The organism is Pseudidiomarina homiensis, from assembly GCF_003987225.1.
In the GTDB taxonomy this organism is placed as follows: Bacteria; Pseudomonadota; Gammaproteobacteria; order Enterobacterales; family Alteromonadaceae; genus Pseudidiomarina; species Pseudidiomarina homiensis.
Genome location: NZ_PIPX01000002.1, coordinates 115,344 through 230,686, shown reverse-complemented (window position 1 = coordinate 230,686; position 115,343 = coordinate 115,344). Strand labels below are relative to the sequence as shown.

Here is a 115,343-nt window from a genome sequence, read left to right as displayed (position 1 = left end):
GATCACGTCGTCAATACACTCGACGATGAACTTGGCTCGCTCATGGGTAAACTCGGTACGCAACTGTTTTCTAAGGAACACAGTGTACGCAAAGATGCGATTGGCGCCTTGGTCAATATTTTTGTGACGGCGGTTCGCGTCGAGCACGTGCTTCCCGCAGCGCAGGAACCACTCATCCGCTTTAATGCAGTGTTACCCGAAGCACAACGTTTTCTGCTAGATAGCCTTAAAGCGGTGATTTTCGAACATGTGATCAATCAACCTTCAATTCAGCAATTACGCTATCGCAGTCAGACCATGCTGCTTAATTTGTTCAGTGCATTTCACAATGAGCCGTTGCGTCTGCTCCCGCACAACACACGAGCGCGCTGGCAAACGGCCTACGACAGCCAAGGCCAAGCGAGTGCTGACCGTATTTTGTGCGACTACATTGCCGGAATGACAGATGATTATGCCGAACGCATGTACAGGAACCTTTTTGTGATCTGAGTCATTGCAAATGCGAATAGTTTGCATTTATAATCAACCCCGCTTTTCAAATCATGAATTTTGGGGGAAACATGCGTTATTCATTTCTGGCCGGCGCTATTGCCGTCGCCCTTACCAGCAACACTACTTATGCTGCCGAAGTCGCTGAGACCGAAGCTGATGCTGCTGAGGTTATTCAGATTATCGGCGATAAAAAAGCTGCGCGCACAGTCGCCGGATCTAGTGCCGTCGTCGCACCAGAGCAAATGGAAGTTGAAGTTCACACCGACATTAACCAACTACTCAAAACCGTACCAGGTGTGTACATCCGTGAAGAAGACGGTCAAGGGCTACGACCTAACATCGGTATTCGGGCAGCCGCTGGCGGCCGTTCCAGCAAAGTAACACTGCTTGAAGATGGCGTCATGATCGCTCCGGCACCCTATTCAAATCCTGCAGCTTATTACTTCCCTGAAGCCTATCGTATGCACACCATTGAGGTACTTAAAGGCGCTCCTTTGCTGCGTTATGGACCGCAAACCACAGGTGGCGTGGTAAACCTAGTCACGACGCCGATCCCACAGCAGCGACAAGGGCAAGTGACGTTACGCCTAGGCGAAAATAACAGCCGTGATATTCATGCTTATTACGGCGGTACTGAAGGCGCTTGGGGCTGGCTCATCGATACCGTGCAACGCGACAGCGACGGTTTTAAAGACATCGACCGCAGCAACCGTGATGCCGGCCATGATATTGAAGACTATTTGGTGAAGCTGCGTTGGTCCGGCGTTAACCAAAGTTTGACGGCGAAAGCACAGTACTCCGAGCAAGTTTCCAACGAAACCTATGCGGGCTTAACTGATGCCGACTTCAACCGTAACCCTAACCGACGTTACGGCTTGACCGCTATTGATCAAATGGACAACCAACATAGCGGCTTAAGTTTGACTTATGAAGCAGACTTAGCCGACAACCTTAACTTGGCGGTTGTCGGTTACCGCAATGAATACAAGCGTGACTGGTTCAAAGGCAGCCCAAGCTCACTGATCGCAGCCGCTAATGCGGGTGACGACCAGGCACAAGCTGTGCTTGACGGTGAGCTCGACTATCAAGGTTTAAGCTACAAACACAACAATCGTGCCTATGAATCTTATGGCGTTGAAGCACGCCTCAAGCTCAATTTGCATACGCACGAAATTGAGTTGGGCTTACGCGACCATAGCGACCGCATGGATCGTTTCCAACCCGTTGAAGTATACGATCAAGTGAACGGCAGTTTAGTGTATCAAGAGACCATTCAGCCAACCGGCGGCGATAACCGTTTAGAAGGTGCCGATGCAATGGCGTTCTGGCTCGCTGATGTGTGGCAAGCCACCGCGAACTTAAAAGTGCAAGCAACCTTGCGCTATGAAGACGTGGACACGTTCCGCCACCAATTCGCTACGGTTGATCGCTCAACCACGCCTAGCTCGCGCAGCAGTAACGCACAAGAGTGGTTGCCAGGCGTATCGTTCACCTATGATCTAAATGACAATGTGCAAGTGTTGGCTGGTGTGCATCGCGGCTTCGCACCACTTGGCGGCGGTGCAACTGCAACTGATGAACCGGAAACCAGCACTAACTATGAGTTCGGTGCGCGCTATCAAGCACAAGACCTGTTCGCCGAAGCTATCTTCTTCCGTAGCGACTTCAACAATCAAGCGGAAAGCTGTTCGGTTGCAAGCCCATGTAGTAATGGCGCAACGTCCGGTAGTTACGTCACTGGCGAAGCATTAGTACAAGGTTTAGAAGTACAGCTCGGCAACGAATGGCAACTTAGCGGGGCCCGTATGCCAGTCAGCTTTAGTTACACTTACACCAGCGCTGAAATTAGCGAAGATAATGCTCTTACTGGCGTCCAAGACGGCGATACGTTAGCCGATATTCCCGAGCAAATCTTCAGTGCGCAAGTAGGCTTACTGATGGAAAATGGTTGGGACAATCACGCCGTGGTGAAATACATGGATGAGACTTGTGTCAGCGTTGGCTGTCAGCGCAGTGACAGTCCATTTGCCACCACCGAGTCACTACTTACAGTGGATTGGATTAGTCGTTACCCGCTAAATCCGCAGACGACGGTATTCTTGAAAGTTGAGAATATTTTCGACGAGCAAGTCATTATTTCACGTTTGCCATACGGTGCACGGCCGAACAAGCCACAAACCGTATCGGTAGGTTTTGACTATCGGTTTTAAGTTCTGACTTGAACTAAGAGAGGGTCGCCGACAGGATAACTATGCCTTATCCTGCTCGGCTACCCACTTCAATACAGTCTCTAACGGCTGCGGACGACAGAACAGGTAGCCTTGCATTAGGTCACTTCCATGCGTCACCACAAACTCGCGCTCACCTTCCGTTTCGACACCTTCCGCAATCGTTCGCACACCAAGCTCTTTCGCTATCATCAAGACCCCGCGCGTTATCGCTGAATTGCGTCCGGCGTTATCAATCCCAGAAATAAAAGTGCGATCAATCTTGATGCCATCAACGGGCAGTTGATTAAGGTAACTTAAACTGGCAAAGCCCGTGCCAAAGTCATCAATCGCAACGCGCAATCCTAATTCACGCAGTTGATGCAGTAGGTTAATCATGTGTTCACTATCACGCATGAACACGTTTTCGGTAATTTCAATTACAATCTGCCCGGGCTCGATGCCATAATCGCGCACCGTCGCAGCGACATTCTCGATAAAGTCATCGCGGTAAAACTGTAGTGGTGAAAAGTTCACACTCACACTATCTAAACCAGCGTTAACGAGTGCCTTTGTATCACGACACGTGCGCTCAAAAACCCAATCCGCGATGGCGATAATCTGCCCCGTCGCTTCAGCCAATGGAATAAAATCGTTCGGCGGAATATAGCCTTTGTCGGGGTGATTCCAGCGCACTAATGCTTCGACTGCACGCGGCTTACCCAAACTATCGACTATCGGCTGGTAAAACAGCTCAAACTGCTCTTTCTGAATTGCCTCTTGCAGGTGGGTACGTAGTTCAACTTGTTGTTGCATGCCCGCATCGAGATTAGAGCTATACCAATGCCATGAGCTGCCACCACGTCGTTTGGCTTCGTACATCGCCACGTCGGCGCGCTGGATTAGCTCGACCGGATAGTTAAAATCAGCACTATTATCGGCGATACCCACCGTTGCTGACAGCGACACTTCCAAGTCGTCAAAGCGGTAAGGATTATGAAACTGCGCCAATAGGCGCCCTACTAACAACGTTACTTGTTCTCGCTCTTGCACACTGGTAACTACTGCTACGAACTCATCGCCACCAAAATGTGCGAGCAAGTCGCCTGGGCCTATTTGTTGACGCAGGCGCTCAGCAGTTTCCACTAAAATACGGTCGCCAACAGCATGGCCAAGACTGTCATTAATCGGTTTAAAACCATCTAGATCGATGAATAAAACAAAGACCTGTGCAGCATCCTCACCCGTCATCGCCAGTGCCCGCGCAAGGTGATCTTCCAGTGCGTTACGGTTCGGTAAACGCGTAAGCACGTCATGCTTGGCCATAAATTCGAGGGCTTCTTCGCGTTCAACTCGGTCGGTAATGTCGCTCTGCAAGCCAATGAAGTGCGTTACTTTTTCACCATCGCGCACAGGCGAAATGAGTAAGTCGTTCCAAAACGGCGTGCCGTCTTTGCGGTAGTTAAGAATGGTCACACGCACTTCGGTTCGGGTTTGCAGCGCATGACGGATCTTGGCTACCGTTGCCGGATCCGTTTCCGGACCTTGCAAAAAGCTACAGCTACGGCCGAGCAAGTCATTGTCGTCCTGATAGCCAGTGATTTCTTTAAACGCTGGATTGACATAAATAATTGGGTAAGGTTTTTGACTCGCGTCACTAATCACCACGCCGTTATTGCTCGATTCAACACTACGTTCGAGAATTTTCAGCCGTGACTCGTTGCGTCGTTGAACGGTCATGTCCTTGGCAATGCCGTGTACACCGGTGATTTCGCCATTAATAATAATGGGCATATTAGTGATGTCTAAATCCCGTAACTCGCCATTACGGTTATAAATTTTTATTTCATAGCGCTGCGGTTTACCGGTTTTGGTGGCTTCAAAGTGGGCTCGCGTTCGCTCACGATAGGATTCCGGCACTACCAGCTCATAGTGCTGCCCCAAAACTTCTAACTCATCAAAGCCAATCAAGTCCGAACCGGCGCGGTTCAAACTCATAAAGTTACCCTCTAAATCGAGGGTAAAAACCGCTTCGGGGTTATAGCTAAATAACGACCTATTGTGTTGCTCACTGCGTTCACGCTGCACACGGTCATTGTGCTGATCGATAACTAACGCTACCAAGTCACGACTACGCTGCAACAAATCAAGTTCGCGCAGGGTAGGCTGCCGACGCTTACGAAAGTAAACGGCGAAGGTCCCGATCACATTTTTATGTGCTGGAGACAGCACTGGATACGACCAGCACGCTTTCAAATCAAAGCGCTGAATAATATCGCGGAAAGCATCGAAACGTTGGTCTTTCGACATGTCCGAGACGATCACTGGAACCCGACGATAGGCAGCCGTACCGCAAGCACCCACGCCGTCAGCAATAGGTAATCCTTGTAATTCTGCAACAAATTCAGCAGGTAAACTTAGTGCACTTGCAGCATTCAGTTCTCGCTTGCGATCATCGACCAACATCACTGAACACAGTGCATCGTCGATTTGATCTTCAATCAGCGCGCAGATGTCAGTGAGCTTTTCTTCCAATGATTTATTCTGCGCCAACGACGCCAAGGTACGGAATTTAGCGGCCACTAAGCGCGCTAGACGCACTCGTTCACGATGGCCTACCCACCAGCCGACAGCAATCGATGCCACAGCGAGGAGCAGGCCATAAACCAAAAGTTGATGTTCCCAAGCAAGTTGCTGAAACGCCAAATTTATTCCTTAGGTTCGTTGTGAACGAAAGCGATAACGATGCCAAGCAAGACCCACGACCAACACCAGCAGTCCCACAAAGACTGTGTTCACATCTAACATTGCGGCCAAACTAATGCATCCAACGAGCCCTAGCACCGACCATATTTTGCCGATAAACCGTTGCTCATGTTGTACCTGAAGTGCTGCCAAATTAGTAATCGAATAATAAATTAATACAGTAAAGGCACTAAAAGTCCATGCCAAGCGAATTCCACCCAAGGCGGCGATACCTATCATTACCAACGCTGTTACCATCGTAGCCTTGGGGGCAGCTGTGCGGGTAACGTTCAAATTTGCCCAACTACGTGGTAAGTCACCGCGACGTGCCATTGCCAACACCACACGCGATACCCCGAGCAGCAAATTTAAGGTGACGCCAAGCATCGCTAAAATGGCGCCAACAAAAACAAAGTCACGAGTGAGCCCCGGCGTCATGAGCTGAGTCAAAATGAAGTCTTCGCCAATATAAAGCGGGTTGCGCTGCAGCAATGCCCACGCCACCGCTAGGTAAAGCACACTCACCACAACCATTGTCAGCACAATCGCGCGCGGAATGATCCTGCGCGGCTCTCTTACTTCTTCACCCATGGTGGCAATACGTCCATAGCCAGTATAGGCCACAAAAAGTAACGCTGCGGCAGCTAGAAAATCTTTAAGATTGAATGCGAGGTCTTCGCTATAACTTGCGGTCGATCGCGGCGCCTGCGCTGACCACACAACAAAGGTCAAAAGAGCAGCAATCGCTAGACCGACCAAAAGCGCATTCACCTGATTCGAGCGGCGCAACCCAGCGAGCACCAACAAGGTGATGAAGATGAGAAAGCTCACCGCTAACAGAACCACCGCCCACTCAGGCCAGGCCAAATATTGATTAACCAGCCAAGCACTTGCCAGAGCAGCTGCCGCAGCCGATGCGCTCTTTGCGGCGATAAAAAACCAGCCGGCAATAAAGCCTAAGTCATGATTTAGGAACTTATAACCGTACTCATAGGTGCCACCGCTAACGGGGTGAATCGCTGCGAGTTGAGCGCTAGAGAGCCCGTTACATAAGGCAATAAAAGCAGCCAAAACGATAGCGTAAAGTAACCATTCACCCGCCAATGCATAACCGAAGCCAACGCTGACGAACGCGCCAGTACCTATAATCGAGCCCAGGCCTAAAATAACGGCACCCGTTAACGACGTTGAGCGAACCAATTGCTGTGTCATGCAATCCTCTTTGTGTTAATGACAGAATAATAACGTTCAAAACTTTGTACAGCGGTAGTGATGGCAGTGGATCGCTCTATGTGCTCGCTAGCATCAGCACAAAACCGTTGGAAATTTTCCCAGTGACATGCACCGTCGCCGCTGAAGAATAAACAGCGGTGCCCCACAAGACGCGTTTCGATCGCCCGCGCCAAAACCATGCCACCCAGTCGCGAACCCTCTAACACATAAGTTGCTCCTACCGCTTCACTTAAGGAATGAAGGGGCGCAACTTGGCCTTCACCAGAGTCAGTAGCAGGGTGTAATTGGTAAATACTTACCCCAAGCTGCTGCAATTCTTGTTCTAGCAAATGCTTGCGAGGTTCGGGTTGATAAGTATGCTTTTGTACACGCCAGAAATCGACGACTCGATCTTCTAATTCCGAGTGCGCTAGCCTCATTTGCGCCAGCGTTTCACGGTAGTGTGTGAACGTTAAATCACGGTGCATTAACCGCGCGAGAAGCGGATGATGATCCAACTTTCGGTGTGCACTACAGGTCGCTTGTTTGAGATCTTGAAACAGCTGCGTCATGTTGGACCTTACATCCGATCTAGATAAGCCTGAGTTACGTAATACTAGACACATTAAGACAATGATGGCAATCCATGACACATCGAACTGGAATCATTTGGTTACGCGAAGATTTGCGCTTAGATGATAACCCACTAATTCATAAAGCTGCACAGGAATGTGAGCAGTTACTTTTTATCTACTGCGTGAACCCTAAATGGTTTCAAGCTAACCGATATGGGTTGCTGACGATTGGGGCTCACCGATGGCGCTTTTTACTTGAATCCCTAACGGATTTACGTAGCCAACTAAAATCGCTAGGCCAAGAGCTTATTGTCACCATGCAAAGCCCTCTGCACACGTTCGCTGAGCTGTTGGCTCATTATCCGATCGATGTCGTCTACAGCAGTGAACATGCTGGCTACTATGAGCGTGTCTATCAGCAGCTTTTGCAGCGGCGTTACCCGCTCATTAAGCACCATGTTGTTTGCACTAATACGCTCTTTCGAGCGGCGCAATTCCCTTTCACGCTTGCTGAGCTCCCTGAAAGCTTCTCCAAATTCCGCCGCACACTCGAAAACGACAATTTACGTGACGCGATCGCCGAACCCATCGCGCCACCACGCCAGTTACCCCCACCGCCGCCCTTTATCGAAGCATGGGTACGTAAACACGCCAGTGTATTACCAGCGATAACGACAACGGCAAATCCGCACTTTACTGGCGGCGAACGCGCCGCATGGCAACACCTACAAAGCTATTTTGCAAGTGATTCAGCCAGCAGCTACAAGGTAACCCGTAACGCGCTCGACGACTGGTCATCGTCGACAAAACTATCGCCGTGGCTCGCCAATGGCTCGTTAAGTGTACGTCGCGTGCAACATGAACTGCGTAACTACGAAAAAAGCCAAGGTGCCAATGAAAGTACCTACTGGATTTTTTTTGAATTACTCTGGCGCGAATACTTTCAATGGTATGCCCATAAGTATGACCATGTTCTGTTTCGTTTTGCGGGCATCCAAGGTAAACGACCGCAGACCAGCTTCTATGCTGCGCGCTGGCAACAATGGTGTAGTGGTACCACGGCTTATCCGTTGGTGAATGCCTGTATGAACCAATTAAATGCCACGGGCTACATGTCGAACCGTGGACGGCAGCTGGTTGCCAGTTGCTTCGTTCATGAACTCCAACTTGACTGGCGCTATGGCGCAGCTTTTTTTGAACAGCAGCTCATCGACTACGATGTTGCCTCCAATTGGGGCAATTGGCAGTATCTTGCAGGCGTTGGCGCCGATCCGCGCGGCCATCGCCGTTTTGACCTCGACAAGCAAACGCAACAGTACGATCCGAACCAGGCGTTCATTCAACATTGGCAAGGTGACGTCGCCGCTCAACCCGATTGGATCGACGCCGCAGACTGGCCACACTCAACGTAGTGCTTGCCTCTGCCAGGCAATCACCGCTACTATCAACGGCATGCTCAATACATCAGCAACCCTTAGGTTGCGTTATGAGGTAGCCTTATGAAAACAATAATAAAAGCACTACTCGGATTGGCCCTAGTGGCACCGCAGGTAAGCGTTACTGCCGCAGCCTACGAGGCTGACCAAGGGCGCGTGTTTACCAGCGCCGACAACCTTTCCGTACTCAGCTATAAAGACCGTATTGAGCCCGAAAATCGTATGCTTAACACACGGCTGACTGAGCTGTTACCGAAACTGATGAACGAAGCTGAACTCGATATGTGGCTGGTCATCAATCGTGAGTACGCAGAAGATCCTGTGTATTACACGTTGGTACCGCAGCCCACTTTTGCCGCACGGCGAACCACCATGCTGGTCTTTAACCGGTTAGCAGACGGCAGCATCGAACGACTTTCGGTCAATCGTTATCCACTTGGTGAACCCTACGAATCAGCATGGGCCGGCGGCGAACTTGATGCGCAGTGGCAAGCTCTCGCAGATTTAATCGCCGACAAGAACCCGCAACGCATTGGCATTAATGTGTCTCGCGATTGGCCAGTCGCCGATGGCCTGACCCATGGTTTGCAACAACGCTTGCAAGAAGTACTGCCAGCCGAGTTAGCACAGCGTCTCGTCTCTGCTGAAGAGCTTGTGGTGCGTTGGGTTGAAACTCGCACAGCGGAAGAAATCGAAGTTTACCCGCAAGTGGTCAGTTTAGCGCGGGCCGTCATTGCGGAAGCTTTTAGTAACCGCGTTATTACTCCAGGCGTCACGACCACGGAGGATGTCGCATGGTATATCCGCGAGCGCTTTGCCGAGCTGCAACTGCCGGTCTGGTTCATGCCCTATGTAACCTTGCAACGCAAAGACCAAGGCTGTACTGATGAACAGCCGTTCTGTGGACAAAGTGGCAAGACCATTCAACGTGGCGATGTTATCCACACAGATGTGGGAATTTGTTACCTTAAACTGTGCACAGACACCCAAGAACTTGGTTATGTCCTCAATTTTGGCGAGACCGATGTCCCCGCAGAACTACAAGCCGCGTTGGCTGTGGGTAACCAATGGCAAGATCACTTGACCGACGCCTTCAAGGTCGGTCGCACCGGTAACGAAGTGCTTGACGCAACCATCGCAAAAACGACTGCCGAAAGCATGATCACCAGCACCTACACGCATCCTTTAGGCTTTTACGGGCATGCCCCAGGCCCCACCATTGGCATGTGGGACAATCAAGGCCCGACACCGATTCGGGGTGACTGGCCTTTGTATGCCAACACTGCCTATGCCATTGAGGGGAATGCCAAAGTTCCACTCGACATGTGGGACGGCCAAAACGTACAAATTATGCTTGAACAAAGTGCATTATTTGACGGTAAACGCGTCACTTATTTAGCGGGTCGCCAGACGCAATGGCATGTTATTCGTTAGCAGGAATCCTTATGAATAGTTCATTTCAGAGTATTTGTGTTTATTGCGGTGCCAACCCTGGCTTCAGCCCCGTCTATCAAGACGCTGCGCTACAACTCGCCGACGAACTCAGTCAAGCGGGGATTACGCTGGTATACGGGGGCTCAAGCGTCGGCCTCATGGGCATTCTTGCTGATCGTGTGTTGGCGAACGGCGGTAAGGTTATTGGCGTGATCCCGCAAGCTTTAGTGGACAAGGAGCTTGCTCATGAGGGACTCACAGAACTTCATGTGGTCGAGTCCATGCACGCTCGCAAAGCCAAAATGGCGGAGCTCGCCGATGGCTTCATTGCGCTACCCGGCGGTATGGGAACCTTAGAAGAACTGTTCGAAATGCTGACCTGGGCTCAGCTTGGTTTCCACCAGAAAAGCTGTGCGGTGCTGAATGTTGACGGTTTCTATGAGGGCTTATTAAGCTTTCTCGAAGGAGCGATTTCGCAAGGCTTTATTCGCGATGAGCACCGCCATTTACTACTTAATCACAATGACCCACACACCCTGTTGGAGCTCATGGCAGCTTACGAGCCACCCAAGCAGCCTAAATGGATCAACGCCAACGAAACTTAAGTAAGGATTTTTTATGCGTTCAATAGTTCTAGCAGTTTGCCTGTTTATTTTTGCGCCCCTTGCTTCAGCGCAAGAGGCACGTCCAATTAGTGATGCAGAACAGTTTGCGGTCACCAGTGCCGTCGAGGACTTTCTTTACGGTGCTTCAGTGAATGACGTACACGCCCATGATGTGTTTTGGGCACCAGAATTAACCTACACAAGTTCGTCTGGGGTGCGTTTTGGTAAGTCGCAACTGATGGAAGGCATGACCGACACGACCATGATTCCTGAAGATGAAGTGACCGCATGGTATACCGCCGAAGACATTGAGCTCAAAGCTTTTGGGCCGAGCATTATTATCAACTTCACCTTAGTTTCAACCGATGTCGCCACGGGCAACCGCGAGACGTTTTTGAATACCGGCGTGATGGTCGAACGCCGAGGCCAGTGGCAGGCAGTTAATTGGAATGCCACTCGTACCGCCACACCACAAACCGCTGACTAATCACCAATAGTTGATGCGCGGCCAGAACACCAGTTCGTTATTGTCAGGAACCACATAACCTTCGAACTGGCTGGCCGTGGCACAAGCGTGATTAGGTAAAATCCGCACCTGGTCGCCAACTTCCAATGGCGGTAACTTCGCTTTGCTGCCTTTGCGCACCGCTACGATTCCGTGCTCTTGGCTGGTGCTACTCACAATAAGATCTTGGTACGGTGTACCATCCATCGCACACACTACCCCGTAGCCTTGGTCAAGTTCTTGCTGAGCCGTACCGCGATCGCGCGATAACGCCATCCATCCAGCATCGGTCATAATCCATCCCTTGTCCGGTCGATCACCAATCACCGTCGCCACAACACTAATCGCAATATCGCTAAGCGCACAAACATGTAATCCGGCCATAACCAAGTCTTGAAAGACATAAACCCCGGCACGGACTTCGGTAACACCGCTTAAGTTTTTCGCAAAGTGAGCGGTCGGCGTCGACCCCACGCTTACCGTTGCGCAGTCAATGTCAGCCTTCTGTAGCGTGTCGCGCACAGCTACCGCGGTGGCACGCTCGTGTTCAGCAGCGGCCTCTTTTGCGGCTTTATCGGGGCAATGATAGGAGCCCCCTGCATGCATTAAAATCCCCGAAAATTGATTGTTTTCGTGCAATAACTGCGCGATTTCGACGATCTTAGGGTCATTTTTGGTCAGCCCCGCACGCTCACCATCACAATCAATTTCAAGCAATGCCGGAATCGTAACGCCGGCTTTTTGCGCATAACTTACCACAGCCTGCGCTTGGGCCATGCTGTCGAGCAATACACGCACCGTGACGCCGGACCGCAATAGCTCTAATACTCGCGGCAATTTATCAGGACTAATCCCCACGGCATACGTAATGTCAGTAAAGCCATGCTCCGCAAAGTATTCCGCTTCTTTCAGCGTTGACACGGTGATCGGCCCCACGCCATTGGTAAATAAACGCCGCACAACATCAATCGACTTCGCCGTTTTTACATGCGGTCGTAACGTCACGCCAAGCTTGTCCATGTGCGCTTGCAGCCGGTCAATATTACGTGTCATTTTGGCAGTATCGAGCAACAAATAAGGGGTCGTTAAATCGGCGAGGTTGATCATCGCGAGCACCATCTGGCTTAAATGAGATGAACCCATTATGGAAGAGCTTCCGCAAGCTCACAAGTCAGAATGAATAAATGAGTGAAAAGCTTTGTCGCGGACATCATCATGCCGCCCATCGGCCTGTTGCTTGGCGGTGTCGATTTTAATGACATGTTTGTCGTTTTAAAGGCTGGGATCGAAAACCCAGGCCCTTATGTAGCCCTTGCGGACGCCCAAGGAGCAGGTGCCGTAACCATCAATTACGGGCTGTTTATTACCAATACAATTAGCTTTGTAATTGTTGCTTTTGCCGTCTTTTGGCTGGTTAAAGGTATGAATAGCTTGCGCACGAAAGAAGAGCCAGCGCCGGTGACGACCAAGAGTTGTGGTTTTTGCTTCTCAACCATACTGCTAAAAGCCACACGCTGCCCGAACTGCACATCAGAGTTGCCACCTACCGAAGGTTAGAGCTCTAACTCCGCAAAGGCCGATTCATGGAGGCTGCTGAGAAAAAGTTTCGTGTCACTTTCAGCAGCCCCTGTCACATGAGCAAATTGCCCAGTCGGATCTTGCAAGCTGCGCAACACATTACCATTAACATCAATCGCAACTAAATGACTGTAACGCTGTGCTTGTGGACGCATAAAGCTAGGTAGGCGCTGGACAATGGTGCGCACAAAAGGGTAATTCGATAGCGCATCAAGGGGCGCACTGCGAGGGCTGACGAGACCAATCCAAAATTTACCGTTGGGCGCATCGTTAATGTTATCTGGAAAGCCCGGAAGGTTCTCCATCACGGCTTCAATTCGCCCATTGTTATCATCACCAATACCAATGCGTAGAATCCGGTAGCTACCGGTTTCGGCGACCAGCACCCAACGGTTATCATGACTTACCGCAACGCCATTAGCGAAGTGCAAACCACCAAGCACGGTATACGTACGACCACTACTCGCATCATAGGCAAGTAGGCGGCCGTTGCCAGCGTGCTCCATAATATCCAGCAGACTCGCTTGGTAAGTGCCGTACTGATCCGCAGCAAAACGTGACGAGGCATCAGAAAAATAAACGGTACCGTCGGCAGCAACGTCGACATCATCGGCGTAACGCACCTCGCGGCCATCGACTTCAGTCACCACAAGCTCAAGTCCGGTTTCGACTGACCAACGCATGAGCCCTAAATAGGCATCGGCAATCCATAAAGTGCCATCTGGACCGAATTCTAGTCCTAACGGACGACCACCAGTGGTCGTCACAATCGAGAAGTCACCATTATGTTCGCGCCGCACAATATCACCGTTCAGCAGACCAAAAACTGGCCGGCCTTCACTGTCTAAAGCTATATCTTCTGGTCCTTGCGAATGCGGCAAAGCTACTGATTGCGCGTCCTGCAAAGCATTATTTTGTGCATAAGCACCGACAAAACCTTGATCACGCGGGGCATTCCACGCCCGCGGCTCGATAGGTACCGGCCAAAATAATAGATAGCCAATGACAACCAGCACAACAATGACCGCACTCGGCGCTAGCGCATGACGTTTCGACATGATCTGAAGTCCCTGTTGTTATTCTATGTGCTTGTTCACAAACGTTACGACACGTTCAGAGGTCTGCGCTGGGCGCTCGACCATGGGCATATGACCAACGCCTTCGAAAATCTCAAGTTCGGCGTTGGGAATACCTTTATACCACACTGCTGCTGAACTCACATCGAGCAGTTGATCCGCACTTCCCCAAATAATCAATGACGGTACAGTAATCTCATTTAAACGCCCATCAAGCTGATCGAGATTGCGAAAATCTTCGGCAATTTGAATGTATTCCGCTTTGTGTTCTTGATACCGCTTGGCCATGCTGCGCAGCACAAACTTCGGAATATAAGGCGGTTCAGCCATGGTCATGGCATAAAACTCTTGAAAGTCTTCCCAGTCATCGATTTCAAACGGTGATTGACCTTGCTGAAAGAGTTTCTCGGCACGACTCGGAACCGGAGCCGTCACACCCGCGGGATCAATGACCACAATACCATCGGTTCGCTCGGGGTATTGCAGCGCAAAGTTCGCAGCAATCAGTCCACCCATGGAATTACCGATAACCGTGGCAGAGTTAATTTCGAACGCATCAAGTAACCGCTCTAAGCGCGTTGCTTGAGCACTTGGACTATAACTCCATTGTGGATCAAAGCCTGTTTCACCATGGCCGGCCAGATCTGGAATGATAATGTTGTAACGTTCGTCAATACGATTCGCAAAGCGCAGCCACAACTCTTTCGAGGCGGTGTAGCCGTGCAACAACAGCAGCGTAGGTGCATTTTCACGCTGTGCCGATCGCCGGTACACCGAGAAAGTGATGTCACCTAAAGCAACCTCACCTTTCGCAAAACCATAAAGTGCCGCTTCAATGCGCTGCGTGCCCTGATAAACCAGCTGCCCAGTTAATGGGTGCCAGGTCGCGCCCCACAAGACAATAAAGGCAATACCTACACCGAGTAAAAATTTTCTCATGCCGATGCTCCGTGTTTAAAATGATGGTCTTGTGGCCGAAAGCGCCAAGCTAAGTAGCGATAGACAAAGCTGAAGCCGGGAAACATAGCGGTAACTTTACCGCTGTTACTTTGATACCAGCTATGGCAACCACCCGTTTGCCAAACGGTGCGAGCCATCTCATGATGAATTTTGTCGGTGTAACGTTGTTCTGCTGCCACAGTAACCTCTACGCTCGACGCATCACGCTGCGCCAATTCCTGCAGCACCCGCATGATATAAATCATCTGCGATTCTATGACAAAAATAGCTGACGTATGACCAATACCGGTATTAGGACCGGTGACCAAGAACAAATTCGGGAAGCCTGGCATCATGGTTCCTAAGTAAGCCCGCGGATAATCTTTCCAAGCATCATCTAGGCGTTGCCCGTCGCAACCGACCACATTAAAACCCAGTGCCCCATCGGTAGCCTTGAAGCCCGTTGAATAGATGACCAAGTCTAACTCGAGTTCATGCCCTTGCTGGGTTACCAGACCATGTTCGGTAAATTCCCGAATGCCATCATTGCGGTCATGCAAGGTTACCTTATCACTCGCTAATGCAGGGTAGAGCGTATTCGACACAATAATTCTTTTGCAACCAATGGTGTAGTCCGGCGTTAATTTCTGCCGTAATTCCGCATCGGGGATCTGTTTTCGAAGATGGCCGCGCGCTTCGCGTTCGGCAAAAATCTTCAGTAGCGTGCGGGAGTATTTGAACGCCAATACCCGCCATTCAAGCGCCCAATAAATGATTTTTCTTACCACCTGATAAAAAGGCTTTAGCCCCAAGAGCTTGCGAAACCATGGCGCAAACTTGCGATCGGGACGCGGCATAACCCAGTGTGGCGTACGCTGAAACACATGCAAATGCTCAACCTGCTTGGCGATCGCAGGAATCACTTGTGCAGCACTGGCGCCACTGCCAATAATCGCCACACGCTTGCCAGCATAATCGTAGCTGTGATCCCATGCATTGGTATGAAAACGTTTACCGCAGAAGTTTTCTTGGCCGGCAAAATCAGGCATCAAAGGATTGCTTAGCGGCCCCTGAGCACTAATAACCGACTTTGCAAAGAATACCCCTTGGCTGGTGGTAACTTGCCACTGTTGCGGTTCATCGAGCCAACGCAGCTCAGTAACGTTAGTGTTCAGCTTGGTTTTGTCAGCCAACCGATGTTTCGCAAGCACTTGCTTCGTGTAGGCTTCAAGCTCGGGCTGTTCGGCAAACATTTGTGACCATGGATACGGCTCACTCGCTAGCGAATACAACGGCGACTGCACGTCAACTTGCGCTCCAGGATAAGAATTTTGGCACCACGTTCCGCCCATAAACGCGCGGCGTTCGAGCATCACAAAGTCAGTCATCCCCTGTCGTAACAATTGCAAAGCCGCTGACTGACCGCCAAAGCCTGTGCCAATAATGATGACGTTGTAGGTGTGTTGTGCCGTCGCCAAAGTCGAGTTTCCGCAAAATGTAAATGTCATCTACAAATTAACGGTTTTATCAATCATATTCTACACTTGTAGTAACTTTTAACAGTTCTCACACTCTTCAATGAACGGCACACATTCATGACCCATGATCGCGATAAGCAAAGCAGCGAAGCACGGTTTCATAAGCTTTTTGATGACACTCAAGCCATGTCGATTCAAGGCTATCGTGCTGATGGCACCGTGGTGTATTGGAATGCCGCATCAGAAAAGATATACGGTTACTCAACGCCTGAAGCGCTCGGACAAAGTCTTTACGACTTAATCATTCCAGACGAAATGCGTGAAGACGTGAAACAAGCGGTGGCTTGGATGTTCGAGCACCAACAAGGCATTCCGACAGCACGCCTGAACCTCAAACACAAAGATGGCAGTACGGTACCGGTTTATTCGAGCCATACCGTGGTGGCGCTACCAAATGATGAACCGATCATGTTTTGCATGGACGCTGACATGCGCGCACTCGAGGTCGCCGAAGCTGAAGTGCAAAGGCTCTCGTATTATGATCCGCTGACCGATTTACCCAACCGCAGGTTATTGCTCGAGCGGTTAGCCAGTATCACGCGTAGCAGTAACAATGACGAGCCCGTGGCAGCACTCCTATTGGTCGACATTGATAATTTTCATAGCATCAATGAAAGTTTGGGTTTTAGTATTGGCGATCGTGTGCTCGCCCACTGTGCGCAATGTCTACGCCGGCTGTCTCAGTCGCCCGACGATCTTGCGCGCCTGGGCAAGGACGAGTTCGCCATCGTCCTGCCGAGCCCACACTCCTCTTTTGATGCGGTTGCCGCACAGGCTGAGCACCTTGCCACCGAAGTTCTGCAAGCGCTCGAAACGCCGTTAACACTCAATGATGCCAGTCACAAACTCTCGGCATGTATTGGCATTACCTTGTTTCGATGTCCGAATGCAATGGCTGGAGACGAGCTGTTAAGACAAGCCGACATTGCCCTGAAAACAGCGAAGCGATCGGGCGACACCGCTATCAGCTTCTTCGATCGAAAGATGGAGTCTGCAGTAAAAGAACGCCTACAGTTATCCCAAGCACTTAATCATGCCATTGAACGTCACCAACTTAGCCTCGCCATGCAACCTCAGGTCAATAAATACCAACAGCTCATCGGGTTCGAGGCCTTACTACGTTGGAATCATCCTGAACTAGGTGAAATTTCACCGGCTGACTTTATTCCAATTGCGGAAACCACTGGAGCTATCTTAAGCATCGGTGACTGGGTGTTAGAAAAAAGCTGTGAAACCTTAGTACGTTGGGCAACCAACTCAAGCTCCAAGCACCTCAAATTGTCACTCAACGTAAGTCCAATTCAGTTCCGCCGAGGCGATTTCGTACCGCGTGTGGAGCAACTGCTCAAGCGCACCGGCGCAAATCCAAAAAATTTAAGATTTGAGTTGACCGAAAGTCTTATGGTCGGCGACATCAATTTCATTGTCAGACAAATGAACAGTCTACGTCAGCTCGGTGTGTCGATGTCACTCGATGACTTTGGCACCGGCTATGCCTCGTTGGCTTATCTAACCCAGTTGCCACTGGATGAACTGAAAATTGATCGGGCCTTCGTCCAAGATCTTGACCAGCGCGGCAAAGGCGAGCTGTTAACCGAAACCTTGATCAGCCTCGGACGAAGTATGAATTTAGCGGTTATCGCCGAAGGTGTGGAAACCGACAAGCAATTTGAACGCCTACAAGAATTGGGTTGCGAATTTTTCCAAGGTTATCTCTTTGGCCGCCCAAGCGTTGACGCTGAACGCTACTTCAACGACTGAGTTGGTTCACGGCTTGGTAATCCACTTATCGCTAGAGTTGAGAGCAGCACTAGCGCCGCCGAAATCAGCAGACAAGCGACCAACCCATAACTCTGATAAATCCAGCCGGACAATACCGTGCCGAGTAAGCGCCCCGCAGCATTGGCCATGTAGTAAAAACCCACATCTAACGAGACGCCGTCGGCACGCGCATAGGCCACAATGAGATAACTATGCAGGCTCGAGTTCACCGCGAACAACACCCCAAAAAGGCCAAGACCAAGCGTAATACTTGCGGCAATAGGCGCACTTTGCCATAGCGCCGCAGCTAGCAGTAACGGGCTCACACTAAGTAATGCCCCCCAGACCACCGCCTGCCGTCGCGGGCTAACCTCCGCTCTGGCTGTCACTCGTGGCGCCACCCCCTGCACGAAACCATAACCGATAACCCAAGCAGCCAAAAAGCCACCTACCTGCCAGTGGTCCCAACCAAGCTGACTCGCCAGAAACACTGGCAATGCGACGACAAACCAAACATCACGCGCACCGAACAGCAAAAAACGCGCAGCGGCAAGAATGTTGATCGCCCGACTTTTCGAAAGCAGTTCTTTAAACTTCGGTTTATTCTTCGCAACGCCGGCATCTCTGCGCAAAAACACGAGGCTTAACAACCAAACCACCAACAGCATCAACGCCATCGCTAATACGGCGCCTTGGAAACCCAGCACCGTTAAGAGCAGACCGCCGAGAAAGAAGCCGACACCCTTCAGCGTATTTTTTGAACCGGTCAGGATAGCGACCCATTTATAGAGCTGCCCTTGCTGATTGTCTGGAACCAACAGTTTGATCGTGCTCTTCGCACTCATTTTGTTCAGATCTTTAGCAATGCCCGACAACGCCTGTGCCGCCATTACCCACAATACCGTCAGCCACGCTGGCGGCACTAGTAACATGCCGAGCGCCAGCACCTGCAAGCCAAGGCCGATATTCATTGTGCGGTTGAGGCCCCAACGCGCGCCCAACCAACCGCCAAACAAATTCGTCACCACACCGAAAAACTCGTAGAACAAGAACAGCATGGCGACTTCAAGGGCGCTGTAGCCCAGTTGGTGGAAGTGCAATACCACCAACATCCGCAATGCGCCATCTGTTAACGTAAAGGCCCAGTAGTTTCCTGTTACGAGCAGGTATTGGCGAATCGCGGGCGACAGCTTTGCTAGCATGCGCCAACCTTAGCTGCTAGCTCAACGGCGCGATTCGCATAGCCCCACTCATTGTCATACCAAGCGTAGACTTTTACGTGAGTGCCGTTGATGACGCGAGTCGACAAGGCATCGACGATACTGGAACGTGGGTCGGTGCGATAATCGATCGACACCAGAGGGCGTTCTTCATACCCTAAGATCCCTTGCAGCTCGCCTTCGGCGGCCTCGGCGAATAAACGATTTACTTCTTCGGCAGTGGTTTCGCGTTCCATCTCAAACACGCAATCTGTTAGTGATGCATTCGCCAAAGGTACACGCACTGCATGACCATCTAAGCGACCTTTAAGCTCCGGAAAGATTTCAATAATCGCGGTCGCCGAGCCCGTCGATGTTGGGATGAGACTCTCGCCACAGGCGCGCGCACGGCGCAGATCTTTATGCGGCGCATCCAAAATCGTTTGGGTATTCGTAATCGAGTGAATGGTAGTCAGCGAACCGTGTTTGATACCGATTTTTTCATGTAGCACTTTCACCACAGGCGCAAGGCAGTTAGTGGTACACGAAGCTGCCGTAATAATCCGATGCTTTGCCGGATCAAAGAGCTGATCGTTCACCCCCATGACGAGGTTTAAAGCACCTTCTTCTTTCACCGGAGCCGACACGACAACGCGCTTTACACCCTGTTCTAAATAAGCATTTAGCACGTCAACGGTCTTCATTTTGCCCGACGCTTCGAGCACGATGTCACAACCACTCCAGTCGGTGTCATCAATAGCTTTGTTCTGGGTGAATTTCACCGCATGACCGTCAATGACCAGCCCATTACCATCAGCCTGCACCGCTCGCGACCAACGCCCATGCACTGAATCGAACTGCAGCAGGTGGGCAAAGGTAGCGGCCTCACCACCAGGGTCATTTGCTTGGATGACCTCAACATCGCTGCGCTCACTAAAAATGCGCAAGGCCAAGCGACCGATTCGGCCTAAACCGTTAATACCAATTTTGATGCTCATAACTGCTCCTAGAAATTTAACGTTGATGCGGTGAAGTATAGTCGGCGGTGGTTTGGATGACGCGACGCATCCAGTCCGGCAGTGCGGGACTCAGTCGATAATAAACCCAACGCGCATCTTTGCGATCGGCCAATAACCCAAACTCGCGCAATTGTGCCAAGTGCCGTGACACCTTGGGTTGTGACATCCCCGTTGCTTCAACTAAGTCGCAGACACAAAGCTCTTGCTGCTGAGCCACAAGCAGAATCATTTGCAGGCGTAACGGGTCTGACATGACTTTGAAAAAGTCTTGCGGCTGATCAAATAGGTGCGGACGCTGCTGCTGGCGGCGCAGAATTAATAAGAACATGCGAATGCGCTCGCTCAGCTCGTGCGCGGTTTTCTTGAACGCGGCAGCATCATGACTGGCAACGGGGTCAGGAAAGTCCCATGCAATAAAGTTTTGTTCAGCAAATGCGGTTTGGCACTCACTTCGCGCACGGTCGCAGAGGCTTATCACATAATCAAAAGTTTGTTCTTCTAACTCACTCACGGCCGTTGATTGCAAGCCGCTGGGCTCAATACCCAAGGATTGCAGTGCTGCAATTGCTTCGGGATGGGGCTGTGTAGGTTCAGTACCAGCACTCATCACCTCAACGTCATCTTTGCCGAGTTGCCGTAGTATGGCTTCCGCCATGATTGAACGTGCGGAATTCGCCGTACACAGAAATAAAACCCGCTTTTTCATATCACCGCCACATATATGGGAAAACGAATATATGGTAAACCATATATGTTGGAGCAACAATAGCTTTTCTCGCAAAAAGTTATATTCTGAATTAATCTTGAAGGCAGACTTTATCTATTCAACATCTAAGAGCTACAAGGAATCGCATGGACCGCAGTACTAGCCAACGCCCAGAGTTTTGGCGCGTCGCCCAACGCACCTGTATTATCGCTGCTGCGGTTGATATAGCCTTTTTCGGGATTTTTCTCGCTTTAAAATCACCTATTCTGGCTTGGGTGAACGTTATCAGTGTGATGATGTACGCGGTAGCTTACTATGCGTACGGTAAACGCATGAATGGCCTCGCAACGTCCTTAGTCTGGACTGAAGTTGTTGCGCATGCCGCACTAGGTACGGTACTTATCGGCTGGGGTAGCGGTTTCCACTATTACCTGTTGATGTTTATTCCTGCCTTAGCAGTAACAATGCGCGGAAAAACCGCAGTCACCGCGTTGATGATTCTCTTTGCCCTCTATGCAGGGCTGTACTTGCAAAGCTATTGGCACGAGCCATTACAACCGATATCGGCGAATGCCTTGCTCGGCGTCTTCTTTTTCAACCTTAGCGTCGTCTTCGCGATGTTCAGCTATCTGGGCTTCTTCTACGCCAAGTCGATCAGTAGTGCTAACCGTAAGTTGAATCGACTCGCGAGTGTCGACGAATTAACCCAACTTTATAATCGCCGCCAAGCCAAGGCGCTTGCTGAAACCGAGCTTTCACGTGCTGACCGCAACAGCTTGCCACTGTCGGCAATGTTACTCGACATTGACCATTTTAAACTGATCAATGACGTTTATGGTCACGACAAAGGCGACCAAGTGTTGCAATACATTGCCAAAATCATGCAACGCGAATTGCGCCAGCATGACATTATCGGACGTTGGGGCGGCGAAGAATTTATGATTGTACTGCCCGAAACCGACTTAGCACACGCCGAATACATTGGCGAACGCTTACGCAACGCCATCGGCTCGCATGCATGGGGTACCGACTTAGGTCATGAAATCCAAATCACCGCAAGTATCGGCATTAGCCAGCACAAACAAAACGAAACCTTCAATCGCCTATTGAAGCGCGCCGATACCGCCCTGTATATGAGTAAATCTGAGGGCCGCAACCGTGTTACGGCGATTCAGGAAATTCCCAAGCACATCGCCAATACCAGCTTGGAGCGTTAAAGTTAGCTCCTCGTTTGCACTGTTCACTATCACGTAAAATCATGGCAAAGGCGTGACATTCTATTGACAGCTTCATGAATCTCGACTTGACTGCTAAAGGTGTCCCACAAGGACTGCAACCGTATTTATGGAGGAACTTATGAAGTCTATTAGCTCTATTGCCAAGCTTACTTTACTCGCGAGCACTATTTCGGTACCGACAGCTTTCGCATCCGAAAGTCCCGTATATGATTACTTTTCCGGCTACTATCAGATGATCGAAGTCGACGAAAATGAAACCGGTATCGACGCTGAACCGGATGGATTTGGGCTTGAGTTTTCAAAACAATTTAATGACTTCATGTACGCTATCGCTAGCTACGATAATGTAAGTGGTGACTACACCATTGGCGCTTTTAGCTTTGCCAGTGACGTCGAGATTCTGAGTGCGGGTGTGGGCTTCAAGTACAGTGCATCGCGGGCGACCGACCTGTTTTTCGAACCGTCGATTGTTTATCTCGACAGCGAATTCGCGGGCGATTCTGAAGACGATACAGGCTTTGGCGCGAAAGCTGGCTTCACCCACGCACTGAACCCAGCCTTCCACTTCAAAGGCTACTTGCGCCACGTTAACGTGATGGATGACGACACCAACAGCTATGGCGCCGAAGCTCGCATACTTTTCAGCGACGCAGTTCACGGCATTTTAGGCGCCGAAGCTAACTCCGACGAAAAACTCTTTCGCGCTGGCGTAAGCTTTAGATTCTAGAATGCCGATAAAGCAGACCGAAATACAGCTGACGCCTTACAAGAGAGGCTTTCACCTCATTACTGAGGACATCGAAGCGGCTCTGCCTGAGTTGCATAAGGCTACTGTCGGTATTTTGCACGTGTTTATTCAACACACATCGGCCTCGCTAACCATCAATGAAGACGCTGATCCGACGGTGCGACAAGATTTTGAAAGCCACTTTAACGAGATGGTCCCCGAGGATGCACCTTATTATGTGCATACCTATGAAGGGCCTGACGATATGCCAGCGCATTTGAAGTCGAGTTTGTTGGGCAGTAGCGTATCGCTTCCGGTGACGAACGGACGCTTGAATCTAGGCACTTGGCAAGGTGTTTATTTGTGCGAGCATCGTAATCACGGAGGCCCGCGCAGACTTGTTCTCACCTTACAGTACGAGAAATAAAAAAGGCGCCCGCAGGCGCCTTTTACTTAACCTTTTATCGTTAACCCTCTAAATCAAAGCGATCTAAGCGCATCACTTTGACCCAAGCATCAACGAAATCATTCACGAACTTCTCGTCAGAGTCGCTCAATGCATAGACCTCGGCAATGGCGCGTAACTCTGAGTTCGAACCGAAGATCAGATCTACCGGAGTAGCTGTCCACTTCAATTCACCGGTCGTACGATCGTAGCCTTCGTAGACACCTTCGTTGGCACTGGGCTTCCACTCGTTGTCCATGCTCAGCAAGTTAACGAAGAAGTCGTTGCTTAACTGGCCTGGGTTATTAGTAAATACCCCGTGCTTCGCGTCGTCGTAATTAGCACCCAAGGTCCGCATACCGCCTACCAATACGGTAAGCTCCGGTACTGTCAGCGTTAGCAGATCAGCCTTGTCGACTAACATTTCAGCAGGTGACATACGACTGTCGTCGCTGTAATAGTTGCGGAAACCATCAGCCGTCGGTTCCAAGAAAGCGAACGATTGGACGTCAGTCATTGCTTGGGTTGCGTCGGTACGGCCTGGGGCAAATGGTACGGTCACATCGTAGCCCGCGTCAGCGGCCGCCTTCTCAATGGCTGCGCCACCACCTAATACAATAACGTCAGCCAGTGAAACCCGCTTGTCGCCGCTTTGCGCGTCGTTGAAGTCAGCTTGCACCTGTTTCAATACGCCCATCACACGGTTGAGTTCCTCAGGGTCATTCGCCGCCCACTGATTCTGCGGTGCCAATGCGATACGCGCACCGTTAACGCCACCGCGCATATCAGTGCCACGGAAGCTTGAAGCTGCCGCCCATGCGGTGCGCACCAACTCTGCTACAGTCAAATCAGTGTCAAGAATCGACGCCTTAATATCAGCAGCATCATTTGCGTTGATTAAGGTAAAATCAACCTCAGGGATTGGATCCTGCCACAGCAACGGCTCCGCTGGCGAGGTGTCGACGATGTACCGAGCACGTGGCCCCATGTCACGATGCGTCAACTTGAACCAAGCTTTTGCAAAGGCTAACTCAAACTCTTCTGGATTTTCTTGGAAGCGCTTGGCGATCTTGCGATATTCAGGATCAAATTTGAGCGATAAATCCGTCGTGAACATGATGGGCGCATGACGTTTACCTTCAACGTGCGCATCTGGGACAAGATTTGCTGCTTGCCCGTCGACGGGAATCCATTGAATCGCACCAGCCGGACTACGTGTTTGTTCCCACTCAAAGCCAAATAAGTTATCTAAGTACTGTGAAGTCCAGGCAATCGGATTCACCGACCACGCACCTTCTAATCCAGAGGTGATGGTATCTTCAGAGTGGCCCTTGCCGCACTTGTTTTGCCAACCAAAACCTTGCTCTTCCACTGGTGCCGCCGCAGGCTCTGCACCCAAGCACTCGTCAGGCTTATGCGCACCGTGCGCCTTACCGAAGGTGTGACCACCAGCAATCAACGCCACGGTTTCTTCATCGTTCATCGCCATACGGCCAAAAGTATCGCGAATATCCTTGGCCGCCAGTAGCGGATCAGGGTTACCGTTCGGGCCTTCTGGATTGACATAAATCAAACCCATTTGTACAGCAGCAAGTGGCTTTTCAAGCTCGCGGTCGCCACTGTAACGCTTATCTTCTAACCATTGTTTTTCAGGTCCCCAATAAACATTATCAGGCTCCCATTCGTCTTCGCGGCCACCAGCGAAACCGTAGGTTTTGAAACCCATCGACTCCAGCGCAACGTTACCCGTAAGCACCATTAGGTCGGCCCACGAAACGCTGCGACCGTACTTTTGTTTAATCGGCCATAGCAAACGGCGCGCCTTGTCCAAGCTGACATTGTCGGGCCAGCTATTCAGCGGCTCGAAGCGTTGTTGGCCACCGCCAGCACCCCCTCGGCCATCATTAACCCGGTAGGTACCAGCACCGTGCCATGCCATACGAATGAAGAACGGACCATAGTGACCATAGTCAGCTGGCCACCAGTCTTGCGAACTTGTCATCAAGGCTTCGATATCGCTCTTTAATTGATCAAGGTCAACTTGTTTGAAGGCTTCAGCGTAGTCAAAATCGTCGCCGTAGGGGTTAGAGGCAGGAGCGTGGTCACGCAACGGAGTTAAATCCAGTTGATCAGGCCACCAAAACATTTTGCTTTTAGCTTCCTGAGCTGACACATCGATAGCTGCCATGCCCATGGATACCGCCAGTGCCAAAGCCGACACGAGAGGTAAAGTTTTCTTAATCATTGGTATCACCTTTGCTATGTAGTTTAGGAGATGTCGAAACAGCAAAACTACTATAGTTCAGTTCTGTTAGATTAGGATCGGCAAAGGTTATTGAAAAAACAGATTAGGTTAATCGAAAACCCCACAAAGCCTAGGGAATAAGGCTTGGCAGTTGAAGTTAGCTAATAATCTCGTCACCGCCAGCTTGTTTGGCACGGTACATATTTTTATCTGCGCGCTGGATGAGTTCGCTGGGGGGCTCACTTTGCTTGATTTGAGTAATGCCGAAACTGATCGTCAGCACACCGCCAAGGCGGCGGCCAAACTTGTGCTCAATGCCCAACTGATGAATACGGGTGCGCAATTGTTCCAGCTGCTGCTCGGCTTGCGCAAGGCTCTCAGCTTGCAGCAACATGGCAAACTCTTCACCGCCATAACGATACGAACGACTATTCGGTAATTTCTGAAAGGCTGTAGCAAAGGCAACTAACGCACGGTCACCGGCTTCATGGCCGTAGTTGTCATTAAAGGGCTTAAAGTCGTCGATGTCGGCCATAACAAAATAGCAATGGTTATTCGCGGTAGCTATGGCTTCGGCAAGATCGGTTTGGAATGCGCGGCGATTCAAAAGACCTGTGAGACCATCGATGTGCACCAATTCATCGAGCTTTCTATTTGCTTGGTGTAATTCTTGCGTGCGCTCGTCGACACGCTGCTCAAGTTCAGCATTGGCTTTGACAAAGCGTTGGGCCATCACGCGAAACGCCTGCAGTACTTGCGCAACCTCACCATACATGCCCGCTCTACTTATCTTCTGTTCTTCGATCGCTTGGTAATTTTTCTCGGTCATTAGCGCGGCCGTTGCGGCCAGTTGAGTCAGTGGCCGCGATACCTGACGCTGGACAAAGTACGCCATGGTCAGGAGCACCGCTGTCACCAACAACGAACCTACGAAGGCAATGACATAAGGTAAATAAAGCGCTTGATTGGTGATCAGCGCTTTCGGATAAATCGAAAAATACCACCACTCAGGGGTGCCTAGATGCTGCACCAACACCAAATAATCTTCGTCAATGTCATCCCAAACTTCTTGCTCGATGTTCGACGAGTGATCGACGAGTCGCGCAGCTATCTTTTGGTACAACGGGTCATCATAATTTTCGGGCGTTAGTGTGTCGCGCTGCTCACTCAGCTCAGCCGAAAAAGTTGAACTTGCCACCAATGCGCCTTGCGCATTCAACACATAACTTTCGATGTTCTCATCAACCGTGCGGCTTAGATCACGCGTAAGCTGTGCGAGGCTGACGTCGAAACTGGCGTTGACAAGGTGTTTACCATTCAGGTCGACAGGCCGTTGATAGGTAATAGTCCAATAGCCGGCGCTATGATCTTTATATAATCCCGTCCAATTCGGCTGGCGTTCTGGGTTTTCACTCTGTAACGTTGACCGCAACGTTGAATAGTCGGTCATCACCAGATCCGCGGCAGCGAGTCGGCCCCAAGCCTGTTCAGTTGAATACATAGCCAAGGCGTTTTCCGGGAGCGACAAATGTGTATTGGTCACCAGTTCCTGCCAAGCAGGACCAAGTTCGTTCAGCGTCCGTACACTAATCACCAAGCGTGCCCGCAACTCATCATTAAGCGGTTGCTTCTGCGGCCCAACAAAAACACTCATGCCCTTAAACAAGTGCTCGCCACGTTGGACGCTCGTAAAAAAGGCTTCTTGCAAACGCCATACCCCCGGAGAGGTTTCTTCGAACCAATCGTAGAAATCGTCCTGCAATTTTGGATCGTCGTTAAACGCTTGATAACGTGCTAAGAATTCTCGCGCTAAAAGTTCGCCTTGGCGCTCAACACCTTGCAGGTGAATTTGATTCGCTTGGAGCTTTACCGCAACTTCGCTTTGCAATTGCGTGACCACATCCCTTTTTGCCGCCGGGTAGGTTTGCCAAAAAGTAACCATCAGCGTCAAAATCAACAGCGCTAACGACACGCAAGTCACGTGCCATAATAAGCGGGTGGTTAACTTCTTTCGCGGCTGTTGCCGACGCTCTGGATTGATGTTCGTCATAGATTTCTCTTAACGCAATGTCCAATTAAGGTTAACCTTTTCAGTTATATTCGTCACTAGGTTGTCAGCGTCATTTATCGAGGTTTCTATGTCTTTGAAAGTTATCAACCACCCACTCGTGCAACACAAGCTTGGACTTTTACGTGAGGCGACCATCTCGACCAAAAGTTTTCGTGAGCTTGCCAATGAGCTCGGCACATTATTAACCTATGAGGCCACCCAAGATTTCAAACTTGAAGACCACATGATTGACGGTTGGGACGGCAACCCGATCACAGTGAAGCGCTTACTCGGCAAAAAAGCCACCGTCGTACCTATTTTACGCGCTGGAATTGGCATGCTCGATGGCGTTTTAGAGCTGCTGCCGAGCGCTAAAGTGAGTGTCGTTGGCTTGTACCGTAACGAAGAAACGCTGGAGCCGGTTGCCTACTTTGAAAAATTCGCCGGCGAACTTGAACAGCGCACCGCTCTAGTGATTGACCCCATGCTTGCCACCGGTGGCACCATGGTCGCTACCTTAGACATGCTCAAAGCAAAGGGCTGTCGTGATATTCGCGTATTAGTGCTGGTCGCGGCGCCGGAAGGCGTCGAGAAAGTGTCAGCAGCACACCCCGACATTCCAATTTACACAGCGGCTTTAGACGACCATCTGAATGAACATGGCTACATCGTGCCAGGCCTCGGTGACGCAGGTGATAAAATCTTCGGTACCCGGTGACTTGATCTTTGTTGGTGTATAGCGACTACACTATAGGTACATTCTTTTGTAAGGAGGTACTTATGAAACGCACCGCAACTGCACATTGGCAAGGTGGTTTAAAGGACGGTAAAGGCACGGTCTCAACAGAGAGTGGCGTACTCGACCAACAGCAATATTCATTTGGTACCCGCTTCGAAGACGGTAAAGGCACCAATCCTGAAGAACTGATTGGCGCTGCCCACGCCGGCTGCTTTTCGATGGCGTTATCCATGGTCTTAGGCGAACACGACATGGTTGCCGACAGCATTGATACTAAAGCAACTGTGCATCTGGAGGAAAAGGATGGCGGTTTCGCCGTTCCGAAGATTCATTTAGAACTGCGCGCCTCGATTCCAGGCGCTGACGTCGATAAGTTTCTTGAAGCTGCGGAAGCGGCGAAGGACAACTGCCCGATTTCGAAATTGTTTAATGCTGAAATTACTTTAGACGCAAAGCTTGAGTCTTAGTTTTTACGGCGTTTGCCGGTGATCATTGGCCGTATCAATTCGATGCGGCCACGCCAGCTGGTGAAGATGACGGCGGCAATATGAACAAGCACCGCTGCATAAAGAATATTAGCAAACCACTCATGGATTTCTTCGAGGGTTTCATTGCCGAAAAATCTATCAATTTCTTCCATCATAAAGCCAGTAACACCAAGCCCAATGAACAACATAATGACCGCAAAAGCCATCAGCCAGCCGAGCGGATTGTGACCTGTTTCGCTTGGTATTTTGCGTTGCTTTACGTGGTGAAGATGCTCGTTGAGCGCGTGTTGCGATAGGTTTATAGTTTTGAAGTTCCCGTAACTTTGGTCGACAAAGCCCCAAATAATGCGCAAAACTACCGCACTTACCGCTGTGTAGCCGAGCCACTGATGCCATTGGCTGCCCGCTTCAAGAATGAAGTAGTTGGCGGTGAAAATTGCCACCAATAGCCAATGAATGATGCGGATCAGGGGATGCCAGATCCGCACCTGTTGCTTGTCGTTAGTGAGCTTCACGTTTGACGACTTCGCCGTTTACTGGGTTGAAGTAGATTTCTACTTTGGTACCGTCAGCTTCGGTGCCATAGATTTCATAGCAATTGCCTTCGGTCACTTTAAACTCGTTGATTGCGTAGCCTTCGCTTACCAGATTTTGCTGGAATTGTGCTTGATCTTGCCATTCGCTCATCGGCGCACTCGTACACTGGGTGAGTTGGGCGGTTGGGCTGCAGGCCGCAATAGTTGCGACGGCGGCTGCGGTTAATGCTAATTTTAGGATATTCATAGCTAACTCCTTTCTGTTGTCTTGCTGTAAGCGTAGAGGAGATTTCTTACAGTTTCCTTAAGCTTGCGTCTCAGTATAGTGAATCGCAACGTTTATTGATCTGCATCACGGTTCGACGTGGTGCTCCTCAGTAAATCAAGTAGTTGTGGTAATGGCATCGGTTTTGCAAAATAAAAGCCCTGAAGTCTATCGACCCCCAAAGCTGTAAAAAGCTCGACTTGTTCCGCGGTCTCAACCCCCTCAACCACCACGACTTTATCCAGTTGTTTACACATTTCAATCATTTTGCTGAGCAAGTTACGCTGCTTGCCTTCGGTCTCAACGCCTAAGGTGAACGCGCGATCGATCTTAATAATGTCCGCCGGTTGCTGCGTTAAATAAGCCAAACTCGAGAAGCCCGTGCCGAAGTCATCGATAGCGACATGCATTCCGTGTTCACGCAACTCCCGTAAACGCTCTTCGGTTTGGCCTGCAGATGACATGACAGCCTCAGTAAGCTCAATGGTAAGCTGTTCAGGCTTCAGTTTATGGTTCTTAAGCTGACTAACTAAATCATTTACGAAGTCAGCCCGTGCCAGTTGGTGTGGTGACACATTGACTGCTACACTCAATTGTTGCAACTCAGCGTGTTCACTTAGATCCCGGACTACTTTTCGCAGCATCTGCTCGCCCAACTGAATGACTTGCCCCGTCTGTTCAGCAATTGGAATAAACAATGCCGGCGAAATAAAGTTGCCGTCTTTGCGCCATCGAACCAAACTTTCGACGCTAACAATATGCCCTGTTTCGGCACTGAAAATAGGCTGGTAATAAGCCTCTAACTGATCTTGGTTCATCGCCACCTGCAACTGTGTGCGGATTTCAACCAATTGCTCGTGGTTATCGTGCATATCCGTTTGATAAATCGCGTATTGGTTACCACCCGCAGCCTTCGCATGATCCATTGCAATATCTGCAAACTGCACTAATTGCTCGGTGTCGATTTGTGCTTGCGTGGCGACAGCAATACCAATACTGGCAGTCAGATGTACCGATAATTCCTCAACGGCGAATACCTCTGCGATCGCTTTGATCACAGCGGCCGCATCTTTCTTTAACTGGTGTGCAGTCGTGTCGCGATAATAAACTATAAATTCGTCATTACTAAACCGTGCAAGAATATCAGCGCCTTGTGCCGCGCTACGAATGCGCTGGGCAGTGAGCTTCAATACATGGTCACCCATACGGTGGCCTAGGCCATCATTAATTGAGTTAAACTTATCTAGATTGATAAAGAGCACTGCCCGCCGGCAGCCTTCACAATCAACCATCATTGACTGCGTATCTTGATTGAAAGCATCGCGACGTAAGAAGTCTGTCAGTTCGTCATAACGTGCCATACTTGCCAGCTTTTTACTCTCGGCGCGTAGGCGTCTTGTCGTATCTACAGCAAGAATATAGATAAATGCGAAGGCGCCAGTTAGCCACAGCAACATTTGATGTAAACGCGTTGCTTCTTGTAATGGTGAGTAATCGATAAGGACACTGTAAAAGTCATGCTCGATTCCCGTCATCAAGGTCACTTTTTCGGTGACGTAATGGGGATAGCGTCGCTGTAACTGAGTTAAAGTTTGCGTAGCGTCATTGCTACCTTGCATGGCAACTAAAACCTTTGAGTTAAATGCCATGTAGGTTTTAATTGCGCTTAAGTACTCTAGGTAGTCCGCTGCGACAAGACCATTCATATTGAGTAGCGCTATAAGTTGTTGCGGTTTTGGCTTGGTCTGCAAGGGAACCGACATCATCACGATCGGTGTTGGCGTATTCAGTGAACGTCCGTTCGCCGCAATGCGAGTCTGGTTACTAGGCTGCGCTAACCAATTTTGGATACCTTCATGGTCTCGCATAAAGTTTTGCCAAAAAGTATCAGCAAAAGATGAACTAAGCCACGGCTGTTGCTGATCGTTAAGTACCAGCATGCCTTCAATAATCGCGTAATCACTGATATAGGTTTCGAGATCAGTAGTAAGCAAACGCTCACTATCATCTTCATCCAGCTTCTCTACGCGACGTTTTATTCGTTCAAGAGCTTTAATTTGCTCGTCAAAGCGACTGTCGATCATGTGGCCAATAAGTTGAATTTTAGTGCGGGCATTCTGTGTTTCTAACTGCACAATTCGCACACTCATGGCATACCAAACGACAACTCCGAGTAAAATAATGCCACCAAATACGATCAACGTTGGCTTCTTTGCGTCAACAGCCAGCCTCGGAAAATTGTGCCGCAAAGTCAGCGCCACGAAAAACATCAACAGCATGACCGACGCTAACGACAACGTGAAAGGATTGGCAAAACGCGCAGCCTCAGGTGACTGTAATATACCCCAGACCACAAGTTGCAGCACAATAAAGGTGCTAATGCCTAGACTCACAAGGATCTGGCCTAGGAACTTAAGTTGTTTTGGCGTGCGCAAGCGAAACAGAATAATAAGAATCGCGAACGCTAGAACTGCCGCCAAAAGCATGTAATCAGAGATCACATTCATCAGCATAGCTGCTGGCGTTATGACAAGGTCCAACAACCCCAGTAGTGCCACGAGAGCAAAGAAAAACAAAATTCCTAGATAGGCCAAAGTCGCGGCCGACTGCGTGAAGTTTTTGGTCATGTCTTTTTATTTCATTGGTTTATGTTAGCTAGTATAGAGATCTTTTACGCATTGTTCTAAGTTAGCAAAGAATACGCTGAAAAAATTGGTTAGGAGCAATGTTTGAATAAAGGCTATTAACGCTATGACCGAAACTACGCAAATTCGATTGTTGAAAGCCGCCATGATTCTTGGCGTGACATTGCTCATTTGCGGCCACATTGTCTTGGCCGTGACCTTTGCCAGTGACGACATTGGTCACCGCGGCTTCATTTTGGGCGCAGCGATGAGTGCGATTGGCGTGGTGTTATCCTTACCGACCAAGATTTATTTAACGATTCTATTGATGGATTATACCGAACGCACAGACAAGCGCTTCACTCGATCGGCGGATGCGCAATCGCGCGCGCGTGATACGGAATTTAAGGACTGACCTTGAAACTTTGGGTTTTGCAGCCATGTTTAAGGTAACGCTATGAGTAAGGAGTTCGCGTGGTACCACTGTCGATTTTAGATCTCGCCCCGATTACTGAAGGTTCTTCTGCCGCCGAGTCGCTGCGGCGTTCTGGTGACTTAGCAGCGCACGCTGAGCAGTGGGGTTACCGACGCTTTTGGATGGCCGAGCACCACAACATGACCGGCATTGCCAGTGCCGCCACTGCGGTGGCATTGGCACATATTGGTAGTGTGACGTCTTCGATTCGCATTGGTGCAGGTGGCATCATGTTGCCGAACCATGCGCCTTTGGTCGCGGCTGAGCAGTTTGGTACCTTGCAGGCGTTGTATGGCGACCGCGTGGATTTGGGCTTAGGCCGTGCGCCGGGCACCGATGGCGCGACGTTGCGCGCATTGCGCCGCGACTATAATTCAGCATCGAGCTTTCCGGATGACGTGCGAGAATTGTTAGGCTACTTGGATGACGCTTCCGAGGACGCGTTTATCCGCGCTGTGCCCGGACAAGGCACACACGTACCGGTGTGGATTTTGGGGTCGAGTTTGTTTGGCGCCCAGCTCGCTGCCTCTTTGGGCCTACCCTATGCTTTTGCCTCGCACTTCGCCCCAGATCATTTACACGCCGCGCTCGACACCTATCGTCGTGAATTTAAACCCTCGCGCTATTTATCTGAACCCTACGCGATGGCTGCGGTAAACGTGTTTGCCGCCGATACTGAGGAAGATGCTGTGCGTTTGAAGAGCTCCATGCAGCTACAGTTTGTTGCCTTACGCCGCGGCAATCCCGGACCTCTGCCCGCACCGGTTGATGACATTAACGCGGTCGTCGACCCCGTGTCGTTAGCGGGCGCCAATCACGCATTGAAGTACACTGCCTGCGGCAAACCTGCTGAAGTGCACCAGTATTTGCGCGACTTCGTTGCAGCCACCGGCGTCGACGAACTCATGCTCACCTGCCACGCCCACGACCACACCGCCCGCCTGCGCAGCCTCGAAATCGCCGCGGAAATCTGCCCCCCCCCGCCGCCTCTTCTCCGCTAGCAAAGAAAGGGCAGCCCTTTCTTCTGCCGCAACCAAATATAAACTTGAAGAAATATAAGCTTAAGATTATATTTGGTTGCGGTTTTGCAAATTGAAGACTTAAGTCATGGTGAAAAAGCTAAAAGAATTTGAGGCAGAAATGTCGCCGGATGTTTTATCTAAGGCCAATGCTCAAGCAAAGCAGATTATCGCCGAGATCAAACTCAAAGAATTACGAAAACAGCAAGGTGTCAGCCAAGCTGAGTTGGCTAGTGCGCTTGGCGTTGCGCAGGCTAATATTTCGCAAATCGAAGGCCGCGGCGATGCACGGATCAGCACGCTAAGCAGCTACGTTAGAGCGTTAGGCGGTGAACTAGAGCTCCATGCACGTTTTCCGGACGGTCAACTCGTTCGACTTAACTTCGACCAGTAAAACAAGCCGGCGGTGCGGCCGAGGGTGCGCGCCATGCTGTAGAAGTCGGCAGCGCGGCCAGTGGCGCCGTAGCATACTAACAGCGGGAGCAAATGTTCTTCGCGCGGGTGGCAGAAACGTGCTTCGGGGGCTCGTTCCCAGCCGATTAATCGTTGCGTGCGCTCTGCTTCATCAAGGTCGGTGCGTGTGAGCGTGTCTTTGAGCCAATTTTCGAAGGCTAAATTGCGCTTTTCGGTGTCTGGGTTTTGCGGCGTGAAAAAAGCCTTCATATTATGAAACGAAAAGCCGGAGCCTAGAATCAGCAAACCTTCATGCTCGATCGTCGCCAAAGCCTTACCCAAAGCAATGTGTTGTTGCGGATCCAAGTTGTGCAACAACGACACCTGGATAACGGGGATATCGGCGTCAGGATACATGAGTTTCAATGGCACAAAGACACCGTGATCTAGGCTGCGCTGGTTATCTGCGGTAGCACTAATATCATGCTCTGCCAAAGTTTCTAGCACATGCTGCGCTAATGCGGGGTGACCTTTCGCGGGGTATTGAATTTCGTATGATTCAGCCGGAAAGCCATAATAATCGTAAAGCAAGCCAGGATTGTCGGCTGACGTTACCGTGGCCGTTTCGGCCTCCCAATGCGCGCTAATCACCAAGATGGCCTGGGGCTTCTCGATTTGCTCGCTGATGCCCTGCAATTGCGCGACCAGCTCTTCGTGCTGCGCGTCGCCAAGCAGGGGCAAAGGGCCCCCGCCGTGCGACACAAATAGAACTTGATGCTGTGCCATGGTTTTCACCTTCGCTTATTTAGCGTTAAGTTTTGCGGCAATGACGTTATCAAGCGCGAAGCGACCACCACCCAAGGCGGTCAGCGCTGCGGCTGCTGCTAATAAGCTTAGCGCAAACTCATAGCCGTTGTTGGCCATGAACAAACCATTACTAGCATGTACGCTGAAAATCGCGACCACCATGGTGAACGCTGAAACCAAGGCTGCTGGACGTGTCAGTAAACCAAGAATCAACGCAAGACCACCGAAGAACTCAGCTGCGCCAGCCAGCAATGCCATCAGAAAGCCCGGTTCTAGGCCGATACTCGCCATCCATTGTCCAGTGCCCTCAAGTCCGTAGCCGCCAAACCAGCCAAACAACTTTTGTGCGCCATGCGCAGTGAGGATGACGCCAACAGGTACGCGTAAGAAAAAAGCGCCGATACCCGCGTTTGAATTGAGTAGTGTGTGTAATTTTGCAGTGTTCATAAAATGCCTCCATTAAGTTGATGGTGGTACTCTACTCCTCTTTAATTGGTAGATTAATGGCGTGATTCGTGCTTTATTATCTACAATATGTGGTTAATAACAGAGATAAGGCATGGATAGACTGCAAGCAATGCGCATTTTCGTGACCGTCGTCAATGAAGGCTCTTTTGTACAGGCCGCTGAAAAGCTTGATGTTTCTCCTCAGTTGATAAGCAAGTCGTTAGGCCAGCTTGAAGACCATTTAGGTGTACGCTTATTGAACCGCACCACGCGGCGCCAGCATTTAACCGAAGCAGGTAGTACTTATTTTGCGCGGGCGCAGCAAGTTCTGGCCGACATTGATGACATGGAACTACAACTATCGGGCTTGCAGCAAAGTGCGCGCGGCGTATTGCGCATCAGCGCCCCAGTGTCCTTTGCAATTCGACATTTGGCGCCGCTCGTGTGTGCGTTTCAAAAAGCTTACCCAGAAGTGGTGGTCGACTTGCAATTAAACGATCGCAAGGTCGATATTATTGAAGAAGGCTTCGATATTGCATTACGCATTGGCAGGCTGGAGTCTTCCTCGCTTATTGCGAAGCGAATAGCTCCCGTGCGGTTGGTGTATTGTGCAGCGCCGGATTATTTGGCTCAGGAGGGAGTACCTGCGGATTTAGTTGCGCTGCGTGAACACCGCTATTTGCACTATAGCTATATGGACGAATCGTTTGTTCCTTCCGCCGCACAGGTGATGCGTAGCAACAACGGCGACGTGCTGGTTGCCGCAGCCTGCGAAGGCGCTGGCATTGCGCTGCAGCCTACGTTTATCGCCGCAGATGCGTTACGCTCTGGTCGCCTGCAAACCGTGTTGTCGGAATTTGAACCTGAGCCAATAGCCCTTTACGCCATCTTCGCCCACCGCCAGTTGCTGGCCAGCAAAGTCCGCGCCTTCCTTGATTTTATTGATGGTTATTTTGGCGATCCTCCGTATTGGGATAGCTACTAAAGAGAAAGCAGTACTCTCCTTGCCATTTATATCTTTTGATGTATATTTTGTATACACAAAAGGATATACCCGATGCGATTAAACGATTCGAAGGATATAGCTGAGGCGGTGCGGAAGGCGCGCAAGGCCTTGCGGTGGTCGCAAAGCGATCTGGCTGATAAGGTTGGCACGACGCAGGCGGTGATCTCGCGATTTGAAAGCAGCGGAGAGGCGCGTATCGATACGCTTCTCAAAATTACTGAGGCGCTCGACTTACAACTGCTGATGCTACAGAAGCGAGAAAGCCCGCTTTGGGATGACTAATACCCAATCTATTACTCGTCGTCTGTACGCGCCAGCACCTCCTTGCTTCTAGCGTAGCAGGTTGGTGAGGGTGATGCCGATGAAAGTGGCGACGGCGTAGCCCAGCACACCAACCAGCATGCCTGGGGTAACAAGGTGGCGCCAGCCTCTGCTGGCGGCCAAAGCTGCTGCCGCAGCAGGACCAAGAATGCAGGCGCTCGACGCGATCATCATTTCCGCTAAGGTGAAACGAAAACGAGCTCCCAGCCAAACCAACAAAATAATGTGCACCAGCACCAGCACTACCAAGAACAGCACAATAGGTATGGCTGCACCGACCATACTTCCCAGATCAGCGCCCAAACCTATGGTCGCGAAGAAGACATACATGAACATGGTTCCAAGCGGGTAATCGTACTCGATACTTTCTTTCACCCGCGCAGGCGCTAAATTGGCAATGAGTAGCGACAGCACCGTAATGGCAATAATAAACATGCCTTCGACGGGGAGCCACGCCGCAATTAACAGGCCTAAGGCGCACACCATCGCTGATAGAAGGAGCGCGAAAACTACGCCGCCTTCACTGGGTGCCGAGGTTGCCGTTGGTTCAGCGGGAAGCGCTTCTTCTGCACTATCGACGGCAGCCTGGTTGGCCGGGAAGCGTCGCGCCGCGAAACGCACTGCTGGTAGGGCCATGAGTAAGGCTAGGAAAAAGATGGCACCGATGGCATCGGCAGTGAGTGCAGCGGAATAGAGCGACGAGTCGCTGAAGCCAACGGCTTGGGCAGTTGCAACAAAGTTGGCGCTACCACCAATGTAACTCGCGGCGAGTATCCCAACAATTTCCGGCTCAAAGGTTCCAATGCCTATGCTATAGGCACCAATTAGTGCGCCAGTCACGGTAAACAAAGTTGCCAACGCAAAAGCTAACACCATGCGCCGACTTTCTCGAAACACCACGCGCAAATCTGCACTAAACAACAACAGCGGAATCGCTAAGGGCACCATGATGCCTTGTACGACACCATAAACAGGGGCCGACGACGGCAAAATACCCAAATTGCCGACGACAAAACTCAATAGCAGAATAATCAAAGGCGCCGACATCGCAGCGCCCCACTTGGTTTTCTCGCTTACATAACCAATCCAGACCATTAGCAGCAAACAAGCCAACAAGGCGAAGGTGTTGTCGGCGCTAATCATAACGTCACCTCAAACACGTCGCTCAAGGCACTCAGCTCTAACTCCGCCCCTAAGCCGATAGCGCCGCCCACCGAGATGTGCCCACCATCACCATAGCTTAGCCCGCCAACCACTGGGTCTTCGCGAAAGTGCAGCGCCGAATCCAGATCAATAAAATGGATAGTTGGCCGCGCCATCGCCAAGTGTGCCGCCGCAGTCAACCCCAAACGGCTCTCGCCAAAGCAGCCAATCATACAGCGTACACCGGCCGCCTCAGCGACCGAATTGATTTTCAGCGCGGTGTTCAAACCGCCCGATTTCACCAGCTTAATATTCAAGTAGTCCACCGCATCGGCCCGCAGCAAACGCCACGCATCATGATGATTGAACACGCTCTCATCAGCACATAGCGGCAATACCCCACGCGCTCGTAAACGCGCAAAGCTATCCACATCCCACACTGGAAAAGGCTGCTCCAAATATTCAACGCCCAGTTCCGCCAATGCCGGTAACATGCGCAAGGCCTGTGGATAATCCCAACCTTGATTGCAATCAATGCGTAGCGCTATATCGGGGCCAACCGCTGCGCGCACCGCCGACAAATGCTCCAAGTCCAAGGTGCCGGGACGGCCGGTCTTCAGCTTTATCGTGTCAAAACCCGCGTCAACCAGATCCAATGCCATTGCCACGGTCGCTTCAACACTCTCTTGGTTACCAATAGTGTGGTCGGTGCGCAACGATCGTGCGCTGCCCCCTAAGTATGCATATAAAGGTAGACCCGCAGCTTGGGCAGCCAAGTCATACAGAGCCATATCAAAAGCGCACAACACACTTGAGCGTGAGCAATAACGTCGTAACAGCGCTAAACAGGATTCCACCGCCACTGGCGACTGCCCCAGCAACAACGGTGCCATTTCGACGCCCATCGCATAAGTACTGGCCTGAGAATCGTAAGTAATCGCCGCCATTGGACTGGTTTCACCCCAGCCAACCAAGCCGCACGACGTTTCAATACGAACGACGACATTACGCGCCGCAGAGATCTCTCCAATCGGCGTTTTAATGGCCTGATGCATCTCAACATCGAGCTTTGAAACCTTAACAGCGCTTATTTTCATTTTTATACCTGCTCAAAAAGTGTTTTAACGACTATAAATCCGTCTTAATTAAAAATAAAGCTGTACAAGACGAAAAGCGTTGATTATTGTTTAACCAATACACTAAGAGGACGCCCTTAAGCGTCTCCGTTAAAACATCAGAACAACAGGTGAAAGAAGGCTTGCTATGAACAGTAAAATCAACTACTTAACCCGCAGCATCCGCGTTCTTGTCTATGGTATGTCAGTGGTTTCCATAAGCGCTATGGCGCAGCAGCAAGGCGAAACAAACGAACAAGAAGAAAGCGCAAACAGTGACGTCGAAATTATTGAGGTCACCTCGTCACGGCGCGTACAAACCATCCAAGACGTACCGGCATCTGTTTATGCAGCTGACCCCGACGACTTCATTCAAAAAGGCATGACCTCACTCGCCGACGTCGTCGAAACTGCGCCAGGCTTTAGCTTCCAAAGCTTCACCGGCCAACAGGGTCGTGGCTCTATTGCGGCGCGCGGTGTCAGCCAACAAAACGATACGGCGGTGACCGCCATCTATGTGGATGACGTCCCCCTTACCAGTAACTCAGGCTTTGCCGCCGGCGGACGCCTGTATTTTGACGGCCTGCTTGGTGACGTTCAGCGTGTCGAATTAATCAAAGGCCCGCAAGGAACGCTCTTCGGAGCCACCGCAATGGCCGGCGCCGTGCGTTATATCAGCAACGAGCCTGAGCTGTTCGAAGGCCGCGGCAAATTCACTGCCGACCTTTCGCAAACCAGAGACGGCGACATGAATCAGCTGTACCGCGGTTTCTATAGCTTCCCTATTGTTGAAGGCAAAGTCGGCTTAACCGTCGCCGCTTTCACCATGGATCACGGTGGCTACGTTGACCAAGTGAGCGCCGCAGACGGTGCCATCATTAGAGAAAATGCCAATGAGTCAGAAGCGGAAGGCTTCTCAGGCGATCTCTACTTTAACGCCAGCGACCGCCTCGACATCCGCATTAAAGCGATGCAACAAGAATCGTCTTTTGGAATGAGCTCAGCCGTGCGCATCGCCTCGCTCGACAAAGACGAAGCTTACGGTGAACTGAAATCTGACGGCTCTTTTGGCTATGATGAACTGAAGCACACATTGGTTTCGGCCAGCGCCAGCTATGAATTCGATAGCGCCGTGCTCGACTTCACCAGCAGTAAAGCGAAGTACGAAAGCTTCAATGCCCTCGACGTCGCCTACCTTTATGGCCCGATCATCGAAATGATCGGCGGCTTTGATCCAGGTAGCGTGACCGAAGCACCGCTTACCCGTGACGTTGAATCGGACAAAACCGTGCACGAACTGCACCTTACCTCAACCACCGAAGGTGAATGGGAATGGCTTGCTGGCTTGTTCTACACCGAAGAAACCACCAACAATGCGCAACGCTTGACCGGCGAACCGCAAGGCTTCTTAGCGCTCGACGCACGCTTCCCGAGTGACTACAAAGAATTGGCCGCATTCGGTAACGCCACGTATTACTTCACCCCAGATTTCGATATTACTGCAGGCATGCGGGTGTCAAATACCGAACAGACACTCTTATGGCAAACTGAGGGACCGCTGGCTGGTGGCGAAACCATGGACGAAATGCCGACTGCCGATGAAACCGTAGAAACCTACTTGTTCGCTGCGCGTTATCGTCCGTCGAAAGACACCTCGTTTTATGCGCGGATTGCGAGCGGCTACCGCCCAGCATCATCCAACCTTTCGGTCGCCGACCCCTTTACTGGCGAAACACTGTCACAACCGATCATTGAACAGGATGACTTGTGGAGCTACGAAATTGGTATCAAAGGTAGCGCGCTCGAAGACCGCTTAACCTATGAATCATCGCTCTACACCATCGACTGGGAAAACTTCCAGGCCACGGCAACCTTCTACGGCGTCACCACCGGTGCTAACGCCAAAGGCGGAATTACCGTGAACGGCTGGGAAGGTAGCTTTGATTTCCAAGCGAATCGCAACTTTGGCTTCCGCGGTAGCGCCGCCTTCGCCGACAGTACGTTGAACGAAGACGAGCCAGGCTTATTCGGCGATAAAGGTGCACAAGTCGTACGCGTCCCTGAATGGACCTACAACGCTGCCGCCTATTATGACTATCAGCTCAACAGCAGCACCGCAGGTTGGGTAACGCTAAGCGCCCGTTATAAAGATGAAATGAGCACTTCGTACGACAACGGCGCTCCAGAAGATACCTCTGTCAATCTGAAGAGTGACGCGTATACCACGGTCAACTTCACCACAGGGTTACAGTGGGATAATTGGCAAGCATCGTTCTACATCAATAACTTATTTGATGAGAAAGCTTATACCTACTTCAACGCTGCTGGCGTACCCGGCACCGAAGTTGTTGACGTCACCGGTATTCCGCTCGAACCACGTAAAGTAGGCGTGTCGATCAGCTACGCCTTTTAAGCGCACCACAGGTAGGTAGCCAATGAGTACAATTCAGATTAGGTCCCCGTATGTCATCTTTTTAGGTGGCATACAGGACAAAACGTTGGCGAAAACGGGAGCGGGACTGGCAAAGTGGTGTGCGCAAGACGTACTCGGGCAGATTCGGCTAAGCGACTGCAACGTCGACCTTAACTTAGCCGATCTTACCCTTGAGCAAGCACTCGCACAGGGCGCCAAAAGCTTAGTGATTGGCGTTGCCCCTGTCGGCGGTAGTATTCAGGCCAGCTGGCTACCGACCTTTGTCAAAGCACTCGAAAACGGTATGGATATCATCAATGGCTTACACACCAATTTAGCCACCATTCCGGACTTGCTAAAAGCGCAGTCTCGGGGCACCGGTCGCGTTATCAACGTGCGCCAAGTGACCACCGAGATGCCTATCGCCACGGGGCGTAAGCGCCCAGGTCTGCGGCTGCTGACGGTTGGCACCGACTGCGCGGTTGGCAAAAAGTATACTGCGCTCGAGCTCACCCATGCCCTGAACGCCAAAGGCATCAACGCGACCTTTCGTGCCACTGGACAAACGGGCATCATGATCGCCGGCGAAGGCCTGCCCATCGACAGCGTCGTGAGTGATTTTGTGAGCGGCGCAGCCGAACTCATTTCGCCCGATAACCAGCCCGAACATTGGGACATTATTGAAGGTCAAGGTTCGCTATTTAACCCTTCGTTTTCGGCAGTAAGCATGGGGCTACTGCATGGCTCGCAACCGGACGCTATTGTGGTCTGCCACGACGTCGCCCGCGAGCGCGTGAGCACCTGCCCCGACTACCCACTGCCAGAACTTAAGGATTGCATCGATTTGCACCTGCAATGTGCCAAAATCGTCAATCCACGCGTCCGTTGCATCGGCGTTAGCGTGAACACTTCATCGCTGGACCCAAGCAAACGACGCGCTTACTTGGACAATTTACAAGCTGAATTTGGGCTGCCCTGTGTTGACCCACTGATTGATGGATGCGACGCTTTAGTGTCGGTACTTCAAGAACAATTTCAGCAACCCGTAGGGCAGGTCCATGCTTAGTGAGCAGCGCTGGTTTCAGTGGTTTCGTATTTATTTAGTACCGGGACTTATTTTCCAGTCGGTCATTGTTGGCGGTGGCTACGGCACTGGCCGTGAAATCGCCGAATTCTTTCTGGTGCACGGCGCTGCTGGCGGACTCGTGGGTATGCTTATTTCATGCTTGGTGTGGGGTATCGTGCTCGCCATTGCCTTCGAATTTGCCCGTCTTACGCAAAGTTACAATTACCGCACCTTCTTCCAAGCATTGCTCGGACGATTTTGGTGGTTGTTTGAAGTCATCTACCTGCTCATCGCGCTGCTAGTCTTGGCCGTTATTGGCTCCGCCGCCGGCGAGATTGTTGAGCAGCTCTTGGGCATGCCTGCAGACATCGGTGTGCTGACCTTAATGGTCTGCGTAGGGGCTCTTGCCTTCTTTGGAAGCCGCTGGATCGAAAGGTTTTTTGTCGGCTGGTCAGCGCTATTGTACCTAACCTACATCGTGCTCTTTAGCTTTACCTTCAGTAACTACGGCAACGACATCATGCAGCGCATCGCCGCAGCGGAAGTCAGCGGTAGCTGGGGGGTCGACGGCGTGCGCTATGCAGCTTATAACCTTAATGCCCTCGCCGCTGTGCTGTTTGTGGTGCCACGCTTTCGCCGCTCACGCCACGCCCTAGGTGCGGGCGCGTTCGCTGGCGTCATCGCCATCATTCCCGGCATCTTCGTGTTCGTTACCTTGTTGGCGGGCTACCCCAGCACGCTCAGCGCAGCAGTACCCATTATCGATGTGCTAGCGACATTGAACTTACTATGGTTGTTTGTGATTTTTCAGGTGATGTTATTCGGCACCTTCATTGAAACAGGCACCGGCGTGATTCATGCGGTTAATGAGCGGGTAGCCAATAGCTTTAGCGGTCGCAACAAAGCTTTTCCGCAGTATTATCGGGCAATGATTGCCATTGGCTTTGTGTTCGTGGCGACGTACTTGGCCAAAGCGGTAGGCATTATTGATCTTATCGCCAGTGGCTACGGCATGCTGTCGTACGCCTATATTGCCGTGGTGATTGTGCCGTTATTAACGCTCGGTCTCGTCGCCGTGATTAAACAATCAAGTCCTGCGTATAAAACTGCTTATTCTGAAAAATAGCGTTCAGCACCCTTTCTTCGGTTTGCGCAATCATATCTGTAATGCAGGTTTGAATGCGCTTGCTGTCATCACTGCGGACCACATCAATAATGATATTTTGCTGATCGCTGGAATAAGGATACGACTGCTTCGTCTTAACATAGAGCCAGTAAATACGCATGGCGGTGTCTTCCAACTGACGGATCCAGTCGACCATAAGTGGGTAGCCCACCGGTTCACACAGCGCAAGGTTCAGCTCTTTGTTGGTCTTTAACAGTTCGAGGGCAGCATCATCGTCGGTGGATTGCATCAGTTCGGCAATGCGGTCGTTCAGCGCCACAATGCGATCGAAGTCGACCTTCGCGCCAGCAAGCGAGATAACCTCGGGCAACAGCATACGTCGCAGCATAAAATTCTGGCGAATTTCTAATAAGGTCAGCGGTGCAACTTGCGTCACCCGCGGCGACAGCGTGACGAGAAAATGCTGTGCAACCAAGCGCTCCATCATATTGCGGGCAATCGCGCGACTGATACCGAACGTCTCGCTCAGAATGTTCTCAGAAACCTTCTGACTCGGCGGCAGGGACTGCGTGACAATGGCGTCCATAATCATGCCATAAGGATCTGAGGTATCGTGCTTGCTCATAGGGGTCTGCTTCCTTCAGTAAGGCGCTTACGCGGCCGTGACGAAGCTCATTTTAGTACAACTACAGTCCATAATATACCCGCATTTTCCCAAATAGCGCAGCCATTCTTTATGAAAACACATTTTATAACAGGTTTATTTATTATTAAGGCTGTACAAACAGCAATAGGTATGGTTAATTAATCAACAATAGCAACAAAGGAACAAACACAATGTGGCAACCGATCAAGCACCTAAGTGTGCTTGCCCTGCTGTGCTTGGGGCTTACAAATCCAAGCTGGGCCACACATGAATATGATCTTGTACTCACCGGTGGGCGAGTCATTGATCCAGCAAGCGGACTCGATGCGGTCCGTAACGTTGCAATTCGTGGCGGCAAGATTGTCGCTATCAGCGAACAGGACATGCACGGCAAACGCCAAATTGATGTTGCTGGGCTTATCGTCAGTCCTGGCTTTATTGATATGCACGCCCATGGGCAGACCTTGCTCGCCAATCGTGTACAAGCATTTGATGGCGTCACCACTGCGCTGGAACTTGAATCTGGCGCCTTTCCGATTGACGAGTACTACCGCATTCGTGCCGAAGAAGGCCGCCCCATTAACTATGGCGCGTCGGTGAACTGGCTCACCGCTCGCATTGCCGCAGTCTTGGAGCTTGAGCCCTCAAGCCGCGCAGATTGGTTTACCGAAGCATTGAACCGTGACGGCTGGCAAGACACCATCGCCACCCCAGAGCAGTTGGACAAGATTGAACAGTTAGTCGCTGAAGGCCTTGATCAAGGCGGCCTTGGCGTTGGCTTTTTAACCGGTTATGCCCCCGGTTCCGGTCATAAAGAGTACTATCGCATCAATCAACTGGCCGCCGAGCGTGGGGTACCCACCTTTACCCATGCGCGCTTTTTGTCGATGGCGGAGCCGCAAAGCTCGTTTGAAGCCATCCAAGAAATCATCGCTGTGGCCGCAGGGACTGGCGTGCATGCGCACATCGTGCACCTTAACTCCATTAGCTTGAAAGACATCGAACTGATTCGGCCAATGATTTTGCGCTCGCAACAGCAAGGCGTGAAACTCTCAACCGAAGCCTACCCTTACGGTGCCGGCGCAACGTCGATCGGCGCTGCCATGTTCCGTGGTAAAGGGTGGCGTGAACGTATTGGCGGCATCAACGCCAACAACTTCGCCGTCGATGGCAAACGTTTAAGTGAAGAAGAGTTTGCACAGTTACAAGCCGAAGCACCGCAAACCGACATCATTATCCACTTTCTAGACGCTTCGAAACCGGACGAACAAGCACTCATCGATCAAGCGATTTTAATGCCTGAAGGGGTGATTGCGTCTGACGGCGGCGATTGGTTACTCGACAACAAACCGGTCGCTGGTGACACCTGGCCGTTACCCGACAAGGCCTGGTCGCACCCTCGCAGTGCTGGTACCTACGCTCGCTTTGTTAGCAACTACGTGAGCGAGCGCGACGTACTGTCGCTCAGCGAAGCCATCGCCAAAGTCAGTTATTACCCGGCAAAAATCTTACAAGAAGCGATTCCGCAAATGCGTCATAAAGGCCGCCTGCAAGTAGGTGCCGACGCCGACATCGTGGTGTTTTCGCTTCCGGAATTTAACGACGCAGCAACCTTCGCAAAGCCTGCGCAGCTTTCGCAAGGGTTAAAACACTCTATCGTAAACGGACAGTTTGTGATCGAGGACGGCAGATTAGATACCTCTGCCCTCCCTGGTCAGGCCGTGCGCAACTAATAACAATAAGGAGAACATTATGCAGGTTAGTCACACCAACTGTGGCAATGCATTTAGCTCTATGCTCTGTGGCCTTGCGCTACTGATCAGCGGAGCCAGTGCGCCACTCTATGCCCAAGAGGCACAAGAAGCACAAGAAGCACAAGAAATACAAGAGGCACCAAGTGCCCCCGAGATGAAACAAGACCCATTGCCGGGCCTAGCGCCCTACATTGAAGGCACTATCGAAGCACAAATGGCCCTTGAAGACATTCAAGCCGTCACCGTATCGGTAGTCAAAGACGGCGAAGTGGTCTACGCCAACGGCTTCGGTATGCAAGACATCGAAGAAGGCATCGCAGTCAATCCGGAGACCTCCCTGTTCCGGATTGGCTCGACGTCGAAACTCTTCACCTGGCTTGCAGTCATGCAGCAAGTCGAACGCGGTAACCTCGACTTAGATACCGACGTGAACGAGTATCTGGACTTCGACATTCCTGCGACCTACGAAGAACCGATCACTCTGCGTCATATTCTGTCGCACACGGCTGGCTTTGAAGACGGTGGCTTAGGTTACTTGATTCATTCATACCCAGACAAAGGCCCTGAACTTGCCGTAGCTATGGAAAAATACATTCCTGCGCGGGTGAATCCACCGGGTGAAGTCTCGTCTTACTCGAACTATGCCACCGCACTCGCTGGACTGATTGTCCAGAACGTGACTGGTGTGCCGTTCAATCAGTACGTTAAAGAGAACCTGTTTGACCCACTAGGCATGCAGTACGCCAGCTTCGACGAGCCATTATCTGATGAGTTAGAGCCGCACATGACGCGTGGCTACAAACGCGAACTCGGCATCTGGAAAGAACAACCGTTCGAGATGATCAACGCCTTTGGTCCAGCCGGCGCAGTTTCTGCCAGCGCTTTAGCCATGGCGAAGTTCATGCAAGCCAACTTGAACAACGGTGAGCTTAACGGCAACCGTATTATGTCGGCCGAAACAATGGAACTTGCGCACTCGAAACTGTTCAGCTCCGACCCACGGGTGAACGGTATGGCTTATGGTTTTTACGAGAAAACGTACAATGGCTTCCGCGTGGTCGGTCATGGTGGTGACACCATGCAGTTCCACACCGACATGGCTGTTGATAAAGAAAATAACCTCGGTATTTTCGTTTCGTACATGACCACCGTCAGCAACAAAGCACGCAATAACTTTGTTGGCCAGATCTACGATCATTTCTTCCCTGACGACGTCGAACCCATTGAACCGCCATCGGACTTTGCCGAACGCGCAGGTAAGTATGCGGGCTCATGGACCTTCTGGCGTCGCAACGTGAGCACCATCGAGAAGATGTTCGGCCTCTTGAGTGGCGGCATTGACGTGATTCCAACCGAAAACAACACCTTGCTCGTGACCGGTCCATATGCCCCACGTCAGTTCGTTGAGGTAGGCGAGAACTTGTTCCGCCAAGTCGACGGCCACGACCGCATTGTGTTTAGCAGCCGTTCGGGCGAAGGCATCGACACCTTCTACTTTGAAAGCTTGCCATTCATGGGTATGCAACGTACGCCAACCTTTGAGTCAGGCCTATTCAAATACTTGGTGCCAGGAATTGCGCTGTTGTTCTTCTTGCATGCGATCGTAAGCTGGTTCTACAAACGCAAAGACTACAAGCAACGCCCAGCAGCCAGTAAGTCGCTAACTTACAGCTCGCTGTTCATGAGCATTGCGCACTTCGCCTTTGTCGTACTGCTGGCAGTGGTGCTTATCGGCTTTGCGGATAGCTTGTATCGCGGTGTGCCTTTCTTACTGAAAGCAGCGCTGGTCTTGCCATTACTGTCCATTCCATTGACCTTATGGGCACTGTTCCGCTACGTGAAACGCTTCGGCGAAGAAACCTTCACCGTAGGTCGTCGCATCTACTACGGCCTGCTCGTGCTCGCTGGCGTATTTATGTGCTACTTCTACTTCTACTGGAACATGCTCGGCTGGAACTACTACAGCTAAGCGTTAAGGTAGGCGTTTATGAAAGCTCTCGGATGAAAGTTCGAGAGCTTTTTTTATGGAACGCATCAGCGTTATTCACTAGCAAAGTAATAAACGCGTGCGATACGTTGATCGGAAAATTCATACACGGCAATACTCGATTGCACGCGGCGCTCGTCGCCCACTAACCAAGACGCTTGTTCGATCACCGACACACGTGAACCCAGCACCTGCACGTCAACAAGCCTACTACGGCACGAAGCACACGAGGCAAAGTAGCTATCCATCGCCTTCACTAACTCTGAGCGGCCAGCGGTTTCCACGGCCACCGAATCGCCATTCACCGTCAGCCATTGCACGTTATCGGTCACCATCCGCGCCATGGCTGCTGAATCTTGCGCATTGAACGCCTCAGTGTAGGCCTCCACCGTCGCCGCATGGTCGACCTCCTGTGCACTTACTGACGCTAAGAAAAATAACGCAGTGCATAAATAAACTGTTAAATGTCGCATCCTTCACCTTCATACCAACACGCTTATTGGGATCGCATACAGCTCTTTTCCGAAGGGCAAAATTGCATCCCCATCATAAAAAAGCACCCCCATTGCAAACTTTTCAGGACAGGATTGCTGCAATTTATGTAGGCCCTTAAAGTCACTTTCGATAACCGTACTTGCCGATTTCACTTCAAAACCATAAACCGAACGTCCACGTTCAATAACAATATCAACTTCGACCTTATCTTTATCGCGAAAATGGTAAAACTTCAAAGGTTCATGATAGCCATCGGCGTGCTTCCGAAGCTCTTGCAACGTAAACGTCTCGAGCATTTGCCCCCAAATGGTTCGATCTTGATAGAGTGTCTCGGCGTTGAGTCCCAGCAGCGAACACGCAAGACCCGTGTCGAGGAAGTGCAACTTAGGCGTTTTAACTGCACGGCTTAATCGATTGTTATGCCACGGTTGTATTTGTTCAATAATAAATAGTTGTTCTAACAATCCAAGGTAATGATTTATCGTTGGTCGCGATAACGCAAAAGGAGCAGCAAGTTCAGAGGCATTGAAGAGCCGCGCTGATTGGCTTGCAGCTACCTCTAGCAATCGCGGTAAAACACTTAAATTCTGAATAGCCGCAATATCCTGCACGTCACGCTGAATAACAGTGTTCACATAATCCCGATACCAAACAGCTCGACGCTTCGAGTTGCTTCTGAGAATCGCTGGTGGATAGCCACCAGAACTTACCAAACGGCTCAACTCTGCGCCAAACCGCCGTAACCTAGGCTGAGCAAAAGAAGCTCTTGGCTTTTCAACAAAAAGCTCGTCGAAAAATGTCGTTTCGGAACGACTCGCGATCTCCGCTTGCGCCAACGGCCGTAAGTGAACGATTTCCATACGCCCAGCAAGAGAATCCGACAGTGAAGGTAGTAACAGAATATTCGCCGACCCTGTCAAAATGAAACGTCCAGCAGTACGGTCGGCGTCAACAACGGCTTTTATCGCAGTAAAAATCTGAGGGGCACGTTGAACTTCGTCAAGAATACACAAGCTTGGTAAGTCACGAACAAAACCTACCGGATCTGACTGTGCCGCGCTCAGCTGGTTCGCATCATCAAAGCTAATATAGTGATAGCCAAGCGGCTCCCCGATTCGCTTTGCCAATGTTGTTTTTCCGCTTTGGCGAGAACCATGAATCAAAATAACTGGTGAGTCGGTAAGCGCCTCTCGGATGGTTTGCTCAGCAAAACGCGAATAATAGTCGGTCATAACTAGTCGTCCTAGTTGATTTGTTGCAACAACTAATTGTAGCTTTGCATTCGTCCAATTGAAAGTTTATCACCGTCCAAATGAAAATTAGTTATCGGCTAATTGAAATTAAAACCTCGTCCAATTGAAAATATACCTAGCATCAAGCCTCCCGCACATAACGAAAGCGCGGCACCTCGGCGCCGTCCACCACGACACTTTCAACAAACATAGCAAACGGGCGCACCCATAGCGCACGCTCACCGTACATTGGCCGATACAACACCAGCACTTCTTCGGTTTCAGAGTGGCGAACCACGTCTAGCACCTCGTACTCGGGGCCTTTGTAGTGCTGATAAACACCCGGCTTTATCACTTCATACGCCATTCTCGTCCCTCAAATTGCCGAAACACAAAAGATCTTAATGAGAATCATTGTCATTTGCATAATCACACGCTACACTCGCCTCCATTAAAACTACAACCTATTACGGAGACCACCAACGTGCGTAAATCATTCTACCTGCTTCCCGCTGCTATTGCCGTGCAACTGGCAGTCAACCCGGCCCAAGCCCAAGAAACCCAACAAGAAAACATCGAGCGCATCACCGTCACCGGTAGTCGCATCGTCGAAAGCTTCGACGAAGTGCCGGCCAGTATTACCATTATCGATCGCGACACGATAGAAGCCAATTTACACGTCAGCTCAGAGCTACAAAGCCTGCTCGCACTAGCAGTGCCTGGCATGGCACCAAGCACCGGCAGCTCAAGCAACTTCGGCCAAACTCTGCGCGGCCGCAACATGCTCATTATGATCGACGGCGTTCCACAAGACACGCCATTACGTAACGGCGCCCTTGGCATTCGCACCCTTGACCCAGCTAGCATTGAACGCATCGAAGTACTCAATGGCGCTACCTCAGTTTGGGGTAACGGCGCGGCGGGCGGCGTGATTAACTACATCACCAAAAAGTCGAGTGACCAAGGTAGTACGGTTAGTCTAACCCAAGCTTTCAAAACCAGTTTGGTCAAAACGGACGACACCTTAGGTTATCGCGCGGTGCTTTCTGTGAACGGCAGTGAAGGCGACCTAGGTTTCGTGGCCACACTGGCACAAGAAAAATATGGCGTACAGCGTGACGCCGACGGCGATATCTTAGGCTTGCAGTACGGCTTGTCTGACAGCAAACAACGCGACGCTTTCTTCAAGTTCAGCTACGACCTAAGCGACAGCCAGTACCTGCAACTAACCTACAACTATTACGACTCAGACCAAGACGCCGCCTATAAAGACGTGCCCGGTAACATTGACCTTGGCGAGAAAACCTATGCCGTGCCGCTCGACCCAAATGATGAGCAACTTGGTGCACCACAAGGCCCAGAAGGCAATTACAACGTCATGGCTAAGTACCACAATGACGCTCTGTTCGCCAATACCTCACTGACCGTTGACGCCTATAAGCAAAAAATCGACAACGTCTTCTTTTGGTCGCCAACGCTGGGTAATCCTGATGCAGGTTACGCCGGTGGCCAATCGGCCATCCTGTCAGAAAAGCAAGGCTTACGCTCTGTTTTCACTAGCAATTTTGATATCGGTGGCGTTTACGCGACCTTCATCTACGGCATCGATTTACTCAACGACGTGACCTCACAACCGTTGCTCGACGGTCGCATCTGGGTGCCCGAAATGGACATGAGTTCAAAAGCTGGCTTCCTGCAAACCAAGTGGGAACTCGCGCAAGATTGGACGCTAAAAGCTGGTGTGCGTCGTGAAGACATTTCCGTAAAGGTCGATGACTACGAAACCTTGCGCTTATGCCGCGACGCCAACACCTGTTCAACGCCAATGCAAGTGTCGGGTGGCGACATGGATTACGCAGCAACGACTTATAACGTCGGCTTACGTTACCGCTATTCGGACGCTTTCTCGCCTTTCGCAAGCTACTCAGAAGGTTACGAAGTTCCAGACCTAGGTTTACTGCTGCGTACCGCGACTGTGAGCGACTTAAGCTTGATTGAAAACGAAGCATCGATTATCAAAAATTACGAAATCGGCTTCAGCAGTCAACTCCAAGACCTGTTCTTTACCGCCGCCCTGTATCGCAGTACTTCTGACCTAGGTACCCGCAGCGTGTACGACTCAGCAACGGGTATTTATCGCCCAGCGCGTGCACCACAAAAGATCTGGGGTTTTGAAGCTACTGCGGAGTACACCCTGAATGACCATTGGAGCATGCAAGCGGCGTACGGCTACACCGAAGGCAAAGACACCGAGAACGACATGTACTTGGGCGCGCGTCAAATCAGTGCACCGAAGTTCACATCTGCGCTCAACTACACTCCGAATGCAGAGCTAAACGTTACGCTTAACTGGTTACACGTGTTCTCACGTGACCGCTTCGAACCTAACGCACAAGGCTTCTACAGCGGCGACCAAGGACCCATCGACAGCTATGACGTGGTCAACCTTTCGGCCAGCTATCAGCTCGACAAGTGGGAACTGTTTGGCGGCATCGAAAACCTGTTCAACGCCGATTACTTTCCGGCCCGCTCACAAGCGTTGCGCTATGGTACCGGCTACAGCGTAAAAGGCGTGGGTGCGACCTTGTCGCTGGGCGCGACTTACCGCTTTTAAGCTAGTCATCAGTTAAAACCAATCATCGAATAAAGCCGAAATCAAAGCTACCTGATTTCGGCTTTTTTTATGCATCGTCGATTTGACAATTCGTCAACAATTCTAAAGACTGGTTAATGATTAAACAATCCAAGAGAAAGCTTATGAAAATAACAACAATTATCGCGGCTCTACTCTGGGCTTTAACCACCCTCATCACCGGCTATTCGGTGTATTTATATCGCCATAGTCCTGATTCTGATGTTGAAGCAAGCTTACTACAGACGTTTTATAGCGTTATCAATATCGCTGTTCCGCTGGCTTTTGCCGTTTTCTTTTTCACGCTTTTTGTTCGGCAGTTAAAAAAAGGCGCTACCACAACAACTCAAAATAATTAAAAAGGTTTCGTTATGCTTTACGTTATTCTTTGGCTCATCTTATGTGTTCTTGTAGGCGCATTCGCGTCATCACGTGGTCGTTCGTTTATTGGCTACGCACTGCTCGCCGTGATTATCTCGCCACTCATTGCGTTTATTATCGTTGCTGTTCTGGGGCAAGTCGACAAACCTGCGACTGCATCGACCGATACTACGAGCGCGCCGCAAACGAAAAAAGACGATAGTGATCTCGATCTCTAACAGAGGAGCAGAACAATGAAAACGCTTCTGTACGTTATCGCAGGGATCATGGCCATTGATGCCCTCACTTACTTAGTGAATATGACGCTGTATTTCAGCAGCTACTCTATTCGCTTTAACAGCCTCGAGTTTATTGCAAGTGCATCGTTTGCTGTATTTTTTGCCATGCTTGCGCAGCGCCAAAAAGGAGCATGATATGAGACCCTTTATTTATGTTTTACTCATCGGCTGCGCAATCAATGCGCTGAACATGATCTGGGTCATGGGTGATGTTGTCAGTGCGTTCGAGTACATTCCAGGTTGGGATGATTTTTATTATCCAGAAACCAAACGCATCGCGGTTAATTTTTATCGCGCATTAGCAGAAACATTAGCTTCGGTGGTTACCGGTATCTTTGGCTTTTTGCTGTTGAAGCGCAGCCAGTCTTAGTCACCCGCTCATTAAATTAAACCAGGATAAACTTACTCTTTATCGCCGCTCAAAAATCTAGGGACTTCATGACTCAACATGGTGATCGCTATCAACAGCCAACGTTTTTCTTTCGTTTGGCCCTGTTGATTACTGTTGTCGTATTTAGTGGGTTTATCCTTAACTGGCTCATAAACCCAAACCAGCTCGAACGAGTCACCGTATGGATAGGGGTACATGGTGCATTCAGTGCAGCTTGGTACTTGTTATTACTGAATCAGTCATACTTGGTTAGAGCTCGTCAATTCTCGAGGCATAGACTTTGGGGAAAGCTAAGCGTCATACTCGTTATAGCTATTTTGCTTACCGGAGTAATAATGACTCTGGATCTCTATGAACGTTTGGTTAACTTCGGCGTATTTAATCCTGAGGACGCCAATGCAAGAGTTCGAGCAGGTGCGTTAATAGGAAGCACTTTCTTACAATGGACCCTATTCGCATGTCTCTACATATTGGGTTTGTTCAATATCGGCTCTCCCGCACATCATAAGCGATTTATGTTGGCCGCTGCCGTCCAATTAATGCCAGAGGGCCTAAACCGCTTGATTCACGTATTAGCGTTGCCGGGCTATATGATGTTAGTCATCATAGCTTGCGTTTATGCATCGATCGTCATATATGACTTGAAAACTACCAGCCGGATTCAGTCAAGCACGCTGATTTCAATAGCGCTATTTACGCTTCTCGCAACTTCAATTTACACCGTTTTCCAAACTCAAGTCTGGGGCGACTGGGTAGTCAATATACTATAAACGCTTCTCTTGGCATTCAGAATGCCCCGACGGAAAGATGCCATTGTACAAAAAAGCCATTATAGTGGGACTTATTCATACAACATTTGTTTGCAAAAGAAGAGAAAACGTCGAGGGATGGACGACAACATTACCTACTACAGCCGCAATGCGGAACAACTTGCCGAGCAGTACGACAGCCTTGAATTTGAACAGGTGCATCGCGACTGGCTTGAGCTGATTCCGACCGAAGGCATGGCCCTTGACGTTGGCGCAGGCTCAGGCCGCGATGCGCGCTTTTTGGCCAGCAAAGGTTTAAGTGTTGTGGCGGTAGAACCTGCTTCTGGCATTCGTGAACGCGCGCAGCACTATAGTGCCAAGCAGCCCATCCATTGGCTCGACGACAGCCTGCCCGAGCTCACTCAGGTCCACAAACTACAAACCAAGTTCGACCTGATTTTGCTCAGCGCCGTCTGGATGCACATTCCACCCTCAGCGCGGCAACGCAGCTTCCGCAAGCTCAGCTCGCTGCTTAAACCCAACGGCAAAATGGTCGTCTCGCTGCGCCACGGCGCCAGCCCCGACGAACGCACCATGCACCCTGTGTCCGCCGACGAACTCTCGCAGCTCGCGCAGCAGCAAGGGCTGACCTTTCGGTTGCTAGAAAAGCGCCAAGATGAACTAAAGCGCCAAGACGTCGCATGGCAAACCGTCCTACTAACGCTACCTGACGACGGCACCGGTGCCTTTCCGCTGATTCGCAACATTGTGATCAATGATGCGAAAGCTTCAACTTATAAAGTAGGGCTACTTCGTACACTGTTACGCATAGCAGAAGGCCATCCTGGCGCAGTGCTCGAACAAACCGAAGAAACCGTCGCCCTGCCGATGGGACTGGTTGCGCTGTATTGGCTAAAGCTCTACAAACCTTTAATCGATACCCTCGGGATTCAACAAAGCAGCAGCAATAAGGGTCTTGGTTTTGTGAAGCCTGAAGGTTGGCAAACACTCACTAACCGTAGCACCAACGATTTTTACATTGGCGCTTGTTATTTTGATCCGACCGAAGCGCAGAACGTGTACCGCACCCTAAAAGATATTGCGTCCACCATTCGAAACATGCCGGCCAAATACATCACCTTGCCGGGCACTCAAACCGAAGTTTTCCACGTCGAGCTAGAGCGGACCCAAAAACCCAAAGGCGCGTTGGTGCTGGATTATGCGTTTCTAAAGTCACTCGGCACCTTCTACGTGCCACGGAGTATTTGGGATGCGTTGGCACGCTTCAGTGTGTGGATTGAGCCAGCGTTGGTTAACGAGTGGAGTAGCTTGATGGCAAGCTACGCACTCAACCAGCAACGCGCACTGTCACGGGTCGACTATTTAAATGCGCTGGCGTGGGAAAATCCCGAGCGCACCACGAGCCGCGTGCGCAAACGCGTGGAACAGTTGTTGAATGCAGATCACGTGCGATGTTGTTGGTCTGGCTCTGACATTCGGCCACGCAATTACGCCGTCGACCATGCCTTCCCGTTCGCACGCTGGCCCAACAACGACCTGTGGAACCTGCTGCCGACAAAAACCGCCATTAACGCAGCAAAATCGGATAAACTACCGACCACACAGACCCTGTTGCAGTCACGCGACTTGATCGTCCAATGGTGGCGCCAAGGTTGGGAAGAGCATAGCGATGAATTCTTTACTCAAGCCAACTTTGCTTTACCGAATTTGTCGCCGAAGAACAAAAGCTACAATGACGTTTTCGAAGCGCTGACCTTACAACGGGATCGCATTAAGCACTTGCAGCAACTCGAAGATTGGTAGCGATAATACCTTGGGGAGACGTTCAGCATGGCCCGCGCCCACGCCTTACACATACTGGTTAAAACCGAAGCCGAAGCAGCCGAGCTCAAAAAGCAGCTCGCCGCTGGCAAAAAGTTCGGCGACCTCGCCCGCAAGCACTCCCTCTGCCCATCTGGCAAAAAGGGCGGCGACTTAGGCGAATTCCGCCGCGGCCAAATGGTGCCCGCCTTCGACAAAGTCGTCTTCGGCAAGCCCACGCTGGAAGTGCATGGCCCCGTGAAGACGAAGTTTGGGTGGCATTTGATTAAGGTGCTATCGCGCGGGTGAGGTCACATACAACTAGCAGTCGTAAATGAGTTGTGCTAATCAAACTCAACACTGTCAGGCATCATTCGTCCAATTTCCATCATGGTCTTAGAAAAATAGGACTCAGGATCTTTTAGAGTAATGACTAGGGTATCTATAGGTCGTGTTAATGCAATAAAAACTTGACTCCATGCATGAGCTGCAGCGATTGATTCAATATCCTCAAATGCAAGCTCTTCACTTTCACTGAGTCCCTCGTTTTTACGTGCCTGATAGCAAGCAAGCCAGAACTCATCGAGTAACTCTAATATGACTGTCCAACCTTCTAGACCTCTAACACTCGCATACTGTACAATTCGGTATTGTTTTTTAGAGCGCGGAAAATCCTTTCGATAAACGTCATCAACCCCATCCCAAATTTGGAAGCCATTGTTAGACAGCGCCATACCCAATTTGCTTTCTTTTTTAGTGCCCAATTTAACGACATTTGAAGCCGGTACACAAAATAAAAAGTCAACTTCCGCATTTCCCTTTTCGTGAGCAGCTTTTATAAGCTCATCATGTAGCGAAAGCTTTGTTGTGTATGACGCGGTCAGAAAAATGATTCGTCCTCCACCGGCTCTTTCATTAGGCTTTAGCAAAGGAGGTAAAGCAATTGAATCCGCGATATTATTTACGAAAATAGAAAGGTTTCTCTTCATTCTTAAACATGACGGCAATGGGATTGTTTCTACGCTTTCAGAAGCGATGTGTTTGGTCCAATTCACCCTACCGCCTCTTAACAACTGATCAACTCCATCCGCGATACACATTCTAGATTCACTGTATAGCGCCATTAATAACTCGGCTTCAGCTTGTGGCCAATCTTGACCTTCATCTACAAATACCAAGTCAAAATCGAATGTGTCATTATCACTCTCTGTCAAAGCACTGATATCGTTTGAAGTAACAACTTTTTCAGATAACATTTCAATCGCAGTATTGCAGTGCTCTTCATAATTATCCAAGAATTCAGATTCACTTTTGTCAATTACACCCAGCGCGACTAACCACTTATAAATAAACGACATTACCGTGGACACAACAATACCGCCGCGATATATGTCACTCGGCACGCCTATCAATGCTAATGACCGTCTAATATCTGCAGCCAACGCATGGTTGTATGTTAAGAAAATAGATCGTCGACCGCTTTCACGGAATACTTTCCACGCAGCCTGAAGCAGCATGATAGTTTTACCAGCTCCTCCATAGCCTCTTAAACAAATCATCTGTTTCCCGAGACCTTTTATTATCCTTTCAATCTCTTCAGTTTTTGTAGTAATTAGATCCATTCGGCGTCTATCTAACGCTGTTGGTGAAAGTTTCCGAAGCAGGGGAGCGGTTAACGCCTTTCTAATCTCCCAATTTTCGCCTGAACTCAAAGTTAACACCCCACCAATATTCCTAACGTTTGACGCAGCAGCTAACGAGCTAAAAAAGTCATTTCCTGTAAAGTCTGCGCCAAAAGCACCTGCTACTCTTACCCTAGTAACTCCGGTCATATAAACTGACCTATGAACAAAAATATTGATACCGAGATCTGCCATATAGCCAGAAATTGCATGTAACTGTTTGATATTTTGATCGATCGCGCTTTTTTCCCCTTGCTTGGCGCCACGATGGTACTTAACAAGTATGTTATCACCATTAATAATGACTGCTGAATCGTCGTGATCTTTTACCTCAACCGCTGCAACCAGGTTCGTGGCACGGATCGGCTTATTCATAACACGTTTACCAGCAGAGTCCCTGAGAAACCTTGTCGGTTTAAAAAATCTATTTTCTTTAAATACCGCACATATAACTATGTCAACATCAGACACGTTATAGCCAGATAGCTTAGCACTAACTACGATCTTGACTAACTCTTCAGCCGCTGGCGTTCGTTCCACGCCCTTGAATGTACTCTTTATTGACTCAGCTATATTAATAGCAGCCCGATACTCACTCGTGCCCTCTTCACCAATAACCTCAATCAACTGTAGTCTCCTACACGTAAAATATATTTCGCTGGATATTTAGCAAAATCTCGGAAGTCAACAAAATCTACTTTCAACTCACTACCATATTTTGATTTGAGCTCAATTTTTGCTTCTATTTGAAGATCCGTCGCCAGTCCTTCTCTTATATGCCATAACGGATGACATAATATTAGAGCTAGGCGCCTATCAGTCACGATAGCCCTTAAATCCCCAGCTTGTTCGACGCTTAAATTTATGCCAACTTTCTTGCATATTCCTACAAAACTATTCAATAAAGTATCGGCTCGTGAAAGCCACCTATATAAATCCAGCCGACGTCCAAGAACTAGCTCTGTTATATCCAAAGCAAGCCGCCAGTCTAATAAATGATGCTCCATTCTATTGCCATAGTTCCTCAAGCAATCTTGACACGACTGGTCACACGAACTGTGTTCATCACTCTCCCACGCGGATTGCCTCAACTTGTAGTGAGCTTCCAATGCATCTTTAAGCCGATCCTCACTGAACATTCTAGCTGCATACCCTGCTCCGTTCTCCAAAGTGTCCGCTAGAAAAATTAGCTCTGTTGAGCATTGGGGAGTACGAAAAACACCTCTACCAACTCTCAGCTCTGAAGGATCAATATCGAGATAAGTTGAAACAGCCATTCTTAAAAACTCAGCAAATGAAGCTATTGCAATTCGGGCGGAGGGTTGCTCGATATCGATGACACCTCTATTACCAATACCTTCTGCGCTATCAATCAATACGCTCAGAATGTCTGTTTTAAAAACCACTCCGATGGCGCCAACTTCGAATGGCTCTCCATCTATATCAAGGTCTTTTAAACGACGATGATCTTTATATAAAAACTCATCTTTAACAATTGCTTTTCCATATGATTTGTAAAACTCGAACATGTGCCCACGGTTGTCATTAATCAGGCTTATAGGCTTGTCATTTGTTAAAGCAACCTTAACCGCGTTGAATCCCAGTCCTTCTGCAAAGTTAGGCTGAAATGCTAACTTTGGCGGCGGTAATGATCCTCCCCGTTGACGCTGGCCATGGTGATCAGAGGGGTAGCTCGCTGACACAAATCCTTTTGGTTGAAACAATTTAAACTCCTCAGTCGGTAACTTGCATACCCAACATTCATCATGCAAACCTAACTGAACCGAGTTGCAACCAGGGTCGGCACACTTACTGACTATTACCGGATCCCCTAACGGGTCATCATCCCAATAAAATCCTTTGTAGTTTTGCTTTAATAAGCCAAGTCCAACAGCAGTGTGAATTTGCTTGTCTTTAGGTAATTCAGATCCTGGAGAAAACGACCAGACGGCATGATCTATGGGCCTGTCGCTTATGACTGGGTCTCGCCCGCTCTTAGGGTAGCCCGTAAATAAACTTCTTACTCTTGTAGGAAAACCAAACATTGGTAAAACGCCCGCTGTTGCAAGACGTTCGCTTAATTCGTCTTGTATAAGACTAGAATCTTTGACTACATTAGAAACTAATTCGCACAATTTATCTCGGCAAAAAGCTACAATAGATCTTTTTTCGTCTTCAGTTAACAATGTATAGCTTGTCAAGTCGTCACAGATGTTTTCGACTTCAGTAGTATTGTTAATCCAACTTTGAACATCGAGTTTGTAACAGCTCTCCCATTCTTCCGTTTTCCCAAATGCACCGTGAGTACTTGAGGAGCGCCTCAACGGAGGAGAGGGAAGCGCATTAAAAGCACGCCTCAAGACCTCTGCGATTACAACTCTTCTTACTATTTCAATACGATTTAGGTCAAGATAGGGCTGAGGGGGTGTATCTCCAGTAATACGTTCAGGGTGATTAAAATAATAATCGTCATGTGAGCTTCCTTTACAAATCGTTAAAGCGTATGAAAACGTCTGTCCCGCTCGACCCGCTCGACCAACTCTTTGCTGATAATTAAATCGCTGTGGAGGCATGTTCGCCATCATAACAATCTGTAATGAGCCTATATCGACCCCCACCTCCATAGTCGTTGTTACGCTTAAAACATCTATCGACTGAGTTGTTTCACATTCATCGTTAATGAATGCTTTCTTAAAGTGCCTTTGTCTTCTTCTTTGCTCTTCTAAAGGTTTTGTTTGGCCTGTAAGCTCTTCAACTCGAAGTTTATGAGATACCTCTTGTGCAACCCATTTATAGTAGCTGTCGACTTGATCGTTCGCGACTTCATACTCCTTAGAGTCACAAAATGCTGAAACACACACACTATAAGGCTTGTTTAAACTAAGCGAGGAACATGAGGAACATTTCATAAGTTGCTGTTTATTTGAAAAATGAATTCTCATCGGCAACTGAACACTAGAACTGATCATCAAAAGCCAGTTAGTGTTTATAATTTTGCTACTTTTCAATGCCTCACCAACTAAATCACTTAGCTCCTCGCCGCTCAACCCCACTGAAGGAGCGATTTTTTTTAAGTACTCTTTAACGATAGCGGGTGCTCGGCTGCTAGCCCTTGTTCGTCCTTCTTCATAGTACCCCGCTCGACCTAATAGCCTGACCGTGTTTGCCGCTACGCCTAGAGCTTCGGCTTTTGGCAAAGGTGCCAGCCTATTAGCGTCGAGAATTGGTTCAACGTAAGCGATGCCCATAGACTCAAGATCTCTTCCTCCGCCATCAAAAATAGCTTCTGTGATATTTTTTGCCATCACACCGCGAAGTCTGTTTCTTTGCTCATTGGCCACGATATCTGGAAGCGGTTGCCAATCTCCTTGAACTGACGGCTTGAAATACCTCCACCACGGTTGATCTTTTTGTCCCTGAAGAGAGTGAAGGGGTCCTGCTGGATTGATCCCCAGAGCAACCAACTCTTTTTCAACTCGTCTCATCAAAGATGACCAAGAAATTATGCCTTGACTTAGTTCACTATGAGAGTACTCCTTAATTACTTCTAACTCACTCTCGTCTGCAACTTGACGTGCTTTGTTTTTGAAAGCAAAAAAAGCCTCTGGGGAACTCTCCTTCAGCTCCGATAAAAATGACTGCTCCCGCGGGGTTAATGAGTCAAGTCTATAAAAGAGTTCTTCTATTTGCTGTGCGGAATACGTGTCTCTTCCTGAGATCACTTTGTACAGAGTCTGGCGGAGAACATCCCTGTAATGGTTCAGTTCGAGTTCAGCCGCAACATCAGCAGCATCATCTCTACTGTCGGTAAAAGTAATCATTTGAGCTGCAGAACCATTACCTCCTAGCTTAGATACCGCCCTATCAGCAATTAGTTGAGTCGTTACATTTAGGCCTGTTCTCAAGCCTCGAATAGGTGAGTTTACATTTGAGGAAAAAAAGTTATCCAGTTCTTTTTGAAATCTTGACGACATACAACATGGACATTTTTCTGGAAGAGCAGCAATAGAACCAGTTGGCGCATTTGAAATATACATAGTGCCACTTCTCGAATCACCGGGTTTTTGCCTCGATAACCGCCCCAGCATCGGGTCGAAATCAGCACCTACAAATTCAAATGTCGAACCTTTATGTTTCCAAGGTTCAATTTTCCGCGCTGGCTCCTTTGGCCAATACCAAGCATAATGTTCATATTTTCGCTGATAAACTAATTGTGGCTGACCGATGGATAACTCTGACTGACCAGATTCAAGATAAATTCCATCTTCATCTGGGAAGTCTTTTGGCATCGTGGTTACGTAACCCCCAAGAAATGACTCTCCACAGTCATCACAATACAGTAACTCGAGGACTTGGCCTCCGCACCCGCATTTTAGTAGTGGGGTTTTAAATAGTTTTCCAATCCTTCGAGATGGAAAGTTGAAATCTGCGTCAACTTGATCGCAGTCAGGGTTCGAGCACGCCCATACTCCTTGAATTTGTCGTAAAAACATATGTGCTCGAAAAGCGGGTTGAGGCTCCTCATAATTGTTTACCACCTCATTATTTCCCGCTGTTAATAACGTAGCCAGAGCCCTCTCGTCATAATTCTCCCCAAATAAGTGATATCCAATTTCACTAAGTCTTGAGGGTATCACTCTTCCATCAGGCATTTTCCCCGCTAAAAGACACGCTGTACCTATTGCATCTCTTGGTGAAAAATCACTAATACATCTTTTTATTGCCAACTCATCTCCGTTAAGAACGTCAGCTGATAGAGCCAGAACTCGATCTTGATTCAATGGCAAGCTAATATTAGGTTTTCGAGGTCTACCTTCAAATACATCAAACGAATTTTTACTAACACCAAAAAACTGTTCTAGAAATTCCAAGCCTTCATTTCCATCTAACGAAGCACTCGTGCCTATGCATCTGAGTTGAGGGGAGTCAGGCTTGAGCCCAAGGCGAGAGAGTAGATTTCGAATTACCAAACTTACTTCTGTACCTTGCGTTCCTCGATATCCATGAAGCTCATCGATAATCAACGAAAAATGATGATCTTCCGACTCACTCAACCATGCTTTTGTTTGCTCAAAGATAGGGTCTTCTATATCCCGCATTAACATTACATTCAGCATTGACACGTTTGTGATTAAGATGTCGGGTGGCGTCTCAATCATCTCCCATCTAGTCAACATTTCACCGCAATCGGGACTCGGAAATTGGCTTCGAACATCTAGGTTTGTTTGCGCGAGATTATTAGCTTCATGCTCAATAGTTCTTATCTCCTTGGCAACTTCTTCAACAACCTTACTATGCCGCTTTGTCAACTTTGTCGGCGGCATAGCGGTGCCACCAAGAGTGGCTCCAGTGTACCGACCAAAATAAAACACTGGACTTCCAGTTTCTTCAAGTCCTCTTATCGCGGCCTTCCTTATACGCGATACTTGATCCTCAACCAGAGCATTTGTAGGGTAAAGAATTAATGCTCTGACAGCTGGCTGTATACAAGAGTTTTTCGCCCGCAACCCGCTCCATTCAGTTTCCTCACTCCAGTTCTCTCTCCACCAGCGATTTATAGGTGAATGAGGGTAATCTATCCGTTCGGAAATTAGCCGAGCAAATATGGGAGCGAGAAAGCTTTCGGTTTTTCCAGACCCCGTACCCGACGTAACAACTACATTTCGAGTGAGTGCATTGTTTTCAGCTAAAGACGTTACGACGGACTGTTTTTGATGAAGACGTAGCTTAAATTCAGGTTCTGCATCAAAAAGCATTCTAGCTAAGAGAATAGCCACATCTTCGCTCAGCCCAACCTCTCTGACCACATCGGATATTGAACAAACTGAGGGGTACGCAAATACAGCTTCTATTAAAAGATCTTGTGCAGTCATTCCAGGAGATTCAAGCAATTTCTCTCGCTCGTTCATAACCTCGCTATCTTTCATCCTGAACGCAGTATTGTAGTACTTGTGATATGCATCTTTAATATAAGAGAGAACATCGATTGGCGTTTTTTCGTTCATTTTTTAACCATTACTTTTTTGAAAATAATAGATGCAATTTGTTTCGGAATATGACGAAATACTGATTTAGTTCCAATTTTAGTTGGCAGCTGCCCCGAGCAAGCGACTAAAGCACGACGATACAGGAGAGGGGGTGGACAACCAACAAGACTAGATAACTCCTCTGTCACTTCGTCATAGCTAATAATTTGCATGTCTCCTTTTAAAGCTGCGCTCAGCTTTGCCAGCTCACATGGCATTGCTCTACATATTCGGTTTTCGTCATTGTAAAAGTAGGTTCTACCATTAAATAATCCTCTATAAGCCCCTTCACCAGTTGAATTATCAAACTGACTCTTTATCCACTGGTTCTTTTTTACGTCGTATTTTTCAACTACTTCATCAGGCCCTAAAGAAATTTTAGGCATTTCTGCGATCATAGTCGTAATAGACGGTAAGTGCTGTGCTAAAATAGCATCACTAGCTTTTATCACAGGGATTTGTAATCGACAGCCCTCCTTATGGAGCCTGTACTCAAGTTCTTCTCCTTCAGTTTTACCAAGCTGCCAACCAATTACGTCTGGTCCAAGTTCCTGTTGAAAATCTTTCCGTTGAAATTCATTCAACTCTTTGCTTAACTGCTCAACTAAATTCGTGCTCCTGTAGCCAGCTAAAAAGGCAAAATTGGACTCGGTGACGACCAAAGTCGTTGGTGCTATGGACCACCTTTTAAGCCTAAAGTTGTTTGAGTCAAACTCAATATCTATATGCCCTAAGTCTGACAAATTCAGGACAAATTGATAAGATTCCCAGGGCTCTGAAAAAACGTCAGAGCAAACATTTTGTATAGCTTTCCATGTCCCGTGCTGCAAATAACATAAAGCATCAAATACTAAGTTCACATTTGTAACTGGCTCAGGAAACTTGGGTGCACCTTTTACTTCTAAGTCCTCTTTTGGCTTGCCCGACTTCTGTCGTCGATTTAGTCTATAGAAACCCATACGAGGTTTTCTGGAGAGAACCATACTATCGCAGTCTTTACATCGCATCGGGCGAACTACTCTTTCAAAATCTTCAGGCGTTATCGCGGGTGGACATTCCCAAATATGGTACCCTCGCAAAATACACGACTCAGTGAAGCCGGATAGGGTGTTCAAATCATACGTTTCCTCTATTTCAACAACCTCTGGTATATTCGAGAGCTCTGACTCAAAATCACAGGGCGTTTCTTGTTGTTCCATTGGCGATATATTTTTTGTTAGCATCCCCCTCAAATAGGGTTTATTAGAGTCTAAAGTAGAAATTGATTTCGCCGTTAGCTCCCAACTCTCTTCTTCTTTCGCAAAAGAGTACGCGAGTAGCCTTTCATCGAGATTAACTGTTTTCCTAGGGTAATTCGCCGTCCGAAAGGATATATTTCTTTCAGATATCACTTTGTTGTCTTTTTTAGCGACTAGTATGAAGTTATTATGTGGCCCCTCTAATGTAATAAGAGATCGTAAAAAGTCGCTATTTCTTGGTGAACCAATATTATGCCCTAACACCTGATTTTTATTTTCAAATTGAATACTCTGTAATTCCACACCTAAAAGCCCATCAGAGGATGCTGCGATTACGTTCGGTGGAGCACTCGCGTGCCATACATTCTGTTGAAGCCTTATTCCTCCTTCTAATTGAATACTGTTACCCAAGGCAAGCGGAACTAAACACTGTAGGTTGTCACTCACGTTATCTTTTACGTTATGAATAATGTATACGCTTGTAATAAGTACCCAGTTTTCAGGAATATCAAGACCTTGATCACGTGTTAATACCTCAAATTCATTTCTCGCATATTTGTTTAGGAAGCAGACTACTTGTGACTGCCACTGTACGTGACAAATTAGTGCGTGTTCAGTAAACATGGATACTCTAGAGACCTCTTTAAAGAAGGTCCCCGCTTCGGCCCTCGACAAAGGAACTATAGGCCTTGGACGATGCTTTAAATTATACTCAATACCATCGGCTTCTACCGATATCGGTAAAGTTAAAAGTCCGTCCAGTTTCAAAGTATGAGTTGGTCCTAAATATGACAAATTCGAGCCCGGAAGCGCAGTAAAGACTAAAGATTCATTAGCTTCTCTCTTTATGTCATATTCTGCTGGCTCAATGAGTTTAGCCTTACCTTCGAATTGTGCATCACTAGTTAAATATATCTGTATCTTGTTTCTCGGAAATTTTTTTCTAACAAGTATCCAGGCTAAAAATTTTTGACCTTGAACTTCTGAAACATTTGAACAGTCTTTCGCATCTAACCTTGATAACTCTTGTAGTGCTGCGATTGCAACCCTTTCTCGAAGCTCTACTTTCGACCAAAGTTTTCTCAGCCATAAATTAGGTTCACTCGTCACCATCCACTGATGAATATATTGAGTGGCATCAGTTATACTTAAATTTTCATGCGGGGAAATCCCCAAACCTAGGAACATACGACGAAGCCTACTTTTCTCAGACTCTCTAACTAGAGTCTGAGAAATCGCATAACTCACATATTTCCATGAATTAACTTGTTTTGCGGTTGGAATGCCTAAAGCATAATCATTTTCAATCAACCATTGGTTAAGAGCATTCCAGAAATCGGCTGTAAACTTCGCTGATAGGCGTAACTTAGATTGCTTGGTTTTATCCGTTTCTTCGAGAAATTCGAAAAGCCTTTCGTAGTAATTATTTGCTGAGTAGCTATTATCTTGCCGCATACGCTCGGCCGATATAGACAACCCCAGCAATAATCCGATAAAAGGAGGTGGAGCACTTCCACGATTTTTATTCCACTCCTTGAACTGTCTGACATGCCAAATATAGGGATTACTGTCAGTCCAATCGAATGTTGATGAAATAGCTCTACTTATTACAACTTCAATATTGTCCAGGTCGCAGTTTAGCGATTCCGCTAGCTCGTTAGACGAATCATTATCAAGGTCTAAATAAACAGGTTCCTCTTGATGACGACCATCAAAATAAAGTTTTACGGCAGACTCGTTAAGTTTCCGGTATGAAATATTCATACGCACTAGGTCCGTTTTTCACTCATTTAACCCACCGCATAGCCATGACCGCATATTGATATTAATGCTGAATCAAAGTATCGATAGTACTGGCCAGCGTTAAAGGTCTAACTTAAACTAATACATCATTTTAACAACAACTTTCGCACAATTTTGTTCCGGCGTATAGTTCTGTTAGGCTCTCTTGGTAAAATTTCACCTTGCCCGAATTAACGACGAGTTATAATGTAAGGATGCTTTTAGACTTTTATCGCGGACATATCGAATAAATGACTTCGGCTCAAAATATCAGCAACAAGGAAAAATCGGTGAGTGGTCAGAGAGTTAAAGAGGATGTGGCCATCCTTCTGACTCGCATGCTCAACGAAGGGCTCATAGAATCTTTCACCTCGGACGAAACATTTAAGCATCGGGACTACTCTTACGAGAAACAGTTTAAAACTGACTTTATAGTAACGACGTTGGACCAAAAGTTCATACTAATTCGGGCAAGTAACTCATTCAGGTCAGATCGAGCCAAAATTTCGTTTTATGACTTTCTTGGTATTCAGAGTTACTCCGAGTTTTCTGGAGACATCGTTGCATCAATCCTTTTGTTTCCTGATGACGAAATTTCAAACACTACCTTTTTGTCAGCTCGTGAGCGAATTCATGCAAACGAATTCTTCTCGCCGGCATCACATTGGTTAACTTACGCTGAGTTCATTGAGTTCATTGACAACTACAGGTCCGAAATTGAAACAGCTATCGAAAGCGTGTCGGAAGTAACCGACTATTTTTCATCACAGACAGAATACACAACTGACTTTTCAACCGTTCACCTAGCTACGCGAGAGCCTACAGGTAGTTATTACGGGCGCGCGGGCAACCAGTTTGAAAAATACTTAGTCAGTGAACTAAATAGCGAAGAAAACTTATCAAAATTTAAGTATGGGAAGTCAGATTGTTATGAATTTCATGAACTAGTGACTGGTATTACGGACGCATTAAGCATTCCTCGAGAACAAATCCAACTTCTCGAAGCTACTGACACCATCACAAAACTTAAGAACCTAGGAAGTCCAAAAACAGATGTCCACCTGAAGATTTTCACTGGCCCAAAATCTTTTCGAACCGCGAACCTGAGCATCAAAAATACAACTTCAAGTCGCGTAAGTTGCCACGACTATCAAGCAAAGGACTTTGTTCGGGTCATTGCACCAAGCGATGATGCCTTCAGACTATTAGTAACAACTTTTCAAGAGGCAGGCTCCTGGACACAATTTGAGAAGCTTCTAACTGATCGAGGTGTCGCGTTAGATATAGACAGTACTCTTAACCAATATATGATGAAAATTATTGAATGGGCTATTATCGGCAAGCACGACGAAGATAATATTATTGATCCTTCAACTCAACTAGCTGACTTTCTGTTGACTAGAAATGCAAATAACGGACTGTGTAAATTGCAGCATGCTCAAGATTACTGCAATGAACTTTACCGAAACATTGGAAATAGCAGAGGGGCACCATTTTCATGGACCTACCCCTCGAAGCGTCGTGGAGAGAGAATTCAGTTAAAGATGCCGCTTAAACTGCCTCAACCTCAAGAATAGCCTCGTCTGATGGCTTGGCTTTTTTCGTGGCTTTAACAGCATCGTTCTTCTCAAGGGCTGAAGTAATATTACTCGCAATCGCTTCAATGACAGTTATAACGACTGAATTCCCCATTTGTCGGTACATTTGGGTTCGAGAAACTGGAAACAGAAAACTTTCGGGGAAACCCATTGCTCGTTTGCACTCATTTGCTGTTAATAATCGAATTCCTGTTTCACCATCTTTTACGAAGGTCCCGGTAAGTCTCTGTATCTTATGATAACTAGAAACAAGTGTCTTCATAGGACCAGAGGTATTGCGATCAATCAAAATGGGTCTACCATCGTCTTTCTTGAATAAATACGTTTTCTGTAGATGTTTCGATATCGAGTAACCATCTATATTTGACTCAAGACATGAACCTATATCCGCTTTGATCATTGGTGGTTCAGGAAAAGAAAATTCCTCATTTCCTGAAAACGCCACCAAATAAAAACGTTTTCGATTCTGGGGTACCCCAAAATCGCTAGCATTTAACACCTTGTGATAACACTTGTACCCTAAGTCATCCAAAGTTTCTAAAATCACTTTCAAAGTATTTCCATTATCGTGATTTACAAGCCCTGGTACATTTTCTAAAAACAGTACTCTTGGTCGTCTTTCGGACGCAATACGAACAATTTCGTGAAACATTGTTCCTTGTGTTGGGTGCTTAAAGCCTTCTCGTTTACCAATATGGCTAAAAGGCTGACACGGAAAACCAGCACAAAGAATATCGTGGTCGGGGATATCAGATGCTTCAATTCTCGTTATATCACCGTAAGGTACTGTTCCGTGATTAGTGTAATAAGTTAATTGAGCGTGAATATCTATCTCTGAGGAAAAGACACAAGCACCGCCAGCTTTCTGGAAAGCAAAACGAATCCCCCCAACCCCAGCGAACAAATCAATGAACTTAAACTTAGCACCCTCAGCTTCGATTTGTTCTGAACGATGAGTGGTGTCTGCCAACTGCTTGTGATTTTTTTTCAGTTCATTAAACGTGATGCTTGGCTTGATAAATGACATGATTCGTCCCTCTTTTATTGCGGCTGCGTTGGCGGTTTTCATGTAAAAAAGTTCAATGAACGCTGGATGCATAGTTCGATCACCAGATTCCCATTGCTGCCAAGTACGAATGTTTGCATGAACAAGTTCCGCAGCTTGACTTTGCGTCAATCCACAGCGTAATCGATGGGCTTTTACTTGGTCTTGTTTCACAGAAAAATCCTTCCTCAGCACCGGAATATTACGTTCAATGAACGTAATAGTAAATGGTTTTCTATGACTAATTTACCGAATCTATTGAGTCCCTCGTTTTATACCAACAGTGTGCGACATTTAGCGTCGTGCGCACTCAATTAGCTTAGCAATGGGCCCCAGACAAACGCTCCTAAGCAACCAACTACCGATGCTGGTCCAACAAAATCGCATTGCCATCTGGGTCGCGGATCATCAAGCTGCCACGGCTATCGGGGCCATCTAAATTGGCGTTAAAAACTTCGACGCCGGCGGCTTCGAGCTGCTTGCGTAGTTCTCGGATGTCGGTGAAGGGTTCGACGTTCTTACCGTTCTGGTCCCAGCCGGGATTGAAGGTGAGAATGTTCTCGTCGATCATGCCTTGGAACAAGCCGATGATGTGGTCGCCGTTTTTCAAAATGGCCCAGCCTTGCTCGGTCAAGTCCACAAGCTGTTCAAAGCCGAGCTTCTTATAAAAGGCAACCGACGCTTTCACGTCTTTTACTGCCAAGCTTACTGAAAATGCACCTAGGTTCATGTTTGTATCCTCGAAATGAATTAATCGCACTGCTCCGGCACCCAAATGGCCACGCCTTCGGCGGTTTTGTCCATGAGGCCGAAGGATTTGCCGATGTTGATGCCGAAGCCGAAGTTGCCGGTGCTGCGGCCGAGGCCCGTGCCGACGTAAACCGAGTCATCGCGTTGTTCGCCTGTGCGCTTCAGTAAGACGCCATTGGCACCCACGGCTGCGGCAGCTTCACGGAGGCGTTGCAGCACAGCATCGATTTTTGCTTGGTCACCAAAAGCGAAAGACGCATCGCTGGTGGCAGTCAGCAGAGCAATGGCTTCAAAGCAAATAGGTTCCTCAAGGTAAACGAGGACCTCACTGGCATCGAGAGGGGTGCGCGCGGTGCCGATCATGTTGGTGGTACTGGGCGACGCACAACCTGCGACAACAACTACCAAGGTTAAAGCAATCACCAACTGTCGCACGCACATATACTTCTCCAACTGACCAAGCCACTGCTTCTAGCGTAGTCTATCGTGCGTTATTTCGCAGCTTAGCGTTAGCAGGATTGTTCAAGCGCCAGTCATAGTCGGTGTAGCGAATGCGGATGTCGCCCATTAGCAAATCGCGCTCGGCTTGGTCATCGGCCAGCGCATCGGCATAGCGACGCACATAGGTGCGAAGATCGCCAAAATCCTCTTCATACCAATCGAAGATTCGCGAAAGGTACAGACCTTGTTCGTCGATGCCGTTGTTCGAGCGGTCGCTTAAGAAGGTCTGCATTTGATCTTCAAGTTGTGCGTCTAAGGCGTCGGCAGTGTAGGCTTCGGCGCGCAACTTGGGGCAACTCATGGCAGCGCACACCAACACCGCATGAATCCGAGGCTCGTCAAAGTCGACACGAATCGTGTCATGTTCGATCCAGTCAAGGGTTCGCATCTCGCCCAACAAATCGACAAAATCAAGCTCCCAAGCAGAGTAAAACAAGCCGCCAAGATCACGAATTGACTCATGCTCACCACTGGCAAAGGACGCATAGTTGTCGATAATCAGTTCCAGCGTGAAGGCGTTGTAGGCGTTTATTAAAAACGCCAACTGTTGGTCACGGTTCCATGCGTCGTATTGCTCAACCGAAACGTCGGTTAGCTCTTGTAGGTAGGCGTTCAGTGCAGGTTCGTCGGCTTGCAGGGCCGCGTAATCGACTACCGAACGACGTCCGTCGTCGTAGACAATGACGTGCTTCTGCAGCAGTTCGGTGTAAGCGGCGTGACTGTGGTCAAATGATGCAGCAAATGCTCCACTCATTGGCAAGAGCCACACTAGGGTAATAAGCTTAATCAATTTATTTTTCATAATGATAGCGGCATTGCAATATAGTCAAATGCCCTTCTTCATAGTGATAAACTAAGCGGTGTTCCCGATCAATTCGCCGCGACCAAAAGCCTGATAAACTTCCTTTGAGGGGCTCCGGTTTACCTGTACCCTTAAAAGGAGTACGCATACATTCCTTGATCAGTTTATTAATGGCTTTACGCTTTTTCGGTTGCTGTTCCCATGACAAATAATCTTCCCAGCCATGAGACGTCCAGCTCAACAGGCAGTCATTCTTCTTTGTCATCGATCAGGCCCCGCTGCGAGGCCTTACCTTGCTTAAACTGCTCAATCGATTCGGCTAAACGTGAAGCGTTTACCGGAGAGCTTAGCAAATGAATGGTCTCTTCCATGCTGGTGAAATCTTCCAATGAGAGCATCACGACAGGACGCCCGCGCTGACTCGTAATGACGGTTGGAATATGATCCTCTGCCACCGACTCCATATACCCTTTCAGCGACGCACGAGCCTCGCTATAGGTAATTACTTTGACGGTCATAATACTGCCTCACTTTGTTGTAGAGCAACAATCATTGTACTTAACATTGTACAACCTGGCAAGTTATGACCGTCAATCTTCAGCGCCGCCGCGCGCGCTTGCTGCGTCGCTGCCACCAAATGTAGGTGCCAGTAATGGCTAACAATAAGGGTAGTACGCCGACAAAACTATACCAAATTTTCACGGCGAGACCGCCCCAGGTGCCAAAATGCAAACGACGAAAAGCGTCGAGGGTTTTCATGCCTACGCTCTGCTCGTTCAGGTTATAGGTACTTAGGTAATCACCGCTGAAGGCGTCATAGTTCGACACGCTGCCGTAGTTACTCAGCAACGGATTCGCAGTTGGCGCGCGGCCAAAGACGGTGAACGGTAGCTCAGGTTCGTAGGGGAACAGCAAGTACGTGGGCTTGAAGCCATCGATGCGTTCACGGCTATCCGCTACCAGCGCATCAATGTTCACCTCGTCGCTGTACAAACGCTCGGTCATGATGTGATGCGCTTTGCCGCCGCCATGCTCGGTCCACTCTTCATAAAAAATCAGGCCGTTGTAGTACACGCCGGTAATGCCCAGCACCAGCAGTACCGGTGACGCGAACGTACCCGCCATTTTGTGCAGGTCACTGAATACCACCAGCATACGCTGATTCCAACGCAAGGTGAAAAAGCGCGCCCAAAAACGGCGATACATAATCAAGCCCGACACGCCCATAAACAACAGAAACAGCCCAAGGGTTAAGCCGATCAGTAAGCCCAAATGCTCGGTGGCAAAACTAAAATCGAGCCCTTCAAGGTCGTTCAGTAGCAAGGTGTAATGCAACTCTACCAGCCAATCGGTCAGGTAATGGCTCGGTTCCGTGGGTTGGCTTTGCAGCTCACCGGTGTACGGATTCAAATGCACCTTGTGCCAAATGTCGGTGCCTTCTTTGATGACGAACACGCGGTCGGCTTCGTCGTGCCCAGCTGGGAAGATTTCCCAACTACCGATTTCGTAGGCGGGTAGTTGTTCGTTGACGCTAGCTTTCAAGGTGTCGAGTGGCAAGCGGGGTGCGTCGGACGGCGCTAAAGTTGCCACCTTAGGTAGCAAGACGCTGTCGATTTCTTTTTTGAAAATAAGAATACTTCCGGTCAGGCAAATAAGCAGAAAGGGGATCATAAAAATGATCCCCAGCCAGCCATGCCACTTATGCAGTGTTTTTCGCATGCTCATTTTTGTTTATAAGCCCTTAAAACGCGTACGTTAGATTAGCTGAATAATTACGCTCAGCGCCGTAGTAGCCTTGTGCCCACAATAGGCTGTTCAAGTACTTTTCATCGGTAACGTTGTTAGCATTTACGCTAACGGTTACGGCGTCAGTGAGCTGGTAGCTGGCCATCAGATTTAGCCGACCATAGGCTTCTTGTGTGGTGACAATTGCTTCGCCTGCGTTGGCGTACACATCACTAACGGTCCCCTGCATACGTGAGATTTTGTCTTGCCAGATGTAGGTGGCGCCAAGTTTCAGCTTATCCAAGCTGGCAGGGCGATAGGTCAAAGAACTACGGAATAGGTTTTCTGGGGTGTAGTTCTCGACCAGTTGGTCACCTTCAATAGCGAACGAGGTCAAAGCGACGTTGCCTTGTAATCCAGGGAGAATTTCGCCAGCGAGCTCAACCTCGAAACCTTTGCTTTCAATACCGTCAACGGCGCGGTAGACCGGCTCTGGCACGCCGGTTGCTGGGTTCACTACATCACCTGCGCCCACGCCTAAGTTCTCTTGCTGCACATTAAAGTAGGCGGCGGATAACAGCGCTCCGCCATTGAACAAATCAGCTTTGAAACCCACTTCGCTGTTCTTGCCGGTTAGGGCTGGCAAACGCTCGAAGTTTTCGTCACGCAGGTTTTGCGCCATGAAAGTTTCGGTGTACGAACCATACACGGTTAGGGCGTCAGTCACGGCATAGGTTAGGCCGAAATACGGCACGAATTCGCTTTCGTCGCGCGAATTGTCCACCCCGTAACCCATGCCCTCAGTTTCAAAGCTGTTGTACCGACCACCAGCAAGCACTTTAAAGTCGTCAGTTACTGAGAAGCGACCTTGTAGGTACACCGCTTTTTGCGTGTTCTCGATATCACTGCCGGCTAAACCATCGGTGAACTCAGGGAATGGCGTATTACCGTTCCAGTCTTCGAGCGCTGGCATGGCGGGAAAGCCGTTGCCGGTGTGGAAGTCGTACAAGCTGGTGTCGATGTAGTCCAAACGCGAATAGTTAGCGCCCACTACCAGTTGATGGTCTTGGCCGAAAGCACGGAAGCTGCCACTAACATAGGCATCAAACGTATCTTGTTTGTCGTCCAAGTCGTATTCACTGCCGTAGCCAACTAAGCCCAACCCAGTTTCTGGATCAAGACCCGTAGCAGGGTCTGCCAAGTAAGTGTAGAACAGATGACTATCTTCGTCGGTACGCACGCGATTGTAGGCCATGCGCAGATTCCAACGGTCGCTCAATGCTGTTTCAAGGTCAATGAAACTGCGGCTTTCTTGGACGTTCCACTCCGACCAATCGGCGGCGATGTTAGTGCTGCGATCAAAGTTCGTTGGCGTGCCGTCACCGTAATAAAGCGTTAGGGCGCCCCACAAGTTGCCGTCGGTTTCGCTGTTGGTCTCGCTGTGACCGAAGGTGATCAAGGTGTTGTTGGTTGGCGCATAATCCGCAACGGCATAAAAGACTTGGCTCTCGTTGGCATAACGATCGAGATGCGATTCGCGGTCATCGGCGACGACGACAGTCCGCACGCGGAAGGCATCATTCACGACCGCAGAGTAATCGGCTTCAAGACGTTTGGTGTTCCACGAGCCAATGGTGGCACTCACGTAACCTTGGTTTTCACTTTTTGGCCGCTTACGCACCAAGTTGACCGTCGCTGACGGGCTACCGACACCGGTCATAATGCCGTTCGCGCCATGTACCACTTCGATGCGCTCATACAAAGCCGCGTCGACGCGCCCGTGGGTGTTGTCATTGATTAGCGGTAGCCCTAAGCCGTCAACTTGGAAATTGTTCACTGCGAAACCACGCGAAGTGTAATAAGTACGGTCACTTTCAACTTGCTCGACGTTAATTGTCGCAGAGTTTTCTAGGGCACTGTTGAGGTCATGCAAGGCAAAGTCTTTCAGTTTTTCTGCACTGATCACCGTCACAGTTTGCGGAGTTTCTTTGATGCTGATATCCAGCTTGGACGCGGATTCCTGTTCTTTCGATAAATAGCCACTTTGCTGCTCGCCTTTAATTTCTAGGCGCTCCATGGCTTCCATGGTTTGCATTTCAGCAGCAAAAGCTTGTGGGGCAAGCGCAAGGCTCACAGCTACGGCAACACGAGACAGCATTTTCACAACAAGATCCTCTTCGGCATCGTTAAAATCAAGATGCCGGCGATCTTAATGCAAATGCGAATGGTTCGCAATACCGTTTTTAAAGTTTATAACCATGCTTGCGCAGCGTCGTAGAGTAGTTTTGCGGCTATCAAGTACATGAGCAGGCCTATCAAGGTGTTGATGACGCGCCAAGCTTTAGGCTTGTTGAGCACGCCCGAGAGCTTTTTTGCCACAAACATGAGGCTGTAGAACCAGGTGGCTGAAGCCAGTAGGGCACCAGAGACAAACCAAGGGCGTAAGCTGTCCTCGAGGCTGGCGGTAACGCCACCGACCAGTACGACGGTGTCGATGTACACATGCGGGTTCAAAAAGGTCATAGCAAAGGCCATGCCGAGCGTGGCTTTTAAGCTGGTTTTGGCGGTGTCGTCGTCGGTAACACTTAGTTTGCTGTCACCCACGCGCGCCGCTTTCAAGGCGTTGGTGCCGTACCACAGCAAAAATAACGAACCGGCAACACTCAGCAGCAAACCCCAAATGCTTTCCAGCGCAAATAGCGCGCCAACACCGAACACGCCCGCACCGATCAAAAGAATATCACCGACAAAGCAGACGGTGGCTGCGGCAAACGGATGGTTTTGCGTTAAGCCGGTTTTCAGCAAAAAGGCATTCTGGCTGCCGATGGCCACAATCAGGCCGCCGGAAATCACCGCGCCCATAAAAAACGTGCTTAACAACTCCACTCCGCGCCCCCTTACGTTGACCTTTTTCCGAAACCCTGATGATAATGGAACCCAACAGCTAATTCATTCTTATGGCGGACTTTTTATGGTGGACCTCTTATGACGGCAGCGCCTGCGATCTTTATTTCTGGTGCAGCAGCAGGCATCGGCAAAGCAACGGCGCTGAAGTTTCTGGCTGAAGGTTGGTGTGTCGGCGCTTATGATGTTGACCGTGAGGGATTAGCGGCACTCGCAACAGAGCTTAACGAAGAACAGCGCACGCGGCTCGTCACTGGCGAGTTAGATGTCACTAATAACGAGAGCTGGCAACAGGCACTTACCGACTTTACCTCGCATACCGACGGTAAGCTCAATCTTCTCTTCAACAATGCCGGAATTTTATGTTCGGGGCCGTTCGCCGATAACACTTTAGAAAGTCAGCAGAAGCTCATTGATGTCAACGTACAAGGCGTGCTCGCGGGCAGCTACCTCGCCTTACCCTACCTAAAGCAAGCGGCAACGAGTGAGCACGGCGCGCGAGTCATTAATATGAGTTCCGCGAGTGCAATCTATGGGCAGCCCTCATTGGCAGTGTATTCAACGAGCAAGTTTGCCGTGCGCGGCATCACCGAAGCGCTAGATCTTGAATGGGCGCCGCATAGCGTGAAGGTCATGGATGTGATGCCGTTGTTCGTGCGCACCCGTATGGTCACCAACATGGATGCTGGCAGCGTGAAACGCTTGGGCGTACGCTTAACACCAGAAGACATTGCCGCCACGGTCTACAAAATGGCGCACTACCGCGGCAGCCGCGTGCACTGGCCAGTGGGATTGCAAACCAAGCTGATGTTGGGCGCCAGCAAGCTCTCGCCGAACTGGCTGAAGCGCCTGACGAATCGCTGGCTGACGCGTTAACTGTTAACGTTAATGATTGCCAACATTTTCGGTGGAAACACTACCTGAACCGTCATCGATAATGTCCAGATCACCTGCATTGCGGACGGTGATGCTACCCGAGCCGTCGTCGATGGTCACTTTGCCGGCGACATCGTTGATATAGATACTGCCCGAGCCATCATCGACCATTATGTCACCTTGCACGTCACGAACATCGATGCTTCCAGAACCGTCGTCAATATCGAGATCGCCGCCGATATCCCTCACTTCAAGGCTGCCTGAGCCATCATGAATAGCAACGTCAGCGTCGATGCCGCTAATGCTGATCGAACCCGAGCCGTCATTCACGTCGAGCGCCATCGCTTCGGGCATGTACACCGTTAAATTAATATGCGGACTCGAGTCGCTCCAGCCGCTGCGCGATGCATCGGCCACTAATTCGGCTTGGTCACCGTCTTGCGTCAACGACAACTCAATCTCATCTTTTTCGTTGTAGTAAACCTCGGCAACGACATCGATGACGCTGCGACCTTGTTCACCAACCACCTCAAGACTTCCCGCACCCGCGTCGATTTCGAATCGCGTTAAATCGGCTGCAGCCAGGCTCAGCTCACGCGTCTCATGCTTAAGGTCGTCGTCACCCCAGCCACCTGAACCATTGGCATACACGACACAACCCGTTAATAAACTTGCTGCCGCGACGGCAATAACTGTTAGTTTCATTGTTTAGCTTCCTATTGCTTCTTGTTATCGACAGTTTAGACGCATTTCGCTTAGACGGGGTTTACATGGGCAAAAAAATTGCCGCACAGGTTCTACAACGCTGTGCGGCAATGAGGGAGCAAGCTGCGCACTTCGACGAGGTCGCGCGCAGCGGCTTTTAGCTCTGCTTCGAAGCAATATACTCGTCCACAAATTGCTCAAGAATGTTCAGCGGTACTGGACCATTGGCCAAGATCACGTCATGGAATTCACGAATATCGAATTGCTCGCCAAGGGCTTCTTTGGCTTTCGCACGAAGTTCCAAGATCTTGTTCATGCCGATTTTGTAAGCGGTGGCTTGGCCTGGCATGACAATGTGACGTTCAACCATTTTCACCGCGTCAGCGCGAGCGTTTGGTGTGTTGTTCACGTAATACTCGATACCTTCTTCACGCGTCCATTTCTTCGAGTGGATACCGGTATCGACCACCAAACGGCAAGCACGCCACAGTTCCATCGCTAAGCGGCCAAAGTCTGAGTACGGGTCTTGGTAGAAGCCGATTTCTTTTGGCAACTTCTCTGTGTACAAGCCCCAGCCTTCAGAGTACGCCGTCACACGACCGAACTTACGGAAGTTAGGTACGTTTTCCAGCTCTTGTTGAATGGCAATTTGCATGTGGTGACCCGGAATACCTTCGTGGTAAGCCAAAGCTTCCATTTGGTACGTCGGCATCGACGCCATATCGTACAAGTTGGCGTAGTAAGTACCTGGGCGCGTGCCATCCATTGACGGTTGCTGATAGAACGCTTTACCTGCTGACTTTTCGCGGAACGGTTCAACCGCTTTCACGATCATGTCTGCTTTTGGCTTGGTTAAGAACAGTTCGTCTAAACGGCCACGCATCACATCGATGATTTCTTTCGCTTCGCTTAGGTAGCGCGCACGACCTTCTTCGGTATCAGGATAGATAAAGTCTTCGTTATTACGCATATGCACGAAGAACTCTTGCAAGGTGCCGTCAAAGCCGACTTTGTTCATGATCACGCGCATTTCGTCATGAATACGAGCCACTTCGCTTAAGCCAATTTCGTGGATTTCGTTGGCGGTTAAATCAGTAGTTGTGGTGCGTTGTAGCGCATTGTTGTAGAACGCTTCGCCGTCAGGGAATTTCCACGCACCGTCTTTGGTGTTGGCTTGCGCTTCAAGATCTTCGACCACGCTAATAAGGTTCTCGTAAGCAGGTTTCACCGACTCCAACATCGCCGTTTGAGCTTGGCTCACCAGTTCATTGTACTGGCTTTCATCGATGTCGAGATTTTCCAGTTTGCCAGTGAAGTCATCCCACAATGCGCTGGCGTCACCGTCATCAAATGGCGCACCGGTAATAATGTTTTTGCTGTCACTGATCACGTACGGATAGACAAATTTCGGCGCAATAATGCCTTTTTCGGCCCGCAACTTAAGGTTTTCACCAAGTTGGTCAAACAACTCTGGCAAGCCGTTCAGACGCGCAATGTAGTCTTCGGCATCTTTCACTTCTTCAATGCCGTGTTGGTTGATCAGCAATGCCGCGACACTGGAGTGCATGCCGAACATTTGGTTCACAGGGTAGTTGTAGTGACGCCATTTGTAGTCGGCAATGCCTTCTTCAAGCTCTTGCTTCATGAGTTTCCAGCTTAACCGAGTTTGCTCATTGAGTTGCGCTGGATCAATCGCTTCCACTTGCGCTAAATGCTCTTTCGCCATGGCAAGGCCTTCAGCATCATGCTGCTCAGACAAATCATCCCACTTGTCTTGATTGTCTTTGATGCCCAAACGGGTTTGGAACATCGGGCTGCGCATAACATTCGCCATGAAGATTTCTTCAAACAGCTGGTTCGCTTTTTCTGACTCAGCAGCAATGACTTCAGCGCTGTAGTTTTCTGGAGCTGTTTGGGCTTGTGCGTTTGGTGACTGGTTCTCTGCTTCGGTGGTGCGCGGTGCTTCTGAACAAGCACTCATGAATAACGCCAGCGATACGGCCGCTGCGACTTTGGCTTTGTACATTTTGACTTCCTCTGGTTCTTATAGTGTTTTCATTGTACTTGCATTGCTGCGAGGTGCGAGCCCGTTTATCAGCTCATTTGCTGCGTTTGTCGCAATCGGCTCATGCTGTGCGCCGAATAAGCTCTCGATTCGACTCACATTTGCGGCGGAATTGCCTTACACTAGCGCCATGACGATTTCGCAAGATAAGAGCACCGTGATTCGACCTTTTCCCCATCTTTGTTGCCCGCTGGACGGCGCGGGTTTAACACTGAACGACAAAACCTGGCGCTGTGAACATGGCCATAGCTTCGATGTCGCGAAGCAAGGCTATGTAAATTTGCTACCGGTGCAGAAGAAGCGCTCGAAAGACCCGGGCGATAGCAAAGCAATGGTACAGGCTCGTGCACGCTTTTTAGCCGAAGGTTTTTATGCGCCTTTGGCTGAAGCTTTAGCGGCGGCGGTGTTGACGCAACCCGTCGGAGCATTGCTTGATGCCGGCTGCGGTGAAGGTTACTACCTGCGCCACGTGCTTGATGCGGCCAATGCCCGCGATGTGGCCTGTAAAGCGGCCGCGTTAGATATTTCCAAATGGGCCGTGCAAGCCGCCGCCAAGCGCGATCCTCGCGTGTCGTGGTTAGTCGCGTCGAATAGCAGTATTCCGGTCCCCGATCACAGTATCGACACCTTATTGTGCGTATTTGGATTTCCGGTCGAAAGCGAGTTTAGCCGCGTGCTTAGTGCTGACGGTCGGCTCATTATGGTCGACCCCGCACCGAGTCACTTGCATCAGCTTAAGCAGGTGATTTACGACGAGGTGAAGGAAAAGCCTTCAAATTTACCGGTATCCGACACCTGGACACTGGTCTCTGAAGAGCGCGTCACGTTTGGCGTCGAACTACCTTCTCGTGAACTGATTCACGATTTGCTAGCCATGACGCCACACTTGTACCGCGCTTCAAGCGCTGGTCGCGCCCGCGCCGAAGCGTTGACGTCGCTCACGGTCACCGTTGATATTTGGCTGCGAGCGTTTACGCCTAATGTATAATTTTCCCCATTTTCTATACATATAGTGATTTTCATCTATACTTAATTCTATTCTTTATATATTTGATTCTGCACAAGTCTAAAAGACAAGGATTTCTATACAGATGACACCTTCAAAACTCCCTCTCCACGATATCGAGCGCTGGGAAACACGCAGAGTACTAAAGAAGGCTGCCGAAGCTCACCGCTATCTCGCTGAGCTTAAGGGTATTGCGGCCAGCATTCCAAACGAAGCGATACTCATCAATACCTTATCGCTGCAGGAAGCTAAGGACAGCTCCGAAGTCGAAAATATCGTGACAACCCACGACGAACTTTATAAAGCTAACCTCTTCGAAGATGCGATGGTTAACCCTGCCACAAAAGAGGTTCAAGACTATGCTATTGCCCTCAAACAAGCATTCGCAGCGGTTCGTCAGACTAAAACCATTCGACTTCACGATATTTTGGCTGTACAGAAACGGCTCGAACACAATAATGCAGGCCTACGTAAGTTGCCTGGCACTGAGCTCAAGAACGTAACCACAGGAGAGGTTGTTTATACACCACCACAGAGTGCTAACGATGTTGCGTCTTTGATGGATAACCTGGTTCATTACATTAACGATGATGACCTTTGTGACGCTGATCCGCTAGTCAAGATGGCAATTATTCACCATCAATTCGAAAGCATACATCCGTTTTACGATGGCAACGGACGTACTGGACGCATCATCAACATTTTGTACCTTGTTGCCAAAGATTTGCTAAATCTACCCGTCTTATATTTGAGCCGTTATGTGACGCGCCGCAAAGCCGATTACTATAAACAATTACAGGATGTTCGGGATACAGGAAACTGGGAGCCTTGGCTACTATTTGTACTTGATGGCGTCGTAGATACCGCTCGAAATACCATTCGCTTAATTGCGGACATAAAAGTTCTAATGGCTGACGTAAAACATCGCATGCGCGATCAATTACCAAAAATCTATCGCCAAGATTTACTTAATAACCTGTTTCACCATCCCTATACGAAAATTGATTTTGTGATTGAAGAACTAGGCGTTACTCGGATCACAGCGACTAAATATCTGGATCAGCTTGTCGAACATGGCTTTTTAGAAAAGCAACGCATCGGCCGAGCAAATTATTATATAAACAGCCCATTATATGAGCTTTTGATTAGACGGGCTTAACCCTCAGGACGCAAGTCACCGTGCAAGAATTTCACCACAAATACCACCTTGCCATAGGTTTCAAATGACCATTTGATGCAGTCGTTGAGTGCCCGCATTACCGCATCGTAGTCGCCAAACACCTGCGTGCTTAGTGTGTTCGTGATCACTTTCACATCGTCGTGAGCACTTAATTGCGCGTTGAGCTTTTCGATAAAACCTTTGATAGGTTCAATGTAATTATCGGCTAAAGGATACTTACTAATATCGATAGTTAATTTCATGGGTTCGTTACCTCATTAAGTTCTGGGTCGAGTAGGTTTTCATTGCGCAAAAATAGAATTAAGATGGCTCACGAGTATTGTACTCGCTGAATACTATTTTTTGAGGACCCGATTCGTTCACATGGATATTATCACTATTATTGTCCTCACGGGCCTGACCAATTTCACCTTTGGCTTTTACAGTTGGCAGCAGATCAGCAACCCTGAATCTCACTATGCTTGTAAAGCCTTCGCGCTTGCGCAGCTGATTAAAGCCGTCTCATTTATTCTTTATGCCATTGCCTTGTATCAGGGCCACGACCATCTACGCCTGATTGCAAACTTATTGATTTTTATCGGCTGCTGGGCTGAGGTCCGCTCCTATAATCAGTTGGCCTCTGCTGGCCTAAAGAGTGGCTTTTTATGGGCCGGTGCCATCGTTTCATGTAGTGTTTTCACCTGGTTCCATTTCACCAGCGGCGATGGCCCTAATAACACCATGATCGTGACCTCATCCGTGTTATTGGTGTTGCCGTTTAGCGCTAGCGTTTATGCGCTTTACCAACTGCTGAAACAGCATCCTGCGAGCGTATTCCCGCGCGTGCTGTTGATCGTCAACGCCATGATTGGGCTGTTCTGCCTCATTCGGGCGCCGCTCGCCGCTAGCGATGCAGCGTTTATTATGACGCGGCCGATGCTAGTCAATCAGGCCTTTATGTTTGCGACATTTATTCTTGGCTTAGGTAACGGCATCGGGTTTATCGGTTTCTTGAAAGAGCGCTCTGATGAACGACTGCGTGTGCGCGCCAATATTGATTACCTGACCGGCATCTACAACCGACACTATTTTGAGCAACTTGCCGAGGCACGCATTCAGACAGGTGAGGACTTCACCCTGTACTTTCTCGACATCGACAAGTTCAAAGCCGTTAACGACCGCTATGGGCATGCCACTGGTGACGAAGTGCTACGTTTATTTGGCAAACTCTTGCGTGACCAGCAAGAGCGTCATAATGGCCTCGTTGGCCGCCTCGGTGGCGAAGAGTTCGGTATTTTATTGCAAGGCCACAACAGCGCCAGCCACGACGCCATCATTCAGCAACTGCGGCAAGATTTTGCCGACTTAACCGACAACAAACTCGGCCAGCCCATGTCGTTCAGCCTCGGCGCCTGCTCCTCGTGCGACGCAAGCTCCCTGCACGACATCATGCACAACGCCGACCTGCTGCTCTACGACGCCAAACACCAACTTGGTAGCCGGTAGTTCTACTACGGGCCAAACCCGAACGATAACAACTAAGAACCCCCATAATGACCCTAGAAGATCCCCATTTATTAAATGCTTTTGACAAACTCTGCCATGACTACAAAGCCAATATGATGCGCTTTCGCCCATGTAAACCTGGTGGGGAAATGTTGGAAGCTAATTTAGTTTTCAGCTTTATCATGGCCTTTAAAGAGCTTTATCCAGACGCTTTTTGGGCTGTTGAAGTTCCTTTCGAAAGCACTGAAACGAACTCGCACAACAATCACCTTGATGCACTCATTTTTATCGATGGCACGCTCTATCTGATAGAAGCTAAGCGTGATTATGCGACCCAAGACCAGCTCAACTTAATGCGAGATGATCTTGCACGTATTGAGTCGCCCCGTCTAGCAACGTCCCTGCAAAAGATGATCCATAGAGACGTCTACGACAACCCGCTAAGCGAAGTAGACAAAGTCATCGGCGTGTTACTGGCGGATACCTGGCAAAACTCGAATCGAAACGCATGGCGTTCAGGTGTCTATAACGGTGAAACACAGGACTGGCTCCCCAAACATCGCACCATGAGTGATTTAGGCATTTATGCTCAAGGCGCCAGAACGCCTTACACACTTATGGCGGCGCACACCGACAACTTAACTCAGTCACTTGAAACCATCCGAGGTATCCGAGGTAAGAACGTTGAGCATTAACACTAGCGATGTTTACGATGACTTTATTGCGGTGATGGAAGGCAAAGCGCTACCGAACCTCAAATCAACGTTTCAAAACGTTATCACTTCACTTAAAGCAGCTCGGCTACCGTTTTGGCTTTGTGGTGAGTTTTGTTATTTCGATTATATCGAACCAAGAATGTCTTCAGAGTTTGATCTGCTGGTCTGTAGTTCCGAAGAATCGCTCATTCATGCGATGCCTTGGCTGACCTATGACGAGCAACTCGACTGTTACAGTCACTCCAGTCATTACGATAGCCAGTGGCCCTATACCTTTCGCATTTTTAGATGTGACGCTGATAGCGAACTGATACCTGAAAAGGCCGACGTAACCACCGCATTTGGGCTCTCAGGTTTGCCACTCTTACCTATCGATAACTGGGTGCTACACGAGAAAATGCGCTTAGATACCAATTTAACGGGAAGCGAGCACTCGTTACTTCGCGCTTACTTTGGCGCCATCTTTGAAAAGGGAATCACGCTATCCGAGAGCTCCACGAAAACGATTATGGATGAGCTCAACTTGAGCTACGAAGATGATAGCATAGCGCAATTCCGCTCAGGCCTTAGTTGGGCCGAGGTGCAAGCCTTGAAGTTAAAGAACCGAGGCTGAATTTGCGGGGGGTTGGGGTTGTACCCGCACTAGAAGTGCGGGCTACTTTGTTTGTCATTCGATGTTTTGGATCTGCTCGCGCATCTGTTCGATCAGCACCTTCAGTTCAACGGCGGCGTTGGTGATGTCGGTGTTGATGGACTTGGAGCCGAGGGTGTTCGCTTCGCGGTTGAACTCTTGCATCATGAAGTCGAGGCGACGGCCGCAGGCACCGCCTTTGCGCAGGATTTTGCGGGTTTCGACAACGTGGGTGTCGAGGCGGTCGAGTTCTTCGGCGACGTCGGTTTTTTGCGCCAGCATGACCATTTCTGATTCTAGGCGCTGAGGGTCGAGTTCGACTTTTGCATCGGCTAAGCGAGTGAGTAAGCGCTCACGTTGCCACTCGAGCACTTCTGGCATGCGCTTGCGTACTACCGATACTTGTTCTGACACGCCTTCCAAGCGCTCTTCAATCAAGCGCTCCAAGGCTTTACCTTCGCTCTGACGATTGCCAACAAACTCGGCAACGGCCGCATCAAAAGCGGCAACGACATCATTCTGCATGGCGTCCATGTCGGCTTCGTCTTGGGCAACAACGCCTGGCCAACGTAAAACATCAATAGGGTTTAAGTAAGACGATGCACTCTGATTCGCAATCCAGTTCGCACTTGAAATCACGCTCTTCGCCAACTCTTCATTCAGTTGTAACGCACCTTCGGCTTGCTCATTGAAGCTCACGCGCAGATTTGATTCGACTTTACCGCGCTGCAGTTGCTTGCGCAGCTTTTCGCGTAGCATGTTCTCCATGCCACGGAACTGCTCCGGCATACGGAAGTAGGTTTCTAAAAAGCGCTGATTTACCGAACGCAGTTCCCACGTCACGGTGCCCCACTCGGCTTTGTGTTCGTGGCGCGCGTAACCGGTCATACTCTGAATCATAATAGTGCTCTCTTAACTTGAATTGCCGCTAGTTTAGCATTGTTTTGCATCGCGCAAAATTCCAACATCGGGAACATTGCACTGGCGACAGAATTTCAGATTCACATCTGATATAATCGCCGCCCATAAATTCGCCTAAGCCTAAAGTAAAAGGAGCCAGCCATGCGTCCAAGTGGTCGTACTGCCCAACAGATTCGTCCGGTGACGATTACCCGTAATTACACGCGTCACGCGGAAGGTTCGGTGTTGATTGAATTCGGTGACACCAAAGTATTGTGCACGGCGAGTGTTGATCGCAATGTGCCGCGCTTCTTGAAAGGTAAAGGGCAAGGCTGGGTGACGGCTGAATACGGTATGTTGCCGCGCTCAACCCACAGCCGCATGGACCGCGAAGCGGCACGTGGTAAGCAAGGTGGCCGCACCGTTGAAATTCAGCGTCTGATTGGCCGCTCATTACGTGCTTGTGTGGACTTGGCAGCGTTAGGTGAGAACACCATCACCATCGACTGTGACGTTTTGCAGGCCGACGGCGGTACTCGCACGGCTTCTATCACGGGTGCTTGTGTGGCGCTGGTCGACGCGTTGAACTGGATGCGCAAGCAAGGCTTAGTTAAAACCAATCCGTTGAAAGGTTTGGTGGCAGCAATTTCGGTCGGTATCTACGACGGTCATGCGGTGGCTGACCTTGATTACCCTGAAGACTCGAAAGCTGAAACCGACATGAACGTGGTCATGACCGAAGCAGGCAAGCTCATTGAAGTGCAAGGCACCGCCGAAGGCGAACCGTTCTCGTTCGAAGAAATGAACGAAATGCTTGGTCTCGCGCGCCACGCCATCCGCGAACTCATGGACCTGCAAAAGCAAGCATTGGCCTAAATACGTAGCCCGCAGTTCTACTGCGGGGGATCGTGACCTAACAAATTTGCATTGATTATGTTGGGAGTTTTCCCCGTACTAGAAGTACGGGCTACCTAAAACTGGAAAATTATAGCTCGTCGTCTACGCTTCTTTGCTGATGGAAACCGAAGAACAAAAAAGGACGAGCTATGAAATTCCTCTCTCTTCTCGCGTTTGTTTTAACGCTCACCGCCACCACCACTAACGCTAGCGAACCTTACGTGGTGCAAGTAAATGCCCATGATTATCGCTTCGAGATGCCGTCGCAGATGAAGTCGGGCTGGGTCACCTTTGACTTTCACAACAAAGGCAACGAAATGCATGTTGCCATTCTTGGTAAGCGGCCTGATGACGTGGACCTTGCGACGTTTAAAGAAGCCATTAAGAACCTAACCGAAATTCCATTTGAAAGCCACGGTGGTCCAGGTTTACACTCACCTGGGCATGCGAGTAAGACAACAATTAACCTGCCTCCCGGCGACTACGTATTGCTATGTGGTACTCGCAACGCGAGTGGTCAGTCACACTTTCGCTTAGGTATGGTGCATTATTTTGTCGTTACTGATGAACCGAATAACGCACCCGAGCCTAACGCCGACATGACTATGACCTTGTCGATGTATGATGTTGCAACCGACGCACCGCTGAAACCAGGCGTGAACACCATTCGTATCGAAAACCAAACCGGCTATTACGGCGATGCCCACTTGGTCTCGCTAAACGGGGATGCATCGTTAGCGACTGCAAGGCAGTATCTTGAGAGTTTGAAAGAGCCTGCGCCGCCCCATTTTATTGGCGGCATTGAACAGGGGAACCCTGAAATTATCCAATACCTCACCGTTGATCTCGAAGCTGGTAAATACGGCTGGATATCACATGAGGCCGCTGGATACGGTATCAATGAGACCTTCGAAGTCACAACGCAATCTGAATCGGAAGGTATTGCCTTCGACGAAATTGAAAACGAAATGATACTAGAATTCTCTGAAACGGGGCTAGATGGGCCCGAGTCTATTCCTGCGGGCCGTGTTCAGGTCATCAACAACACCCTTGATGAGCGCATGCATGCAGTCGCCATTTTCCGCCTGCACGAAGGCAAACGAGCAACTGAAGCGCGCGATTTTTTGGTCGGCCAAATAACCAATTTCGAGCAGGGAAAACTAAACATGAACGAAGGGCTTGATCGTCCCTTCCACGATTACCAGTTGTTTTTGCCGATCCATAACCCGGACAATGAGGTGAGTGTCACCTTAACGCCGGGTGAGTATGCGTTGATGTGTGTCGGTAAACTTGGTACTGACGAAGCGCATCACCAACACGGTGGCCTGCACACCTTTACCGTCACCGAGTAAAACCGAGAACACCGTTACTCGAGATTTGTTATAATGCCGCATGTATCCTGTAGCCCGCAGTTCTACTGCGGGGAGAACTTGACCCGTACTAGAAGTACGGGCTACGAAAAATCCAAGGCACTATATGAAACAGTATCAAAAAGACTTTATCAGCTTCGCCATCGACCGTGGCGTGCTCAAATTTGGTGAGTTCACCTTAAAATCGGGGCGCACGAGCCCGTATTTCTTCAATGCTGGCCTGTTTAACCATGGTGCTGACCTCGCCAAGCTTGGGCGTTTTTATGCCGCGGCATTACAAGACAGCGGCGTTGACTACGATGTGCTGTTTGGTCCAGCGTACAAGGGCATTCCGATTGCTACGGCGGCCGCCATCGCGCTGTTCGACACCTATCAAAAAGACGTGCCTTACTGCTTCAACCGCAAAGAAAAGAAAGATCACGGTGAAGGCGGCAACCTCGTAGGTTCACCATTGCAAGGCAAAATCATGCTGGTCGATGACGTCATCACTGCGGGCACAGCGATTCGTGAATCGATGGACATTGTGCAGGCCAATAACGCTGAGCTTGCAGGGGTGCTCATTGCGCTCGACCGCCAAGAAAAGGGTCAAGGCGAGCTAAGTGCCATTCAAGAAGTCGAACAAGACTTCGGCACCAAAGTCGTCAGCATCGTCAAACTGAATGACGTGATTGAATACTTAAAAGACAGCCCCGAGCTGGCTGACCATCTCGAGGCTGTACAGGCTTATCGGGAACAGTACGGCGTAGCGTAAAAGCCACGCCATTCAACTATTTAAAAGCTCTCGGACGGCGCGTATTGCATGCCAATGCGCGCATTTTGCACCTGACATTCAGCGCCCGCTTTCTGCGTTTTCACGTCGTCACCGCCAATCAACGTCATGGTAAATTGCTCCCATTTCACTTCGATACTATCGCGGTCACGACACAATAAGCGCAGCGAATCATACAAGCCACGGCTGGCGATAAAGTTTGTCGTGGGCTCAACCTGCACCACTTCAGCGTTCTCAGCAAAAGTCACAGCGCTGACATCGCTGCCACTAAACGTGCCACTCGAACCAGCCATGAGATAATGGAAGGTCGCAGCGACTGCGCGTTCATTTTGTTGCGCGCCGGCAGCGAAAAACACCCCACGCTCACCTGCGACTTTGAAGTCACCGGAACGCAAGCTCACCAGCAGCGCAGTTTCGGCATCGATACCGACCGCCAATGGTACACGGTTGGTCGCCGCAACACGCAGTAAGCGGCCATGGTTACCTTCAACACCCATGCGCGTGTCCAGTGAACCCCAACGGAACAAGCCTGCACCACCGATCGGATGATAGGTAGCACTATTCTCGTTCAAATCACGCGGACAGGTATCGTCTTTGTGACATCCTAAGCCCGGCAAGCGTGTCGCATGCACGCCGTCCTTCAACGCTTCGCGACTACTACCGCCAGCGACCATCGCTTGGCTGGTCATGACATTAGCGGCCTTGCCTGCCGCAGCGACCACCAGCTTCGCTTCGGCCACGCGTTCAGCGATACCAACGGCTAAAGCATTCGGTTCGTTCAATGCGGTGACCAGCAATGGACGTAATAAATCAGGATTACCATCGGCGAAGAACAAAACGTCGGCATTACGGATTTGCGTCAGCGCATCACCCGCCTGACAAAACGCGACTTGGCGAGCGTGCAAATCTGCATGCACCACGTCACGACGAAACGCGCTCATTTCACTAGCGCGATAATCAGCAAGGCTTTCACATGCCTGCGCCTCACGCGCAGCTGCAACGGCTACGTCGATTGGCAACCAAGAAGCATCGGCGCCAGCGCCAGCAAAAGCTTGTAAGTAATAATTCACTAAATCGAGGCTATCCCGCTGTGCAGCGGTTACCACCAACACGTGGGGTGTTTCATCACCACTCACCTGCTGGGCTTGCGACAAAATTTGTCGCATGTAATCAATGTTCACTTGGCTCTTGGTCGCAGTAAGATTAACGCCAAAATCCGCATCGCGCGGCACCGGCATTTCCAAATGATCGATGATTAAATTCCAGTCACGCTCCGACAATTGCTGATACAAGTACTGCGTCGCTCGACGTGTAAACTCTTCGGTAAACGAACGCTCAGAGATGACATCTTGCTTGAGGCGGTCACGCAGTAAATCGATTGCCTCTTTCAGATCATCACGGGTATCATGGCGCAATGGTGACCAATTGGCATCATCGAGCAATGCTTCCACGTAAGGGCCGCTCAAATTCACATAGCGGTCGTAACGCATGCTATCACGATCGATCCAATCAGTATCGCTGCAACGCTGCCACGCCATACTCGAGCAGACTTCCAAAGCGTCGCCAAGCAACACTAATGGGTAAAAGTCCTGCTGCTCTGGTTCCTGTGCATCACTTGCAGGCGACCACGTTAATGCTGCTAGCAGTGCCGTGGCATAGGTGAATAAGGTTTTGCGCATGTAGTTACTCCTCATGGACGCCTCATGGACGTGCGTTCACGCCATCAATAATGGCGCACAGTGTAACACCTTTTTTTGCCGAACCGAGGTGCTATACTGCAAGGCTAATTTCGTCATACTTTTTTCGACCCCGTTTGAGGCGCAGAAGTTGCATCCAATTTTCAGCTCTTGGTCTATTAAAACGTTGAGTATCGGGCTTGGTCTTGTGATCATGACCGCGCTGAGTTCACTCCCTGTCCGAGCGAATGAGCAGCCACAAGAGCTGGTGTTTCGCATGCCTGATCCGTCACCGATCACCGAGTTCGCAGTGTCGTTGATCACTGAGGTCTATGCCGAACTTGGAATTGAAATCCGTTTTGTCGAAATGCCGCGCGACCGCAGTCTCACCGAAGCCAATAAAGGCACTATTTCCGGTGAGTTAGGTCGTCTGCCACAAATTGGTGAAGAATACGGTAACTTGGTACGGGTTAACTTTCCGCTCTTCGACTCGCGCGTCGTTCTCGTTGCCGATCGCCGCGAGTGCGGTCTTTGTAACTTTGCCTCAATTGAAAGTTATGCGTACATCGGTGGCACCCAATCGGTCGAACATGTCATTGGTCAGCAAACCGTCGATAAGCCGAGCATCAAAGCGGTAAGTTTTGAGCAACTTGAAATGCTCTACGAGAATAATCGTGTACAAGCGGTTGTTGTTAATGATTTTGAAGCGCGACAACTACGCTCGATTAATGACCCACACACAATTATCGTTCCCTATACCCGCAACACGGGCTACCACTTCTTATATAAAGATTTCGCCGATTTGGTTCCCAAAGTAGAGGCCATTTTAAGTCGTATGGCTGCTAATGGTCGCATCAGCGCCATCGCGCAGGCGACTGGCGCAGAGATGTTGGCACCACAAATCATCGAGAATGGCCAACAGTTTGGCCAAATCAGTATTGCTGCGGGGCTTGTTCCGGACTACACCGACCTTAATGGCCGTGGTGAGTATTGGCAGCTATTAAGCAAGATCATGGCGCCGGTTACCGACGATCTTGAACTCCTCACCAATAGCCTAGCGCGAGCGTATCGCGGTTATGTTGACGAACGCTTCGATGCCTTTATTGGTGCCTATACAGTATTTGTGCCCGAGCATTCCATCGCATCGCGTAATCACATTGATTTTGACCAAGGCTTGTATCTGTTCACCCATGACGAGGCAACCTCGACAGCTCTTCGAGCCGGTGAACACCCGCGTCCGATTTGCCACATCGAAAGCTACATGTACAATTATTTGTTTCCGGATTCGACCACTTTTTACGCTGCAGACAACCATCTCGACTGCTTTGCCATGCTGGATATGGGCCGCGTCGCCGGTGTGATTGGCAGCCACAATCAAGCACCCGAATGGGGTGAAACGCCGTATGTGCGAACGCAAATTCGTGACCCTTTGCCAATCCACGTTTTGTTTCGCAATAACCCCCGCGGTTATCGCATCCGGGACTGGTTCGATCGCGAGCTTCGTCGCTTAGTCGAAAGTGGAGAAATCCGCGAGGTCTACAGCGAAGAAGTACTTAAGCGCAGTAAGTTTCACCTGAACATGCCCCCAATCTCACAGTCGCAAGGACCGCAATAGATGTTTCATATTGCTCTACATAACCCAGTAATGCCGGCGAACACTGGAAATATTATTCGTCTGAGTGCGAATAACGGCTGCCAGCTCCATTTGATTGAACCGCTTGGCTTTGACTTTGAAGAGAAAAAGCTACGCCGCGCTGGGTTGGACTATCATGATTTAAGCAATGTTGCGCGCTATCCCGACTTTGCCTCGTTCGCTCAAGCTATGGGCGATCGGAAGATTTTTGCCTGTACGACCAAAGGCAGCAGCAGTTATACGTCGGTAAGTTACCCAAGCGATTGTGTGCTCTTGTTTGGCTCCGAGACCAGCGGACTCCCGGATGACGTTTTAAATCAGTTCGCTGCCGAGCAGCGGATCCGCATTCCGATGATGCCTAACAATCGTTCGCTCAACCTTGCCAATGCGGTTGCCATTATTAGCTACGAAGCGTGGCGCCAGCATGACTTTGTTGGGAGTGCATAAGTGGCAACAAAAGGGGCAACTCAGCGTGATTATGGCTTCTGGGTCAAACTGGCAACCCGTGCATCAGTAACTGTTGCCTTCACGCTCATTATCGTGAAACTGTGGGCTTGGATCGCCACCGACGCGGCCAGCATGCTAGCGTCAGCGACCGACTCGATGTTGGACGGCTTAGCCTCCTTGTTTACGTTTTTCTCAGTGCGTTACGCGCTGCAACCCGCCGACCGTGAACATCGTTTCGGTCATGGCAAAGCTGAATCACTTGCGGCGTTGGTGCAATCGGCGCTGATCACCGGCTCGGCGATGCTGTTGTTGGTGCACAGTGCCCAGCAATTGTGGCAAGGGAGCCAGGTGCAACAGGCCGGCCTCGGGGTTTATGTCTCACTGTTTGCCATTGCCCTCACGCTCGGACTCGTGCTATTGCAACGCGTTGCCATCCGCAACACAGGCTCCAAAGCCATCGCCGCCGACCATCTGCATTTTCAGTCGGATTTACTGTTAAATAGCGCGGTCATTGCCGCTTTACTACTTAGTGCCTATGGCTGGTACTGGGCCGACAGTGTGTTCGCCATTGTGATTGCCATTTACCTAGCGTACGGCGCAATTCGAATCGGCTGGGAGGCATTTCAAGGTTTGATGGATCGTGAACTTCCAGAGGAAGACAAAGCGCAGATTGTTGCCGTGTTGCGTTCGACCAAAGGTATTCATGGTTGGCATGACTTGCGCACCCGGGCATCCGGGCCAACGCGCTTCATTCAGTGCCATGTGGAGCTGCAAGACGAGCTCTCACTAAAAGCGGCACATGACATTGCCGATGGCGCCGAACAAAGGTTACGCGAGCTGTTTCCAGATACTGATGTGATTATTCACATGGACCCACTGTCAGCGGTGCCGCAATCTAGCGCTGCAGACCCTGAAACCAATCCAGCGTCTGCTGTAACGTCGGCTGACGATACGCATCGGCCTCAATAAACAGTTCGTGCCGCGCCTCGGCGATGGTGGCTAAGCGGCTGTGCGGATGCGAAAGCGCACAAACGAACTCAGCTTGGCCACGTGGGTCAACCACCGTATCGCCACCCGCTTGCAGCACCAGCACCGGAATATGGATGTCACCGGCCTCAGCAATCGCGCGGCGGCTGGCCGATAACGCTTGCGATACCCAACGAAAACTCGGTCCGCCGAGCTGCACTTCAGGGTGTTGTCGGTACAATTGTCGGAACGTTTGATAACGGGCTAAGCTATGGCTCAATTCGTTTTGCGCAAATGGCACTTCAACGTAGCCGCCAGTGCCAATAAGAAACCACGGACGGTGCGGCGTTATGAGTTGATTCAAAAATGCGCCAGCGTGGGCAAAACCTTTCGCTAACCAATGCGGCAGTCGGCCAGTCTGAATACCAAACATCGGCGAACACAAGACTGCACTTTTGACTTTGTGCGGGTAACGCGCCAAATAGAGTGCCGCAATTGCGCCACCCATCGAATGCGCCACAAGGTGCAGCGGAAGCTCGCGTCCATAATGGTCAACCATCGCTGCTTCACTCGCGCGGGTGAAAGCCGCAAAATCATCAACAAAGTCATCAAAACGATCCACATGCCCGTTATGGTGGTTGTCGCTCAGGCGATCTGAATAACCTTGCCCACGGTGGTCAATGATCGCCGTCGCATAGCCCAGCTGGGCCAGCTCCCACACCAATTCCGGATACTTGATTGCCCCCTCAATACGGCCAGGGCTGAGCAGCACTAGTCCTTTGGCCTGCTCAGGAAAAACTAAGAAATAACGTAAGGTCACATTATGCGGACGCGCCAATTCAAACATCTGTGCATGCGCACGCCAGAAGGGCATGATGGTGTCATTAAAAAACGCCTGCCAAGCCGACTTATCATTGTCGCTCGGTTTAACTGCCAACACTTGTCGGTTGTCTGTTTCTGGCACCTATGTGCTCCTTGTTAGCGTGACTGCAACTTCCAGTCCACCGTCAGGGTGATTGCGCGCATCAACATAGCCCCCGAGCACCGCCGCAGCGCGTAAGCTCAGTGCCATTCCTAGTCCCACCCCGGCTTTGTGATTGCGTGATGGATCGGCACGATAAAAAGGCGTAAACAACTGTTCTAGCTGGTCTTCAGGGACGCCTTGTCCGTGGTCACGAACAAACACAGTGTAACTTTCTGGCAGCGCCTGACAACTGATTTCGATCGCATCATCGGTGTACTGCAGAGCGTTACGAATAAGATTTTCAAGCACCAAGCGTAACAACTCAGGATCACTGTCGATCACCGGCCAATCGTCACTGTCATGCACTTGCAAACGCTGGCCGTGCTGTGGATCAACATAGCCAAGGTCTTTGACCAATTGTGACACCAACTCACGCACATCAACGGCTTCAGTTTGCAAATTCACCAAGCCATTTTCGAGACGTGACAACGACAGAATGCGTTCAATGATCGTACTCAGGCGCTCTAAATCGCGGCCCAACTGCCCCAAGTGCTGCTCGCGGTCGGTGCCATCGTCGTCATCTTGGCTTAGCATCAGCGCCACTTGCATGCGCGCCAACGGCGAACGCAGTTCGTGCGATACATCGGAAAGTAAGCGCCGTTGCGCATCACGGGAAACCGCCAGATCATGCGCAGTGGTCGCCAATGCCCGTGCCAGCTCGCCGAGTTCGTCGTTACGCTTTGGCAAGCGTTTTAGTTCGGGTTTTTCGCTACCTTTGGCAATTTCGCGGGTCGCATGCGTCAGACGCCGCAGCGGCATTACCAGCCAAGCACCCAAGAGAATTGCGATCGCTAAGCTACCGATAAGTAGGGCCAAGGTTTGCACGCGCTGGGTTTGCTGTTCCGACACGACTTGCTGTTCGCGTTCCTCGGCAGTGATCGGGCGAGTCACTAACAAACTATAGCCATCGAGCTTAAAGGGGCCAATCAGCATACGATTGCCAATCGGAATTTGTTGCGGTTTATCCGCCTCGAGCTGGGAAAGTAGCAGGCGGCGGTGCGAGGCACTCAGCGAGCGATCCAATTGCAGACGTTCTTGGCCACTGGGTGCTAGACTCGCTGCCACACGATAATCGCCAGCTAACAACCGCCCAGGCGTGAGCGAGCGAAAGGTATTGACGTCGGAGAGCAGTGGTGCCAGTGAAGATTGCACCGCCTCCGGTACCGGTGACGGTGCAATGGGTTTACTGAACCATAGCGCAAGCAGGTAACCACTGCTCGCCACTGCGAACAACAGCACCCAAAACAGGAACAGCAGTCGCAGCGAAAGCGAGTGATACCAACGCATCAGTCGACCTTAAGCGAACTGAATAATGCGATAACCACGGCCACGCACGGTTTGGATGCGCTCCGGGTCGGTCGGTAATTTCTTACGTATATTGCTGATATGCACGTCGAGGCTACGGTCAAAAGGCGCTAACGAACGCCCTAGTGCAGCAACCGATAGTGCATCTTTGCTAACCACTTCGCCATGCGCACGAACCAAGGTTCTGAGAATGTCGAACTCGGTCGGTGTCAGATCCAATTGCGTGTCATCGCAACGTGCTTCATTTTGCGACGGATCAATTACGAAACCAGCGTATTCGCTCTTTTCCGGACGGACACTGGTATGTGGGGTGCGGCGCAGCAACGCCTTCACCCGCGCCACCAGTTCTTTCGGATAGAACGGCTTCGGCAGATAATCGTCAGCCCCTAGCTCGAGACCAGCAACGCGGTCGTCGTCGTCACCACGAGCGGTTAACATCAGCACTGGCGTGTTGCGTGCTTGTTGACGCAACCGTTGCAGCAGTTGAAAACCATCAATTCCTGGCAACATAACATCGAGCAAAATGAGGTCATAAGACCCACTTAATGCGCGCTCCAGCCCCGCCTCGCCATCGGCAGCAAGGGTCAGTTGAAAGCCTTCCTTGGTGAGAATTTGCTCTAACATACTGCTTAGTTCAGCATCGTCGTCAACAAGTAATAATTTGCTCATAAGTTACCCTGTGTTGTTATTGTAGCTCTTTACAGACTAAGCATTATGTAAAGACACATCTAAATAGATAGTCCATTTACGCATCTTTTACGAAGCTTTTTAGCTTCCGCGCAAGGGTGTTGCGCCCCCACCCAAGTTTTTCTGCAGCGCGTTGCTTGTGTCCGTCGGTACTCGCCAATGCGGCTTCGATAGCAATACGTTCTAATTCGTCAATCAGCTCATTGAGAATGTCCGTTTCGTGACCTGCTAAGCGTCGCTCAAGATCACGTCGTAACGCAATCTGCCAACTGTTAGTGTTTGGTGTTGCAGAGGCGTTGTCTGTGGACTGCTCGAGATCACTCGGTAGGTCAACCACATCCACTCGCCGGCCAGGCGCCATGACTGTTAGCCAACGACAGGTGTTCTCGAGTTGCCGCACGTTGCCGGGCCACGCGGCCGCTTGTAATTTTTGCAGTGCCGCCGCTGTGAGTTGTTTAGGTTCAGCGTTAAGTTCAGTCGCCGCTTTGGCAAGAAAATGCTCGGCCAATTGCGGAATATCACTGCGACGCTCCGCTAAGGTAGGCAACTGCAAGCGAATAACATTCAAACGATGAAACAAGTCTTCGCGGAACTCTTTTTCTTGCACCCTTTGCTCAAGTTGCTGGTGTGTTGCGGCAATAATGCGTACGTTCACTTGCACCGGTTGATAGCTGCCAACCGGATAAAACTGACCTTCGGCTAAGACGCGCAGCAGACGCGTTTGCACGGCCAGCGGCATGTCACCGATTTCATCCAAAAACAAAGTGCCGCCGTCAGCTTGCTCAAAACGCCCACGGCGGCGTTGCGTTGCGCCGGTAAAAGCGCCTTTTTCATGGCCAAACAGCTCGGACTCAATCAGATCGGCCGGAATAGCCGCCATATTCAGCGCAATAAACGGCTTGTTACTCCGCGGACTGTGGTGGTGTAGAGCACGCGCAACCAATTCTTTCCCCGTCCCCGAAGCGCCGGTAATCAGTACCGTTGCACTAGAATGCGACAACCGCCCGATAGCACGAAACACATCTTGCATCGCCGGCGCTGCACCAATAATGCCAGACACCTGTTCTGGCCCAGTTGGTTGGCCTTTTTCGCTCTGCTCCAGTTGTAACGCACGGCTAATGGTGTGCACCACCTCGTCCATGTCGAAGGGCTTGGCAAGATACTCAAATGCCCCCCCCTGAAAAGCACTCACTGCAGAATCTAGGTCGGAATGTGCGGTCATCACGATAACTCGCAGTTGTGGGTAGTGCTGTTGCACGTACTCGAGCACTTGCAAGCCGTCATCGCCAGGCATGCGAATATCAGTTAGCAGCACCAGCGGCTGTTGGTGCTCAAGCGCTTGGTACAGACTTGCCGCATCAGCAAAGCTACGGCTCTGGATCGAGGCCCGTTGCAGTGCGCGTTCAAGCACCCAACGAATCGAACTGTCGTCGTCCAATAGCCATACAGGTTGTTCACTTTGCGCTGTCGCCATGCCTTACTCCTGTCCTACATCTTGTACTTGGGGTTGGGTTTGGCGCGTCTCGATATAGGGTAAGTACAACAAGAAGCGGGTATCACCGGCTTCCGAAAGCAGCTCTACTTTGCCGGCATGTTGATGCACTGCGTTTTGGGTAATCGCCAGGCCCAAGCCGGTGCCACCGGCACGCCCGCTTACCATCGGGTAGAACAAGGTTTCTTTCAATTCTTCAGGTACCCCAGGGCCGGTGTCTTGAATTTCAATCACCGCGCACTGGCGGTAGCGTTGCCCATACAATGTTTGCTGGTGCAGCACCCGCGTTCGCAAAAAGACCTTGCCTGGCTGGCCGCTTTGCTGCAGCGCTTCACAGGCGTTCATCACCACATTCAAAATAGCTTGCTCAATGGCATCGGCGGCCATACTCAGTTCCGGCAGGCTGGGATCATAGTCGCGGACGAACTCAATACTGTTCGGCGCGCTTAGCTTCGCAACCGCAATGACACGCTCGATCACGGCATGCACATTTGTCGTCTCACGCTGCGGGAGTTCATGGGAGCCAAGCATACGGTCCACCAGATTTCGCAGGCGGTCGGCTTGGCTCATGATTAGGTCGGTATACTCGTGCAAGCTTTCGTCACTGAGTTCGCTGGCCAACAGTTGTGCCGCACCGCGCAACCCACCTAATGGATTCTTAATTTCATGGGCCAAGCCACGTACGATACTGTGTGCCGCTTGCAACTGTTGCTGCTGAGAATTTTCCTGATTGATGCGCCGTATTTGATCGACCTGTCGCAGCTCGAGCAGCACTTGTAACGCGCCGTCGTCGCTTTGCAGCGGCTGCGCAATGAACTCAATAGTGATGCGCTGGCCATCATGAAAGACCCATGTCACATCGCTGTCGGAAACACTTTGCTGATCACGCAACGCATGCCGCAGCACTTCCGGTTCTAACGAACTAAAACTGAACAGGCTAAACAGTGGAGTATTTACTAGGCGTTTTCGGCTGCCGTCGAGTAACGTCTCAGCCGCGGTATTCATATAACGGATATGCAACTGCGCATCGAGTTGCACAATTGCCGTGAGCAACTGGTCAAAGTCTGGTTGCACCATTTTGGTGCAATCAGTTCTGGCCACTCGTACCACCCATGTTGACGTTACCAGAACTGTTACCAGAACTGTTACCAGAATTGAGGGCAGGGTTATAAATCGAAGCTTGGTGAATGAAGATAACCAATGTGTCCGACACCGCCAGTTCCGTTCCGCTTTCGTCAAACAGGCGCACTCTGAGACGATGCTCACCGCGGTTCATGTCACGCAAGGTAACGCCGGCCGAAGGCCCCTCATAGGTCAATTGATTATCGACCCAAAGCTGGTAATTTAGCCGCCCTTTGACGTTGCGGGTTTGTGCCGCCCAGGTCACGTTAACAATACCTTCATTACTGCGGATCGTTGCTTCATGAGCAGGGCTGGTAATGGCAATTGAGGCTTGCACATTGTCATCACCTTCTTCATCAGCGCTTTCCGTACCGGTCGTGATGGCGCCGTCGGTAGCGCGTTTCACCGGCTCGAACTCGCTGACCACTGACTCAACCTGAACTTCTTCAGCGCCAGCTTCTTTTTTATCGGTATACACCACGGTGCCGTCTTCAAGCACCTTTTTGTACACCTGAGCATGGCTGCTCGGCGCACAAAAAAGGCCCACCATGACAACTCCGAGTAACAGCGTTAGGTAAAACGGTGTACGGGTCATAGTAGGCCTCCTGTCGTACGTTCGGTTTAATGACTAAGCATTAGACTGAATAATAGAGATCAAATTCAATCGGATGCGTGGTCATTTTCAAGGTCATGACTTCTTTTTGCTTCAACGCGATGTAAGCGTCGATCATATCATCCGTCATAACGCCGCCTTGCTTCAAGAAGTCGCGATCTTTGTCGAGTGCTTCCAGCGCCATTTCAAGCGAGTGACACACGGTTGGGATCTCTTTTGATTCTTCTGCTGGCAAGTCATACAAGTCTTTATCCATAGCGTCGCCAGGATGGATTTTGTTTTTAATGCCGTCGAGACCTGCCATTAACAAGGCCGTGAAGCACAAGTATGGGTTCGCCGCAGGGTCAGGGAAGCGTACTTCGATGCGGCGTGCTTTGGCACTCGCCACAAGAGGAATACGAATCGACGCTGAGCGGTTACGTGCCGAGTAAGCAAGCATTACTGGTGCTTCAAAACCTGGGACCAAACGCTTGTACGAGTTGGTCGCTGGGTTAGCAAAAGCGTTAATGGCGCGGGCATGCTTGATAATACCGCCAATGTAGTACAACGCAGTTTCGCTCAAGCCGCCGTACTGGTCGCCAGCGAATAGGTTTTGGCCATCTTTACCCAATGACATGTGAACGTGCATACCTGAACCGTTATCGCCAACAATCGGCTTCGGCATAAAGGTTGCAGTCATGCCGTACGAGTGCGCAACATTGTGCACAACGTACTTGTAAACTTGGATCTCATCAGCTTTTTTAGTCAAGGTGTTAAAGCGGGTTGCGACTTCGTTCTGACCTGCTGTCGCCACCTCGTGGTGATGCGCCTCAACAACAAGGCCCATATCTTCCATCACTTCACACATCGTGCTACGAATATCATGCGCAGAGTCTACTGGCGGCACTGGGAAGTAACCACCTTTCACGCCTGGGCGGTGAGCGAGGTTACCGTCAGCGTATTCTTTACCTGAGTTCCATTTTGCTTCTTCAGCTTCAATTTTGTAGAACGAGCCGCTCATGTCGGTGTGGAAGCGTACATCGTTAAACAAGAAGAACTCTGGCTCTGGGCCAAATAATGCGGTGTCCGCAATTCCAGCGCTTTGCAAGAAAGCTTCGGCACGGCGGGCAATCGAACGTGGGTCACGATCGTAGCCTTGCATCGTGTCCGGCTCAAGAATGTCACACACCACGTTCATGGTTTGTACATTTGAGAATGGGTCAAGAACAATCGACGAACAGTCTGGCATCAGTACCATGTCTGATTCGTTGATACCTTTCCAGCCACTGATCGACGAACCATCGAACATTTTGCCTTCTTCAAAGAAATCTTCGTTGATTTGCGACACCGGAATGGTGACGTGTTGCTCTTTACCTTTGGTATCGGTAAAGCGCAAATCGACGAATTTCACTTCGTTTTCTTCAATAAATTGCATTACGTCTTGTGGTGTCGACATGGTTTGCTCCAATGGTCGTTAATCGATAAAACAAAAAGTGCTGTTGGCTAGTTGCCGTTTGCTGTTCGTTGAGAGACTGCAAGCTGTATGCCAACTTTTACGAACAGCAACAAATTCAGTTAGTTATGATTAAACTTAGCACTATTTTCAATTTTTGCTGCGTTTGTAGCAGTGGCTTGGTGCTGTTTTGTTGGATTTTGCACCATTATAGTGCATAAACCTGCACCATGATAGTGCATCGTTTAGGAAGGCTGCGGCGACCACTGAGCGATCGCCGCAGGAAGAGCTGTTGCTAACTGCGGCGTTTCAGTAAGGACGCGTACAGCAACGGAATCACGATGAGGGTCAGCACGGTCGATACCGCAATACCGAAAATAAGGCTGACAGCAAGGCCGTTGAAAATCGGATCATCCAAGATAAAGAAGGCGCCCATCATCGCCGCAATAGCGGTGAGTACAATGGGTTGCGTGCGCACCGCAGCAGCTTCAATAACAGCGTCGTTCAACGGCTTGCCTGCCGCCACCGCTTCACGGACAAAATCGACCAGCAAAATGGAGTTGCGCACAATAATCCCAGCGAGCGCAATCATGCCGATCATCGAGGTCGCCGTGAACTGCGCGCCCAACAGGGCATGACCCGGCATAATACCAATCAGGGTCAGCGGAATCGGCGCCATAATGACCAATGGCGTACCATAACTGCCGAAGTGACCAACCACCAGTAGGTAAATCAGCAACAAACCCACCGCGTACGCCAAGCCCATATCACGGAAGGTTTCGTAAGTGATCTGCCACTCGCCGTCCCATTTGATTGCTGCTTGATCCCATTCGGTGGGCTGGGTGATATAACTCTGCGGCAAGTCAATGTGCCCTGCAGCGGCAAACAACCCATACAATGGCGAATCAAGCTCACCGGCCATGTCTGCCGTCACGTAGACTACCGGGCGTAGATCCTTGTGATAACGCGGCTGTTGTAATGGCACCGTGACGCGTTCGATAAAGGCACTCAAGGGCACCGCTTGGCCTTGTTGATTGGTCACCGTCAAACTCTCGAGCTGCGCCAGTTGTCCTTGCCACTCGGCCGGCAAAAACAGTTGCACGGGCATCGGCTGTAATTCGTCGCCAGTGGCTAAGTAGGTGACCGGCATGCCGCTCAAGGCCATTTGTAGTACCTGCACCGCCTGAGCGGGGCTTACCCCAAGTTGTGTTGCTCGAGCATTATTGATCTGCCAGATTTCTTCCACGCCATCCGCAACTAGAGTGCTGTCGACATCAACTACGCCGTCGGTTTGCTCGAGCTGAGCTAACACTCGCTGCGCTGCCGCTTCACGCTCACGCGCAGAGGGACCATAAACTTCTGCCACAATAGGCGCGAGCACCGGTGGCCCAGGTGGAACTTCCACCACTTTTAAAGTACCACCGGCAGCTTCAGCAATCGGCGTCAGTAGCGGCCGGATCGCGAGAGCAACAGCGTGACTTGCGCGATCGCGATTCGCTTTGTCCGCCAACGTCACTTGAATATCACCTTGATACGGGGCGCTGCGCAAGTAGTACTGCCGCACCAAACCATTAAAGCCAATCGGTGAAGCGGTTCCAGCATAGATTTGGGTGGCCGTAACCTCAGGCACCTCGTCTAACTTTTCAGCTAATGCCAGCAAAACTTTATTGGTTTGCTCAAGACTAGTGTCCTCAGGCATGTCTAGCACCAGCTTGATCTCACTCTTGTTATCAAACGGCAGCATCTTCATCACCACCGCTTGGACGACAGCGAGACCAAGCATCGCAACAATCAGAATAATTAAGCCAAAGCCCATGAAATAGCGCTTTTTACGGCTCTCTAGTAACGGCCGCATGATGCGTTCAAACAAGCGCTGCAGACGTCCATCAGCCTTTTCACCCGCGTCGTGCTGATGCCCAGAGTCTTTCAACACATGGCGCGCCAGCCACGGCGTTACCGTTAGGGCTATAATCAGCGACAGCAACATCCCCATGGAGGCATTGATCGGGATCGGGCTCATGTACGGCCCCATCAAACCACTCACAAACGCCATCGGCAAAAGTGCGGCAATGACCGTGAACGTGGCCAAAATGGTCGGCCCACCGACTTCATCTACCGCCGGTGGTATGGCTTCTTTGAGTGACTTACCCATACCTAAATGGCGATGAATATTTTCGACCACGACAATGGCGTCATCGACCAAAATACCAATCGAGAAGATCAATGCGAATAGCGATACGCGGTTTAAAGTAAAACCCCAAGCCCACGACGCAAACAACGTGGTCGCAAGCGTCAGCACGACTGCGCTACCGACCACGACAGCTTCGCGTTTACCCAGCGTGAACAACACCAAGGCCACCACTGAAATGGTCGCAAAAATGAGTTTCTGGATCAGTTTTGAGGCTTTATCATCGGCGGTTTGTCCGTAGTTACGCGTAACTTCGACAGTAAGGGCAGGTGGTAACCACTGCGCTTCAAGCGTGTCCAGTCGCTCGAGCACTCGTGCAGCCACGTCAACTGCGTTTTCACCCGCTTTCTTGGTAATCGTCATGGTCACTGCAGGCTCAACGCTGCCGTTTTTAGCCCGTGACCATACATAACGTGATGCTTTATTCGCGCCCGCAGTAATGGTTGCGACTTGCTCTAAACGAACTGGGCGGCCATCGACTACGGCAACCACAAGTTCGCGCAGTTGTTGTTCACTCTCAATAAAGCCACCGGCTTGAATGGCCAGCTGTTGCCCCTGTTGCAAACGATAACCCGCTTGCGCACTGGCATTTTGACTTTGCAGCGCCTGCGCCACGCGATTGAAATCAAGGCCAAGCTGTTCCAGCGCCGTACTATCTAAGGTAACGCCGATTTGCTCCGGCTCCGCACCAATCACTTCAACATCGCGTACACCGGCAACATTTTGCAGCGGCGCGCGCAGGGTGTCAGCGACAGCTTTCAAGTCGAGTTCGCTGGAGGTCAGGGTTAACCCGAGGATTGGCACGTCATCAATGCCACGTGCTTTTACCAGCGGCTGACTGGTCTGCGGATGCTGTTGCCGCCATGACGCCAAGGTATCAAACAGTTCCACCAGAGCTTTATCACGCGGTACCCCTACTTCAAACTGTACCGTGATCAAGGCCTGACCAGCCTGCGCTACCGAATAAATGTGTTCAATTCCCTGCATGCGAGCAAAATGTTGCTCTAACGGTGTAGCCAGTTGCTGCTCTACCTGCTCGGCGCGGGCACCAGGAAAGGCGACCATGACATCAGCCATGGTCACGTCAATTTGCGGTTCCTCTTCGCGCGGGGTGATCATGGCGGCCATCAAGCCCAGCAATAATCCAAATACAGCGAGCAGCGGTGTAATCTGCGAACGCTCGCCCCATGCAGCTAAACGCCCAGCGATACCCATCTTATTCGCCATAGCTCACCACCTCATCCGCCGCTAAACCGCTCACAACTTCAACGTCATCGCCGTAACGCCCACCCAGACGCACCGCACGCCAGCTGTCATCAGCCATTTTGACCATGGTCAATTCACCTTGCCGATAAATGGCTGCAAACGGGATCACTACCCCCTGATGTTCGCCTACCTTCACCGTTACGGATTGCCATTGCCCCGGCAAAAAGTCGGTATCCGCAGGGAGGTTCAGACGCACACGCTGAGTACCGGTTTGTTGGTCCGCAGTCGGAAATACTTGAAATGCTGCGGGTTCAATACCGGCAACTCGCGCCCAAGCAAACTGTTTTGCCGCGGCGGCATAGCGCGCTGGCAAGTCAACGTGAATACGCAACTCAGCTGGGTCAAAGCCGCTCATCAACGGCGTTCCTGGCTGCACCAGCTCCCCCGGCTCAACCAATCGCGCGCTCACCACGCCACCATAAGGCGCTTTAACTTCAGTGTAGGAAAGCTGCTCTTGCGCTCGGGCGACTGCGGCTTTAGCCGAACGTTGTTGGGCTTTAGCGCTATCCAAGCTGGCTTGCACACGATCGCGTTCCGCCGTCGGCAAGAGCTTCTGTTCAACCAGCCGCACCACGCGGTCATAATCTTGTTGAGCTGCGGTCAAGTTGGCGTTTGCGGCAGCCAATTGCGACTCTGCCTGCGTTAACGCTTGATACTGATCGACTGAAGTAATGGTTACAATCGTGGCACCCGCAGGAACTTCGTCACCGACTTCAACCAACACCCGTTCGACACGGCCCGATACTTGCGCTGAGACGGTGGCTGCGTTGGTCGCTTCAACCACACCTTGCAATTGCAAAATATCCGCTAAGTTTTTCTGTTGTGCCGTGGCCGTCGCCGCATTCGCGGTGGAAGGAAGAACCATTAAGCTCATCACAGCAAAACCAAGAGCCCAAGTTGCGTAGTGTCGTAAAGTCATTATTCGTTCCTCAACCTACAAGAATTCAAAGCGTTAGCTCAATGTTTTTGTCAGCAGACTTTGAGTGTAGTTATTAATTCAGATTTATCTTATTTTAGACACTTCTAAAATAAAAGTCTAGGCTGGTTCAACCACTGAAAAAAATCATAAAAGCTGTCTACACAAGTATTAAAGTTATGTATGCTGGCTTCAGGTCAATTACGAATCATTCTTAACGCACACGTGCAAGTTTGATCCTAAAATAAGAAGAATGATGCGATGTTTCATCGAGTGAGCTCCAGCGCTGCCAGAAAATTTGTTGTCGCAGTTGCCGCCTTATTTGTGGCAACGGGCATTATTGGAGCGATCGAGTTACTCCTGTACCAGAACGAATTGCTCATGGCCGTAGTGCCACAGTCGTTAATCTACTCCTCGAGTATCGTCGGGTTAGGCCTCTATGCATTGCTGTACCGCTCAAAATGGGGCACTTGGCTTGCAGGTATTGGATTATTAACGGTACTTGCTGCAGTGGCTTGGATGGTTGAAGTGCAAGGCAACATGCGGCTTATTGCACTTCCACTAACCTATGTTGCGCTCTTACTCTGCGGTACTGCTCTGCTGTTTTTTGTGAAACCAACCAGCGTTTTGGGCCGTGGTTTATGGCGTTTCGGTATTGGCAGCTCAATTCTTATCTTTCTGTTCACGCAATTATCCGTTTGGGGTCTGTTCAGCGATAGCGTCATCGGCTTCAAGCAAGCCAACTTCATTGCACTTAGTCTGATTTCGGTACTCGTCCTGCTCGGCGCTACCGCCCTAGCCATACTCTTGCGCACCTACCGTGAGACATACGTACCAAGGACTCGCTCGCAAATTGTCATTATTTTGATGACAATTATTGGGGTTAGCATCTGGTATTCACTCAGTTTGTACGAGTTGAAAACCCAAAGCGAAAAAGCCGAAACCAAAATTGAACTCATCGCCCAAATGATCGATGAAACATTGAATGTGCAGCGCAATACTGCAGAGCAAATGCAACAGCGCTTTGTCGCCGCTCAAGATGACGCCACCCTAAGTCGCTTGCTGGAACTCGATACCACGCGCTTTGAAGCTGACAATCCCATTGTCCGCGGCTTTATTCTCTATGACGCTCAACAGCAAGTGCTGATGAGCAACGGCTACGCTACCGAATTTTTAGCGGCGAACATGCTAGCTTCAGAACGTTTTCTGGATTGGCTAGCGACCGCAGAACAAGATATTCGACTGATTGTTCACGGTACTTCTCTTGCCACTAATAATCCGACTTTTATCGTGTCGACACCTTTCACCACACCAGTTGGCGAGCCGCAGCAACTGCTTACCTTGCTGGACGTTAACAAAGTGATTGCGACCAATTACTTGAGTTACTTCGATGCCATGGATACCTACTTGCAATTTAGCCCAGAATTGCTTATTTCCATGCAGGGCACAGCAGCCGGAACCTCAACATTTACCGAGCTGAAACAGCGCTCTTCACACTTTATTACCAGTAGTGCAACGATTGGTGATTCGGGCCCAATTACTTTTCATAGTGTTTTGAGCGACTACTCCGAGATTCAAAACGGCGCCCAGCTTGACCAGCTCTTACTGTGGTTAACGTTCGCCTTTGTTTTCATCTACATTTTGGCCGAAGACAATGCCGTGCGTGCCGCCAAACGCCAACACGAGTTAGCTTATCTTGCGAAACACGATGACATTACCGGACTCTTCCGCCGCGACGCCTTCAGTGGAGCGTTAGCACTCCGTGATCAAGTTACCGGCGGACGCAATCGTAACTTGTTATTTGTCAATTTAGACGGTTTTAAGCCTATCAATGACAGTCTGGGGCACACCCTCGGTGACAAAGTATTGTATGAAACAGCGCGACGGATAGAAACTTGTGTGCCGCATGACGCCTTGCTCGCACGATTTAGCGGCGACGAATTCTTAGTGTACTTTGAACCAACGTCAGAGCAGGCCACACAGGAAGTTGCCGAATGTATTTTACAAGCCGTCCGCAAACCCTATGAAATCGACGGTATCGATATACATTTATCCGCCAGTATCGGTAGTGCGAGCAATGACGGTTTAACCCTAGAAGGCATTCACTTAATTCAGCATGCCGAAATTGCCATGAGCCAAGCCAAGCAACTCGGCGGTAACCTTATGCAAGCGTTTGTCAACGAAATGGCCCGCGACTATCAACAACAAGTGAGGCTGCGCAATGCGTTGCAAATTGCGCTGGATAAAAAAGATTTTCAAGTGTTCTACCAGCCGATTTTTAATACGGAAACACGCGCAATCACCGGAGTCGAGAGTCTCGTTCGCTGGCAACTGAATGGGGAATTCATCTCGCCAGCGGAGTTCATTGAGATAGCGGAAAATACCGGGCAAATTATCCCGCTCGGTGAGCAAGTACTCGATCTTGTGCTATCCGATATCAAGCGCCATCAAGAGTTGCAGCAGATTAAGGTCACCGTGAACGTTTCGGCGCAGCAGCTGCAACGCTACGACTTTCCCAGATTCTTGGCTGGTCGCTTAGATCATTACCAAGTTGCCGCAAGTAACGTCACCTTGGAATTAACCGAAGGGGTATTTGCGGGCGAGACAGCTTCTACGATCACCGCATTGCAACGACTGCGCGACATGGGCTGCAATGTCGCTATCGACGACTTCGGTACCGGCTTCTCAAGCTTGTCTTATCTCAATCGACTGCCGGCCGACATCATCAAAATCGATCGCGTGTTTACGCACGGTATTGCCGATGACCCTGAGCTCTTCGCAGTGGTGCAGAAAATCATCGAACTCTGCAAACAACTCAATAAACGCGTTGTCGTTGAAGGCATTGAAGACGAGGTGCAGTTGCAAATTTTTGAGCAGCTGGGTGTCGAGCGCGTACAAGGCTTTTTCTTCGCTCGCCCCATGCCTATCGAGCAGTTACTCAAGCTGTTGGTAAAATAACTGGCTTCTGCTAGGGTGACTGCGTATAATACGCCGCTATTTTAACCAATGGTGGGAAACCACCCGCGGCGATCACTTCTCAAGAGTTTCACTCGCGTTTTTACAGGCTTTATTAATGACTATTCAAGCAACCGAACTTTCCAAATTACGCAATATTGCCATTATTGCGCACGTAGACCATGGCAAAACGACTCTTGTCGACAAGCTGTTACAGCAGTCTGGCACACTCGAAAGCCGTGGTGGCGCAGAAGAGCGTATTATGGATAGCAACGATCTTGAAAAAGAGCGTGGCATTACCATTTTGGCCAAAAATACCGCGGTTAACTACAAAGACTACCGCATCAATATCTTGGATACTCCAGGACACGCCGATTTCGGGGGTGAGGTTGAACGGGTCTTGTCGATGGCCGATTCCGTATTGTTGGTCGTGGATGCCGTTGACGGTCCTATGCCGCAAACACGCTTTGTGACCCAAAAAGCGTTTAATCACGGCTTGAAGCCGATTGTCGTGGTAAACAAAATTGACCGTCCTGGCGCACGCCCTGACTGGGTCGTAGATCAAGTTTTTGACTTGTTCGATAACCTTGGCGCAACCGACGAGCAGTTGGACTTCCCAATCGTTTATGCTTCAGCGCTAAACGGTTTCGCGACCCTTGACCCAGATTCGCCTAGCGAAGACATGACGCCGTTGTTTGAGACGATCCTTGAGCGTGTTTCTGCGCCGGACGCCGACCGTGACGGTCCACTACAAATGCAGGTTTCTCAGCTCGACTACTCAAGCTACTTGGGTATTATCGGTATTGGTCGGATCAAGCGCGGTACCTTGAAGCTGAATCAGCAGGTATCGATCATCGGTGCCGATGGTTCGCAGCGTAACGGTAAGGTTGGCCAAATCTTTGGTTACCTCGGTCTTGAGCGTATCGAAGCTGACCAAGCCAGTGCTGGCGACATCGTTGCCTTCACCGGTCTAGGTGAACTGAAGATTTCTGACACCATTTGCGCAGCGGGTAACGCCGAAGCATTGCCGGCGCTTAGTGTAGATGAGCCAACCGTTACCATGACGTTCCAGGTCAACACTTCGCCGTTCGCCGGTAAAGAAGGTAAGTTCGTTACCTCACGTCAAATTCTTGAGCGTTTGCAGCAAGAGTTGAAGCACAACGTTGCTTTGCGCGTGGAAGAGACCGACAACCCTGACCGTTTCCGCGTTTCAGGCCGTGGCGAATTGCACTTAGGCGTATTAATCGAAAACATGCGTCGCGAAGGCTTCGAGCTTGCCGTATCACGCCCTGAAGTTATTATTCGCGAAGTGAACGGGGTGAAAGAAGAACCGTTCGAAAACTTGACTGTGGACATTGAAGAACAGCACCAAGGTGCGGTCATGGAAAAACTCGGCTTGCGCAAAGCAGAGATGACCAACATGACTCCAGACGGCAAAGGCCGTGTGCGTGTTGACTTTATGGTTCCAAGCCGCGGCTTGATCGGCTTCCAAACCGAGTTCATGACGCTGACCTCAGGCTCAGGCTTGATGTACAAAACCTTTGACCATTACGGCCCACACAAAGGCGGTAAGATCGGTCAACGTATGAATGGTGTGTTGATCTCGAATGCAACCGGTAAAGCGCTGACGTATGCTTTGTTTAACTTACAAGAGCGCGGTAAATTAATGGCTTCACACGGTGATGAAGTTTACGAAGGCCAAGTCATCGGTGTCCACAACCGTGGTAACGACCTTACCGTAAACTGTCTGAAAGGTAAGCAGCTGACCAACGTTCGTGCGTCAGGTACCGACGATGCGTTAACCTTGTCGCCACCGATTCGCTTAACGCTTGAACAAGCTCTTGAGTTTATCGACGATGATGAGTTAGTGGAAATCACGCCTAAGTCGATTCGTATTCGTAAGCGCTTGTTGACTGAAACCGAACGTAAGCGCGCAAGTCGTAGCAAGGACGGTTAAACCGCCAAGCTCGACACGGAATTAATCAGAGGCCGCGACCACACAGTCGCGGCCTTTTTCTTTGGCTTGATAAAGTCGTTTGTCTGCGTGATCGACGGCTTTATCAAAGCTTTGTTCTAGCTCCCAGGCCACAACACCAGCACTCAGGGTAACTTGGAACTCATCATCACCACTGGTAAATCGGTGTTCCTTAAAGGTTGTGGCAAGCCGCTCCACGACTTTTTTGGCCTGCTCTGCGGTACTCCCGTCGAGCACCAAAGTGAATTCCTCACCGCCGGTGCGCGCCCCTAAATCAACTTCGCGGAGTTGCGCACGCAGATCATTTGCGAGTTCTACCAACACATCGTCTCCCGCGGCATGACCATAGCGATCGTTCACTTGCTTAAAATGATCAAGATCGAGCATTACCACTGCCAACGGCTGCCCATGCCGCAGCGCTTGTTGCTGCAATTGTTCAGCGCGTTCAAAGAGCGCGCGCCGATTCAACAGGCCGGTTAAACTATCGGTGGTCGCGAGCTGCCGCAACTTTTCATTCGAGGCACGTAATTCGTCAGTGCGCTCGCGCACTTCACGTTCGAGTTTACTGCTAAGGTTGGCAAATGGCCGTGCGATGCGCCCTGCACTTATCCAGCCAATGCCGGCAAAGGTCAATGCCACCGCAAGACCGATCCAGGCCGCTTGCCAGCGTAACTCGGTAATAGGTTGCAAAGCTAAGGCAATAGGCTCACGTACCATGACTTGCCACTGCGGCCCTTGATAGTTGGCGCTACTGCGCACTTGCGCATAGCCGATCAGGTACTCAGCGCCGTCACGCCACTCCTGAAGACCCCAACCTTTTTCACGCACCTCGTCCGCCACAGGCGTCTGCAGTGCTTGCCCTTTCAGCGTATCGGGGCCAAGAATGATTTGGTTCTCCGAACTCACCAAGAGAATATCGGTTCCGGGTAACGACTCTAGGCTGCGCAACGCATTTTGCTCGACACCTTCCGCCCACTGCCAATTCAAATGACTACCAAATACGCCCCAAATAGTGCCCTCAGCATCTTTGAGCGGCAACGAGATATCGACAAAACGAAGGGGTTCATCACCATTAGGATTCAGAATTTTCTCGAGTAACAGTGCGCCATGCACATCACCAATAAAATACGGTTGCTGCAACGCACCTTGAAACCATGGCCGGGCACTTACATCTGCGCCTTCAAGAATATTTTCAGAACTTATGAGCACCTTTCCGGAGCGGTCAGTAATGCCAATCCAAGCATAATCGCTGTAGCTGTTGTAAAGCGCTGCCACCAAGCGTTCGAGCCTTACATTGGAGGCCTCGCTATCAGGCGTTGGCATCAACTGCGCAGCCGTTTGTAAGTCTCTTAAACGTTCAACCATGCCGCGTTCTAACTGATGGGCAACTTGTTCAGCAACATTGGCAAGGCTGACGCCGACTTGTTGTTGAATTTGTCGTGTTGCAGCTTGGGTGAGTATGGCCGTGATCACGACCGACAACAGCAAACCGAAGCCCGCATAAATTGCGAACCAACGCAGCTTAAGGTTGACCGGTACGAGCATAATTAAATAACTTCAGGGTGCGGCAGCACGTAATAAAAAATCGAGAAGAAATGCAACACACTGCCCGCCAATACGAACACATGCCAAATCGCATGGTGAAATTTCAACGACTTCCACACATAAAAAATGACGCCAAAGCTATAGGCAAGGCCCCCTGCCAACAACAGCATGAGGCCACCGGTGTCGACATGGGTGAGCATGGGTTTAATGGCGATAATCGCCATCCAGCCGAGACCAAGATAAAGGCTCAGCGACAGCCACTTCTTCCGATTCTCTATGGCCAACTCGAGAATCACCCCGATAATGGCGATACTCCAGACAATACCGAGCAAAGCCCAGCCCCACGGACCACGCAGGTTGACTAACGCAAAGGGTGTATAGGTTCCGGCAATTAATAAGTAAATCGCAGCATGGTCCATTTGCTGAAAGAAGCTTTTTACCCGCGGCCACGGAAAAGCATGGTAAAAGGTCGACGCCAAATACAAAATAATAAGGCTAGCACCATAAACGCTAGCGCTAACAATGTGCCAAGCGTCACCATAGGCGACTGACCATACCAACATCACCACTAAACCGACGATACTGGCAACTGCACCAATGCCATGCGTGACGGCGTGAGCGACTTCTTCAGCGATACTATAAGCTTTTGACTTGGACAACCCGGAACCTCTTAACGATGCGTTTCTTCAGGGTCTTCACGCCCTGGCTTGTGATAATCACGACTAATTTGCTCGAGCTTGCGCATGAACATGTCGAAATCGCGCTCGCTGTTGTAGTCAAAGTGATATTTGTTGTGGAATTCTAGGCGCATTTGCACATTGTGCCCCTCAAGAAACACCGTGTAGCCATCGTGATCGGTATACGCAGTGATGCCTTCGAGCGTGTGCTTACCTTGTTCCGCTTTACCATGCTCATGAATCTTCTCATACGCGTCGAGCACTAATCTTTGATCAACTTCGTTTTTCATGGTTGCGCTCCTTTTTTCTTCAGTATATCTACAAAATGCGGGCTTTTCCCGCCATTTACAACCCGACTTTTACATACATACATGAATGTTTGATTAAACTACGGTATAATCTTCGCCAGTTGTCTAACTTGAGGTGAATTGTGGTTCGACGTACCAAAGCTGATGCCCTAACGACCAAGCATGAATTGCTTGATGCAGCTGAGCGCCTGTTCAGCGAGCGCGGGGTTTCCAACACATCGATGATGCAAGTCGCAGAAGCTGCGGGGGTAACCCGTGGTGCTATCTACCATCATTTCGAAAACAAACTTGATCTTATCTACGCACTTATGGAGCGAGTTAGTTTACCGGTCGATGAAATGCGTGACGAATTGCGTGCCCAATTGCCCGATGAACCGTTGCGACAACTGCGTGAACGTTGCCTACATATCGTGCACCAAGTGCAACACGACGAGCACATGCAAGCGCTGGTCAATATTCTTTGTCACAAGTGTGAGTACGTCGAAGACACGTTACCGATCCACTTACGTCATTTGAGTGGCCGGAACGAATGCATCGAAGAATGTGTAAAGCTAGTCGAGCTGGCACAACAACAGAACTCTGTCAGTGCTGGCCTTGATGCTCGCACTGTCGTTATTGGGATGTTTGGTCTTATTGATGGCTTGTTTTACAACTGGCTACTCGACACCAAGTATTTTGACTTGAGTGAAACTGCGAAGCACACGCTTGATACTTATTTAAACGGCCTACAGCAGGGCGGTTAGCCCTGCTTGTCGCGTCGAAAGCTGGTTTTCCAACCCTTGTACTTTTTGTGTACGCCGCGCGTCATCGACTGAAAATAATCTTCCATTAGATCCACCCCAAACAAAACGCCGACGACCACGAACGATAATTTTATGGCTGTTTCCAAATGGCCAAGGCCAATCGCCACGCCAATGGATGCCAATGCCCAAATCGTCGCCGCTGAGGTCACCCCAACTACAACGCCATCGCGCGCCAACATTACACCTGCACCTAAAAAGCCGATACCAGTAATCACTTGGCCAATAATTCTAGACGGATCAGTGGCTTCCGTCATCACCGAGCTAGCGCCCACAATAAACAAATAGGTGCCGAGCGTGATCAGCGACGAGGTACGGATACCGACGGGCTTGCCGCGCATTTGCCGCTCAAAGCCCACCAAGGTGCCGCACAACAGCGCAGCACCAATAGCTGGCCAAGTGAACGGCTCGATGACCAATAGCTGTTGCCAGTCCACCTTAGGTTAGTCCCCTTGCTGCAAAAAGTTACCGAGAAACTCGGCATCAAGCTCAGCGATTTTATCCGCATCTGCTTTAGCAATGCTTGCTACCGACGGCGCAATCCAAGCCCCTAAGTTGGCAAGTACACCGCGCAAATCGGTCATTGACCGCACCGCACCAAATTGGCCTGGTGACGCACCGGCCAGCAGTACGGTTTTACCTTTCCAAGGGTTCGTCTCTAACCGCGAACTCCAATCGATAGCGTTCTTTAATAACGGCGGAATCGAGGCATTATATTCAGGCGTTACCACAACAATCTTGCTGGCTTCGGTAATTGCCGTAGCAAGCTTCTGAATGTTGCTTGGCACACCATGCTCTTCTTCGTAGTCACCTTGGTACAAGGGCGCATCAAGCTCTGCCGGCGGATACACATAGCACTGCTCACCATTGAGCTCGGCAACTTCGGCCAAACGCTCTTGTAAGCGACGATTAATTGAGGCCTGACGGCTGCTCCCTGCGATAACTAATAAACTCATTATTGTCCCTCCTGCATTGCTTGAATAAAGGCATCCGATTCGGCAATTGCTGCTTCCATTTCTTTGATCAAGGCAGCAACATCAGCCTGTAAGCTGCGATATTCGCCGCGAATTGCATCAACCGCTGCGGCATTGAGGTTGTGCTTCAAGTACAACACATTGTCCTGTAACTTTTCGAGCACGGGGTCCATGGTTGCGGCAGCCCGCTCCATGCTTTGTAATAAGGCACTGTAACGTCGTTCGGTGTCTCTGAGTGAACGTTCACTCTGTCGGCGTAAACTGTCATTACTGTATTCTTCAAGCTCATCACGCCATTCATCAAAGAGATCTTGCGCGACATCATCAATGGCTTCAATGCGGTCATACACACGCTCCGCAGCAGCCACGCTTGCTTCGTAATCGTCATTTAGTGCTTTGTATTCCGCCTCAAGCTCGCCACCGTCAATTTGCAGCATTTCATCAAGGCGCTCGAGTGCAGATTTAAACTCTTCTTGCGCATCCGCTTGAGCATCACGTGCGTCGTCCACGCGATCGACCAGAATATCGCGTTTATGAATTCCCACCTTCTCCATGGCGCCATAATAGGCGCTTTGACAGCCGGCTAAAAAAATAACAGCCGTCGCGAT

At 49.9% G+C, this 115,343-nt stretch carries 101 protein-coding genes and 1 pseudogene (2 of these 102 cut by a window edge); 47 read left to right on the top strand and 55 right to left on the bottom strand.

Annotated elements, in window-relative coordinates; all coding sequences use genetic code 11:
* Together CWI70_RS10180 and CWI70_RS10175 are read left to right on the top strand one after the other, a co-directional pair.
* A protein-coding gene (locus tag CWI70_RS10180; protein ID WP_126773384.1) for an anti-phage deoxyguanosine triphosphatase crosses the window boundary here: on the top strand, positions 1 to 489 show its final stretch. Its footprint begins 801 nt before the window's first position; the window shows 489 of its 1,290 coding nt (coding positions 802–1,290); the start codon falls outside the window, past its left edge; its stop codon occupies positions 487 to 489.
* Between the two features lie 71 nt (positions 490 to 560).
* Complete coding sequence (locus tag CWI70_RS10175) at positions 561 to 2,702, top strand: TonB-dependent receptor family protein (protein WP_126773382.1); 2,142 nt, start codon at positions 561 to 563, stop codon at positions 2,700 to 2,702.
* A gap of 39 nt (positions 2,703 to 2,741) precedes the next feature.
* Here CWI70_RS10175 and CWI70_RS10170 read toward each other — a convergent pair whose 3' ends face one another.
* Genes CWI70_RS10170 through CWI70_RS10160 form a run of 3 tightly spaced genes read right to left on the bottom strand, consistent with a single transcriptional unit; the run spans position 2,742 to position 7,228 of the window.
* A complete protein-coding gene (locus tag CWI70_RS10170; protein ID WP_126773380.1) occupies positions 2,742 to 5,405 on the bottom strand; it encodes a bifunctional diguanylate cyclase/phosphodiesterase in 2,664 nt (887 codons plus the stop codon).
* 9 nt (positions 5,406 to 5,414) lie between these two features.
* Positions 5,415 to 6,656 carry an APC family permease gene (locus CWI70_RS10165; RefSeq protein WP_126773378.1) on the bottom strand — a complete coding sequence of 414 codons (1,242 nt, stop codon included), beginning with the start codon at positions 6,654 to 6,656 and terminating at the stop codon, positions 5,415 to 5,417.
* Positions 6,653 to 7,228 carry a biliverdin-producing heme oxygenase gene (locus tag CWI70_RS10160; protein ID WP_157980895.1) on the bottom strand — a complete coding sequence of 192 codons (576 nt, stop codon included), beginning with the start codon at positions 7,226 to 7,228 and terminating at the stop codon, positions 6,653 to 6,655. Before CWI70_RS10160 ends, CWI70_RS10165 begins: the two co-directional genes overlap by 4 nt.
* A gap of 74 nt (positions 7,229 to 7,302) precedes the next feature.
* On the opposite strand from CWI70_RS10160, the gene CWI70_RS10155 reads away from it, so the two are divergent.
* The 4 genes from CWI70_RS10155 (at position 7,303) to CWI70_RS10140 (ending at position 11,193) form a co-directional block, all read left to right on the top strand.
* Complete coding sequence (locus tag CWI70_RS10155; protein WP_126773374.1) at positions 7,303 to 8,643, top strand: DASH family cryptochrome; 1,341 nt, start codon at positions 7,303 to 7,305, stop codon at positions 8,641 to 8,643.
* Positions 8,644 to 8,730: 87 nt separating this feature from the next.
* Positions 8,731 to 10,101 (top strand): M24 family metallopeptidase, encoded by a 1,371-nt coding sequence (locus CWI70_RS10150; protein WP_126773373.1) that lies wholly within the window; start codon positions 8,731 to 8,733, stop codon positions 10,099 to 10,101.
* 11 nt (positions 10,102 to 10,112) lie between these two features.
* The gene (locus tag CWI70_RS10145) at positions 10,113 to 10,706 is read left to right on the top strand and encodes an LOG family protein (RefSeq protein ID WP_126773371.1); all 594 of its coding nucleotides are present in this window, start codon (positions 10,113 to 10,115) and stop codon (positions 10,704 to 10,706) included.
* 13 nt (positions 10,707 to 10,719) lie between these two features.
* A complete protein-coding gene (locus CWI70_RS10140) occupies positions 10,720 to 11,193 on the top strand; it encodes a nuclear transport factor 2 family protein (RefSeq protein WP_126773369.1) in 474 nt (157 codons plus the stop codon).
* Here the strand turns inward: CWI70_RS10140 and CWI70_RS10135 are convergent, their stop codons facing one another.
* Complete coding sequence (locus CWI70_RS10135; RefSeq protein WP_241967883.1) at positions 11,194 to 12,354, bottom strand: alanine racemase; 1,161 nt, start codon at positions 12,352 to 12,354, stop codon at positions 11,194 to 11,196.
* Positions 12,355 to 12,399: 45 nt separating this feature from the next.
* Between CWI70_RS10135 and mscL the strand changes: the two are divergent.
* Positions 12,400 to 12,768, top strand: a pseudogene (gene mscL / locus CWI70_RS10130) (large-conductance mechanosensitive channel protein MscL); the annotation flags it as partial.
* Here the strand turns inward: mscL and CWI70_RS10125 are convergent.
* Genes CWI70_RS10125 through CWI70_RS10115 form a run of 3 tightly spaced genes read right to left on the bottom strand, consistent with a single transcriptional unit; the run spans position 12,765 to position 16,282 of the window.
* Positions 12,765 to 13,847, bottom strand: a complete 1,083-nt coding sequence (locus tag CWI70_RS10125) for an SMP-30/gluconolactonase/LRE family protein (protein ID WP_126773367.1) — start codon at positions 13,845 to 13,847, stop codon at positions 12,765 to 12,767. The pseudogene mscL and the gene CWI70_RS10125 overlap by 4 nt on opposite strands.
* An 18-nt stretch (positions 13,848 to 13,865) precedes the next feature.
* Entirely contained in the window at positions 13,866 to 14,804 is a 939-nt protein-coding gene (locus CWI70_RS10120) for an alpha/beta fold hydrolase (RefSeq protein WP_126773365.1), read from the bottom strand.
* Positions 14,801 to 16,282: a flavin-containing monooxygenase gene (locus CWI70_RS10115; protein ID WP_241967882.1), complete on the bottom strand. Its 1,482-nt coding sequence runs from the start codon at positions 16,280 to 16,282 to the stop codon at positions 14,801 to 14,803. Before CWI70_RS10115 ends, CWI70_RS10120 begins: the two co-directional genes overlap by 4 nt.
* Positions 16,283 to 16,399: 117 nt before the next feature.
* Between CWI70_RS10115 and CWI70_RS10110 the strand changes: the two genes are divergently transcribed.
* The gene (locus CWI70_RS10110; protein ID WP_126773362.1) at positions 16,400 to 18,103 is read left to right on the top strand and encodes a putative bifunctional diguanylate cyclase/phosphodiesterase; all 1,704 of its coding nucleotides are present in this window, start codon (positions 16,400 to 16,402) and stop codon (positions 18,101 to 18,103) included.
* Here CWI70_RS10110 and arsJ read toward each other — a convergent pair.
* From arsJ to CWI70_RS10095, 3 genes are read right to left on the bottom strand one after another with little or no spacing between them, the layout of a single operon-like run.
* On the bottom strand, positions 18,088 to 19,305 hold the full coding sequence (gene arsJ, locus CWI70_RS10105) for an organoarsenical effux MFS transporter ArsJ (RefSeq protein WP_126773360.1): 1,218 nt from the start codon (positions 19,303 to 19,305) through the stop codon (positions 18,088 to 18,090). The genes CWI70_RS10110 and arsJ overlap by 16 nt on opposite strands.
* Positions 19,299 to 20,300: an ArsJ-associated glyceraldehyde-3-phosphate dehydrogenase gene (locus CWI70_RS10100; RefSeq protein ID WP_126773359.1), complete on the bottom strand. Its 1,002-nt coding sequence runs from the start codon at positions 20,298 to 20,300 to the stop codon at positions 19,299 to 19,301. Before CWI70_RS10100 ends, arsJ begins: the two co-directional genes overlap by 7 nt.
* Positions 20,301 to 20,316: 16 nt before the next feature.
* Positions 20,317 to 21,027, bottom strand: a complete 711-nt coding sequence (locus tag CWI70_RS10095) for a metalloregulator ArsR/SmtB family transcription factor (RefSeq protein WP_126773357.1) — start codon at positions 21,025 to 21,027, stop codon at positions 20,317 to 20,319.
* Between the two features lie 146 nt (positions 21,028 to 21,173).
* Here CWI70_RS10095 and CWI70_RS10090 point away from each other — a divergent pair, with 146 nt between their 5' ends.
* The 3 genes from CWI70_RS10090 to CWI70_RS10080 all read left to right on the top strand — a co-directional run bounded on the left by CWI70_RS10090 (position 21,174) and on the right by CWI70_RS10080 (position 23,419).
* Positions 21,174 to 22,244 (top strand): GGDEF domain-containing protein, encoded by a 1,071-nt coding sequence (locus CWI70_RS10090; protein ID WP_126773355.1) that lies wholly within the window; start codon positions 21,174 to 21,176, stop codon positions 22,242 to 22,244.
* 139 nt (positions 22,245 to 22,383) lie between these two features.
* A complete protein-coding gene (locus CWI70_RS10085; protein WP_126773353.1) occupies positions 22,384 to 22,992 on the top strand; it encodes an outer membrane beta-barrel protein in 609 nt (202 codons plus the stop codon).
* A gap of 1 nt (position 22,993) precedes the next feature.
* The gene (locus tag CWI70_RS10080; protein WP_126773351.1) at positions 22,994 to 23,419 is read left to right on the top strand and encodes a secondary thiamine-phosphate synthase enzyme YjbQ; all 426 of its coding nucleotides are present in this window, start codon (positions 22,994 to 22,996) and stop codon (positions 23,417 to 23,419) included.
* A 40-nt stretch (positions 23,420 to 23,459) separates the two neighbouring features.
* Here CWI70_RS10080 and katG read toward each other — a convergent pair whose 3' ends face one another.
* Positions 23,460 to 25,631 carry a catalase/peroxidase HPI gene (gene katG, locus CWI70_RS10075; RefSeq protein WP_420849358.1) on the bottom strand — a complete coding sequence of 724 codons (2,172 nt, stop codon included), beginning with the start codon at positions 25,629 to 25,631 and terminating at the stop codon, positions 23,460 to 23,462.
* A gap of 208 nt (positions 25,632 to 25,839) precedes the next feature.
* Positions 25,840 to 27,732 carry a diguanylate cyclase domain-containing protein gene (locus CWI70_RS10070; RefSeq protein ID WP_126773347.1) on the bottom strand — a complete coding sequence of 631 codons (1,893 nt, stop codon included), beginning with the start codon at positions 27,730 to 27,732 and terminating at the stop codon, positions 25,840 to 25,842.
* An 88-nt stretch (positions 27,733 to 27,820) separates the two neighbouring features.
* Here CWI70_RS10070 and upp point away from each other — a divergent pair, with 88 nt between their 5' ends.
* Complete coding sequence (upp, locus tag CWI70_RS10065) at positions 27,821 to 28,450, top strand: uracil phosphoribosyltransferase (RefSeq protein ID WP_126773345.1); 630 nt, start codon at positions 27,821 to 27,823, stop codon at positions 28,448 to 28,450.
* Between the two features lie 62 nt (positions 28,451 to 28,512).
* Complete coding sequence (locus tag CWI70_RS10060; RefSeq protein WP_126773343.1) at positions 28,513 to 28,938, top strand: OsmC family protein; 426 nt, start codon at positions 28,513 to 28,515, stop codon at positions 28,936 to 28,938.
* Here the strand turns inward: CWI70_RS10060 and CWI70_RS10055 are convergent.
* From CWI70_RS10055 to CWI70_RS10045, 3 genes are all read right to left on the bottom strand, one after another.
* Positions 28,935 to 29,474: a cytochrome b/b6 domain-containing protein gene (locus tag CWI70_RS10055; protein WP_126773341.1), complete on the bottom strand. Its 540-nt coding sequence runs from the start codon at positions 29,472 to 29,474 to the stop codon at positions 28,935 to 28,937. The genes CWI70_RS10060 and CWI70_RS10055 overlap by 4 nt on opposite strands.
* Complete coding sequence (locus CWI70_RS10050; protein ID WP_126773339.1) at positions 29,461 to 29,742, bottom strand: PepSY domain-containing protein; 282 nt, start codon at positions 29,740 to 29,742, stop codon at positions 29,461 to 29,463. The genes CWI70_RS10055 and CWI70_RS10050 overlap by 14 nt, the downstream gene beginning before the upstream one ends.
* A gap of 92 nt (positions 29,743 to 29,834) precedes the next feature.
* Positions 29,835 to 32,387, bottom strand: coding sequence for a putative bifunctional diguanylate cyclase/phosphodiesterase (locus tag CWI70_RS10045; protein WP_126773337.1), 2,553 nt, complete (start codon positions 32,385 to 32,387; stop codon positions 29,835 to 29,837).
* A gap of 124 nt (positions 32,388 to 32,511) precedes the next feature.
* On the opposite strand from CWI70_RS10045, the gene CWI70_RS10040 reads away from it, so the two are divergent.
* The 3 genes from CWI70_RS10040 (at position 32,512) to CWI70_RS10030 (ending at position 34,272) form a co-directional block, all read left to right on the top strand.
* Positions 32,512 to 32,799, top strand: a complete 288-nt coding sequence (locus CWI70_RS10040; RefSeq protein WP_126773335.1) for a hypothetical protein — start codon at positions 32,512 to 32,514, stop codon at positions 32,797 to 32,799.
* Between the two features lie 59 nt (positions 32,800 to 32,858).
* Positions 32,859 to 33,860, top strand: a complete 1,002-nt coding sequence (locus CWI70_RS10035; protein WP_126773333.1) for an LLM class flavin-dependent oxidoreductase — start codon at positions 32,859 to 32,861, stop codon at positions 33,858 to 33,860.
* A 106-nt stretch (positions 33,861 to 33,966) separates the two neighbouring features.
* Entirely contained in the window at positions 33,967 to 34,272 is a 306-nt protein-coding gene (locus tag CWI70_RS10030) for a helix-turn-helix domain-containing protein (protein ID WP_126773331.1), read from the top strand.
* Here CWI70_RS10030 and CWI70_RS10025 read toward each other — a convergent pair.
* Positions 34,242 to 35,057, bottom strand: a complete 816-nt coding sequence (locus tag CWI70_RS10025) for a DODA-type extradiol aromatic ring-opening family dioxygenase (RefSeq protein ID WP_126773329.1) — start codon at positions 35,055 to 35,057, stop codon at positions 34,242 to 34,244. The genes CWI70_RS10030 and CWI70_RS10025 overlap by 31 nt on opposite strands.
* A 15-nt stretch (positions 35,058 to 35,072) precedes the next feature.
* On the bottom strand, positions 35,073 to 35,525 hold the full coding sequence (locus CWI70_RS10020; RefSeq protein ID WP_126773327.1) for a DoxX family protein: 453 nt from the start codon (positions 35,523 to 35,525) through the stop codon (positions 35,073 to 35,075).
* A 112-nt stretch (positions 35,526 to 35,637) separates the two neighbouring features.
* Here CWI70_RS10020 and CWI70_RS10015 point away from each other — a divergent pair, with 112 nt between their 5' ends.
* Both CWI70_RS10015 and CWI70_RS10010 read left to right on the top strand, forming a co-directional pair.
* Entirely contained in the window at positions 35,638 to 36,510 is an 873-nt protein-coding gene (locus CWI70_RS10015; protein WP_126773325.1) for a LysR family transcriptional regulator, read from the top strand.
* Between the two features lie 72 nt (positions 36,511 to 36,582).
* Positions 36,583 to 36,813: a helix-turn-helix domain-containing protein gene (locus tag CWI70_RS10010; protein ID WP_126773323.1), complete on the top strand. Its 231-nt coding sequence runs from the start codon at positions 36,583 to 36,585 to the stop codon at positions 36,811 to 36,813.
* A gap of 48 nt (positions 36,814 to 36,861) precedes the next feature.
* On the opposite strand, the gene CWI70_RS10005 is transcribed toward CWI70_RS10010, so the two are convergent.
* The gene (locus CWI70_RS10005; protein ID WP_126773321.1) at positions 36,862 to 37,995 is read right to left on the bottom strand and encodes a DUF819 family protein; all 1,134 of its coding nucleotides are present in this window, start codon (positions 37,993 to 37,995) and stop codon (positions 36,862 to 36,864) included.
* A complete protein-coding gene (locus tag CWI70_RS10000) occupies positions 37,992 to 39,092 on the bottom strand; it encodes a mandelate racemase/muconate lactonizing enzyme family protein (protein WP_126773319.1) in 1,101 nt (366 codons plus the stop codon). Before CWI70_RS10000 ends, CWI70_RS10005 begins: the two co-directional genes overlap by 4 nt.
* 166 nt (positions 39,093 to 39,258) lie before the next feature.
* Here CWI70_RS10000 and CWI70_RS09995 point away from each other — a divergent pair, with 166 nt between their 5' ends.
* From CWI70_RS09995 to CWI70_RS09985, 3 genes are read left to right on the top strand one after another with little or no spacing between them, the layout of a single operon-like run.
* The gene (locus CWI70_RS09995) at positions 39,259 to 41,523 is read left to right on the top strand and encodes a TonB-dependent receptor (RefSeq protein WP_126773317.1); all 2,265 of its coding nucleotides are present in this window, start codon (positions 39,259 to 39,261) and stop codon (positions 41,521 to 41,523) included.
* 22 nt (positions 41,524 to 41,545) lie between these two features.
* Positions 41,546 to 42,589: an N-acetyltransferase DgcN family protein gene (locus tag CWI70_RS09990; protein ID WP_126773315.1), complete on the top strand. Its 1,044-nt coding sequence runs from the start codon at positions 41,546 to 41,548 to the stop codon at positions 42,587 to 42,589.
* On the top strand, positions 42,582 to 43,715 hold the full coding sequence (locus tag CWI70_RS09985; RefSeq protein ID WP_126773313.1) for a hypothetical protein: 1,134 nt from the start codon (positions 42,582 to 42,584) through the stop codon (positions 43,713 to 43,715). Before CWI70_RS09990 ends, CWI70_RS09985 begins: the two co-directional genes overlap by 8 nt.
* On the opposite strand, the gene CWI70_RS09980 is transcribed toward CWI70_RS09985, so the two are convergent.
* Positions 43,669 to 44,340 (bottom strand): GntR family transcriptional regulator, encoded by a 672-nt coding sequence (locus tag CWI70_RS09980; RefSeq protein ID WP_126773311.1) that lies wholly within the window; start codon positions 44,338 to 44,340, stop codon positions 43,669 to 43,671. The genes CWI70_RS09985 and CWI70_RS09980 overlap by 47 nt on opposite strands.
* Positions 44,341 to 44,552: 212 nt before the next feature.
* Here CWI70_RS09980 and CWI70_RS09975 point away from each other — a divergent pair, with 212 nt between their 5' ends.
* Positions 44,553 to 46,094: an amidohydrolase family protein gene (locus CWI70_RS09975; protein WP_126773309.1), complete on the top strand. Its 1,542-nt coding sequence runs from the start codon at positions 44,553 to 44,555 to the stop codon at positions 46,092 to 46,094.
* A 19-nt stretch (positions 46,095 to 46,113) separates the two neighbouring features.
* Positions 46,114 to 48,084: a serine hydrolase domain-containing protein gene (locus CWI70_RS09970; RefSeq protein ID WP_126773308.1), complete on the top strand. Its 1,971-nt coding sequence runs from the start codon at positions 46,114 to 46,116 to the stop codon at positions 48,082 to 48,084.
* A gap of 71 nt (positions 48,085 to 48,155) precedes the next feature.
* Here CWI70_RS09970 and CWI70_RS09965 read toward each other — a convergent pair whose 3' ends face one another.
* The 3 genes from CWI70_RS09965 to CWI70_RS09955 form a co-directional block, all read right to left on the bottom strand.
* Positions 48,156 to 48,575, bottom strand: a complete 420-nt coding sequence (locus CWI70_RS09965) for a nuclear transport factor 2 family protein (RefSeq protein ID WP_126773306.1) — start codon at positions 48,573 to 48,575, stop codon at positions 48,156 to 48,158.
* A 9-nt stretch (positions 48,576 to 48,584) separates the two neighbouring features.
* Entirely contained in the window at positions 48,585 to 49,829 is a 1,245-nt protein-coding gene (locus tag CWI70_RS09960; protein WP_126773304.1) for an ATP-binding protein, read from the bottom strand.
* Positions 49,830 to 49,971: 142 nt separating this feature from the next.
* On the bottom strand, positions 49,972 to 50,196 hold the full coding sequence (locus tag CWI70_RS09955; protein WP_126773302.1) for a DUF1653 domain-containing protein: 225 nt from the start codon (positions 50,194 to 50,196) through the stop codon (positions 49,972 to 49,974).
* Positions 50,197 to 50,313: 117 nt separating this feature from the next.
* Here CWI70_RS09955 and CWI70_RS09950 point away from each other — a divergent pair, with 117 nt between their 5' ends.
* From CWI70_RS09950 to ppiC, 8 genes are all read left to right on the top strand, one after another.
* Entirely contained in the window at positions 50,314 to 52,443 is a 2,130-nt protein-coding gene (locus tag CWI70_RS09950) for a TonB-dependent receptor (protein ID WP_157980894.1), read from the top strand.
* 143 nt (positions 52,444 to 52,586) lie between these two features.
* Positions 52,587 to 52,820, top strand: a complete 234-nt coding sequence (locus tag CWI70_RS09945) for a hypothetical protein (protein WP_126773298.1) — start codon at positions 52,587 to 52,589, stop codon at positions 52,818 to 52,820.
* Positions 52,821 to 52,832: 12 nt separating this feature from the next.
* On the top strand, positions 52,833 to 53,060 hold the full coding sequence (locus CWI70_RS09940; protein WP_126773296.1) for a hypothetical protein: 228 nt from the start codon (positions 52,833 to 52,835) through the stop codon (positions 53,058 to 53,060).
* Positions 53,061 to 53,075: 15 nt separating this feature from the next.
* Positions 53,076 to 53,255 (top strand): hypothetical protein, encoded by a 180-nt coding sequence (locus tag CWI70_RS09935; RefSeq protein ID WP_126773295.1) that lies wholly within the window; start codon positions 53,076 to 53,078, stop codon positions 53,253 to 53,255.
* Between the two features lies 1 nt (position 53,256).
* Positions 53,257 to 53,490, top strand: coding sequence for a hypothetical protein (locus CWI70_RS09930; RefSeq protein WP_126773292.1), 234 nt, complete (start codon positions 53,257 to 53,259; stop codon positions 53,488 to 53,490).
* Between the two features lie 68 nt (positions 53,491 to 53,558).
* Complete coding sequence (locus CWI70_RS12435; protein WP_126773290.1) at positions 53,559 to 54,281, top strand: hypothetical protein; 723 nt, start codon at positions 53,559 to 53,561, stop codon at positions 54,279 to 54,281.
* Positions 54,282 to 54,398: 117 nt separating this feature from the next.
* Entirely contained in the window at positions 54,399 to 56,084 is a 1,686-nt protein-coding gene (locus CWI70_RS09920; RefSeq protein ID WP_126773287.1) for a class I SAM-dependent methyltransferase, read from the top strand.
* A 27-nt stretch (positions 56,085 to 56,111) separates the two neighbouring features.
* The gene (gene ppiC, locus CWI70_RS09915) at positions 56,112 to 56,390 is read left to right on the top strand and encodes a peptidylprolyl isomerase PpiC (RefSeq protein WP_126773284.1); all 279 of its coding nucleotides are present in this window, start codon (positions 56,112 to 56,114) and stop codon (positions 56,388 to 56,390) included.
* Between the two features lie 35 nt (positions 56,391 to 56,425).
* Here ppiC and CWI70_RS09910 read toward each other — a convergent pair whose 3' ends face one another.
* From CWI70_RS09910 to CWI70_RS09900, 3 genes are read right to left on the bottom strand one after another with little or no spacing between them, the layout of a single operon-like run.
* Positions 56,426 to 58,390 (bottom strand): DEAD/DEAH box helicase, encoded by a 1,965-nt coding sequence (locus tag CWI70_RS09910; protein ID WP_126773281.1) that lies wholly within the window; start codon positions 58,388 to 58,390, stop codon positions 56,426 to 56,428.
* Complete coding sequence (locus tag CWI70_RS09905) at positions 58,387 to 63,768, bottom strand: DEAD/DEAH box helicase (protein ID WP_126773278.1); 5,382 nt, start codon at positions 63,766 to 63,768, stop codon at positions 58,387 to 58,389. Before CWI70_RS09905 ends, CWI70_RS09910 begins: the two co-directional genes overlap by 4 nt.
* Positions 63,765 to 66,791, bottom strand: coding sequence for a hypothetical protein (locus CWI70_RS09900; RefSeq protein ID WP_126773276.1), 3,027 nt, complete (start codon positions 66,789 to 66,791; stop codon positions 63,765 to 63,767). The genes CWI70_RS09905 and CWI70_RS09900 overlap by 4 nt, the downstream gene beginning before the upstream one ends.
* A 269-nt stretch (positions 66,792 to 67,060) precedes the next feature.
* On the opposite strand from CWI70_RS09900, the gene CWI70_RS09895 reads away from it, so the two are divergent.
* Positions 67,061 to 68,386, top strand: coding sequence for an MspI family type II restriction endonuclease (locus CWI70_RS09895; RefSeq protein WP_126773273.1), 1,326 nt, complete (start codon positions 67,061 to 67,063; stop codon positions 68,384 to 68,386).
* On the opposite strand, the gene dcm is transcribed toward CWI70_RS09895, so the two are convergent.
* From dcm to CWI70_RS09850, 9 genes are all read right to left on the bottom strand, one after another.
* Complete coding sequence (gene dcm / locus CWI70_RS09890; protein WP_126773270.1) at positions 68,361 to 69,626, bottom strand: DNA cytosine methyltransferase; 1,266 nt, start codon at positions 69,624 to 69,626, stop codon at positions 68,361 to 68,363. The genes CWI70_RS09895 and dcm overlap by 26 nt on opposite strands.
* Positions 69,627 to 69,810: 184 nt before the next feature.
* The gene (locus tag CWI70_RS09885) at positions 69,811 to 70,182 is read right to left on the bottom strand and encodes a VOC family protein (RefSeq protein ID WP_126773268.1); all 372 of its coding nucleotides are present in this window, start codon (positions 70,180 to 70,182) and stop codon (positions 69,811 to 69,813) included.
* Positions 70,183 to 70,202: 20 nt separating this feature from the next.
* A complete protein-coding gene (locus tag CWI70_RS09880) occupies positions 70,203 to 70,643 on the bottom strand; it encodes a hypothetical protein (RefSeq protein WP_126773264.1) in 441 nt (146 codons plus the stop codon).
* A gap of 40 nt (positions 70,644 to 70,683) precedes the next feature.
* Positions 70,684 to 71,457 carry a DUF547 domain-containing protein gene (locus tag CWI70_RS09875; RefSeq protein ID WP_241967881.1) on the bottom strand — a complete coding sequence of 258 codons (774 nt, stop codon included), beginning with the start codon at positions 71,455 to 71,457 and terminating at the stop codon, positions 70,684 to 70,686.
* 37 nt (positions 71,458 to 71,494) lie between these two features.
* The gene (locus tag CWI70_RS09870) at positions 71,495 to 71,770 is read right to left on the bottom strand and encodes a Txe/YoeB family addiction module toxin (RefSeq protein WP_126773248.1); all 276 of its coding nucleotides are present in this window, start codon (positions 71,768 to 71,770) and stop codon (positions 71,495 to 71,497) included.
* Positions 71,754 to 72,023, bottom strand: coding sequence for a type II toxin-antitoxin system Phd/YefM family antitoxin (locus tag CWI70_RS09865; RefSeq protein WP_126773245.1), 270 nt, complete (start codon positions 72,021 to 72,023; stop codon positions 71,754 to 71,756). Before CWI70_RS09865 ends, CWI70_RS09870 begins: the two co-directional genes overlap by 17 nt.
* A gap of 79 nt (positions 72,024 to 72,102) precedes the next feature.
* A complete protein-coding gene (locus CWI70_RS09860) occupies positions 72,103 to 73,224 on the bottom strand; it encodes a PepSY-associated TM helix domain-containing protein (protein WP_241967880.1) in 1,122 nt (373 codons plus the stop codon).
* 22 nt (positions 73,225 to 73,246) lie between these two features.
* Positions 73,247 to 75,388, bottom strand: a complete 2,142-nt coding sequence (locus CWI70_RS09855; RefSeq protein ID WP_241967889.1) for a TonB-dependent siderophore receptor — start codon at positions 75,386 to 75,388, stop codon at positions 73,247 to 73,249.
* 92 nt (positions 75,389 to 75,480) lie between these two features.
* Entirely contained in the window at positions 75,481 to 76,116 is a 636-nt protein-coding gene (locus CWI70_RS09850; protein WP_241967879.1) for a LysE/ArgO family amino acid transporter, read from the bottom strand.
* A gap of 99 nt (positions 76,117 to 76,215) precedes the next feature.
* On the opposite strand from CWI70_RS09850, the gene CWI70_RS09845 reads away from it, so the two are divergent.
* Positions 76,216 to 77,010, top strand: a complete 795-nt coding sequence (locus CWI70_RS09845) for an SDR family oxidoreductase (protein WP_126773237.1) — start codon at positions 76,216 to 76,218, stop codon at positions 77,008 to 77,010.
* 9 nt (positions 77,011 to 77,019) lie between these two features.
* Here CWI70_RS09845 and CWI70_RS09840 read toward each other — a convergent pair whose 3' ends face one another.
* Together CWI70_RS09840 and CWI70_RS09835 are read right to left on the bottom strand one after the other, a co-directional pair.
* The gene (locus CWI70_RS09840; RefSeq protein ID WP_126773234.1) at positions 77,020 to 77,715 is read right to left on the bottom strand and encodes a hypothetical protein; all 696 of its coding nucleotides are present in this window, start codon (positions 77,713 to 77,715) and stop codon (positions 77,020 to 77,022) included.
* Positions 77,716 to 77,872: 157 nt separating this feature from the next.
* Entirely contained in the window at positions 77,873 to 79,741 is a 1,869-nt protein-coding gene (locus CWI70_RS09835) for a DUF885 domain-containing protein (RefSeq protein ID WP_126773232.1), read from the bottom strand.
* Between CWI70_RS09835 and CWI70_RS09830 the strand changes: the two genes are divergently transcribed.
* Together CWI70_RS09830 and CWI70_RS09825 are read left to right on the top strand one after the other, a co-directional pair.
* Positions 79,695 to 80,768, top strand: coding sequence for a putative RNA methyltransferase (locus tag CWI70_RS09830; protein WP_241967878.1), 1,074 nt, complete (start codon positions 79,695 to 79,697; stop codon positions 80,766 to 80,768). The two genes, CWI70_RS09835 and CWI70_RS09830, sit on opposite strands and share 47 nt — an antisense overlap.
* Before the next feature lie 103 nt (positions 80,769 to 80,871).
* Positions 80,872 to 81,945: a Fic family protein gene (locus CWI70_RS09825; protein WP_126773229.1), complete on the top strand. Its 1,074-nt coding sequence runs from the start codon at positions 80,872 to 80,874 to the stop codon at positions 81,943 to 81,945.
* On the opposite strand, the gene CWI70_RS09820 is transcribed toward CWI70_RS09825, so the two are convergent.
* Positions 81,942 to 82,208: a hypothetical protein gene (locus CWI70_RS09820; protein ID WP_126773226.1), complete on the bottom strand. Its 267-nt coding sequence runs from the start codon at positions 82,206 to 82,208 to the stop codon at positions 81,942 to 81,944. The genes CWI70_RS09825 and CWI70_RS09820 overlap by 4 nt on opposite strands.
* Positions 82,209 to 82,329: 121 nt before the next feature.
* On the opposite strand from CWI70_RS09820, the gene CWI70_RS09815 reads away from it, so the two are divergent.
* From CWI70_RS09815 to CWI70_RS09805, 3 genes are read left to right on the top strand one after another with little or no spacing between them, the layout of a single operon-like run.
* Positions 82,330 to 83,451 carry a GGDEF domain-containing protein gene (locus CWI70_RS09815; RefSeq protein WP_126773223.1) on the top strand — a complete coding sequence of 374 codons (1,122 nt, stop codon included), beginning with the start codon at positions 82,330 to 82,332 and terminating at the stop codon, positions 83,449 to 83,451.
* A gap of 47 nt (positions 83,452 to 83,498) precedes the next feature.
* Entirely contained in the window at positions 83,499 to 84,146 is a 648-nt protein-coding gene (locus tag CWI70_RS09810; protein WP_126773221.1) for a hypothetical protein, read from the top strand.
* Complete coding sequence (locus tag CWI70_RS09805) at positions 84,136 to 84,780, top strand: hypothetical protein (RefSeq protein WP_126773218.1); 645 nt, start codon at positions 84,136 to 84,138, stop codon at positions 84,778 to 84,780. The genes CWI70_RS09810 and CWI70_RS09805 overlap by 11 nt, the downstream gene beginning before the upstream one ends.
* 54 nt (positions 84,781 to 84,834) lie before the next feature.
* Here CWI70_RS09805 and CWI70_RS09800 read toward each other — a convergent pair whose 3' ends face one another.
* Positions 84,835 to 85,698: a YicC/YloC family endoribonuclease gene (locus CWI70_RS09800; RefSeq protein WP_126773215.1), complete on the bottom strand. Its 864-nt coding sequence runs from the start codon at positions 85,696 to 85,698 to the stop codon at positions 84,835 to 84,837.
* 162 nt (positions 85,699 to 85,860) lie between these two features.
* Between CWI70_RS09800 and rph the strand changes: the two genes are divergently transcribed.
* The 3 genes from rph (at position 85,861) to pyrE (ending at position 88,716) form a co-directional block, all read left to right on the top strand.
* On the top strand, positions 85,861 to 86,574 hold the full coding sequence (rph, locus tag CWI70_RS09795; RefSeq protein ID WP_126773212.1) for a ribonuclease PH: 714 nt from the start codon (positions 85,861 to 85,863) through the stop codon (positions 86,572 to 86,574).
* A 170-nt stretch (positions 86,575 to 86,744) separates the two neighbouring features.
* Entirely contained in the window at positions 86,745 to 87,947 is a 1,203-nt protein-coding gene (locus tag CWI70_RS09790; RefSeq protein ID WP_126773210.1) for a hypothetical protein, read from the top strand.
* Positions 87,948 to 88,071: 124 nt separating this feature from the next.
* Positions 88,072 to 88,716 carry an orotate phosphoribosyltransferase gene (gene pyrE / locus CWI70_RS09785; RefSeq protein WP_126773207.1) on the top strand — a complete coding sequence of 215 codons (645 nt, stop codon included), beginning with the start codon at positions 88,072 to 88,074 and terminating at the stop codon, positions 88,714 to 88,716.
* 20 nt (positions 88,717 to 88,736) lie between these two features.
* Here pyrE and CWI70_RS09780 read toward each other — a convergent pair whose 3' ends face one another.
* Positions 88,737 to 90,413: a type 1 glutamine amidotransferase family protein gene (locus tag CWI70_RS09780; protein ID WP_126773205.1), complete on the bottom strand. Its 1,677-nt coding sequence runs from the start codon at positions 90,411 to 90,413 to the stop codon at positions 88,737 to 88,739.
* Positions 90,414 to 90,624: 211 nt separating this feature from the next.
* Here CWI70_RS09780 and CWI70_RS09775 point away from each other — a divergent pair, with 211 nt between their 5' ends.
* Genes CWI70_RS09775 through fieF form a run of 3 tightly spaced genes read left to right on the top strand, consistent with a single transcriptional unit; the run spans position 90,625 to position 93,459 of the window.
* A complete protein-coding gene (locus tag CWI70_RS09775; protein WP_126773202.1) occupies positions 90,625 to 92,025 on the top strand; it encodes a substrate-binding periplasmic protein in 1,401 nt (466 codons plus the stop codon).
* Positions 92,026 to 92,490 carry a tRNA (cytidine(34)-2'-O)-methyltransferase gene (locus tag CWI70_RS09770; RefSeq protein ID WP_126773199.1) on the top strand — a complete coding sequence of 155 codons (465 nt, stop codon included), beginning with the start codon at positions 92,026 to 92,028 and terminating at the stop codon, positions 92,488 to 92,490. It begins immediately after the preceding gene.
* Positions 92,491 to 93,459 carry a cation efflux pump FieF gene (fieF, locus tag CWI70_RS09765; protein WP_126773196.1) on the top strand — a complete coding sequence of 323 codons (969 nt, stop codon included), beginning with the start codon at positions 92,491 to 92,493 and terminating at the stop codon, positions 93,457 to 93,459.
* Here fieF and CWI70_RS09760 read toward each other — a convergent pair.
* The 9 genes from CWI70_RS09760 to CWI70_RS09720 form a co-directional block, all read right to left on the bottom strand.
* Positions 93,386 to 94,420: an alpha/beta fold hydrolase gene (locus tag CWI70_RS09760; RefSeq protein WP_126773193.1), complete on the bottom strand. Its 1,035-nt coding sequence runs from the start codon at positions 94,418 to 94,420 to the stop codon at positions 93,386 to 93,388. The two genes, fieF and CWI70_RS09760, sit on opposite strands and share 74 nt — an antisense overlap.
* Complete coding sequence (locus CWI70_RS09755; protein ID WP_126773190.1) at positions 94,421 to 95,767, bottom strand: HAMP domain-containing sensor histidine kinase; 1,347 nt, start codon at positions 95,765 to 95,767, stop codon at positions 94,421 to 94,423. It abuts the gene before it with no gap.
* A 9-nt stretch (positions 95,768 to 95,776) separates the two neighbouring features.
* Positions 95,777 to 96,454, bottom strand: coding sequence for a response regulator transcription factor (locus CWI70_RS09750; RefSeq protein ID WP_126773187.1), 678 nt, complete (start codon positions 96,452 to 96,454; stop codon positions 95,777 to 95,779).
* A gap of 76 nt (positions 96,455 to 96,530) precedes the next feature.
* Complete coding sequence (gene ntrC, locus CWI70_RS09745; protein ID WP_126773184.1) at positions 96,531 to 97,946, bottom strand: nitrogen regulation protein NR(I); 1,416 nt, start codon at positions 97,944 to 97,946, stop codon at positions 96,531 to 96,533.
* Between the two features lie 3 nt (positions 97,947 to 97,949).
* A complete protein-coding gene (gene glnL, locus CWI70_RS09740) occupies positions 97,950 to 99,065 on the bottom strand; it encodes a nitrogen regulation protein NR(II) (RefSeq protein ID WP_241967877.1) in 1,116 nt (371 codons plus the stop codon).
* On the bottom strand, positions 99,052 to 99,681 hold the full coding sequence (locus tag CWI70_RS09735) for a DUF4124 domain-containing protein (protein WP_126773181.1): 630 nt from the start codon (positions 99,679 to 99,681) through the stop codon (positions 99,052 to 99,054). Before CWI70_RS09735 ends, glnL begins: the two co-directional genes overlap by 14 nt.
* A 40-nt stretch (positions 99,682 to 99,721) precedes the next feature.
* Positions 99,722 to 101,134, bottom strand: a complete 1,413-nt coding sequence (gene glnA / locus CWI70_RS09730; protein ID WP_198677694.1) for a glutamate--ammonia ligase — start codon at positions 101,132 to 101,134, stop codon at positions 99,722 to 99,724.
* Between the two features lie 292 nt (positions 101,135 to 101,426).
* Positions 101,427 to 104,546: an efflux RND transporter permease subunit gene (locus CWI70_RS09725; RefSeq protein ID WP_126773179.1), complete on the bottom strand. Its 3,120-nt coding sequence runs from the start codon at positions 104,544 to 104,546 to the stop codon at positions 101,427 to 101,429.
* Positions 104,536 to 105,504 carry an efflux RND transporter periplasmic adaptor subunit gene (locus CWI70_RS09720; RefSeq protein ID WP_126773176.1) on the bottom strand — a complete coding sequence of 323 codons (969 nt, stop codon included), beginning with the start codon at positions 105,502 to 105,504 and terminating at the stop codon, positions 104,536 to 104,538. Before CWI70_RS09720 ends, CWI70_RS09725 begins: the two co-directional genes overlap by 11 nt.
* 258 nt (positions 105,505 to 105,762) lie before the next feature.
* On the opposite strand from CWI70_RS09720, the gene CWI70_RS09715 reads away from it, so the two are divergent.
* Together CWI70_RS09715 and typA are read left to right on the top strand one after the other, a co-directional pair.
* Positions 105,763 to 108,459, top strand: a complete 2,697-nt coding sequence (locus tag CWI70_RS09715; protein ID WP_126773173.1) for a putative bifunctional diguanylate cyclase/phosphodiesterase — start codon at positions 105,763 to 105,765, stop codon at positions 108,457 to 108,459.
* A 115-nt stretch (positions 108,460 to 108,574) separates the two neighbouring features.
* On the top strand, positions 108,575 to 110,413 hold the full coding sequence (gene typA, locus CWI70_RS09710; protein ID WP_126773170.1) for a translational GTPase TypA: 1,839 nt from the start codon (positions 108,575 to 108,577) through the stop codon (positions 110,411 to 110,413).
* A gap of 21 nt (positions 110,414 to 110,434) precedes the next feature.
* Here the strand turns inward: typA and CWI70_RS09705 are convergent, their stop codons facing one another.
* The 3 genes from CWI70_RS09705 to CWI70_RS09695 are packed head-to-tail and all read right to left on the bottom strand — an operon-like array spanning position 110,435 to position 112,943.
* Positions 110,435 to 111,976, bottom strand: coding sequence for a sensor domain-containing diguanylate cyclase (locus CWI70_RS09705; protein WP_126773167.1), 1,542 nt, complete (start codon positions 111,974 to 111,976; stop codon positions 110,435 to 110,437).
* A 2-nt stretch (positions 111,977 to 111,978) separates the two neighbouring features.
* A complete protein-coding gene (gene trhA / locus CWI70_RS09700; protein ID WP_126773164.1) occupies positions 111,979 to 112,635 on the bottom strand; it encodes a PAQR family membrane homeostasis protein TrhA in 657 nt (218 codons plus the stop codon).
* An 11-nt stretch (positions 112,636 to 112,646) separates the two neighbouring features.
* Positions 112,647 to 112,943: a DUF3081 family protein gene (locus CWI70_RS09695; RefSeq protein ID WP_126773162.1), complete on the bottom strand. Its 297-nt coding sequence runs from the start codon at positions 112,941 to 112,943 to the stop codon at positions 112,647 to 112,649.
* A gap of 140 nt (positions 112,944 to 113,083) precedes the next feature.
* Between CWI70_RS09695 and CWI70_RS09690 the strand changes: the two genes are divergently transcribed.
* Positions 113,084 to 113,704 (top strand): TetR family transcriptional regulator, encoded by a 621-nt coding sequence (locus CWI70_RS09690; protein WP_126773159.1) that lies wholly within the window; start codon positions 113,084 to 113,086, stop codon positions 113,702 to 113,704.
* Here the strand turns inward: CWI70_RS09690 and CWI70_RS09685 are convergent.
* The 3 genes in view from CWI70_RS09685 to CWI70_RS09675 are tightly spaced (at most 6 nt apart) and all read right to left on the bottom strand, a layout consistent with a single transcriptional unit that may run on beyond the window.
* A complete protein-coding gene (locus CWI70_RS09685) occupies positions 113,701 to 114,198 on the bottom strand; it encodes an MgtC/SapB family protein (protein ID WP_126773157.1) in 498 nt (165 codons plus the stop codon). The genes CWI70_RS09690 and CWI70_RS09685 overlap by 4 nt on opposite strands.
* 6 nt (positions 114,199 to 114,204) lie before the next feature.
* Positions 114,205 to 114,717: an NADPH-dependent FMN reductase gene (locus CWI70_RS09680; protein ID WP_126773154.1), complete on the bottom strand. Its 513-nt coding sequence runs from the start codon at positions 114,715 to 114,717 to the stop codon at positions 114,205 to 114,207.
* Positions 114,717 to 115,343, bottom strand: the 3' portion of a protein-coding gene (locus CWI70_RS09675; RefSeq protein ID WP_126773151.1) for a DUF2959 domain-containing protein. It continues 15 nt past the right edge of the window; the window shows 627 of its 642 coding nt (coding positions 16–642); the start codon falls outside the window, past its right edge — the gene reads right to left on this strand; it ends in the stop codon at positions 114,717 to 114,719. The genes CWI70_RS09680 and CWI70_RS09675 overlap by 1 nt, the downstream gene beginning before the upstream one ends.

Coding starts and splice junctions, on each gene's coding strand:
- CWI70_RS09800 (WP_126773215.1), bottom strand. CDS start 85,698: ATGATTCAGAGTATGACCGGTTACGCGCGCCACGAACACAAAGCCGAG.
- CWI70_RS10060 (WP_126773343.1), top strand. CDS start 28,513: ATGAAACGCACCGCAACTGCACATTGGCAAGGTGGTTTAAAGGACGGT.
- CWI70_RS10085 (WP_126773353.1), top strand. CDS start 22,384: ATGAAGTCTATTAGCTCTATTGCCAAGCTTACTTTACTCGCGAGCACT.
- CWI70_RS09715 (WP_126773173.1), top strand. CDS start 105,763: ATGTTTCATCGAGTGAGCTCCAGCGCTGCCAGAAAATTTGTTGTCGCA.
- glnA (WP_198677694.1), bottom strand. CDS start 101,134: ATGTCGACACCACAAGACGTAATGCAATTTATTGAAGAAAACGAAGTG.
- CWI70_RS10025 (WP_126773329.1), bottom strand. CDS start 35,057: ATGGCACAGCATCAAGTTCTATTTGTGTCGCACGGCGGGGGCCCTTTG.
- CWI70_RS10160 (WP_157980895.1), bottom strand. CDS start 7,228: ATGACGCAGCTGTTTCAAGATCTCAAACAAGCGACCTGTAGTGCACAC.
- CWI70_RS09770 (WP_126773199.1), top strand. CDS start 92,026: ATGTTTCATATTGCTCTACATAACCCAGTAATGCCGGCGAACACTGGA.
- CWI70_RS09870 (WP_126773248.1), bottom strand. CDS start 71,770: ATGACAAAGAAGAATGACTGCCTGTTGAGCTGGACGTCTCATGGCTGG.
- CWI70_RS09725 (WP_126773179.1), bottom strand. CDS start 104,546: ATGGCGAATAAGATGGGTATCGCTGGGCGTTTAGCTGCATGGGGCGAG.
- CWI70_RS09820 (WP_126773226.1), bottom strand. CDS start 82,208: ATGAAATTAACTATCGATATTAGTAAGTATCCTTTAGCCGATAATTAC.
- CWI70_RS09780 (WP_126773205.1), bottom strand. CDS start 90,413: ATGCGCAAAACCTTATTCACCTATGCCACGGCACTGCTAGCAGCATTA.
- CWI70_RS09830 (WP_241967878.1), top strand. CDS start 79,695: ATGAATAACGCCAGCGATACGGCCGCTGCGACTTTGGCTTTGTACATT.
- CWI70_RS09840 (WP_126773234.1), bottom strand. CDS start 77,715: ATGAAACTAACAGTTATTGCCGTCGCGGCAGCAAGTTTATTAACGGGT.
- CWI70_RS10165 (WP_126773378.1), bottom strand. CDS start 6,656: ATGACACAGCAATTGGTTCGCTCAACGTCGTTAACGGGTGCCGTTATT.
- pyrE (WP_126773207.1), top strand. CDS start 88,072: ATGAAACAGTATCAAAAAGACTTTATCAGCTTCGCCATCGACCGTGGC.
- rph (WP_126773212.1), top strand. CDS start 85,861: ATGCGTCCAAGTGGTCGTACTGCCCAACAGATTCGTCCGGTGACGATT.
- CWI70_RS09705 (WP_126773167.1), bottom strand. CDS start 111,976: ATGCTCGTACCGGTCAACCTTAAGCTGCGTTGGTTCGCAATTTATGCG.
- CWI70_RS09960 (WP_126773304.1), bottom strand. CDS start 49,829: ATGACCGACTATTATTCGCGTTTTGCTGAGCAAACCATCCGAGAGGCG.
- CWI70_RS10080 (WP_126773351.1), top strand. CDS start 22,994: ATGCCGATAAAGCAGACCGAAATACAGCTGACGCCTTACAAGAGAGGC.
- CWI70_RS10100 (WP_126773359.1), bottom strand. CDS start 20,300: ATGAGCATCAAAATTGGTATTAACGGTTTAGGCCGAATCGGTCGCTTG.
- CWI70_RS09775 (WP_126773202.1), top strand. CDS start 90,625: ATGACCGCGCTGAGTTCACTCCCTGTCCGAGCGAATGAGCAGCCACAA.
- CWI70_RS09835 (WP_126773232.1), bottom strand. CDS start 79,741: ATGTACAAAGCCAAAGTCGCAGCGGCCGTATCGCTGGCGTTATTCATG.
- CWI70_RS10120 (WP_126773365.1), bottom strand. CDS start 14,804: ATGAGAAAATTTTTACTCGGTGTAGGTATTGCCTTTATTGTCTTGTGG.
- CWI70_RS09995 (WP_126773317.1), top strand. CDS start 39,259: ATGAACAGTAAAATCAACTACTTAACCCGCAGCATCCGCGTTCTTGTC.
- ntrC (WP_126773184.1), bottom strand. CDS start 97,946: ATGGCGACAGCGCAAAGTGAACAACCTGTATGGCTATTGGACGACGAC.
- CWI70_RS09865 (WP_126773245.1), bottom strand. CDS start 72,023: ATGACCGTCAAAGTAATTACCTATAGCGAGGCTCGTGCGTCGCTGAAA.
- CWI70_RS09965 (WP_126773306.1), bottom strand. CDS start 48,575: ATGCGACATTTAACAGTTTATTTATGCACTGCGTTATTTTTCTTAGCG.
- CWI70_RS12435 (WP_126773290.1), top strand. CDS start 53,559: ATGACTCAACATGGTGATCGCTATCAACAGCCAACGTTTTTCTTTCGT.
- CWI70_RS09880 (WP_126773264.1), bottom strand. CDS start 70,643: ATGTGCGTGCGACAGTTGGTGATTGCTTTAACCTTGGTAGTTGTTGTC.
- CWI70_RS10010 (WP_126773323.1), top strand. CDS start 36,583: ATGCGATTAAACGATTCGAAGGATATAGCTGAGGCGGTGCGGAAGGCG.
- CWI70_RS10005 (WP_126773321.1), bottom strand. CDS start 37,995: ATGATTAGCGCCGACAACACCTTCGCCTTGTTGGCTTGTTTGCTGCTA.
- CWI70_RS09885 (WP_126773268.1), bottom strand. CDS start 70,182: ATGAACCTAGGTGCATTTTCAGTAAGCTTGGCAGTAAAAGACGTGAAA.
- arsJ (WP_126773360.1), bottom strand. CDS start 19,305: ATGCTAGCAAAGCTGTCGCCCGCGATTCGCCAATACCTGCTCGTAACA.
- CWI70_RS10030 (WP_126773331.1), top strand. CDS start 33,967: ATGGTGAAAAAGCTAAAAGAATTTGAGGCAGAAATGTCGCCGGATGTT.
- CWI70_RS09735 (WP_126773181.1), bottom strand. CDS start 99,681: ATGACCCGTACACCGTTTTACCTAACGCTGTTACTCGGAGTTGTCATG.
- CWI70_RS09920 (WP_126773287.1), top strand. CDS start 54,399: ATGGACGACAACATTACCTACTACAGCCGCAATGCGGAACAACTTGCC.
- typA (WP_126773170.1), top strand. CDS start 108,575: ATGACTATTCAAGCAACCGAACTTTCCAAATTACGCAATATTGCCATT.
- CWI70_RS10015 (WP_126773325.1), top strand. CDS start 35,638: ATGGATAGACTGCAAGCAATGCGCATTTTCGTGACCGTCGTCAATGAA.
- CWI70_RS10000 (WP_126773319.1), bottom strand. CDS start 39,092: ATGAAAATAAGCGCTGTTAAGGTTTCAAAGCTCGATGTTGAGATGCAT.
- CWI70_RS09905 (WP_126773278.1), bottom strand. CDS start 63,768: ATGAACGAAAAAACGCCAATCGATGTTCTCTCTTATATTAAAGATGCA.
- CWI70_RS09855 (WP_241967889.1), bottom strand. CDS start 75,388: ATGCTGTCTCGTGTTGCCGTAGCTGTGAGCCTTGCGCTTGCCCCACAA.
- CWI70_RS10125 (WP_126773367.1), bottom strand. CDS start 13,847: ATGTCGAAACGTCATGCGCTAGCGCCGAGTGCGGTCATTGTTGTGCTG.
- CWI70_RS09985 (WP_126773313.1), top strand. CDS start 42,582: ATGCTTAGTGAGCAGCGCTGGTTTCAGTGGTTTCGTATTTATTTAGTA.
- CWI70_RS10155 (WP_126773374.1), top strand. CDS start 7,303: ATGACACATCGAACTGGAATCATTTGGTTACGCGAAGATTTGCGCTTA.
- CWI70_RS10095 (WP_126773357.1), bottom strand. CDS start 21,027: ATGAAAAAGCGGGTTTTATTTCTGTGTACGGCGAATTCCGCACGTTCA.
- CWI70_RS10040 (WP_126773335.1), top strand. CDS start 32,512: ATGACCGAAACTACGCAAATTCGATTGTTGAAAGCCGCCATGATTCTT.
- CWI70_RS09900 (WP_126773276.1), bottom strand. CDS start 66,791: ATGAATATTTCATACCGGAAACTTAACGAGTCTGCCGTAAAACTTTAT.
- CWI70_RS09825 (WP_126773229.1), top strand. CDS start 80,872: ATGACACCTTCAAAACTCCCTCTCCACGATATCGAGCGCTGGGAAACA.
- CWI70_RS09930 (WP_126773292.1), top strand. CDS start 53,257: ATGAGACCCTTTATTTATGTTTTACTCATCGGCTGCGCAATCAATGCG.
- CWI70_RS09990 (WP_126773315.1), top strand. CDS start 41,546: ATGAGTACAATTCAGATTAGGTCCCCGTATGTCATCTTTTTAGGTGGC.
- CWI70_RS09755 (WP_126773190.1), bottom strand. CDS start 95,767: ATGCGTTGGTATCACTCGCTTTCGCTGCGACTGCTGTTCCTGTTTTGG.
- katG (WP_420849358.1), bottom strand. CDS start 25,631: ATGGGCATGGCAGCTATCGATGTGTCAGCTCAGGAAGCTAAAAGCAAA.
- CWI70_RS10145 (WP_126773371.1), top strand. CDS start 10,113: ATGAATAGTTCATTTCAGAGTATTTGTGTTTATTGCGGTGCCAACCCT.
- CWI70_RS09695 (WP_126773162.1), bottom strand. CDS start 112,943: ATGAAAAACGAAGTTGATCAAAGATTAGTGCTCGACGCGTATGAGAAG.
- CWI70_RS09955 (WP_126773302.1), bottom strand. CDS start 50,196: ATGGCGTATGAAGTGATAAAGCCGGGTGTTTATCAGCACTACAAAGGC.
- CWI70_RS09790 (WP_126773210.1), top strand. CDS start 86,745: ATGAAATTCCTCTCTCTTCTCGCGTTTGTTTTAACGCTCACCGCCACC.
- CWI70_RS10050 (WP_126773339.1), bottom strand. CDS start 29,742: ATGAATATCCTAAAATTAGCATTAACCGCAGCCGCCGTCGCAACTATT.
- CWI70_RS10020 (WP_126773327.1), bottom strand. CDS start 35,525: ATGAACACTGCAAAATTACACACACTACTCAATTCAAACGCGGGTATC.
- CWI70_RS09975 (WP_126773309.1), top strand. CDS start 44,553: ATGTGGCAACCGATCAAGCACCTAAGTGTGCTTGCCCTGCTGTGCTTG.
- CWI70_RS10110 (WP_126773362.1), top strand. CDS start 16,400: ATGACCCATGATCGCGATAAGCAAAGCAGCGAAGCACGGTTTCATAAG.
- CWI70_RS09940 (WP_126773296.1), top strand. CDS start 52,833: ATGCTTTACGTTATTCTTTGGCTCATCTTATGTGTTCTTGTAGGCGCA.
- CWI70_RS09720 (WP_126773176.1), bottom strand. CDS start 105,504: ATGACTTTACGACACTACGCAACTTGGGCTCTTGGTTTTGCTGTGATG.
- CWI70_RS09860 (WP_241967880.1), bottom strand. CDS start 73,224: ATGCGAAAAACACTGCATAAGTGGCATGGCTGGCTGGGGATCATTTTT.
- CWI70_RS09970 (WP_126773308.1), top strand. CDS start 46,114: ATGCAGGTTAGTCACACCAACTGTGGCAATGCATTTAGCTCTATGCTC.
- CWI70_RS09845 (WP_126773237.1), top strand. CDS start 76,216: ATGACGGCAGCGCCTGCGATCTTTATTTCTGGTGCAGCAGCAGGCATC.
- CWI70_RS09980 (WP_126773311.1), bottom strand. CDS start 44,340: ATGAGCAAGCACGATACCTCAGATCCTTATGGCATGATTATGGACGCC.
- CWI70_RS10140 (WP_126773369.1), top strand. CDS start 10,720: ATGCGTTCAATAGTTCTAGCAGTTTGCCTGTTTATTTTTGCGCCCCTT.
- CWI70_RS10045 (WP_126773337.1), bottom strand. CDS start 32,387: ATGACCAAAAACTTCACGCAGTCGGCCGCGACTTTGGCCTATCTAGGA.
- CWI70_RS09945 (WP_126773298.1), top strand. CDS start 52,587: ATGAAAATAACAACAATTATCGCGGCTCTACTCTGGGCTTTAACCACC.
- CWI70_RS09750 (WP_126773187.1), bottom strand. CDS start 96,454: ATGAGCAAATTATTACTTGTTGACGACGATGCTGAACTAAGCAGTATG.
- CWI70_RS10175 (WP_126773382.1), top strand. CDS start 561: ATGCGTTATTCATTTCTGGCCGGCGCTATTGCCGTCGCCCTTACCAGC.
- CWI70_RS10150 (WP_126773373.1), top strand. CDS start 8,731: ATGAAAACAATAATAAAAGCACTACTCGGATTGGCCCTAGTGGCACCG.
- CWI70_RS10070 (WP_126773347.1), bottom strand. CDS start 27,732: ATGACGAACATCAATCCAGAGCGTCGGCAACAGCCGCGAAAGAAGTTA.
- CWI70_RS09815 (WP_126773223.1), top strand. CDS start 82,330: ATGGATATTATCACTATTATTGTCCTCACGGGCCTGACCAATTTCACC.
- ppiC (WP_126773284.1), top strand. CDS start 56,112: ATGGCCCGCGCCCACGCCTTACACATACTGGTTAAAACCGAAGCCGAA.
- CWI70_RS09935 (WP_126773295.1), top strand. CDS start 53,076: ATGAAAACGCTTCTGTACGTTATCGCAGGGATCATGGCCATTGATGCC.
- CWI70_RS10135 (WP_241967883.1), bottom strand. CDS start 12,354: ATGGGTTCATCTCATTTAAGCCAGATGGTGCTCGCGATGATCAACCTC.
- CWI70_RS09680 (WP_126773154.1), bottom strand. CDS start 114,717: ATGAGTTTATTAGTTATCGCAGGGAGCAGCCGTCAGGCCTCAATTAAT.
- CWI70_RS10090 (WP_126773355.1), top strand. CDS start 21,174: ATGGACCGCAGTACTAGCCAACGCCCAGAGTTTTGGCGCGTCGCCCAA.
- upp (WP_126773345.1), top strand. CDS start 27,821: ATGTCTTTGAAAGTTATCAACCACCCACTCGTGCAACACAAGCTTGGA.
- CWI70_RS09875 (WP_241967881.1), bottom strand. CDS start 71,457: ATGAGTGGAGCATTTGCTGCATCATTTGACCACAGTCACGCCGCTTAC.
- CWI70_RS09895 (WP_126773273.1), top strand. CDS start 67,061: ATGACTTCGGCTCAAAATATCAGCAACAAGGAAAAATCGGTGAGTGGT.
- CWI70_RS09810 (WP_126773221.1), top strand. CDS start 83,499: ATGACCCTAGAAGATCCCCATTTATTAAATGCTTTTGACAAACTCTGC.